Below are 111,495 nucleotides of genomic sequence, written 5' to 3' on the forward strand. Positions count from 1 at the left end.
TCACCTGCCGCGGCGAGATGAGCGTCTGCGCCCCGGCGGGATCGGCGGCGGGCACGATCCGGATTTCGCTCGTCTGGTTGTCGCCGGTCGCGATCTGGATCCACTGCCGGTCCTGCGTGCCGCCGACCGCGACGCGGAAGCCCTCGTCGGCCTCCTCGTAGAGCGTCGTCGCGGTCGCGGGATCGCTGCCCAGCGCATGCAGCCGCGCGCGATAGCTGCGCCAATTGTCGTTGACCTCGGTGAAGACAATCCGCTGGCTGTCGCTCGACCAGACCACTCCACCATTGGTGACCGCGCTGACCGTCTCCACGTCCGCGCCCGTCGCCAGATCGCGGATGCGTAAAGTGAAGCGCTCGGCGCCGCTCTCGTCGGCCGACCAGGCAAGGAGCTTGCCATCGGGGCTCACCGTGAACGCCGCGAGCCGGAAGTAGGCCTTGCCCTCGGCCTCGGCCGCCTCGTCCAGCATCAGTTGGTCCGCGCCACCCCCAACCGGCTTGCGCCAGCGCCGCGGATATTGGCTGCCCGTCTCATACGCCCACCAATAGAGATACTCGCCGTCCTTGCGCGGCACGGAGGATTCGTCCTCCTTCATCCGCCCCTTCATCTCCTGGAAGATCGCCTCGACGAGCTCGGCGCGCGGCGCCATCGCCGCCTCGAAATAGGCATTCTCTTCGCGCAGATAGGAGAGGACCGCCTCGTCCTTCACCTCGGGATAGCCGGGATCCTTCAGCCACTGATAGGGATCGTCCAGCGTCGTGCCATGGACGGTCGTCGTGTGGGAGATGCGGTTCGCGCGGGGCGGGGGCGGCAGGTCTGCGGGCGTGATCATCGCGTCCGGTGTGGGGATGCGCGCCCCTCATCGCAAGCCATGCGATCGGCTCTTTCCTACAGGACCAAGCTCTGTCACGCTCCCGGGATGATCCCGCTGGCGTCCCTTTCCTCTCTGCGCGACGGCAATCTCGCGCGGAGGTGGGGCAGCGGGGGGTGACGTAGTGTCAACTTTGTCAACTTCCGCGAGTCGCGGCGATGAGGAGAGAATTGTGGCCGACATGCCCGGAAGCAGCGCCTTTTCCCGCGAGTTGCTCGATCTGTTCGATGCCTTCGTCCACGGCGCGATCGATCGCCGCGGCTTCATCGCGAAGGCCGCGCTCTATACCGGCTCGGTCGCCGCCGCGACGGGCGTGCTCGCCGCATTGAGCCCCGATTTCGCCTCGGCGCAGGTCATCGCCCCCGCCGACAAGCGGATCAGCGTCTCCACGGTCGAGATCGCCGCGCCCAAGGGCGACGGCACGATCAAGGCCTATGTCGCCAAGCCCGCGGGCACCTCGCCCAAGAAGAAGAAGCCCGTCGTGCTCGTCGTCCACGAGAATCGCGGGCTCAATCCGCATATCGAGGATATTGCCCGCCGCCTCGCGGTCGACGGCTTCATCGCCGTCGCGCCCGATGCGCTCACCTCGCTCGGCGGCTATCCGGGCACCGAGGATGCGGCGCGCGCGCTGTTCCCCAAGCTCGATCAGGCCAAGGTCCAGGAGGATTTTCTCGCCGCCGCGGCGTGGGCGCAAGGCCTGCCCGACGGCAACGGCAAGCTCGGCGCGGTCGGCTTCTGCTATGGCGGCGGCATCGTGAACATGCTGGCGACGCGCGTTCCCACGCTCCTCGCCGCCGTCCCCTTCTACGGCGCCCCGCCGGTGCTGGCCGACGTGCCCAAGATCAAGGCGGAAATCCTCGTCCAGCATGCCGGCAACGACACGCGCCTCGTCGGCCTGTGGCCCGATTACGAGAAGGCGCTGACCGCCGCGGGCGTGCGCCATGTCGGCTATGTCTATCCGGGCGTCGAGCACGGCTTCAACAACGACACGACCCCGCGCTTCAACAAGGAAGCGGCGGATCTGGCCTGGGCGCGCACGATCGCCTTGTTCAAGCGCACCCTGGCCTGACCGGAAGGAAGAAAGTGGGTTCACGCGGAGACGCGGAGACGCGGAGATGGTGCGCCCCGCGCGAAGCGCACTGCTCCTGCTCGGCGCTGTAGGGACGAGCGCCGCGGTGCGGCGATAGCGCCACATCTCCGCGCCTCCGCGCCTCCGCGTCTCCGCGTCTCCGCGTGAACCGACTTTCTTCTTCCCCGACACAGGGGGCTGAACAACCGCCCCGAGCAGGCCTACATGCGGTTCATGTCCACCCACGCAGACCGCCTCGCCGCGCTTCGCGACGAACTCGCCCGCCGCCGCCTCGACGGCTTCGTCGTACCGCTGACCGACGAGCATATGTCCGAATATGTCGGCGCCTATGCGCAGCGCCTCGCCTGGCTGACGGGCTTCCAGGGTTCGGCGGGCTCGGCGGTCGTGCTCCCCGCCGAGGCCGCGATCTTCACCGATGGCCGCTACACGCTGCAGGTCCGCGAACAGGTCGACGGCGCGAACTGGTCCTATCAGTCCGTCCCCCAGACCAGCGCCGCCCAGTGGCTCGCCGAACATGCGCCGCAGGGCGCGCGCATCGGCTACGATCCCTGGCTGCACACCAAGAGCTGGGTCCAGCAGGCGACCGCCGCGCTGAAGGCGAAAGGCGCCATGCTCGTCGCGGTCGAGACCAATCCTGTGGACGCGGTCTGGCACGACCGGCCCTTGCCGTCCGACGCGCGGCTCGTCGTCCAGCCGACCGAGCTCGCCGGCCGCTCCTCGGCCGAGAAGCGCGCCGAGATCGCCGACTGGCTGACGGCCAAGGGCGCGGATGCTGCCGTCCTCTCCGCGCTCGATTCGATCGCCTGGACGTTCAACGTCCGCGGCGCCGATGTCGATCGCACCCCCGTCGCCTTGGCCTACGCACTCGTCGGCGCGGACGGCACCGCCGACCTGTTCGTCGCGCCCGACAAGCTCACCGACGACGTCCGCCAGCATCTCGGCAACGCGGTCCGCCTTCATCCGCGCGATGCCTTCGCCGATCATCTGGGCGGCCTCGCCGGCAAGACGATCGTCGTCGATCCCGATCGCGCCGTCGCCGCCATCTTCGGCACGCTGGAAGGGGCAGGGGCCAGGGTGCTGCCGCTGCGCGACCCCGCCATACTCCCCAAGGCGATCAAGAATGCGGCCGAGCAGGCCGGCCACCGCGCCGCGCAGGCGCGCGATGGTGCCGCGCTCAGCCGCTTCCTCCATTGGCTCTCGATCGAGGCGCCCAAGGGCGGCGTCACCGAACTCTCCGCGCAGGACAGGCTGCTCGCCTTCCGCGAGGAAACCGGGCGCCTACGCGATCTGTCCTTCGATACGATCTCGGGCGCCGGCCCCAATGGCGCGGTCGTCCACTATCGCGTGAGCGAGGAGAGCAACCGCCCGCTGGAGCTGAACTCGCTCTATCTCGTCGATTCGGGCGGCCAATATCAGGACGGCACCACCGATGTGACGCGCACCGTCGCGATCGGCACGCCCAGCCCTGAGATGCGCGATCGCTTCACCCGCGTGCTGAAGGGCCATATCGCGCTGGCCAGCGCGGTCTTCCCGGCGGGCACACGCGGCGGCCAGCTCGATACGCTCGCGCGCCGATATCTGTGGGCGGCGGGGCTCGATTATGCGCACGGCACCGGCCACGGCGTCGGCGCCTTCCTCGCGGTCCACGAAGGCCCGCAGCGCATCGCCCCCGTCGGCGGCGCCTTCGTCGGCGGCGACGAGCCCCTGCAGGCGGGGATGATCCTCTCGAACGAGCCCGGTTATTACAAGACCGGCGAATATGGCATCCGCATCGAGAATCTCGTGCTGGTCGAGCCGCGCGACGTTCCCGGCGCGGAGAAGGCGCTGCTGGGCTTCGAGACGCTCACCTTCGCCCCGATCGACCGCACGCTCATCGATCTAGCGCTGGTGACCCCCGCCGAGCGCGCCTGGGTCGATGGCTATCATGCCAGGGTCGCAGAGGTGGTGGGCCCGCAGCTCGAGGACGAAGCCGCTGCCTGGCTCAAGAGCGCAACCGCGCCGCTCTAACTACCGTGCTCCGGCGAAGGCCGGAGCCCAGGCCAAAAAGCGCGCCGCTAGTCCTCCTGCGCTCCGGCCTCCGCCGGAGTACCGGGCACTTCACCATATAGGCTCGGGGCCTCCGCCGCCGGCACCTCCGCCGCGCGCGCCTGCGCCTTACGCCTGCGCAAATTCACACGCAGCGCCTCGGCCAGCCGGGCATCGCGCGCAGGATCGTCCTTGGCCATGACCCACTCATAGCGCGCCCGCCGCCCGCTTGCCATTGACCTCGCCGCCCCGCTTCGCCATAGGCGCCACCTTCCCGCAAGGGGAGGGTCACATGCTGGCCGTGCTGCCGTAGCTCAGTGGTAGAGCGCATCCTTGGTAAGGCTGAGGTCGTGAGTTCAATCCTCACCGGCAGCACCAGCATCCCCGCCTGATCCGTCCGGCCCGGCCAGCGCGATCCGGAAGCTGCCGATCGGCCGCCCGGTCGCCTTGTCGACGACCACCGGCTCCAGCCTCCGTCCCGTCTCGGCGTCCACCGAATAGGTCGTGCCGCCTTCGCCGTGATGGGCACGCCCCCATTCGCCGATCACGAGCAGGACGGGCAGGAAATCGCGGCCCGCCTGGGTCAGCACATATTCGTCGCGCGGCGGCCGCTCGCTGTAGCGGCGCTTCTCGAGCAGCCCCGCCTCGGTCAGCGCGCGCAGCCGCCGCGTCAGGATATTGGGGGCGATGCCGAGGTGGCTGCGAAACTGGTCGAAGCGCGTCAGGCCGAAGCCTGCATCGCGCAGGATCAGCATGCTCCATGCATCGCCGACGCGCGCCAGCCCGCGCGCGACGGGGCAGGGGCCCTCACATTCTTTGCTCATGTCCATTGCAAACAGATAGTGACTTCCTATCATAGTGCAACTGACTTGGACGAAGGACGATTTTCATGACGGATATACGAGGGAGAGCGCTGGTGACGGGCGCGTCGACGGGCATCGGCGCGGTCTATGCCGATCGTCTGGCGAAGCGCGGCTACGATCTGATCCTCGTCGCGCGCGACGGCGCCCGTCTCGCCGCGCTCGCCGAGAGGCTCGGCGAGGAGACCGGCCGCACGGTCGAGGTGCTCCGCGCCGATCTGACCGATCCGATCGATCTTGCGACCGTCGCCGATCGCCTCGCCACCGATGCGTCGATCACCTTGCTCGTCAACAATGCCGGCATGTCGCTCAACGGCGGCCTGATCGACAATGATGCGTCCGCGCTCCAGCGGATCATCGCGCTCAACATCACCGCGCCGACCCTACTCGCTTCCGCCGCGGGCAAGGTCTTCGTCGAACGCGGCGGCGCGATCATCAACATCGCCTCGGTCCTCGCGCTCGCGCCGGAGCTGTTCGACGGCGTCTATAGCGGCAGCAAGGCCTATATCCTCAATCTCACGCTCGGCCTCGCCAAGGCCTATGCCGAGAGCAAGCTGCGCGTGCAGGCAGTGCTGCCGGGCGCCACGCGCACCGAGATTTGGGAGCGATCGGGCAAGGACGTCGATGCCTTCCCGGCGGAGATGGTGATGGAGGTCGACGATCTCGTCGATGCCGCGCTCGCCGGCTTCGATTCCGGCGAGACGGTCACGATCCCGCCGCTCGCGGACGAAGGCCAATATCTGGCCTATGACGCCGCCCGCAAGGCGCTCGCCCCAGGCCTCTCCCGCCGCGACGTCGCGGCCCGCTATCGCGTGGCCGTGCCCGCCTGAGCACCTCTGGCCCCCTCCCTTGGGGAGGGGGCAGTCCCTAGAGCTGCAGCCCCGCCGTCTCGGGTAGTCCCGCCATCAGATTCATGTTCTGCACCGCGGCACCAGCCGCGCCCTTGCCGAGATTGTCGAGCGCGGCCACCAGCCGCGCCTGGCCGGCTTTCTCGTCGCCATAGACGAACAGGTCGATCCGGTCGGTCCCCGCCAATTGCTCGATCGTCATCACCGGCGGGGCGTTGTCGACGACGCGCACCAGGGCACTCCCCGCATAATGATCGGCCAGCGCCGCGCGCAGATCCGCCAAGGTCACCGTGCCGGGCAAGGCATGCAGATGCAGCGGCACCTCCACGATCATGCCGCGATAGGTCTTCGCCACCGCCGGCTGGAAGATCGGCGCATGCGTGAGGCCGGCATGGACGGTCATTTCGGGCGCATGCTTGTGCGCGAGGTTCATCGCATAGGTCCGGAAGGCCGTGTCGGTCGCGGCCGGATCGGCGGGATCCTCGAACGAGGCGATCATCGATTTGCCGCCGCCCGAATAGCCCGAGGTCGCATTGACCGACAGCAAAGCATCCGCCGGCAACAGCCCGGCGCGCACGAGCGGTCGCACGAGCGCAAGGAAGCCGGTCGGATAGCAGCCCGGATTGGCGACATAGTCCGCCGCGCCGATCGCCTCGCGGCAACCCGGCTCCAGCTCGGGAAAGCCGTACGCCCAGCCCGGCGCGATCCGGTGCGCGGTCGACGCGTCGATGATCCGCGTCGAGGATCCCTCCAGCAAGGCCACCGCTTCGCGCGCCGCATCGTCGGGCAGGCACAGGATGACGATGTCGGCGGCGTTGAGCGCGTCGCCGCGCGCGCTCGCGTCCTTCCGCAGCGCTTCGCTCAGCGTCAGCAATTCGATTTCGGGGCGGCCGGCGAGCCGCTCGCCGATCTCCAGCCCGGTCGTGCCGACCGCACCGTCGACGAATATCTTCATGCGATCCTCCGCCGCTTCAATATGGGAGCGGGCTCCTGATGTAGGCGCGCGACCACGTCAACCAAGGGCTCCACCGCCACCGCCATCGCAAAGGCATTGGCGTGGATCAGGCGCGTTTCGTCGAGCATCAGCCCGACATGGCCGGGGAAGAAGACGAGGTCGCCGGGCAAGGCCGGCGCATCGGGGTCCAGCTTTGTGCCCAGTCCCTCGCGCTGCATGTCGCTGTCGCGCGGCGCGGCGATGCCGGCGAAATCGCAGGCGACCTGCACGAGCCCCGAACAGTCGATGCCGCCGCCGCCGCGCCCGCCCCAAAGATAAGGCTGGCCGATCAGCGCGGTCGCGGTGGCGAGCAGGTCGCGCCGGGCATCGAGGGGAAGCGCATGGCGCATGTGGACAAAGCCCGCCTCGGTCTCCAGGAACGCGCCGTTTTCCGTGCCGGCGAAGCGCGCGCCGATCGGCCAGTGCGCAAGCACCGGCGCCTTGATGTCCGGGCTTGCGAAGACGAGCGCGCTGGGGACGGCGATCCGGTGGCTCGCGTCGGCGATCGGGCCGAGCCGCGCGACGGGCAAATAGCCGACATAATCGTCATGCGCGCACCGCCCCCATGCCCAGCCGGCGACGACATCGAATATGTCGAACCCCTCGCCGAGGACGAGCTGAGAGACGGCGCGTGCGGTGGAAGATGGCTCGGCGAAGATCGGGCAGGAAGCCGCCGTCACATGGCAGCGCGTGGCGGCGGCATAATGCGGGGCGAAGAGATGCTGGGCGAGCGCGATGTCGGCCACGTCCTTCCGATAGGCATGGACGCGCGGGTCCAGCCGCCGCGAGGGGCCGTCGAGGAAGACGCGTTCAGGCGGGCGCGTGGCGCAGCTGGCGGGCGAGGAGCTTCTCCGCGTCGCTGTCGATGAGACCTCCGAAGCCTTCAAGGAAATGTGCCCCCACGTCGGTATGCGCGATGAAGATGTTGCGCCGGTCGGCTTCGTCGCGTTCGCGGCGCAGATAGCCGAGCGCGCCGAGCGTGTTCAAGGCGCGGGTGACGACGGGCTTCGAGACGCCGAGCGACTTGGCAAGGCCGCGCACCGTGTGCGGGCCGGGGGTCAGATAGACGAGCAAAAGCAGCGCCATCTGGCGGTTCGTGAGATCGGGCTGGCCCGAGCGCACATAGCCGACCAGCGTCTGCATCCACTCCGCAAGAATATTGTCATGCATCATAAGCACGGCCTCTCGTCCGAAACATCCTCCCGGCTGAGTTAACACTCCAGCAGCGGGATTCGTTTCATGGCCGGGACATTCCCGGTGGACGGGTTCAGCGGACCGTGCCGAACCGCTCCTTCAGCATCGCCCAGGCCGCGCGCAGCCCCAGTGCCTCTCCACCTTTGGGCCGGCCCGGTTTGCCGGCCGGACTCCACGCAAACGTGTCGAGATGCGCCCACGCCACGCCCTTCGCGACGAAGCGTTCGAGGAACAGAGCCGCGGTGATCGAACCCGCAAATCCCCCCGAGCCCGCATTGTTGATGTCGGCGAGGTCGGACTTGAGCATGTCGTTGTAAGCGGGCCAGAGCGGCAGCCGCCACATCGGGTCCTGCACCGTGCGTCCGGCGGCAAGCAGGTCCTCAGCCAGAGCATCGTCGTTGGCGAACAGAGCGGGCAGGTCCGGCCCGAGCGCGACGCGCGCCGCGCCGGTGAGTGTCGCGAAATCGATCAGCAGCGCAGGCGGCGTCTCCTCGCAGGCCAAGGTCAGCGCGTCGGCCAGCACCAGCCGCCCCTCGGCGTCGGTATTACCGATCTCGACATGCAGCCCCTGTCGGCTCTTCAGCACGTCGCCGGGGCGGAAGGCGTCGGCCGAAATCGCATTTTCGACAGCCGGCACGAGCATGTGGAGCCGCACCGGCAGCCGCATCTCCATCACGAGCCGGGCGAGCGCCAGCGCGTGCGCCGCCCCGCCCATATCCTTCTTCATCAGCAGCATGCCGCTCGCCGGCTTAATGTCGAGCCCGCCCGAATCGAAGCACACGCCCTTGCCGACGATGGCGATACGCGGATGCGAAGGCTCGCCCCATTCGATCTCGATCAGCCGCGGCTCGCGGTGGCGCGCGGCGGCGCGGCCCACCGCGTGGATCATCGGAAAGCCCTTGAGCAAGGCCTCGCCGCGCGTGACCCGGCACGTTCCGTCATGCGCGGCGGCCAGCGCCTCGGCCGCCGCCTGCAGCTCGGCCGGCCCCATGTCGGCGCTCGGCGTGTCGACCAGTTCGCGCACCAGCGCCACCGCGCCCGCCAGCGCCACGGTCTCGTCGATCGCCGCGACGTCGCTGGTCAGGAGGGTCCGCATCGGCTCGGGCTTGGGGCTGCTGCGATAGGCATCGAAGCGGTGCTGCGCGAGCAGCCATCCGAGCGCGGCCTCGTTTGGCTGGCGCCCCGCCGCGAGCCGATACAGGCCCTCGGGCAATTTCTGCGCGGCGGCTGCCAGATCCCACGGGCTCCCGTCCTCGCTCACGCCGGCGGCCGCGTTCCACTCGTCGATCTTGTCGCCAGGCAGGATCACGACGCTTCCCACCTCGCCTTTGAACCGCGCGACCGAGACGGCGGTGCGCGCACGCTGCGGCAGGTCCTTCAGCCAGGCCTCGAAGCCGGACTTGGTCACCGTATAGAGGATGGTCGCGAGTTGCTGGCGATCGGCGATGAAAAGCGGTGCGAAATCGGTCATTGCCTTAGTGTAAGCGCGCGCGTCCGCGAGCGCACCCCTCTCCCGCTTTCGCGGGAGCGGGAGGGCGAGGCCCGCCAATGCCGGATTGACCCGAACCCGCATCCGCGCGAACGACCATGCGATGAAGAGCAACGGCCGCACCGGCGCGCACGCCCGCGCCAATCTCAAGCCCCCGCCGACCCCGGCCGAGCTGGACACGGCCCGGCGGGAAGTCGCCCAGATCCAAGGACGCCTCGCGCAGCTCGCCGCGGGCCATCCGTCCGTGAAGACCTGGAAGGCCCGCCTGCGCGCTGCCGAAGCGGTCATCGCCCGCGCGCCCGGCTGAACCCGTCCATAAGCCGACATGAAGCTGGCAATGGGCGGAATACGGCGACTGCTCAGAAAGTCGTAACGGGTCCGGCTTATCGCTGGTGCTTTGACAATCCCGTCGGGACCGGAGCTGCACGTGCGAAGCATCAGGCGTCTCGAAGCAAGATGGATCGGCGCGGTGCCGCTGGCGCTTTGGCTCGTGTCGCTCGTCACGCCCGCCGCGGGCTGGGGCAAGGATCCGTCGCCGGAGCCGGGCTGGATGATCCTGCTGATCGGATGGGCGGGTATCGGCAATGGCCAGTTCGGATGGTTCGCGAACCTCGTCTTCTTTGCCTCCGTGCCGATCGGTTTCGGTTCACGGACACTCTGGCGCTGGGTCGGCCTCGCCTTCAGCGTGCTCCTCGTCGCGACGTCGTCGCAGGCGCTCCATTGGCGGGAGGTTCATACCCCCGATGGCCATTTTCCAGTGGTGCTCGGGCCGGGCTATCACATCTGGTTGGCGGCGATGTTCGGGCAGGCGATCTGGCTCGTCGCAAATGCGCGTCCGTGGCGCCTCTCCGGGAGCCGCTGATAGGACGAAGCGGGCCTCGTCTAAGCCTCCGGCGCCCAGCCCGGCGGCGCGAGCGTGAAACCTGCGAATTCGAAGCCGGGGCTTACCACGCACGATACGAGCACCCAGCCGTCGCGCGCCTCGGCCGCCTGCCACCAGCCGGTCGGGATCAAGCCCTGGAGCGACTGCCCCGCCGCGACATCAGGCCCCAGCGTGATCGTCTCGATCGCGCCACCGTCGCCGTCCGCGCGCAGCAAGGCCAGCGGAGCGCCTTGATGCCAGAACCACAGTTCCGCACTATCCACTGTATGCCAATGCGATCGCTCGCCCGCCTCCAGCAGGAACAGGATCGCCGTCGCGGACGCGCGCTCGCCCTCGGCCGCGTCGGCGCGCCACGTCTCCTTGTACCACCCGCCCTCGGGATGGCGGGCGAGGCCCAGCGCGTCGATCAGCGCCGCTGCCTCGCCCATGGGATTTACGCCTTCGGGTGCTTGGCGCGCCACGCCTTCACGGCGTCCATCGTCCCCGTCACATGGCCAACCGGCGACAGCGCCGAGAAGGCGAAGATCACCGTGCCGTCGGGCGCGATCACGTAGGAGGTGCGGTTCGACTTGTCGGGCTTGACCGGCAGGACGACGTCATAGGCCTTGATCGTCGCCGGCGCGGCGGCGCCGACCGCGAACTTGTTGCGGCATTCCTCGACCGAGAATTTGTTGAGCGTCGTGATGTCGTCGGCGGACATGCCGATCACGGTCGCGCCCATCTTGTTGAAGTCGTCGGTCGCCTCGGCGAAGTCATGCGCCTCGATCGTGCAGCCCTTGGTGAAGGCGGCGGGATAGAAATAGAGCACGACCGGGCCCTTCTTCAGCGCTGCCTTCAGATTGAACGGCATCGGCTTGCCCGCCAGGCTGACCTGCGTCGAGAAATCGGGTGCCTTGGTGCCCACCGCGAGCGAGGCGAGGCCCGGCGTGGCGACGAGCAGGGCGGAAGCGGCAGCGGCGATCAGGCGTTTCATGAACATCACTCTCCTCAGGGGATATGTGATCATATCGGGTCAGCGGAGCGAGCGATACGGGCTTTGGGAGGCCCGCGACACCACCGGACGCTGGCGTGGGGCACTCGCGGCGCGTCCGCGCTCCGACAGCCGCGTAGATCGAAGGCAAGAACATCGTAAGAACATTTGCAATTCTGATCGAACAGCGGCTACATTGCCCAAGCAATATGGGGGTCAGGAGCGGTCGTGCCGCGCTATTTCTTTTCGACTGCAAACGGGGAACGACATCCGGACGATGAAGGGCTGGATTTGCCCAATCATGCGGCCGCGCGCGTTGCCGCGATCAAATATGCAGGCGCGATCATGGAGAATGAGCCTGACGTGCTGTGGGATGGCCAGTCCTTCCAGGTCGAGGTCACCGATGATCGGGGACTGATCCTCTTCACGATCGTTTCGATCGCGATCAATGCGCCCGGGGGTGGCGACGGCGGCTGACGGTGCCGCCGCGTTTCCGCAGCGGATGGCGCTCCTTCCCGCGCGTGCTGTCCGGGGCGCCGGATCCAAGTCGGCAGGGCGCGCATTGATGGGGACCGGACGGGCGTGGGGCGGTATCACGGCCAGGCGCGACGACCGAGGGAATCCAGATGCAGCGATATGCGGACGAGCGCGATTTCCTGATCGAGCTGGCGCGCCGGCATCGCGCCGCATCTGACATGCGGCAGGTGATGGAGATCACGGCGAAGGCGCTCGGCGAGCGGCTCGTGGTCCAGCGCGTCGGCTTCTTCGTCGTGCGCGACGATTCGGCGCTCGATTTCACAACGGGCGCGAGCTGGGTGGCAGAGGGCATCGCGCCACTGGACGGCATCGTCCCCGGCTCGGCCTTCGGGGACGTGCTGAACCGCGCCGTGCGCGACGGGCGGACGATCGTCTTCGCGGACAGCCGCCTAGATCCCGATTATGCGGGCACGATCTTTCCCGAGATGGGCGTCGTCGCCTCGATCGGCGTGCCGCTGTCGCGGGGCGGGATCTTCGAAGCGGGGCTCTATGTCCACGCCGGCGAAGCGCGCATCTGGACGCAGGACCAGATTTCGCTGGTCGAGACCGTCGCCGAATTCTCCTGGGACGCGGTCAAGCGTCTCCAGGCGGTCGCCGATCTTATCGCCGCTAATGCCGCGCTCGAGGACAGTATCCAGGCGCGCGACGCGATCGAGAGCCAGCTGCGCCAGTCGCAGAAGATGGAGGCGGTCGGCCAGCTGACCGGCGGCATTGCGCATGATTTCAACAATCTGATCACCGGCCTGCTCGGCAATCTCGAATTCCTCCAGAAGCGCGTCGCCGCCGGCCGCATCGACGATCTCGGCCGCTTCCTGTTGGCCGCACGCGGCGCGGGCGAGCGCGCTGCCTCGCTCACCCAGCGGCTGCTCGCTTTCTCGCGCCGCCAGACGCTCGATCCCAAGCCGACCGACATCAATCGCCTGATCGCCGGGATGGAGGAGCTGCTGCGCCGCACCGTCGGCCCCGCCAACCGGATCGAGATCGTCGGCGCGGCGGGTCTGTGGCCCGCCTCGATCGACGCGGGCCAGCTTGAAAGCGCGCTGCTCAACCTGTGCATCAACGGCCGCGATGCGATGCCCGATGGTGGGCGGCTGACGATCGAGACCGCGAACAAGTGGATCGACGATCGCACCGGCCGCGAACGCGGCCTCGCGCCCGGCCAATATCTGTCGGTGTGCGTGACCGATACGGGCACCGGCATGAGCGCCGACACGATCGAACATGCGTTCGAGCCCTTCTTCACGACCAAGCCGATCGGGCAAGGCACCGGCCTGGGCCTGTCGATGGTCTATGGCTTCGCGCGCCAGTCCGGCGGGCAGGTCCGCCTCTATTCCGAGCTCGGCCAGGGCACGACCGTCTGCCTCTATCTGCCGCGCCATCTGGGCGCGGATGACAGGCCGGAAGAGGAGATCGTCGTCCCGCCCGCCGGCCCGGCGCACGGCGAGACGATCCTCGTCATCGAGGACGAAGCCACGATCCGTCATGTGATCGATGAGGAACTGCAGGATGCGGGCTACACCGTCATCGGCGCGGCGGATGGCGCGGCCGGGCTCAAGGTGCTGCAATCGGGCGCGCGAATCGAGCTGCTGATCACCGATGTCGGCCTGCCGAACGGGCTGAACGGCCGCCAGGTCGCCGATGCCGGGCGCGCGCTGCGGCCGGCGCTGAAAGTGCTGTTCATCACCGGCTATGCCGAAAATGCGGTGCTCGCCAACGGCCATCTCCAGCCGGGTATGGCGCTGCTCACCAAGCCCTTCTCGATGGACGCACTCGCCGCCAAAGTCGCTGAGATGATGACGCCGGCGGCGGGGTAGCCACCCTTCGGATCACGCGCTCCGGCTGAACAGCATCCCGCGTGGCGCCTGGGCGAGATAGTCCTTCGCCAGCTTCGCCGCGTCGTCGGCCCGCGCAGCATCCCCCGCGACCGCTTCCTTGCCATATCGCCGTTCGTCGGAAGTGCTTGCCGTCCCGGTTTCGGTCGCGGTGCTCGCATCGCTATAGGTGATGACGGTCGTCTTGGTCTGGCCGCTTACCGTCGTGATCCGCGAGACTTCGGTCTTCTCGGACGCCCCGCCGCCACCGCCGCCGCCTTTGCCGCCGCCGGCCGGGCCCGCAGCGCCGGCCTCTACCGCCGTGTCGTCCGCTGCCTCTTCGGTCCCGTCCGTGGCCGACGTGCCCGACTGCTCGCCGAGCCATGTCTTGATCGTGTCGGCATCGTCCTGGCTCAGCGTGCCGCTGGCGACGTCCTCGTCGATCCGCTTTGTCAGCGCCGCCGCGAAATCGCCGTCGCTCTCAGCAGGATCGGCCGCAAGGCTTTCCCGCGCGGCATCGACCAGATCGCTCGCCGCAGTCTGTGCCTTGGCCGCCGAGAGGCCCGCGGAATCGAGCTTCCGGGCCAGCCAGGCCGTGGCGTTGCCGGCGCTGGTCGCGGACATCAGGCTAACGGTCATCGCGATCCCTTCTTCGAGGGAAGCAACGGCGCGTCGCCCACGAAGCTTAGAAATTTGCGGCGAACCGAGCCCCTTCATCCCGTTCAGCCGCGATCCATCGCGCCGGGGCTATCCCCGGCGCATCAGCGAGGACAATGATGAAACACATTTATCTGTTCGCATGCTTGCTCCTGGGAGCCAGCGGCGCCGCTGGGGCGCAGACCATCCCCAACCGTCCGATTCAGCGAAACGAGATTGTCGCCGCCGCCAAGCGCCAGTTTGCGGCGATCGACGCCAATCATGATGGGGTCGTCACGCTCGACGAATATGGCCGCTTCCGCGCGACCGCTGCGGGCCGCGCCGCCGCGGCGTCTGACAATCCCTTCCAGCATGTCGGCAGCCATTGGTTCGAGCATGCCGATCCGAACGGGACGGGCCGCGTCACGCTCGACATGGCGGCGCAGCGCCCGCTTCAGATGTTCGACCAGTTCGATCTCAACCATGATGGCACGCTCGGTCTCGACGAACTCAAGCTCGCGCGGACGATGATGGCGTTCACGTCGCGGTGATCGGCGTGGCGGCCGGCTTCCGTTAAAAGGAAGCGCGCGTTGGACGGGAGTCTCGGACCCGGTTTGCCGCGTTCCTCTCCAATGCTGCGCCGCCTCTATCACTGGATCGGATCGCTCTCGGCCGCGATCGCCGACATAGCGGGGCATGCGGTCGTCCAGCTCGGCGTGCTGATCGCCTCGGTCACATGGCTGGTCGTTGGCGGATCCGAAGCCGCGCTCGCCTCGACGATGACGATCGGCGGCTTCATCCTGACGCAGATGGTGCTCAATCAGCAGCGCCGCCGCGAAAATGCGCTCCACCTCAAGATCGATGAGCTGCTGCTGGCGATGAAGGGCGCGCGCGACGAACTCGCCGGCAGCGAACACGCCCCAGACGACGAGATCGAGCGCCTCCGCGAGGACCGCCCCGCGCCGACGCCCTCGCACTCCTGATCGCCGCGCTAGCGACTATCTCCCGTCCCGCCCGGGGGCGAGGGGAAAGGCTCGGGGCTCGGGCCGATCACCGCGCGGCATCTGTTCCATTCCTTGGCGGTCCATGCTCCCGTCTGGTTGATCGTCAGCATCGAAAGATATGTGCGCGCAGCATCGACGTCCTGCGCCCAGCAGCTCAGCTGCGCGAGATGGATATAGGTCCAGTCGACCGGATAGCGTTTCGCCCACTCCGCCATTGCCGGTATCATGATCGCGCCGTCTACGGCCTGCAGATCGGAGGTGCAGCGGCAATAGAGGACGTTCCAGTAGAAGCGCGCATAAGCGCTCGTGCCGTCGCTCGCGCGCGTCTTGTCGATCATGTACTGCGCCAGCGCATCGATCTCGGCGAGGCTGCCATACCATTGCGGCTGATTGTAGCGGTACGCTGCGAAGTAGATTTCGTAATGATAAGGGAAGCGCGCCGTCGCCGCGTCGAGCAGAGCCATAAACGCCTCGCGCGGCGCGCCCACAGCGATGTAGAGCTCGATCAGCCCGACATAATAATGCGGGTCCACCGCCGCGATCGCCTCGCTTTTCTCCAGAAGCGCCAGTGCCGCGGCGACATTATCATGATATGGGCGCCACGCCTCCGCTTTGACGCTGTCCGCATGTCCCGGCCCACGATGGCACCAGCCGCGCTGTTCGAGCAGCGCCGCCTTGGCGATTATCGGCGCGGGCGATCGGGGCGCGCGCTTGCTCCACGCATCGAGGAAGGCGGCGCCATCGGCCTCGCACGGCGCCGTCTCCAGTGACCGGCGCAGCTCGTAGCCGAGCACCTCATAGTAGAATTCGAGCAGCGAACTTCCGGAGATGGTCGTGCCGGCGGGGCCGCGATAGGCGAGCTCCAGCGCATCCAGCGCGGCGAAGTCGCGTGCCGTCACCGCCTGGTGCACCGCGTCCATCGCCGCGCGGCGCGCCTCCGCATCGGGCGTATCGCCCCAATGCCAATGCTCGCCATGACTCTCGGGGCGCGCCTGCGCCGAGCAGGCCGAGCCCGCGAGCGCGTCGATCACCAGCGCCGCTACCGTCACGATCCGCCGCATCATGCCCATGACGATCTCCCGTCCATTGGCGGTTTTAAGCCCCAAACGTATCGAATTGGTTGCCGCTCGGAGGTGCGCCGCGCCGCTTGTTGCCACGCCGCCGCGCGCTTAGGTTCGGCCGATGGGCCTGCACTATCGCGACGCCACCGAGGCCGATCTGCCGGCGATCGTCGCCTTGCTGGCGGACGATCCGCTCGGGGCGTTGCGCGAGGATCCGAGCCTCCCGCTCGCTGCGAGCTATGGCACCGCCTTCGCCGCGATCGCGAGTGCGCCCCATCAGCGGCTGATCGTGGCGGAGGAGGAGGGCCGCGTCGTCGGCACGCTGCAACTCCTGCTCATCCCCGCAATCTCTCGCCGCGGCAGCTGGCGCGGGCAGATCGAGGGCGTCCGCATCGCCGCCGATCGGCGCGGCAATGGTCATGGCGAGGCGTTCGTCCGCTGGGCCGCCGATCAATGCCGGTCGGCGGGCTGCGTCTCGGTCCAGTTGACCTCGGATGCCTCGCGCGAGGCGGCGCACCGCTTCTGGCGTCGGCTCGGCTTCGAGGCCACGCATGTCGGCTTCAAGATGAGCCTGTAGCCCCGCCTGCCATCCGCCCGACGTTTGCGGATCAGCCGCCCGTCTTCAGCATCGACAGGAGCTCTTCCATCCGCTCCGGCATGTGCGGCGCAAGACGCACCATCGTCCGGCGCTGGTCGGACGGATGATCCTCGCACAGCAGCGCCCCCGCCTCGACCAGCTTGTACACGTAGCGCAGGGCGGTCGTCGGCGGCACGCGCGCCGAATGGCACAGTGACGATATCATCATCGCGCCGCCCTGCTCGGTATTGCCGTAGAGATCGAGCACCATGTCCCACGCCGGATCGCGGAACAGGTCGGTCCCGAGCAGCTTGGCCCGCTGCGAGCGCGCGCGCAGCAAGGCGCGCGCGGCGGCGCGCAGATCGGAGCGCGTATCTTCCGCCGGCGTATACCATGCCTCCAGCGCCCCTTCGACATGATCGACGATCTCGCCAAAACCGGCCCGGAAGCGGCCTGCGATCGAGCCGAGGATCGTCACCAGCCGCACGACCTCACCGAAGGGCACTTCGGGGTTCATCCGGGGCGCACGCGACGGAGACGCGCCGTCATTTTCGGATGGAGGCTCAAGCATTTACCACGACGTCTTACATATACTTAACATGGATCAGCATGAAAAGCGGAATATCGGTGCTCTTCCGCTCCGAAACGGAAACTTCGCATTGTCCGGGTAGCGGCTATCCCCGCCGTAGCCGCACCGTCACTGCAGGGCCGGTCGAGACGATGCAGACAGTGCGCACATAGCGGTCGCGCGGCCTTGCGTTGTCGCGTCTTTAGGGCGCCGATTGGAGACCATGGCGCGGTTGCCGGTGGAGAAGCAGCTTCGACAGCCGCTCTCGAATGGGCACGTCGATCAACGTTCCGGCCAGACCGCTGACAAGCGCAATGATCGGCATGGCGAGCCACGGCGCCGCCTCGCGCGGCAGGCCCAAGCGCAGGAACGCCGGCAAGATCAGGATGTAGAGCGGAAGATGCAGCAGATAGAGCGGATAGGAAATCTCGCCTAGCCAATTAGCGATCTTCGCCGATCGCCATGTCAGCCGCGTGAAGCAGCTGGCGATCAATATAAGCGGCATCGCCACGCAGACGGACACGATGGAAAAAACATCCTCGATAGCGGAGCCGATTGGCGCCGCCAGCATCAGAACGAGCGCCGCCACGATCACACCGACCGGCAGTCGTATCCGCACGAGCCGGTTCGCGACGTAGAGCCGGCCGATCAAGACGCCCGCGGCGAACGACAGGGAGAGACGACCGCACGAAACCAGCACGCCGGGATCGTGAAGCGACCAGCGGGGATCGAGCATCGCCAAGCCAACGACCGAGCCTACCATGATAATTATCAACACCGCGGTGGTCAGCCAACGCAGGACGCCAGCGTAGATCATGTTGATTGCCATCTCGTAGAACAGGGACCAGCGCGGCGGCAGGATGGCGAAGTATCGCGCGGGCGGGCTCGATAGGTCGGGCAGGTTGAGTAAGGCGAATCCCAATGACGGGATCAGCGATCCGCTGACGATGCCTGCTCCATGGCCGAACGACCGAGCGAGCATCACCAGCACGGAAAGCGACAGGCCCAACCACAACATCGGACCCAGCCGGATGGCGCGGATAATAGCGAAACGGCCTCGGCTCATCCCTTTGAGCAGCTTCGCCTCATAAGCGCGGCAGATCACGAAGCCGCTGAGCAGGAAGAAAAAATCGACCGCCAGCCGACCGTGCGCCATCTCAAACCAGGTTTGGCCGCGCGCAAAAAGAAGGTGAAAGCCCATAACGCTGATCGCGGCGATCCCGCGCAGGCCATCGAGCAAAACCAGACGATCGGATGACCATTTCGAGCCGTTTGCGGGCAGTACCACTACGGCACGCGCCGACCGGCAAACGGAAAGGTCGAAGGGTCCAATTCGCACTCCCTGTTCACCGCAAAGTCTGTGCGATAAGTGAAAGTCTGTGCGATAAGTGCGCGAAGTGTCAAGTTGATCGGCGATCTATGCATGTTCCCCCCCAGTTTATGGGAGCATAGCCAGTCGCTAAGGGCGATGACGGGCCGCAAATGCCCGCCGCGGAGGAGCAATTCGTCCGACCTGCTGACGGCTGAAAAGGGCGGATGCTCATCGCCAAGATCGGGGTGCAGGCCTAAGGAGCCCCGCATGCACGCAGACGTGACAATCCGGGCGGAGCGCGCCGATGATGGCGCGACCATTTCGGGCATCGTCCTTCGCGCTTATGCCGATATCGCTTATAGCGACCACCGCGAGCAGTTGATGATCGAACGGCTCCGCGGGACGGACGCCTATATCCCCGCGCTGTCGCTTCTGGCCGAGATCGCGGGGGAAGCGGTCGGTCATGTCCTGCTGACCAGGGCCTCCATCGTCGGTGCCGGCCCGTCCGTGGCGACGCTGGCGCTCGCGCCCCTATCGGTGGTCGCCGAATATCAATCGCGCGGTGTCGGCAAGCGGCTCGTGGAAGCGGCGCACCGGCAGGCGATCGATCTCGGCTTTGGCAGCATCGTGCTGGTCGGCATACCGTCTTATTACCGCAATTCGGCTACGAACCGCTGAGCCTCTATTCGATCACGCTGCCGTTCGATGCGCCGGACGAAAACTGCATGATCCTGCCGCTGGCTCCGCACGCGCTCGATGGCGTGGCGGGGGAGGTGCACTATGCGGCCGGGTGGCTCGATCACTGAACCGCAGCGTCCGGGATCGCCGCGCTCGACGGCACGGCCGGAAGGCTCGCTCGCTGTTCGCATCCTCTCCAACCGGCGTCCGCGGACCCGGCTTCTGGCGCCACCGCTGGCCGCCGAAGGGCGCAAGTAGAGAACATCCAGGCTTTTTTTGGGCACCCGCCATGGATCAGCTTCCGTTACGGGTCCGTGTGAGGCGAGGCCCTTGCCATTCGTCGAGCGGAGCATCGCAGACGAGGCTCATACCGATGCCGTCCGTCGCCCGCACGGGCAGCGATGCCGCGTCGAACCCATCCAGACAGAAGACATTGACGCCGAAATGATCGGGGGCGGCGCGCTTCCGATGAAACAGATAGATTCCGCACCGGCGACAGAAATGATGCTTCGCCGTTCGGCTGTTCCACTCGTATGTCGCGAGCAGATCGTGGCCCTCGTGGACCGACAGAGCAGCCTCCGGCACCTTCGCCATCAGCGCGTTGCGCTTCACGCAAAGCGAGCAGTCGCAGGTCGTCAGTTCGACCGGATCGTATTGGACGCTGAAGCGAATGCCGCCACAATGGCAGGAACCGGAATGCCGGTTCATGGTCTCACTCGCCGGCATGGCAGCAGACGCACAGCTTGTTGCCATCCAGATCCCGAAAATAGGCGCCATAATAATCGGCATGATAGTCCGGTCGCAGGCCCGGTCGGCCCTCATCGGTGCCGCCGTGATCGAGCGCCAGCGCATGGCATTCGTCCACCAGCGCGCGCGACGCTGCCAGAAGCGCGATCATATGGCCGTTGCCTACCGCCGCTGCTCCGCCATCGAACGGGCGCGTGATGATGAACAAGGGCCGTTCGGCCCGAGGGTGCTTCCAACCGGCCCATATCGTGTCGGCGAACTTCAGCTCCAATCCGAGCCGCGCCATCAACGGGTCGTACAGGCGTCGCGCCGCTTGCACGTCGGAGACCCCCAAAGTGGTGTGTGACAGCATACAACAGCTCCCGTCCTCGGCGATCGCCCTATGGCCGCTGACGGAGCGTCACGACAAGCTGCCTCGGGACCGACATGGACGGGCTAGCGGACCGTCCCGCTTCGCCGGGCGGAGGCGACACCCTGTCGGGCAACGATCCGGCCGTCCCAATCATGCGCTCCGCAACCAGCCTTGCCCTTTCCCCCGTGGCACCCCCTTGCTAAGGCGCCGCCAAATCGCAACGCCGCATCGCAAAGGAAGCCCCGCCCCATGACCGCCGTCGGCCAGGACACGCTCAACACCCGCTCCACCCTCGATGTCAGCGGCAAGACCGTTTCCTATTATTCGCTGGCGAAGGCCGCGGAGAGCCTCGGCGACATTTCGCGTCTGCCTTTCTCGATGAAGGTCCTGCTCGAGAATCTGCTCCGCTTCGAGGACGGCACGACCGTCACGGTCGATGATCTGAAGGCGATGGTCCAGTGGCTGACGGATCGCACCTCCGAGCGCGAGATCCAGTATCGCCCGGCGCGCGTCCTGATGCAGGATTTCACGGGCGTGCCCTGCGTCGTCGATCTGGCGGCGATGCGCGATGCGATGGGTGCGCTCGGCGGCGATGCGCAGAAGATCAATCCGCTCGTCCCCGTCCATCTCGTCATCGATCACTCGGTCATGGTCGACGAGTTCGGTAGCGCCAAGGCGTTCGAGGACAATGTCGAGATCGAATATGCGCGCAACATGGAGCGCTATGAATTCCTGCGCTGGGGCTCGAAGGCGCTCGACAATTTCAAGGTCGTCCCCCCCGGCACCGGCATCTGCCACCAGGTCAATCTCGAGAATCTGGCGCAGACCGTGTGGACGTCGAAGGGCGTCGACGGCGGGCTGGTCGCTTATCCTGATACGTGCGTCGGCACCGACAGCCACACGACGATGGTCAACGGTCTCGGCGTACTCGGATGGGGCGTCGGCGGGATCGAGGCCGAGGCCGCGATGCTCGGCCAGCCCGTCTCGATGCTCATCCCCGAGGTCGTCGGCTTCAAGCTGACCGGCAATCTGTCCGAGGGCATCACCGCCACCGATCTCGTGCTCACCGTCACGCAGATGCTGCGTGCCAAGGGCGTCGTCGGCCGCTTCGTCGAATTCTATGGCCCGGGCCTCGATTCGCTGAACCTCGCCGATCGCGCGACGATCGCCAACATGGCGCCCGAATATGGCGCGACCTGCGGCTTCTTCCCCGTCGATCAGGCGACGATCAACTATCTGCGCCTCACCGGCCGCGAAGATTGGCAGATCGAACTGGTCGAGGCCTATGCCAAGGTCCAGGGCTTCTGGCGCGATGCGACCGCCGCCGATCCGGTCTTCACCGATACGCTCGCGCTCGACATGTCGACCGTCCAGCCCAGCCTCGCCGGCCCCAAGCGCCCGCAGGACAAGGTTCTGCTCTCGAACGTCGACGAGAATTTCAACAACGAGCTCGTCATGGGCTACAAGAAGACCGGCGACAGCGATCAGCGCCACACGGTCGACGGCGGCGCGTTCGATGTCGGCCATGGCGATGTCGTCATCGCCGCGATCACGAGCTGCACGAACACGTCGAACCCGTCGGTGCTCGTCGCCGCCGGGCTCGTCGCCCGCAAGGCGCGTGCGCTCGGCCTGAGCCCCAAGCCCTGGGTCAAGACCTCGCTCTCGCCGGGTTCGCAGGTCGTCACCGATTATCTCAACAAGGCGCGCCTGAGCGAAGACCTCGATGCGATGGGCTTCAACCTGACCGGCTATGGCTGCATGACCTGCATCGGCAATTCGGGGCCGCTGCCCGCGCCGATCAGCAAGGCGATCAACGATCATGATTTGGTCGCCGCCTCGGTGCTGTCGGGCAACCGCAATTTCGAAGGCCGCGTCTCGCCCGACGTGCGCGCCAACTTCCTCGCCTCGCCGCCGCTCGTCGTCGCCTACGCGATCAAGGGCACGGTCCGCGACGACATCACGACCACCCCGCTCGGCCACACGCCCGAGGGCAAGCCGGTGATGCTGAAGGACGTCTGGCCGACCAACCACGAGATCGCCGACATGATCAATTCGGTCATCGACAGCGACATGTACCGCACGCGCTACGCCAATGTGTTCGAGGGCGATCGCAAGTGGCGCGGCATCACGATCGAGGGCTCCGACACCTATACGTGGAACCCGGGATCGACCTACGTGCAGAACCCGCCTTATTTCGAAGGCATGTCGATGACGCCGGCGCCGGTGCAGGACATCCGCGACGCGCGGCTCCTCGCGATCCTCGGCGACTCGATCACCACCGATCACATCAGCCCCGCCGGCTCGATCAAGGTCGATAGCCCCGCGGGCCGCTACCTCAACGAGCATCAGGTCTCGAAGGGCGACTTCAACAGCTACGGCGCGCGCCGCGGCAACCACCAGGTCATGATGCGCGGCACCTTCGCCAACATCCGCATCAAGAACGAGATGGTCCCCGGCGTCGAAGGCGGCATGACGAAGTATATCCCGACCGGCGAGACGCTCGCGATCTACGATGCGGCGATGCTCTACAAGGAAGAGGCGACCCCGCTCGTGATCTTCGCGGGCAAGGAATATGGCACGGGTTCGTCGCGCGACTGGGCGGCGAAGGGCACGACGCTGCTCGGCGTCCGCGCCGTGATCGCCGAGAGCTTCGAGCGCATCCACCGCTCGAACCTCGTCGGCATGGGCGTGCTGCCGCTCCAGTTCCCCGAGGGCGTGGACCGCAAGACGCTGAAGCTGGACGGCAGCGAGCGCGTCTCGATCGAGAATGTCGCAGGGCTTCGTCCGCGCCAGACGGTCACGGTGACGTTGACCCGGGAGGATGGCGCGAGCGAGACGTTCGAGGCGCGCTGCCGGATCGATACGGTCAACGAGCTCGATTATTTCCTGAACGGCGGCATCCTGCCCTACGTGCTGCGCAAGCTCGCCGCCTGATCCGGCCGATCCGCCGCCAATCGGCGGATCGATCTAAGACGAAGAAAGGGCGGCCCCGTGAGGTCGCCTTTTTTTTGTTGCCGGTGCCGAGCCGGAGAGCGGACAAAAAAAGGGCGACCCCGCAGGATCGCCCTTTTCTATCGGATGAGGCCGAGGATCAGCCGAAAGTGACCTTCGTCTCGCCCGGAGCCCGGCGCTTGCGCATCGCGGCGCCGAGCGCGCCGAAGCCGACGACCATCATCGCCCAGGTCGACGTCTCGGGGACTGCCGACGGGGTATAATTGACCGTCAGCGACGAGATCTTGAAGCCGTCGTTACGGGTCGCGAGGAAGCTCGCGCCGACCAGCCAGACCGAGGCGGTCGGCACCGTGCCGGTCAGCACGCCGTTGCCGGGCGAGGCGGGAATTTCGGTCCAGAGCTTCTCGGAAATGTCGTAGCTGGCGAGCGGAGCCACGCTGCCCCAAGGGACGGTGAGCGCGCCGGTCGTGTCCGCCCAGTAAGCCGCGTCGCTGTCGGTCGAGCCATTCAGCCCGTAGACGTTGCGCGAGATGCTCGAAAGCGACACGGCCTGGTCGAACTGCAGCATGATGAAATCGACGTTGCCGACATTGTCGATCTGATGCTGGTTGGTCGCCGTGCTCTCGCTGGAGCCGGAGCTGCCGCTGAGATAACCGGTCACGCCGAGGCCGCCGTCCCACAGTCCGAGGGTGGCGGACTGGATATCGTCGATATCGGTGCTGTTCGAGCGATCGACCGCCTGCCAGGCGCTGACGCGCATGTTGAGGGTCGTGCCCGATACGGTCGAGCTGAACAGCTTGGACGTCACGGTCGTGTTGTTGCCCGTGGTGTTGAACGTGAAGGACGTTGCCGAAGCAGGGGTCGCCATGGCGACGGCAGTGGCGGTCGCGGCGATCGCCAGACCCTTGATACGAAACGTCATCTCTTCTTCACCCTTGTCATAGCACTATCCCGGTGGTCGTCGCCGGAACCTCGCGTCGATCGCGCTTCCGCGGATCCACTAACACCCCGTAAACACCCCTCCTGCTGCGATGCAAAAGAAAATGTGGTTAACGATCGGTGTTGATTGAAATTTACAATTGTGCGGCCGCAGCAAAGGACGCGGCCGCCTGCACTAGCGGACCGAGACCAGCCCATTCGCGGTTCCGCGACGGCGCAAGGTCGCGCCGATCGCGCCGAAACCGCCGATCATCATCGCCCAGGTCGCGGGCTCGGGAACTGCGCCGAGCACCTTGTTCGCGCTCGTGCCCCAGACGAGTTGGGTCTGGTTGTTGGGGGCCTGCAGCACGGCGAGCGACAGCGTCGGATCGGCCGTCCATGTCTCGCTCGTGATGTTCGACAGATAGGTATTGGCGAGCGACACGGCGCTGCTGCTGATGTTCGAGACCTTCAGGTCGCCGGCGGTGAGATTGTAGGTGCCGCTGCCCTCGTTGACGATCTCCCAGATGGCGAGCTGCTCGGCGGCCGAATGGTTGGCGTCGGTGACGAGCGCCTCGCCATTGCTCAGCAAGGCGCTCAGCCGCGCGATCTTGGTCGACGAGAGCGACGTGCTCGTGATCGTGGCCGGCGTGAAGCTGGCCGCGGTCAGCGAATGGAAGATGTCGATGCAGTAGCTGAGCAGGGTATCGCCCGTGTCGGTCGTCAGCTTCAGGCGGCCGATGCCGGCGTTCACGACATAATCGGGGGTGGTCGGCGTATAGGTGATCGTGCCGCTGACGCCGCCCGGCGTGTCGAGCGCGATGCTGCTGATCGTCACCGCCGCATTCGCGCCGCTCGCCAGCGTCAGCGCGCCGAGGAGACCGGAGGCGATGACGCCAAACCTGCTAACCGCCGAAAATCCCATGCTACGCTCCGCAACTGAAACCGCGGAGAACACCCGCGATGCAGCGGGGCGTTAACAGTAGGTTAGCCAGCCGCCAAACATATTGAAGGTTAACAACATTTTGTTAACCTTCTTTTACAGACGCGTCCTCGGCGGGCGTCGTCGCGCGATCGAGCCAGGCCGGCCGCAGCGTGCCGGGATCGGCGGCGATGTCGGCGATCCGCATGAGGCGCACGGCGATGCCGAGCTCCGGATACCAGGCGCGCGCCGCCTCGCCCGGATCGGCCTCGGCTCGCACCGCCACGAGCCGGCGGTTGACCTTCTGCCGCCAGTTCATCCGCGCCGTATTTTCCTGCCCGACATAACAGCCCTTGGTGAAGCTGACGCCGCCCAGCTCGGCGGCATTGGCCTCCAGCCAGAGCGTCTTGTCCTGCCCCAGCTCGGCAAGCCCCTCGGCCACGCCGAGGCCCAGACGATGCGCGCGCCAGGCCGCGTCCGCAGGCTCGTCGGGCGCTGCGTCGACCCAGCGGCGGCCGAGTTCGGGCAGGCGCGGATCGGGTACGCCCGCATCCCCGTCCGGCGACCAGTGGACCGCCAGCGCGGACTCGCGCGCGATCTCGATCTTGCGCCGCAGCCGATAGAGCGTCAGCCGGCGCGCGAGCGAGTCGGCCTGCGCCGCCTCGCAATCGATCAGCAGATCTTCTCCGTCGGCCCAGACGAGAAAATCGAACAGGGCCTTGCCCTGCGCGCTGAGCAGCCCCGCCCATACCGGCAGCGCGCCCGTTACGTCGTTGGTCACGAGCCCCTGCAGGAAGCCGCGGACGTCGTCGCCCGACAGACGGAGCAGGGCGCGGTCGGTAAGGGTGGTGGCGGTCATAGGGATCAAATAGGCCCGAACGATCGTCTTTTCACCGTCCGTGCGCAGCCCTTCGACTGCCCGCCCGGGCGGCGCTCGGGACAAGCTGGCATGCAGCCGGGCGAAGCACGTGCTACGGGCGAGGCGCCTGGAGCCCGTCCTTCGACTGGCCGCAGGCCAGCCTGCCCTGAGCGACTGCCTTGGCAGGCAGTCGAAGGGCTCAGGACGAACGGAGATGATCGTGGCCGGAAAGACATATGACCTGCTGCTCAAGAACGGCACCGCCTGGACACCGGGTGGCCCGGTCCAAACCGATCTCGGCATCACCGACGGCCGCTTTGCCGGGCTCGGCACGGGCGCCGATGCGGGCGAGACGATCGACTGTACGGGGCTGACGATCCTGCCCGGCGTCATCGACAGCCAGGTCCATTTCCGCGAGCCGGGGCTTGAAGAGAAAGAGGACCTCGAAAGCGGCAGCCGCGCCGCGGTGCTCGGCGGCGTCACGGCCGTGTTCGAGATGCCGAATACCAAGCCCAATACCGATTCGGCCGAGGCGATCGCCTACAAGCTGAGCCGCGCGCGCGATCGGATGTGGTGCGATCACGCTTTCTATGTCGGCGCGACCGCCGCCAATGCCGAAAGCCTGGGCGAGCTGGAGCGGCTTCCCGGCACGGCCGGCGTCAAGATCTTCATGGGTGCGTCGACCGGCGATCTGCTCGTGTCCGACGACGGCGCGCTCGCGCGCGTGCTCGCGCATGGCCGCCGCCGCGTCGCGATCCATGCCGAGGACGAGCCGCGCATGCAGGCGCGAATGGGCGAGCGGATCGAGGGCGATCCTTCCAGCCACCCCGTCTGGCGCGACGACGAGAGCGCGATCCTCGCCACGCGCCGCATCCTCGCGCTCGCCCGCGCCGCGCGCCGCCCGATCCACGTGCTCCACATCACGACCCCCGCCGAGCTGGATCTGCTCTCGCAGAACAAGGACATCGCCACCTGCGAGGTGACGCCGCAGCATCTGACGCTGGCTGGCGAGGAAGCCTATCCGCGCCTCGGCAGCTATGCGCAGATGAACCCGCCGATCCGCTCCGGCGCGCATCGCGACGGGCTGTGGCACTGGCTCAATCAGGGCGTGGCCGACGTGCTCGGCTCCGATCATGCGCCGCACACGATCGCCGAGAAGGCCAAGCCCTATCCGGCCAGCCCGAGCGGCATGCCCGGCGTGCAGACCTTGCTGCCGCTGATGCTCAACCATGTTGCCGAAGGGCGGCTCTCGCTCCAGCGCCTGATCGAGCTGACCTCGTCGGGCCCGCAGCGCGTCTTCGGCCTGACCGCCAAGGGCCGGATCGCGGTGGGCTATGATGCCGACGTCACGATCGTCGACCTGAAGGCGCAGTGGACGATCGAGGACAGCTGGCTCGCCTCGCGCTGCGGCTGGTCGCCCTTCACCGGCATGAAGATCACCGGCAAGCCCGTCGCGACGATCATCCGCGGCCGACAGGTGATGCGCGAGGGCCAGCTCGCCGATGAGGCGAAGGGCCGGCCGATCCGGTTCGACAGCGCAGACTGGTGAACGCCGGGCCGCCTGCGTGGCCGAGCGAAGTTGAGGAAGTTGAGGGTGTCGTGCGACTTTTGGCGATCCTGCGGTGTCAGGGACAGTCATTGCGAGACGCACGTCTCTGGGAGCGCGCACGAGTAGTGCGCGAAGCGGGAGCGTGCGGGGCAGGGTGAAGAGCATCGTGTCCAGCCTTCCGAATCAGGCAGCGGACAGACCAGATCTCACAGCAAATCCTACATTGCAAAGTGGGGCGGTCAGGTGTCCCCGCCCTCTTCTCTGCGCCTCCGGGGCTGCGCGTAAGAATGCGGAATCAGGAAGAAAAAGGGGTGGTTCACGCGGAGACGCGGAGACGCGAAGAAGAAGAGGGCTTTCGATCCAGCGCGCTGGCCGGAATGGCGGCTTTCGCCCCATTTGCCGCCGTTACCTCCCCTCCCTGAAAGGGAGGGGATTGAGGGGTGGGTTGCTGTCCAGCCGGGCGCATCGGTGGATGGCGACCCACCCCCAGCCCCTCCCTTCCAGGGAGGGGAGCTTTACGGTCGCTCCCGCTGGCACTGATTCGCTCCTTGGGCCGCCTCGCGTCATCGCCCTGCGAAGGTTCGGGATGACGGCCCGCGCGGGCCCGGCTAAAGGGCGGCGATGAGCAACGATACGCCCCCCGACCGCCTGTCCACCGATCCGCGCAGCGATTATTACGATGCCGATGCGCTCCAGCGCGGCGTCGGCATCGTCTTCAAGGGTGCCGAGAAGACCAATATCGAGGAATATTGCGTCTCCGAAGGCTGGGTGAAGATGGCCGTCGGCAAGTCGCGCGATCGCTTCGGCCAGCCGATGACGATGAAGATGTCGGGCGATGTCGCGCCTTATTATCGCGATATCGCGGCCAAGGGCGACGAAGCCGATGAAGCGGCGGAACAGGCCGACTGAGCTTTCGTTACACCTGCGACACGCTCATCCACGAGCGTTCGCGGAGGTGATGATGGGTAAGGCATTGATCTTGTGGCTGCTCGGTGTGCCGGGCATCATCGTTCTCCTCCTGTATTTCTTCGTCTTCCGGTAAACAGATATGGCCGGCGGCGACGAGACCGAAGCCGATCTGAGCGGAGGGTCTCAGCGCCGCCGGCCGCGCCACCAGCCCAAGCATATCGGCGGGCGCAGGCTGAGCCCCGCGACGCTGATGATGGGGCACGGTTATGATCCGGCGCTGTCCGAAGGCGCGCTGAAGCCGCCCATCTTCCTGACCTCGACCTTCGTGTTCGAGAGCGCGGCCGCAGGGAAGCGCCACTTCGAACAGGTCACGGGCAAGCGCGCGGGCGCCGCCGAGGGGCTCGTCTATTCGCGCTTCAACGGCCCCAACCAGGAGATCCTCGAGGATCGCCTCGCCATCTGGGAGGATGCCGAGGAGGCTTTGACCTTCTCCAGCGGCATGGCCGCGATCGCGACGCTGCTGCTGGCCTATGTGAAGCCCGGCGACGTCATCGTCCATTCGGCGCCGCTCTACGCCGCGACCGAGACTTTGATCGGCAAAATCCTCGGCCGCTTCGGGGTGACCTGGCTCGATTTTCCGGCCGGCGCGACGCGCGCCCAGATCGATGCCGTGCTAGAGCAGGCCAAGGCGCAGGGCCGCGTCTCGCTGATCTATCTGGAAAGCCCCGCCAATCCGACCAATGCGCTGGTCGATGTCGAGGCGGTCGTCGCCGCGCGCGATGCGGCGTTCGCCGAAAGCCCCCCGCCGATCGCGATCGACAATACCTTCCTCGGCCCGATGTGGGCGCAGCCCTTGCGGCAGGGCGCCGACATCGTCGTCTACAGCCTCACGAAATATGCGGGCGGGCATAGCGATCTCGTCGCGGGATCGGCGGTGGGGGCGAAGGCGATGATCGATCCGATCCGGGCGATGCGTAACACGATCGGCACGATCACCGATCCGCACACCGCCTGGATGCTGCTGCGCAGCCTCGAGACGCTCGAGCTGCGCATGACGCGCGCGAGCGAGAATGCGGCGAAGGTCTGCGCGTATCTGCGCGATCATCCGAAGGTGGAGCAGGTCGGCTATCTCGGCTTCCTGGCCGAGGATAGCCGCCAGGCCGATATCTACCGGCGCCATTGCACGGGCGCGGGATCGACCTTCTCGCTCTACCTGAAGGGCGGCGAGCGCGAGGCCTTCGCCTTTCTCGACGCGCTCAAGATCGCCAAGCTCGCGGTCAGCCTCGGCGGGACCGAGACGCTCGCGAGCGCGCCCGCGGCGATGACGCATCTGTCGGTGCCCGACGATCGCAAGGCGGCGCTCGGCATCACCGACAATCTCGTCCGCATCTCGATCGGCGTCGAGGATGCGGGCGATCTCGTCGCCGACATGGAGCAGGCGCTGGCGGCGGTGTGAGCTACTTCCTGTCGAGCGCGATGATGTCGATCGGGCCATCGACGAAACGCGCGGTCATCCGCCGGTCGCGCCGCAGCGCCGTCAGGAACATGTCGCCCGGATCGTAGGTCGTATTGCCGAGCCGCAGCAGCCAGATGCGGCGCGGGGCGGCGATGCGGGGGGAGCGCGCGATCGCCTCCAGCCGGGCCTTCGGCAGCGAGACGACGCCGCGGCTGCCGGTCGGATGCCAGCCGCCCTGATCGAGCGCGGGCACCGCGACGGGCACGGGCATCACCCGCCATGCCAGCGCCTTGTCCTGCAGAGCGCGCTCCAGCGGCAGCGCGCCCTCGTTCGGATAAGCGAGGATTAGATCGTCGGGCCGGTGGCGCGGCTGCAGCCAGCGAAGCGCGCCGTACCAGTTCTGGATCGGCGGGCTGCCGCGCATCTGGACATCGACGGCGAGCATGTTCGCGGCCAGCATCAGCGCTGCCCCCGCGCCGAGCCAAGCGGCCTTGCCGCGCTGCCCCGCCGCGCCGATCGCGAGCAGCACCAGCCAGGGCACCGCCACGGGCGTCAGCGTGCGCGTGATGAAGACGGGCGCGATCGTGATCGACAGCAGGATCGACAGCATAGTGGGGAGAATCGCGAGGATCAGGAGCATGGTTAGCAGGCGCTGCGCGCGCGCCTGCCGCACCAGGATCATGATGGCGAGCACCAGCAGCACCGCCGCCGCCAGACCCTGCCAGCCGGGCACCGCGTAGAGGACGGGCAGGTGATCGGCGAGGCCCTGGGCGCCGAACGACAACCAGGTCGACCGGACCCAGGTCGGCGCCTGATCGATCAGCATCGCGAGTGCGGGCAGGTACAGGATCGCGACCGCCGCATGACCGCCGACGAACCAGCCCCAGTCCGTCCAGCTGGCTCTGTGCGCCTGGAAGGCGATCAGGCAGGCGAGGCCCAGCGCCGCCGCCCACAGCGGCCCCAGATTGTGGAGCCAGAGCATGGATTCGAGCCCGACCAGATAGACGGCGAAGGCGGGACCCGCGAGCGGCCGGCCCGCTTCCCGCTGGCGCGCGATCGCGATCAGCGCGCGCGTCGTCAGCGCGAAAACGAGGATCATGACCGGATAGGGCCGCACCTCGCGCGCCATCTCGACGAGCGGGATCGCCAGGCAGGCCAAGGCGAAGGCGACGAAGACGAGCGCGCGTCGCCGCGGAACGTCCCAGTCCAGCCAGGCGCCCGCCGCGGCCGCGATCCAGGCGATCGCGAACGGCGTCGCCAGCCCGGCGGCGAGGCCGAGCGCGCGTTCCGCGACCAGCCCGTCGCCGAACGCCAGCGTCCAGAGCCGCAACAGGCTGTAATAGAAAGGCGGGTGCGTCTCGTAGCGTGGCACCACCTGCCAGAGGAAGGCGAAGCCCTTGCCGGCGGCATAGGCGCTATAGGCCTCGTCGAGCCACATCGGCGTCGACGCGATGTGCCAGAGCCGCAGCACGGCGCCGATCGCCGCGACCAGCAAGGCACCTGCGATCAATGTCTTCGTCTGGCTGCGCGCGGTCATCGGCGCAGCCAGTTCCCGCTCGGGATCAGGCGCAGTCCGGTGGTCGGCGCGGGCCAGACATAGCCGATCGCGACGACCGTCCGCTCGCGGTGACGGACGGGTGCCACGACGCGCGCATAAGGATGCGGCGTGGGGCTGTCCGGCGCGCACCCTTCATAGGCGTCGAGCCATGCAAGCGTGCGCTCGGGCCGGCGCAGCAGCAGGAGATCGCCGGCCACGCCCTGCCGCCGTCCGCCGTTTGCGACCAGCCCCGGAAAATGGCGGACGCGAAAGAGGCGGGCGTGGGGCAGGCGGGCAGGGCCGATCCGTCGCGCCTCGCGCAGCAGCCGGCGGGCCTGGCGGTGGCGCGATGCCGGGCGGAGCGTTCCGTACACGAAGAGTAGGGCCGGACGTCGCCTCGCGCCGGCCACGTCCTAGCGCGTGCCCTGCGCTCGGCGGAGCCGGTAATAACGCTGCACATTGGCGTTATGCTCGGCCAGCGTATCCGCGAAGACGTGCCCGCCCTTGCCGTCGGCGACGAAGTACAAGGCCTGCGTCGTCGCGGGCGCGAGCACGGCGGCGATCGCGTCGCGGCCCGGATTGGTGATCGGGCCCTTGGGCAGGCCGGTCATCGCATAGGTGTTGTAATCGTTGACCGCGCGCACTTCGGACCGCTTGATCCGGCGGCCGAGCGGCTTGCCCTTGGTCAGCGGGTAGATGATCGTCGGATCGGCCTGCAGGCGCATCCCCTGGCGCAGGCGATTCGAATAGACGCCCGCCACCATCGGCCGCTCGACGGGCACGCCCGTCTCCTTTTCGACGATCGCGGCGAGGGTGACCGCCTCTTGCTTCGAGTTAACGACCGTGTTCGCCTTCCGGCGCATCCACAATTGATCGATCGTCGCGGTCATCGCGTCCTGCATTCGCGTCAGCACCGCCTTGCGCGGCTCTCCGCGCTGAAAGCTGTACGTGCCCGGCAGGACCGAACCCTCGGGCGGGATCGGCAGCTTGCCGATCAGCACCTTTTCCTTCGCCAGCCGCTCGAACACGAGGATCGAGGGCATGCCCTCGGGAATCGTGATCAGGCGCTGGACGGTCTTGCCGCTCTGAAGCAGCGCGAGAATGTCCTTCGCGCTCATATGCGGCGCGATCTCATATTCGCCGGCGCGGATCGGCGCCGAATCGCCGAAGCGGCGCGCGAAGCGGAGGAAACCGGTCGTCGAGCGGACCGCACCCGTCCGCTCCAGCTCGCGCGCGGCGGCAGCGAGCGTCGATCCCTGCGGGACGATCAACGTCGTATGGTGCGTGGCCGGGCCGGGGCCGATCCAGTTGCGGTGGACGTACAGCCAGCCGGCGCCGCCCACGACCAATGCGAGGATCAGCAGGATGCCGAGGCAGCCGAAGTTGCGGGACTTACGCTTGGGCATAAGGCCGTCTTAGCGCTTACGCCCGTTCGGTTCGAGCAGCTTCGAGCGAAGTCGAGAAGCGTCTGTCGAGAACATCTCGACTACGATCTCGACAAGCTCGATCTCCGCTCGAAGCAAACGGGAGGGGAGCGCGGCCACTCCGCTCAGATCGCGCGCATCACGAGGCTGGCGTTGGTGCCGCCGAAGCCGAAGCTGTTGTTGAGCACCGCGCGCACCGGCCGCTTCTTGGCGACGTGCGGCACGAGATCGACGCCGATGCAATTGTCGCTTGGATTGTCGAGATTGATCGTCGGCGGGACGATCTGGTCGCGCAAAGCGAGGATGCAGAAGATCGATTCGACCGCGCCGGCGCCGCCCAGCAGATGGCCGATCATCGATTTGGTCGACGACATCGAGACCGTGTCCATCGCATCGCCGAACAGGCGGCGCACCGCGCCCAGCTCCAGCTCGTCGCCGAGCGGCGTCGAGGTGCCGTGCGCGTTGATATAATCGATGTCCTTGGGCTCTAGGCCCGCCTTCTTCAGCGCCATCTGCATCGAGCGGAACGCGCCCGAGCCTTCGGGGTGCGGCGCGGTCACGTGATAGGCATCGCCCGACAGGCCGTAGCCGACGACCTCGCAATAGATTTTCGCGCCGCGCGCCTTGGCATGCTCATATTCCTCGAGCACGACGACGCCCGCGCCCTCACCCATGACGAAGCCGTCGCGATCCTTGTCATAGGGGCGGCTGGCCTTTTCGGGCTGATCGTTGAAATTGGTCGATAGCGCACGCGCCTGGGCGAAGCCGGCGATGCCGAGCGGGCAGATCGCGCCCTCGGCGCCGCCCGCGAGCATGACGTCGGCATCGTCCATCGCGATCATCCGCGCGGCATCGCCGATCGCATGCGCGCCGGTGGAGCAGGCGGTGACGACCGCATGGTTAGGCCCGCGCAGGCCATATTTGATCGAGACCTGACCCGAGATCAGATTGATCAGTCGGCCGTGGACGAAGTGCGGCGAGACGCGCGTCGGCCCCTTATTCTCGCAGACGAGCGATTCGCTGGCGATGCCGGGCAGGCCGCCGATGCCGGAGCCGATCGAGAGGCCGGCGCGATAGCTTTCCTCTTCGGTCATCTCGAGCAGGCCGGCATCTTCCAGCGCCTGGCCGGCGGCATCGATGCCATAGATGATGAACGGATCGACCTGGCGCTGGACCTTGTGATCGACGCGCTTGTTCGGATCGAAGCCATATTCATGGTCGGCGGGCTTAACCTCGCACGCGATCGTGCACTTCTGCCCCTCGGGATCGAAGCGGGTGATCGTGGCGGCGCCCGATTTGCCGGCGAGGATGTTCGCCCACGCGGTTTCGACGTCGGCGCCCACCGGCGTCACGAGCCCCAGTCCGGTTACGACCACGCGGCGCATATTCTCATCCTCTCGCTTCGATCGTCCCTCCGGTTGGGTCCATGTCCTTCAATCCACCGCCCGAGCGGGGGGACGGACAGAGGCCGCGGGCTATGCCGGGGACGGATATTCCCAAACCGAAAGCGGCTCCCCGACACCATCGGGTCGGAGAGCCGCTCGGGCTTTCACTGGCTGATCGGATCAGCCCTTGTTGGCATCGATATAGCTGATCGCGTCCTTGACGGTCGTGATCTTCTCGGCGGCATCGTCCGGAATCTCGACGCCGAACTCTTCCTCGAAAGCCATGACCAGCTCGACGATGTCGAGGCTGTCCGCGCCGAGATCATCGATGAAGCTCGCTTCTTCGGTGACCTTCTCGGGCTCGACGCCGAGATGCTCGACGACGATCTTCTTCACGCGCTCGGCGGTCTCGCTCATGGGGCACTGCCTTCCTTAGGATCTGATTGGGCGCCGCCCTAGCCGCGCGCCTTGCGGCCTGCAAGCCTGACGACGTTGACGTGGATCAGCGAGCCCTGCTCACGGCATCGCCATCCCGCCATTAACGTGGATCGTCTGGCCCGTGACATAGCCCGCCTCGCGGCTGGAAAGATAGGCGACCGCCGCAGCGACGTCCGTGCCCTCGCCGAGCGCGCCCGCGGGGATTCGCCCGAGGATCGCGCCTTTCTGCGTCTCGTTGAGCGTGTCGGTCATCGCGCTCGCGATGAAGCCGGGCGCGACGCAATTGACGGTGATGCCGCGCGTCGCCAGCTCCTGCCCGAGCGCTTTCGACATGGCGGTGAGCCCGCCCTTGGACGCGGCATAATTGGCCTGCCCCGGATTGCCGGTCGTGCCGACGACCGAGGTGATCGTCACGATCCGGCCGAAGCGCGCCTTCATCATCGGCCGGGCGGCGGCGCGGATCAGGCGGAAGGCGGCTTCGAGATTGACCGAGATCACCTGATCCCATTCGTCGTCCTTCATCCGCATGACGAGATTGTCGCGCGTGATGCCGGCATTGTTGACGAGGATGTCGAGCCTGCCGCCCAGTGCTTCGAGCGCGGCCGGAATCAGCGCCTCGACGGAGGCCGTGTCGGCGAGATTGGCGGGGACGGGCAGCGCGCCGCCGCCAATCTCCTGCGCGAGCGCGGTCAGCGCCTCGGCGCGCGTCCCGGACAGCGCCACCTTGGCGCCCTGCGCGGCGAGCGCCTTGGCGATCGCCGAACCGATCCCCCCCGAAGCGCCCGTCACCAGCGCGGTCATACCTGTCAGATCGAACATCTCAGTCCCTCGGTTCAGAAGAAGGTGATTCACGCAGAGACGCAGAGACGCGGAGGGGGCGATGATCGTTCACGACCCGTCGGATCCCTTCCCGCAGCGTCGCGCCGGCAAAATTTATAAGCAGCCCCACGGGCTGCTTCGTCAATCGCAGATAGGTCAGCAGTTGCTTGGAGTGGACGGGCATCAACCTTTCGATCGACTTTATCTCGACGATCAGACGTTCGTCGACAAGCAGGTCGATCCGGAACGCGGCTTCGAACCGGATGCCATCATGCACGATATCGACTGGGCTCTGGCGCCTGACATCATAGCCCATACGCTGGAGTTTAGCCGCGAGAAGCACCTCGTAAACGCTTTCCAGCAAGCCCGGGCCAAGGTCTCGATGAATGCCTAAAGCCGCGTCGACGACATCCCCGCTGACCTCGTCAATCTCGCGCATCGGTCTCTGCGTCTCCGCGTCTCTGCGTGAACCCTCTTCTCTACAGCCGTCCCGCCAGAGCCTCGATGTCTGCCATCGTCATCACGCTCGTCACCGTCGCATCGGGGGCGATGCGTTTGATCATCGGGGCGAGGACTTTGGCGCCGAATTCGACGAAATCGGTCACGCCTGCGGTCCACATCGCCTCGACGCTTTCGCGCCAGCGCACCGTGCCGGTGACCTGCTCGACGAGCAGGCTGCGGATCGCGTCGGGATCGGCGGCGGGTGCTGCGGTGACGTTGGCATAAACGGGGACGAGCGGCGGCCGGATCGCGGCGGCGCCAAGCGCTGTGGCCATCGCGTCGGCGGCGGGTTGCATCAGGGCGCAGTGGAAGGGCGCGGAGACGGGGAGGAGCAGAGCGCGCTTCACGCCCTTTTCCTTGGACAGTGCCATCGCCCGCTCGACGGCGTCCTTGTGGCCGGAGATCACGACCTGCCCGCCGCCATTGTCGTTCGCCGCCTGGCAGACCTCGCCTTGCGCGGCCTCGGCGCAGATCGCCTCGGCGAGCGCCATGTCCGCGCCGAGCAGGGCCGCCATCGCGCCCTCGCCGACGGGCACCGCCGCCTGCATCGCCTGCCCGCGCAGCTTCAGCAGTCGCGCCGTCGTTGCCAGATCGAACGCGCCCGCCGCGCAGAGCGCGCTATATTCGCCCAGGCTGTGGCCGGCGACAAAATCGGCCTTGTCGGAGAGCGCGATCCCGCCCTCTACCTCCAGCACGCGCAAAGTCGCGATTGCATTGGCCATGATCGCGGGCTGGGCATTTTCGGTCAGCGTCAGATCGGCGGCGGGCCCTTCGGCCATCAGCCGCGCGAGATGCTGGCCGAGCGCCTCGTCCACTTCCTGCAGGACGGCGCGGGCGGCGGGCGAGGCGGCGGCGAGATCGGCGCCCATGCCGACGGCCTGGCTGCCTTGGCCGGGAAAAACGAATGCACGCATGATCAGGCTCCTTCAGCGGGAGCCCGGTTAGGAAGACGGGCCGGCCGGCGCAAGCGTATCGCGCGGCCGGCCCGTCCGGGATCAGAAGCGGAAGTTCGCCGTCGCGCTCACATTGTTCGTCACGAAGCGCGAATGGCTACGCGCGAAATCGGTGCCGTTGGCATTGACGAGGATGAACGGGTTGGTGACCGGCTGGGCACCACGCGAGACGCGCAGGCGCGCGCCATCGTCCTTCAGGCTCGTGTGCAGGAACTGCAGTCCGATCGACAGATTCTTGTGGACCCGCTGCTCGACGCCGCCGCCGGCGCGCCAGCCCATGACCTTGTCATCCGACAGATCCTGATAGGCATTGGCGCGATTGGACGAGCGGAAGCTGTTGTCCATCTTGGCCCACACGACGCCGCCAGTGCCGTAGACGAGCGTGTTGCGCTCGGCGCCGAACGCATAGCCGGCGCGGGCGCGCAGACCGTAATTTTCGGCCATGCGCCGCGTCCAGGTGTAGTTGGCCGGCGTCGTCGAGAATGCGGTCACGCTATCCTCGGCATAGCCCATGCCGATTTCGGCGAGGCCGCCGACGACGAAGCCGCCGAGATCGAAATCATAGCCGGCGTGGAGCGCGAATTCGAGATTGTCATTGTCCTTGGTGCAGCCGTTCGCCGCCACGGCGGAGCGGGCGCCGCCGCCGCAGAAGCCCGGCGAGAAGGCGTTGGCGCCCGTGGTGGTGCGCACCGTGTCGCCGAAATTGCCGTCGAGATTGTTGTCGAACAGCACGGTCTCGTCGCCGTCGCCCGGCTGGAAGCTGTAGCCGGCGCGGCCGCCGACATAGAAACCCGTCCAGCTCGAAGGATCGGCGGACTGGGCGAAGGCGGGGGTCGCGGTCGCCAGAAGGGCGGCGGCGAGGATCAACTTGGACATGGGTAGGCTCCCTGAAACCCGCAGCTTTTCGCGCGGTCGCAATCAGATACGTATGAAGGGCCGGTTCGGACTAACCGGCAACAAAATGAAATATACTGTGCCTTTGGGGACGAGGCCGTCGCCGCGCCGCCTCGCGGCCGGATCCGCCGAGACTTGCCTCCGCAGCCCTTTTCGGCCATAGGCCCGCTCGTCCGGCGGAGGCTCTTGGCTTTCCGCCGGATTTTACGTTGCACGACAGGCCGGAGGGGCGTCCGCATGGGGCGGCGTCAGCGATCGGCATGGAGATATGAAACATGGCTCTCTACGAGCACGTGTTCCTTGCGCGCCAGGATCTGGCACAGGCGCAGGTGGACGCACTGGCCGAGATGGTCAGCAAGATCGTGACGGACGGACAGGGTAAGGTCGTCAAGACCGAGACCTGGGGCCTCCGCAGCCTCGCTTACCGGATCGCGAAGAACCGCAAGGCGCATTATGTGATGCTCGACATCGACGCGCCCGGCGCCGTCGTCGCCGAGATCGAGCGCCAGCTCGGCATCAACGAAGACATCATCCGCTACATGACCGTCCGCGTCGACGAGCTGGAGCAGGGTCCGTCGGCGATGATGCGCCGCAACGACCGTGACCGCGCGCGTGGTGATCGGGGCGACCGTGGTGATCGCGGCGATCGTGGTCCCCGCGAAGATCGTGGTCCCCGCGAGGATCGTCCCCGCCGCGACGACCGCGACGCAGCGTAAGGAAGGAACAGACTTATGGCCCGTGCCTTTTTCCGCCGTCGCAAGAGCTGCCCCTTCTCCGCGAAGGACGCGCCCCGGATCGACTATAAGGATGTGCGTCTGCTGCAGGGCTTCGTGTCCGAGCGCGGCAAGATCGTGCCGTCCCGTATCACGGCGGTCTCCGCCAAGAAGCAGCGCGAGCTGGCCCAGGCGATCAAGCGCGCCCGCCATCTCGGCCTGCTCCCCTACCTCGTTAAGTAAGGAGCGGACGCCATGGACGTGATCCTGCTGGAGCGTGTCGAAAAGCTCGGACAGATCGGTGACGTCGTCACCGTGAAGAACGGCTTCGCACGCAATTTCCTCCTTCCCCGCAAGAAGGCGCTCCGCGCCAACGAAGCGAACAAGAAGGTCTTCGAGGCGAACAAGACGACGATCGTCGCCGAGAACGCCAACCGTCGCGCCGAGGCCGAGACCGCCTCGAAGGATATCGACGGCAAGACCCTCACCCTGATCCGTCAGGCATCGAACACCGGCCAGCTTTATGGTTCGGTCTCGGCGCGTGACCTTGCTGACCTGCTCGCCGAAGACGGCGCGAAGGTCCTCAAGAACCAGATCGTCCTCGACAAGCCGATCAAGGCGATCGGGATCAACACGGTCAAGATCGTGCTGCACCCGGAAGTCTCGGTGTCGATCAAGGTCAACGTCGCGCGCTCGCCCGAAGAGGCCGAGATGCAGGCGCAGGGCGTCGACGTCATGGCATCGATGTTCGAGCGTGACGAAGCCGGTTTCGTCGAAGCCTATGATCCGAATGCGGAGCCCGGCGCCACCGCCGACGTCCGTCCGGACGCAGAGGACGAAGCCGAGGGCTGAGCCCTTCGCTGACGCCGACAAGAAAGAGGCCGTCCGGAGCGATCCGGGCGGCCTTTTCTTTTTGTGCGCTTCCCCTCCCTGGAAGGGAGGGGTTGAGGGGTGGGTCGCTATCAGTCGGGCGCCCCGTCTGGCTTCGGCCGACCCACCTCCAGCCCTCCCTTGCAGGGAGGGGGGACGGCTAAGCCGGCACGCCGAACAGGTCGTGCTCGTCGGCATCCTCGATCTCGACCTGGACGATGTCGCCGGGCGCGAGGTGGCCCGCGTCGCGCAGGTGGACCTGGCCGTCTATCTCGGGCGCGTCGGCCTGGGAGCGGCCCGTCGCGCCGTCGCCGCCGACCTCGTCGATGATGACGGGGAGGATCCGGCCGACCTTGGCGTCGAGCTTTTCGGCCGAGATGCGCGCCGTGAGCTCCATCAGGCGCGCATAGCGCTCTTCCTTGATCTCCTCGGGCACGTGGTTGGGCAGATCGTTGGCGGCGGCGCCCTCGACGGGCTCGAAGCGGAACGCGCCGACGCGATCGAGCCGGGCCTCTTCCAGCCACTGGAGGAGATAATCGAAATCGGCCTCGGTCTCGCCCGGAAAGCCGACGACGAAGGTCGAGCGGATCGCGATGTCGGGGGCGATGTCGCGCCAGCGGGCGATCCGCTCGAGCACCTTGGCTTCGTTGGCGGGGCGCTTCATCGCCTTCAGCACGCTGGGCGCGGCATGCTGGAACGGGATATCGAGATAGGGGAGGACCAGCCCCTCGGCCATCAGCGGGATCACCCGATCGACGTGCGGGTAAGGATAGACGTAGTGGAGCCGGACCCACGCACCGAGCTGGCCCAAGTGGCGGGCGAGATCGGTCATGTCGGAGCGGATCTCGCCACCGCCTTTCAGCGGATAGGAAGCGTGGCGCAGATCGAGCCCGTAGGCGGATGTGTCCTGGCTGATGACGAGCAATTCGCGCGTGCCCGCGGCGACGAGCTTCTCGGCCTCGCGCAGGATCGCATCGGGGCGGCGGCTGACGAGATCGCCGCGGAGCGCCGGGATGATGCAGAAGCTGCAGCGATGATTGCAGCCCTCGGAAATCTTCAGATAGCTGTAATGGCGCGGCGTGAGCTTCAGATCGCGCTCGGGCACCAGATCGAGATAGGCCGAGGGCGCGATCGGGGCAGCCTCGTGGACCGCGCCGACGACCTGCTCATACTGGTGCGCGCCGGTGACGGCGAGGACGCTCGGGAAGCGCGCGCGGATCGTCTCGGCTTCCTTGCCCATGCAGCCGGTGACGATGACGCGGCCATTCTCGGCGATCGCCTCGCCGATCGCGTCGAGGCTCTCCTCCTTGGCGGAATCGAGGAAGCCGCAGGTGTTGACGAGCACGATGTCGGCGCCGGCATAGTCGGGCGACATGGCATAGCCGTCGGCGCGCAGCTTGGTCAGGATCCGCTCGCTATCGACGAGGTTCTTCGGACAGCCGAGCGAGACCATGCCCACTTTCGGGCGCTCTGGAAGTATCGTTGCCATGGGAGGCAGGCCACATAGGCGATCGCACCCGATTTTGCGAGGGCGGGATTCGGGCGGTTGCTATCGGGTGAGCGCCTCGTTGGATGGCGACCACCCCCAACCAGCGCGGGCGCTGTTCACCTAATGCTCTTTCAGGGAGGGCGGAAGAAAGGCGGCTCTCTCCCGCGTCTAGCTCCTCCCCGGCAGCCAGCTCAGCGGGTTGACGGGTTTTCTCCCGTCGCGGATCTCGAAGTGGAGCTGGGGTTCGCGGGCCGAGCCGGTCGCGCCGGCCTTCGCGATCGGCTGGCCCTGCTTGACCGCCTGGCCGCGCGTCACGAGCAGCGAATCGGCGTGGCCATAAGCGGTGAGCCAGCCATTGCCGTGGCGGATCAGGACGAGCTTGCCGAAGGCGGCGAGATCGCCGGCATACGCGACGACGCCGTCGGCCGCGGCGCGGACCGTCTCGCCCATCCTCGCGCGGATGTTGACGCCGTCGTTGCGCGCGCCGCTCGCCTGCAGGCCGTAGCGGCGCAGGATGTCGCCCGTCAGCGGCCAGGCGAAGCGGCCGGAGAAAGCGGCGGCGGGTTCGGCCACGGCGACGCTCGCGGGCACCGGGCGGGCGGCGGTCTTCACCGGCGCTGCCGGCTTTGCTTTGGGGGCGAGCGCAGGTTCGTTGCCGGTGACGAGATCGTCGATGTCGATGCGGAACGCCTTCGCGCGCTCCTCCATCGACATGCCCGCCACTTCGCGCGTGCTCGGGATCAGCAAGCGCTCGCCCGCGCGCAGGGTGAAGGGCTCTTCCAGATGGTTGAGCTCGGCAATGCGGTTCCAGTCGACGCCGTAGGCGCGGCCGATGGCGATGCCGCGCTCGCCCTTCTGGACGAGATGGTAGCGGCCGGCGGGGATCTTGAGCTTCTGGCCGGGGCGGACGACGAAAGGCGCCTCCAGCCGGTTGGCTTGCGCGATCGCGTCGCTGCCCGCGCCCGTCTTCGCGATGATCCGCGAGAGCGTGTCGCCCGGCTGGACGACATAGGTCTGCGCCTTGACCTCGATCGCGCCGGGGATGGCGGGCGGGGTCGCGTCCGCAGGCGGAGAGGGAGGCGGGGCGGGGGCGGCAGCCGTCAGCAGCAGGAGTGCGACGAAGGCGGCCGCGCCCCTCACCCGAAGCGCGCTTCCAGCGCCGCCTTGGACGGATCGTGCGTCATGTCGAGGTGGAGCGGGGTCACCGTCACATAGTTTTGCGCCGAGGCTTCGAGATCGGTGTCGGCATCGACCGTCTTGGGCACACTGCCATGGTGCATCCACCAATAAGGATAGCCGCGCGGGTCCACGCCATGCTCGAGCTTCGGGCTCGACCAGTCGCGCAAGCCCTGGCGGACGACCTTGATGCCCCGGACCTCGTCCGACGGCGCGGGCGGGAAATTGACGTTGATCAGCGTGCGCGGCGCCCAGTCCATGCCGATCAGTTTTTCGAGCACCTTGGCGCACCAGCCCTCGGCCGCCTCGAACGTGACCGAATCGCCCATGCCACGGCGCGGATAGATCTGGCTGAGCGCGATCGCCGGGATGCCGGCGAGCGCGGCCTCCTGCGCAGCGGCAACGGTGCCCGAATAGCTGACGTCCTCGGCGAGATTGGCGCCGCGGTTGATGCCGGAGAGGACGAGATCGGGAGGTGAGTCTTTCATCACCTCGCCCAGCGCCATGATCACCGCATCGGTCGGCGTGCCGACGACGGCGTGGTGGCGCGCATCGTAGCTGCGCATCCGTAGCGGCGCGGTAATCGTCAGCGAGCGGCCCTTGCCCGATTGCTCCTCGGCGGGGGCGACGACGGTGACGTCGCTCGTGAAGCTCAGGGCGATCCGCTCGAGCAACAGGATGCCGTTCGCGCCCAATCCGTCGTCATTGGTGACGAGGATCCGCATCAGGCTGGGGTCAGCCGCTCGACGCCCGCCATATAGGGACGCAGCACGGCAGGGACGGTGACCGAACCGTCCGCCTCCTGGTAATTTTCCAGCACCGCGACGAGCGTGCGGCCGACGGCGAGGCCCGAGCCGTTGAGCGTGTGGACGAAAGCCGTATTCTTCTCGCCCTCGGGGCGGAAGCGCGCGTCCATGCGGCGGCCCTGGAAATCGCCGCAATTCGAGCAACTGGAGATCTCGCGATAGCATTGCTGGCCGGGCAGCCAGACTTCGAGATCGTAGGTCTTGCGCGCGCCGAAACCCATGTCGCCCGCGCAGAGCAGCATCCGCCGATAGGGCAGCTCCAGCGCCTCGAGGATGCCCTCGGCGGCGCGGGTCATGCGCTCATGTTCGGTCTCGGATTCGTCGGGGCGCGCGATCGTGACCAGTTCGACCTTCTCGAACTGGTGCTGACGGATGAAGCCGCGCGTGTCGCGTCCAGCGGAGCCCGCCTCCGAGCGGAAGCAGGCGGTGAGCGCGGTCAGACGCATCGGCAGCGCGCCGGCGGCGAGGATCTGCTCGCGCACCAGGCTCGTCAGGCTGACCTCGGCGGTGGGGATCAGCCAGCGCCCGTCGCTGGTGCGAAAACTGTCCTCCGCGAATTTCGGCAGCTTGTCGGTGCCGTACATCGCTTCGTCGCGGACGAGCAGCGGCGGCCACGTCTCGGAATAGCCGTTTCGCTCGGTCTGCGTGTCGAGCATGAACTGGCCGAGCGCGCGATGGAGGCGCGCCATATGTCCGCGCAACACGGTGAACCGTGCGCCGGCGATGAGCGCGCCGGCCTCGAAATCCACGCCAAGCGGCGGGCCGAGATCGGCATGGTCTTTGGCCGCGAAATTGAACGCGCGCGGCGTGCCCCAGCGTTTCTGCTCGACGTTACCATGCTCGTCCTCGCCCTCCGGCACGTCGGCGGCGGGCAGGTTCGGCAGCACGGCGAGCGCCGCGTCGAGCTCGGCCTGCGCGTGGCCGCTCTCGTGATCGAGCGCGGCGGTGCGGTCCTTGATCTTGGCGACCTCGGCCATGAGCGCGGCGGCGGTGGCCTCGTCCTTCTGCGCCTTCGCCTGGCCGATCGCCTTGGAGGCTTCGTTGCGGCGCGCCTGGAGCGTCTGGACCTCGGTCAGCAGCGCACGGCGGCGCTCGTCGAGGAGGAGGAGGCCGGCCGCGGTCGGGCCGATGCCACGGCGCGCCAGGCCGTGATCGAAGGCCGCCGGATCGTCGCGAATGGCGCGTATGTCGTGCATCGCGCGGCTATGGCCGGGGGAGGGGGTGTCACGCAAGCCTCGGACCGGCGCGCGCGCTCGCGGGTGCGCCGGCCGGCCCCGTCCGCGGGCCCGTCGCCTCGTCCGGAAGGTCGCGGCAGGTTGATCGTTGGTCAGGAGAGGCGGCAGACAGACGCGACGTCGGCAGAATGAACGAAATACGGCCGACAGAAGAGCAACATAGCATTGCCGACCGACGAATTCAGGGCTTGGTCCTCCCGTCGACACGGTTCGTCGTGGTCAGACTCTCGGGAACCGTCGCGCGACCTTATCTGTTGCTCTGACGAAATCATCAGGAGACCCAGCCATGTTCCGCAAGCTTATATTGATGTCGGGTGCCGCGCTCCTCGCCGCGCCGGCGCTCGCCCAGACCGCGGCCCCGGCCGATGCGACCGCGGCGCCCGCCGCAGCCGCGACTCCGGGTGCGGGCGTCGTCGCCGGCGCCAAGGTCGTCGATACGGCCGGCGCCGATGTCGGCACGATCGAATCGATCGCCAACGGCACTGCCGTGCTCTCGACCGGCGCCGCCAAGGTTTCGGTCCCCGCGACCTCGTTCGCCAAGGGGCCGACCGCGCTCGTGTTCGGCATGACGAAGGCCGATATCGAGGCGAAGGTCGCGCAGGCGACCTCGGCGCCGGTGGAGATCACGGTCGGCGCGGTCGTCAGCGATCCGTCGGGCGCCAAGGTCGGCACGGTCAAGGAAGTCGCGGCCGATGGCGTGACGGTCGCGTCCGAGACGGCGATGGCCAAGCTGCCCAAGGCGAGCTTCGCCAAGGGCGCCAGCGGCCTCGTCATCGCGATGACGCCGGCACAGTTCGATGCGGCGGCCAAGGCGGCCGGCGGCACCAAGCCGACGCCCAGCGCTTCCTGATCCAGACCCGACCAAAAGGCAGGGGCGTCGCAGGAAACTGCGGCGCCCCGCTCGATTCACGCCGCTTGTCGGCCCGCGAGCCGATGTCTATAGGCGCCGCTCGGGGACGGGGGACAGGCCGGGTTTACCCCGGTGTGTCGGTTTGGAAGAGCGGCATGGCGAGTGTAGCGGGCGACGTGGACGGCCGGAACTCCGGCAACGATATCGATCTTCCGCGAGACTATCGGCCGTCGGCCGACGAGCCTTTCATGAATCCCCGACAGCAGGCCTATTTCCGCGCCAAGCTGCTCGACTGGAAGGAAGCGATCCTGCGCGAATCGCGCGAGACGCTCAACCAGCTGCAGGTGGAGCCGCTGCGCGAACCCGACGTCACCGATCGCGCCTCGAGCGAGACCGACTGGTCGATCGAGCTGCGCACGCGCGATCGCCAGCGCAAGCTCATCTCGAAGATCGATGCCGCGCTGCGCCGGATCGACGAGGGCGAATATGGCTATTGCGAAGTGAGCGGCGAGCCGATCTCGCTCGCCCGGCTCGAGGCGCGGCCCGTCGCGACGATGACGGTGGAGGCGCAGGAGCGCCACGAGCGCCAGGAAAAGGTCTCGCGCGACGATTGAATCGCGTCGACTGATCGCGCGGGCGGATTCGTCGCCGCGACGTTAACCGGATTTCAGTTCCCTTGCCCTAACCCTCCCCAGACGTGGATCGAAGGGCATGATGTGGACGCGCCAGTGAGTGGAGCAGACGCCGGAGGAGACGAGGAGGAGCGCTTCGCGCACCTTCGCGCCGCGCCGCGCGACAGCATGTTCCTGCTCGCGTCGATCCGGCGCGCCGGCGGGGCCGAGGTGCCGATCAAGGTCCGCAATCTTTCGCAGGGCGGGATGATGGCCGAATGCGCGATCAGCTTCTCGCGCGAGGAGGCGATCCTGATCGAGCTGCGCGGGATCGGCGAGGTCAGCGGCCGCGTCGCCTGGACGGCGGGCGGCAAGATCGGCGTCGCCTTCGATCGCGAGATCGATCCCAAGCTTGCGCGCAAGCCCGTCACGGGCAATCCCCAGCCGCAGTTGGTCAAGGCCTCCAAATCGATGTGGCGGCCCGGCCTGCGCTGAGCGGGGCGGAACGCTCGCGCGGTTCGCGCGCTTGGGGGGGCATGGAAAAGACAGATTTCTCGCGCGCCGCCGGTCTTGCCGGCCTCGGTCTTGCCGCCGGCCTTGCCGGGGCACTGCTCATGTCGCTCAGCCAAAGGGCCGAAATGGCGATCACCGATCGCGCGCCCTCGGCGACGCCGACAAAGGCGGTCGAGACGCTCGCGAGCATCGATTTGCCCGAATCGGACGAGCAGGCGCTGTCGACTCCCGTGCACCTCGCTTTCGGGACCGCGCTGGGCCTCGGCCTCGCGGCGATGGCGAAGCTGCCCGAGCCGGCGCGCGGCGGTTTGTTCTTCGCAGGCGCGTGGAGCGCGGGCAATGCGCTCGTCACCGGGCTCGGTCTGTCCGATCCGCCGACCAAGTGGGACGCGAAGAAGCTCGCGATCGATCTCGGCCATCACGCCGTCTATGCCGCGGGCGCGGCGGCGGCCTTCTTCGGGCTGCGTCGGCTGGCGCGACTCTAGCCATAGCAATGATTGCGTGACGGCGCGGCGCTCTTTATAGGCGCCGGCTCCGGCGGCCCGATGGGCCGCCTTTTGTCGTTTCCGGAGCCGTTTCCGCCTTTTCGCTGTCAGGAGTAACCGTCATGCCGATCACGCCGCTGATGCCCGTCTACCCGCGGTGCGACGTGCGTCCGGTGCGCGGCGAAGGCGCCTATCTGTATGGCGAGCGCGGCGAGCGCTATCTCGACATGGCGGCGGGCATCGCGGTCAACGTCCTCGGGCACGGCCATCCGGCGGTGGTCAAGGCGATCAGCGAGCAGGCGGCGACGCTGATGCACGTCTCGAACATCTACGGCATGCCGCTCGGCGAGACATTCGCGGCGGCCCTGCTCGCCAAGACGTTCGCCGACACGCTGTTCTTCACCAATTCGGGCGCCGAGGCGGTCGAATGCGCGATCAAGACCGCGCGCCGCTATCATTATGCCAACGGCAATCCCGAGCGGCACCGGATTATCACCTTCTCGAACGCCTTTCACGGGCGGACGCTGGGCGCGATCTCGGCGACCGACCAGCCGAAGATGCGCGACGGGTTCGAGCCGCTGCTGCCCGGCTTCACCGTGCTCAAGTTCAACGATCTCGAAGGCGCGAAGGCGGCGATCGGGCCGGATGCGGCCGGCTTCATGCTGGAGACGATCCAGGGCGAGGGCGGGATTCTTGCCGCCACGCCCGAATTCCTCACCGGACTGCGCGCTCTGTGCGACGAGCATGGCTTGCTGCTGATTCTCGACGAGGTCCAGTGCGGCTATGCGCGCACCGGCCGCTTCTTCGCCTACGAGCAATATGGGATCACGCCCGACATCATGGCGGTCGCCAAGGGCATCGGCGCGGGCTTCCCGCTCGGCGCCTGCCTCGCCACCGAGGAAGCCGCCAAGGGCATGACCTTCGGTACGCACGGCTCCACCTATGGCGGCAATCCGCTGGCGATGGCGGTGGGGCAGGCGGTGCTCGACATCGTCGGCACCGACGAATTCCTCGCGCAGGTGCGGGCGACGGGCGATCGTCTGCGCGGCGCGCTCGAGCAATTGCTCCCGAACCATGATCATGTCTTCCAGGAGGTGCGTGGGATCGGGCTGATGCTGGGCATCAAGCTGAAGCCGGGCGCCGAGGCGCGCAGCTTCGTCGCGCATCTGCGCGACGAACATGGCCTGCTGACGGTGGCGGGCGGCGACAATGTCGTCCGCATCCTGCCGCCGCTCAACATCGACGACAGCCATATCGCCGAATGTATCGAGAAGCTTTCCGCGGCCGCGCGGAGCTTCGCGGTGGCGGAGGCGGCGTAGCAACAAGGCCATTCACTCCGTTCGGTTCGAGCAGCTTCGAGCCTGCCGAGAAGCGACCGTCGAGAACTCTTCTCGACGGCGATCTCGACAAGCTCGATCTCTGCTCGAAGCAAACGGGGAGGGGAAAGTGAGAGCATGACCCGTTCCTTCCTCGATCTTGCCGATGCCGGCCCGGATGGCCTGCGCGCGATGCTGGCCGAGGCGCAGCGGCGCAAGGAGGCGCGCGTCGGCTGGCCGAAGGGGAAGGTCGATGCGGATGCGCCGCTCGCGGGCCACACGCTGGCGATGATCTTCGAGAAGAACAGCACGCGCACGCGCGTCTCGTTCGACATGGCGATGCGCCAGCTGGGTGGCTCGACGATCATCATGGAGGCGGGATCGACCCAGCTCGGCCGCGGCGAGACCGTGTCCGACACCGCCAAGGTGCTGTCGCGCTATATCGACGCGATCATGATCCGCACCGACGATCATGCCAAGGCGGTGGAACTCGCCGCCGAGGCGAGCGTGCCCGTCATCAACGGCCTGACCGACCGGAGCCATCCCTGCCAGATCATGGCCGATCTGCTGACCTTCATCGAGCGGCGCGGGCCGGTCGAGGGGAGCCGCTGGGCGTGGCTGGGCGACGGCAACAATGTGCTCCATTCGATCATCGAGGCGGGCAGCCTGCTCGGCTTCGACGTCGCCGCGGCGACGCCCGAGGGCTATGATCCCGATCCCGAGATCGTCGAGGCCGCGCGCCGCGTGGGCAACCGGCCGCCGATCCTGACCCGCGATCCGGACGAGGCGGTGGCGGGCGCAGATATCGTCGTCACCGATACGTGGATCTCGATGGGGCAGGACCATGCCGATCAGAAGCTGGCGGCGATGGGCCCCTATCAGGTGACCGAGCAGCTGATGCAGGGCGCCAAGGCGGACGGGCTGTTCCTCCACTGCCTGCCCGCGCATCGCGGCGAGGAGGTGGCCGACAGCGTCATCGACGGGCCGCGCTCGGCGATCTGGGACGAAGCGGAGAACCGGCTGCACGCGCAGAAGGCGATCCTGTTGTGGTGCTTCGGGAAGATCTGAGGGTGGCGGCATCCTCCCCTGAAAGGGGAGGTGGCGCGTCGAAGACGTGACGGAGGGGTCGCCGTCTCGCGCGGATCTACCCCTCCACCATCCTGGATGGTCCCCCTCCTTCCAGGGGAGGATGATGGGGTAGAAATTCCGCCCCTCCGCCCCGACATTCGCGCCATGTCCTCGTATCTCGATTCCGCCCTCGGCTTCACCTTGCCCGGCCGCCACGCGCGCGGCCGCGTCGCGCGGCTCGGCACCGTGCTCGACGAGGTGCTCGGCGCGCACGGCTATCCGGCCGCGATCGAGCGCGTGCTCGCCGAGGCGCTCGTGCTCGCCGCCTTGTTCGGATCGACGCTGAAGGATGCGACCGGGCAACTGACGCTGCAGGCGCAGACGCAGGGCGGGGTGATCGACCTGCTCGTCTGCGATTATCGCGGTGGGGTGATGCGCGGTTACATCCGCCACGATCCCGAGCGGCTGGGCGAGCTGCCCGCCGATCCCTCGCTCTTCGCCCTGTTCGGCAAGGGCTATCTGGCGATCACCTTCGATCAGACGATGACGAAGGAGCGCTATCAGGGGATCGTGCCGCTGGAAGGCGGATCACTGGCGCAGGCCGCCGAAAGCTATTTCGCGCAGTCGGAGCAGATACCGAGCCTCGTCCGCATCGGCGTCGCGCGCCTGCCCGACGGGCGCCACGTCGCGGGCGGGCTGCTGCTCCAGCATCTGCCCGAGGGCGAGGAAGGGCGCGACCGGATCCATACGCGGCTCGATCATCCCGAATGGGAACATGTCGCCGCGCTTGGCGGGACGGTGCAGGGCGAGGAGCTGACCGATCCGGCGCTGCCGCTCGAGACCTTGCTGTGGCGGCTGTTCAACGAGGACGAGGTGCGCGTGCTGCCGCCGGTGGCGCTGGCGCAGGGCTGCCGCTGCGATCCCGACCATATCCGTTCGGTGATCGAACGCTTCCCCGCCGACGAGCGCGCGGAGATGGCGGACGAGGCCGGGCTGATCCATGTCGACTGCGAATTCTGCGCGAGCCGCTACTCGATCGAGGCGGCGCTCGGCTGAGCGCATTCACGCATCATTTACCTTGTTGGGGGTAAGGACTGTTCCAGTGCCCCGGCACTGTCCTCCCTAGCGGGCGCAAGCCCGATACTGGGCCGCCCCGTCCCCCGGAGCGGCCCTTTTCTTTTTGGGGGATGCTCCCCTCCCTGGAAGGGAGGGTCGGGGGTGGGTCGGCCGGTGTGGCGCGAGCCGCTCCATGGTGACGCACCCACCCCTCAATCCCCTCCCTGCGTGCAGGGAGGGGAAGTGCTTCCTGCCACCTTTCCCGCCGCGCGCGGCGCCCCTATGTGGCGCGCATGAGCAGCCAATTCTCCCAGCCCGCAGAGAAAGCGGTCGTTCTTCTGTCCGGCGGCCTCGATTCGATGGTCGTCGCCGCGCTCGCGCGCGAGGCGGGGCGGTCGGTCTGCGCGCTGACGATCGACTATAACCAGCGCCACCGGGTCGAGCTGGACGCGGCCGCGCGCGTCGCGGCGATGATCGGGGTCGAGCGGCATATCGTCCTGCCCCTCGATTTGACCCGCTTCGGCGGATCGGCGCTGACCGCGGATATCGACGTGCCCAAGGACGGCGTCGGCAGCGACGGTGCGGGCGGCATCCCCGTTACCTATGTGCCCGCGCGCAACACGATCTTCCTGAGCCTGGCGCTGGGTTTCGCCGAATCGTGCGGTGCGCGCAGCATCTGGATCGGGGTCAATGCGCTCGATTATTCGGGCTATCCCGATTGCCGCCCCGAATTCGTCCGCGCCTTCCAGGATCTCGCCAATCTCGCAACCAAGGCGGGGGTCGAGGGCGATCGCTTCCGCGTCGAGACGCCTTTGCTGCACATGACCAAGGCCGATATCGCGAGCGAGGCGGCGCGGCTGGGGCTCGATGCCGCGATCAGCTGGTCCTGCTACGATCCGGTGCCGACGCCTGAGGGCGCGAAGGCGTGCGGGACGTGCGACGCGTGCCGGCTACGCGCCAAGGGCTTCGCGGAGGCCGGCCTGCCCGATCCGACGCTCTATGCAGGCGCGCCGCCGGCATGAGCTATGCGGTCAAGGAGATGTTCCTGACGCTGCAGGGCGAGGGACTGCAGGCGGGGCGGCGCGCGGTGTTCATCCGCTTCGCCGGCTGCAATCTGTGGTCGGGGCGCGAGGTGGATCGCGCCGACGCGCAATGCCGCTTCTGCGACACCGATTTCGTCGGCGTGGACGGCGAGGGCGGTGGCCGCTTCGCCGATGCCGACGCGCTGGCCGACCGCGCGGCGGCATTCTGGGCCGAGGGGCTGACGGCGCCCGAGGCGCGGCCCTTCGCGGTCATCACCGGCGGCGAGCCGACCTTGCAGCTCGATGGCGAGGCGATCGCCGCGCTGAAGGCGCGCGGCTTCGAGATCGCGATCGAGACGAACGGGACAAACCCGGTGCCGGAGGGCGTCGACTGGATCTGCGTCAGCCCGAAGGCGGGCACGGTGATCGTCCAGACTGCGGGCGACGAACTCAAGCTCGTCTGGCCGCAGGCGGATGTCGACCTGCGCGCGCTGGAGGGCTGGGACTTCACGCATCGGCTCGTCCAGCCGATGGATGGCGTGGGGCTCGGCGATACGCAGGCGGCATGCATCGATTTCGTGCTCGCCAATCCGCGCTGGCGGCTCTCGCTGCAGAACCACAAGATGATCGGGGTGCGCTGACGATAGCGCGATACATACTCTCTCCGTTCGCTTCGAGCGAAGATCGAGCCCGGTCGAGATCGAAGTCGAGAAGTCCTCGACGGACGCTTCTCGACTTCGCTCGAAGCTGCTCGAACCGAACGAGGTTAGATACGCCTCAGCAGGCGATCGCCTTGCCCTTCTTGTTGACGCAGCCGAGCGAGGGCATCGGCATGACGATGCTGTTCGTCCCGTAAGCGAAGACCATGTCGCCCGCGGGCGAGAGGCTGTTGCGGAATTCGCGCATCCGCGCGGTCGCCAGCGACATCAGCTCGCCGCGCTTGAGCGCGAGCGCCTCGCGGCCGATCGACGAGGCGGTCTCGCAGAATTCGAGTTGGCCGTGGAAGGTCGAGAAGCCATTATAGGTGCGCGTCGAGAACTGATCGATCCCGGTCTGCCACGCCTTTGGGCTGGTGCGTTTGAAATAGCCGAGCAGGATCGCATAATTGCTGGCGAGCTCGGTCACGTGATTGCGGAGCAAGGCGTTGTAATTGCTGACCGTGAGCAGCGAGGGCTGGAACTGGCACTGGAGCGCGGCCACGTTCAGCCCGGCGCGCAGGCCCCAGAGCAGATTGGCCTTCACCTCCTTGGGCGTCGCCCCCGGCAGCGCGACCAGCAGGCCCGGCTCGTCGCCATTGACCGGCTCGCCCTTCAGCTGCGGCGATCGCCAGAACAGATAGGCCGAGGCCGGCTGCGCGACCGAGACCGTGACGAGACAGGCCGTCATCACAGCCGGAATCGCGCTTTTCCAAACCCTTGCCATCAAGCCTTCTCCCAAACGCGACTTAAACAGGGTTGCGGTGCGCGCGGCAAGCGTCCCGTGCGGGGCTGCCTGCGCGCGGGCGGCGAGACGTGTCGTCCGTCCGCCCGAAAATCCGGAGCCGGAATCAAAAGGGCTGCCGGTGTGACCCGACAGCCCGATCAATCTTGGTCCGAGAACGGACTTACATCATGTTCGAGCCGTTGCCCATTTCCATGCCCGACATGTCGTTCATCGTGCCCTCTTCAGGCGCCATGGTGTTCATGTCGGTCACGGTCGTGTTCTCGGTGATGTTCGTGTTCTCGGTCTTGCCGCAGGCCGAAACGGCCAGCGCGGCGCCGGCGATCAGGGCGACAGCCGTGGTCTTCTTGATGATCGTGCGCATAGTCCAGACTCCCTAGTGTGATTTGGCCCGGGCTTAGGCTGCCATTTTCCAAATCGGTCGTGATCCTAGCAGAAAGCCCCGTCGTCTCAAGAGTCTACCGCACCTGCGATAAACTCCACAGAAAGTTGGGGAATTCGGCCTGGAGAGCGTTATCGAGGCTTTTCATGTCCGTGGCCACACCCAGACGTTCGAGGCTCGTCACGCCATGTTCGGCGATGCCGCATGGCACGATCGCGCCGAAATGTGCCAGATCCGGCGCGACGTTGATCGAGAAACCGTGGAGCGTCACCCAGCGGCGGACGCGCACGCCGATCGCCGCGACCTTCGCCTCGCCTCCGGTCGGCTCATCGACCCAGATGCCGATCCGTCCCTCGGCGGTGCGCGCCGCAACGCCGAGCCGGCCGAGCGCGGCGATGATCCATTGCTCGAGCTTGGCGACATAGCAGCGCACGTCGCGGCCGCGCGCATCGAGATCCAGCATCACATAGCCGACGCGCTGGCCGGGCCCGTGATAGGTGTGGCGCCCGCCCCGGCCCGAGCGGTGGACCGGGAAGAGATCGGGCGAGAGCAGCTCCTCGGGCGGGGCGCTGGTGCCGGCGGTGATGAGCGGGGGATGTTCGAGCAGCCAGACGAGTTCGGCAGCGCCGCCTTCGCGGATTGCCGCCGCGCGCGCCTCCATCTCGGCGACCGCGCCCGCATAATCGGTCAGACCGGGGCTGATCCGCCAATCGACGGCGGCGCCGGGGGGCGGGCCGGACGGGTGCGGGGCGGGGGAGGCGCAGGCTAGCATCTCGCCGATGTGTGGCGCCGGATCGCGGCTGGCAAGCCGCGGGGTGCGACGGCATCGTGCAAATGCTCGCTTTTCGATGCGAATCGCGGCAGGAGCGGCGCGTGCAGACAATTTCGATCGAGCAGGGCTTGCGCGCGCTCCAGCGCTTCGTCCTCGCAGAATGGCGGCTGGCGTTGCCCGTCGCGCTGGCGTTTCTCGCCTTGCCGCCGTTTATCGTCGGGCTGATCGTCGCGCCCCTGCTGCGCGACGTGCCCGCGACGATGAGCGCGATGCGCGCGCTCGGCCAGTCGATGCCCGCCTGGGTGACGCCGCTGATGCTCGCCGCGGTGCTGATCGCGGTCGTCGGCGCGCTGGCGCTGATGGCGCTGATGCTGCTTCCGCGGATCAGCGTCGGCGAGGCGATCGCGACCGCGGTCCGGCGCCTGCCGGCGTGGATCGGCGCGAGCCTGATCGCCTTCGCCATATTGTTCGCGGTGCTGATCGTGATCGGCCTGCTCGTCGGCTCGCTGCAATCGGGGCCGTGGCTGCTGATCGTGGCGACGCTCGTCGGAATGGTGTTGACCGGCCTGTATCTCGTTCTGATCATGCCGCTGCTTATCGACAAGGCGCTCGGGCCGATCGCGGCCCTCCAGCAGGGCTTCTTCCTGTATCGCGGGCAGCTCGTGCGGCTGCTGGGCGGGCTGGTGATGTTCCTCGTCGGCGCGTGGATCGTGGCGACCGCGATCCAGGTCGCGCTCGGTTCGGTGCTGTTGCTGATCGGTCGCATGGCCGGGCAGATCGAGCTGGCGGCGACGCTCGTCACCCTGCTCGGCGCGCTCGTTTCCGCGCTCGAATGGGGCGCCTTCTACCTGCTCGTCGCCTGCTTCTATCGTCAGCGCGTCGGCCGCGGCTGATCCAGCACCGGCGCGTGCGGCCCCGCCTCGCGCGGGAGCACGCCCAGCAGGCGCGGATCGGCGAAGATCTCCACCGCCCGCGCGAAAGCGACAAAGCCCTGACGTTGATAGAAATTCAGCGCGGACGGATGATCGAGCGTGCAGGTATGGACCCAGACGCGGCCGATCCCCGGCCGCCACGCGCGCGCCAGCGTCTCGGCCATCAGCCAGCGGCCATGGCCCTTGCCCGAAAGCTCGGTGATCAGCCCGAAGAAGCCGATCTCGCATTCGCCCGCGACGCGGAAGTCGAGCTCCAGTATGCCGATCTCGATCCCCGCGCGATCGGTGACGGCATAGACCTCCACGGCCGGGTCATCGATGATCGCGGTGAGCGCTGCATCGTCGAGCAACAGCCGCGAGAACCACAGCCAGGGTGTGCCGATACGGGTGAAGAGCGTCCGGTAGCGCTCCGGCGGCGGGCTCGCCCAGCGAACGAGCCGGAAGGGCGAAGCGGGGAGCGGCCTGGGCTTCGGCCGCTCGCGCATCTCCAGCGAGGTCACGATCGCGGCGAGTTCGCCGTCGGCGACCGGGGTCAGCGCCACGGGGCTATTCCCACGTTGCGACAGGGGGCAGGCTCATCAGGATCGCGTCGATATTGCCGCCGGTCTTGAGCCCGAACAACGTGCCCCGATCATAGACGAGATTGAACTCGGCATAGCGGCCCCGATAGGCGAGCAACGCCGCGCGATCGGCTTCGCTCGGCGCCTCGTCCATCCGCCGGCGCACGATTCGCGGGAAGGCGTCGAGGAACGCTTCGCCGACCGCGCGGACGAAGGCGAAGTTGGTCTCGAAATCGCCTTCGAGATGATCGAAGAAGATGCCGCCGACGCCGCGATGCACCTTGCGATGCGGGATCCAGAAATAATCCTCGGCCCATTTGGCGAAGCGCGGATAGTCGCCCGGCTCCGGATGCGCCTCGCAGGCGGCGCGCAGGGTCGCGTGGAAATCCTCGGTATCCTCGGCGCGGGGCAGCGGCGGATTGAGATCGGCGCCGCCGCCGAACCAGCGTTTGGTCGTGTTAAGGAAGCGGCAGTTCATGTGCACCGCGGGCACGTGCGGGTTGGCCATATGCGCGACGAGGCTGATGCCGGTCGCGAAGAAGCGCGGATCGTCGGCGGCGCCGTGGATCGTCTTGCCGAACTCGCCTTCCAGATGGCCGCCGACGGTGGAGACGTTGACGCCGACCTTCTCGAACACGCGTCCCTTCATCACGCCGCGCACGCCGCCGCCGCCGGGGCTGCCGTCGGGCTCGATCCGGTCCCACGGCACATAATCGAAGGCGGCGTCGCTGCCCGCCTCGCGCTCGATCGCCTCGAAGGCGGCGCAGATCCGGTCGCGAAGCGCCTCGAACCAGTCGCGCGCGCTTTGCTGTTCGGGGTCGAGCGGCGAGGATGTGTTTTGCATGAAACGAGCGCTTGGCGTGCGTCTTTACGCCACGCAAGCGTTCGAATAGTTGCGAACCGCTCGCAATAGCGGGAAGGCGGTTGGCAAACCGGCAATCGCGCGTCTAGAGCGGGCACAACCGCGCCCTTATCAATAGGGCTGCGAGGGGGTTTAGCGCAGAGGTTTTCCGCGAATGGCGATGTCGCAAACGTCAGACGATCCGAACCAGCGTCCGCCGGTCATCGGCGAAGCGGAGGAAGCAGGCGTCGGCCCGCGTCGTCGCGATTTCCTCAATATCGCCGCGGTCAGCTTCGCCGGCGTCGGCGCGGTCGCGGTGGTTTATCCGCTGATCAACCAGATGAACCCGAGCGCGGACGTGCTGGCGCTCGCTGCGATCGAGATCGACATCTCGTCGATCGCGACCGGCCAGGCGATCAAGACGATGTGGCGCAAGCAGCCCGTCTTCATCCGCAACCTCACGCCGAAGGAAATCCAGGAGGCCGATGCGGTCCCGGTCGCCAGCCTCCGCGATCCGGCGACGCTCGCCGAGCGGACGAAGGAAGGCCACAAGAACTGGCTGATCACGCTCGGCGTGTGCACCCATCTCGGCTGCGTGCCGCTGGGCGCGGGCGAGGGCGAGACGCGCGGTGAATATGGCGGCTATTTCTGCCCGTGCCACGGCTCGGTCTACGATACCGCGGCGCGCATCCGCAAAGGGCCGGCTCCGCTGAACCTGCAGGTTCCCGAGTACAGCTTCAAATCCGACACCGTCGTCCAGATCGGCTGAGGTTAGACACGATGAGCTTTCCCTGGGCTGCCCAATACGAGCCGAAGAACCCGCTGATGAAGTGGGTCGACAGCCGCCTGCCGCTGCCGCGCCTGGTCTATAATGCGGTCGGCGCCGGCTATCCGGTGCCGCGCAACCTCAATTATTTCTGGAATTTCGGCGTCCTCGCCGGGCTCGCGCTCGCGATCCAGATCGTCACCGGCATCGTGCTGGCGATGCATTACGCGGCCAATGCCGACATCGCCTTCAACAGCGTCGAGAGCATCATGCGCGACGTCAATCAGGGCTGGCTGCTCCGCTACGCGCATATGAACGGCGCATCGATGTTCTTCATCGTCGTCTACATCCACATCTTCCGCGGCCTCTATTACGGATCGTACAAGGCCCCGCGCGAGATGGTGTGGCTGCTCGGCGTGGTCATCTTCCTGCTGATGATGGCGACCGCCTTCATGGGTTATGTGCTGCCGTGGGGCCAGATGAGCTTCTGGGGCGCGCAGGTCATCACCGGCTTCTTCTCGGCATTGCCGCTCGTCGGCGCGCCGATCCACACGTGGCTGCTGGGCGGCTTCGCGCCGGACAATGCCGCGCTCAACCGCTTCTTCTCGCTCCATTATCTGCTGCCGTTCGTGATCGCGGGCGTAATCATCCTCCACATCTGGGCGCTGCACATTCCGGGCTCGAACAACCCGACCGGCGTCGACGTGAAGGGGCCGCAGGATACGGTGCCGTTCCATCCTTATTACACCGCCAAGGACGGCTTCGGCGCGGGCGTGTTCTTCCTGCTGTTCGCCGCGCTCACCTTCTTCGCGCCGAACATGCTGGGCCATCCGGACAATTATATCCCGGCCAACCCGCTCTCGACGCCGGCGCACATCGTGCCCGAATGGTATTTCTGGCCTTTCTACGCGATCCTGCGCGCCTTCACGGTGAACTGGTTCTGGGTGCCGGCGAAGCTCTGGGGCGTCATCGCGATGTTCGGGGCGATCGCGCTCCTGTTCTTCCTGCCCTGGCTCGACAAGTCGCCGGTGCGCTCGGCCAATTACCGGCCGATGTACAAGGTCGCCTTCTGGATCCTCGTGGCCGACGTGCTCGTGCTCGGCTATATCGGCAAGAGCCCGGCGGAAGAGCCCTATGTCCGCATCGGTCAGTTCACCGCGGCCTATTATTTCGCGCACTTCCTGATCATCGTTCCGATCATCAACCTGTTCGAGGTGCCCAAGCCGCTGCCGAATTCCATCACGGAAGCCGTGCTGAAGGGCGAGACCGAAGAAGGCGCGCCGTATGGCGCCGAGACGCTGGCATCCGCCAGCGGCGCGCACTGAGCCAAGGGGGAATACGAACGTGATCGTCCGCATCGGCGGTTTCCTCGCCGGCCTCGCCTTCGTCTCGGCGCTGCTCGTCGCCTTCCTCATGCCGCGCGATGCCGCGGTCGTGACGGCGGCGCACGAATTCCATCGCGAGCCGAAGGAGATCAGCTACTCCTTCGACAATCCGGTGTGGGGCAAATATGATCGCCAGCAGCTCCAGCGCGGCTTCCAAGTCTATAAGGAAGTCTGCTCGGCCTGCCATTCGATGAAGCTCGTCGCGTTCCGCGATCTGGAGGAGATCGGCTTCACCAAGCCCGAGGTGAAGGCGATCGCCAAGCAGTGGTCGACCGAGGTCCCCACGATCAACGACAAGACCGGCGAGCCGACGACGCGCAAGGCGCTGCCGAGCGACTATTTCCCGTCGCCCTTCGCCAACGAGACCGCGGCGCGCGCGGGCAACAACAATGCGCTGCCGCCGGATCTCTCGACGATCGCCAAGTCGCGGGAGGGCGGCGCGCATTACATCCATTCGCTCGTGACGGGCTATGCGGATCAGGCGGGCTACAAGAACGAGGAAGGCGAGGAGCTGCTCAAGAAGTTCCCCGACGCCAAGACGCCTCCGGGGCTGCACTTCAATCCCTATTTCGCGAACCTCAACATCGCGATGCCGCCTCCGCTCGCTGCCGAGGGTCAGGTCACCTATGCCGACGGCACGAAGGCGACGATCGACCAGATGGGAACCGACGTCGCGGCCTTCCTGATGTGGGCGGCCGAGCCGAAGCTGGAGAATCGTCACCGCACGGGTATCGCGGTGTTCCTCTTCCTGCTGATCGCGACGATGCTGGCCTACGGCTCGTACCAGACGATCTGGCGCGACAAGAAGCACTGAGACCGGTCGAGAGGCTGGGGTGAGGATCGAGGGCTCGGCGGAAACGCCGGGCCCTTTTCTTTTGCGCTCTGCAACGTGCAGGCAGGGCGAGGCGCGGCTCTCGCTGCTGAGCTTTGCAGGCCCGGGGCATCGCCCGCGCCCGACACGCCTGCTCTCACAGAGCGTACCGCTTTTCCCGTAAGCCCTGTCGCTCTAATCGACGTCCATGATCTCCGGCGCCGTCGCTTATTCCATCGCCATGCTGGCCTGTTTCACGCTCGTTTGGGGCGGGATCTGGCTGATCGCGAAGCGGCGGGACCGCAAGCGCGGCATTCTGATGCTCGTCGCAGCGGTCGTGCTGCTGGGCAACGTGCTCGTCTGGGTGATGCCCGTCGGATGATCCGCGAAGAGCCCTGTGCGCCGATCGCGCTGCCACCCGCTCTGGCCGGACCGCTCGCCGGCTATCGCTGGGCACGGGATCTGGTTGGCGAATCGGGCGGCGCGACATTTCGCCTGCATGCCAAGTCCGGCGCGCCGGATCTGTTCCTGAAGATGGGACAGAGACAGGCGGCAGCGGACGTCACCGATGAGATGGTCCGATTGCGCTGGCTGGCCGGACGCCTGCCCGTTCCTGCGGTCGTCCATTTCTGGAGCTCGGCTGAAGAAGCCTGGCTCGTGACCACGGCGTTACGCGGCCAGACCGCTTACCAATTGCTGACGGGCGATCCGGCCGAGAGCAGCGCGATCGTGGATGCGCTGGCCGATTTCATCCGGCACATCCATGCCATCCCGGTCGCCGATTGCCCGTTCATGGCCGACCACGGCTTCCGTCTCGCCCGGGCCCGGGAACGGCTCGAGTCCGGACTCGTCCCTCTCGATCATTTCGACGAGGCGCGCGCCGGCTGGAGCGCCGAGCGGGTTTGGGACGCCGCTATCGGACTGCTGCCGCTGGCATTCGACATGGTCGTCACGCACGGCGATTTCTCGCTCGACAATATCCTGTTCGCGGATGGAGCGGTGACGGGCTGCATCGATGTGGGCCGCGTCGGCCTCGCCGATCCCTATCAGGACCTCGCCATCCTCTGGCATTCTCTGGGCGAGTTCGGCAGTGGTCTGCAGGACCGCCTGTTCGCAAGCTATGGCATCACCGTGCCCGACCGCGACCGCATCGACTTCCATCTGATGCTCGATGAATTCTTCTGAAGCGATGCCGTCATTCGAACCCTAGCAGGGCCTTCGCCGTCCCGTAGCGAATTTGCGCCTTCTCCGCCTCGGTCAGCCCCAGCGTCTCGAACGCCGCCAGCGTCTGCGGCAGCGTATATTGCGGATAGTCCGAGCCGAGCAGGATATGGTCGATGCCGACGTTGCGCATCGTCCAGACGAACTCATCCCGGATCGGCGAGCCGGCGACGATCATCACCGTCGCCGAAATGTCGAAATAGATATTGTCGGCGAACAACCCTTTGGCGCGCTTGGCCGGCATCAGGATATTCCAGAAGCGGAAGTTCATGCCGCCCATATGCGCGAAGATGAACCTGGTCTTCGGGCAGGCGAGCGCGAGATTGAAGAGCTTCTCGCTATCGCCGGGCAGAATGTTCGCATTGTCCATCAGCACGACCAGGCCGAGCGCGCCCGCCCTCGTGACAAGCGTCTTCACGCGCGGATCGGCCGGATCGAATTCCTGCGTGTGCGGGTGGATCTTGAGCACCCTAACCCCGCGTGCCGCGACCCGATCCAGCTCGGCGAGCGCGGCGTCGCCATCATAAGGGTGTACGGTCGCGATCGGCAGCAGATCGGGATTGTTCGCGGCGAGAGCGAGGATCGAATCATTGCCGCGCCGGATCGAGGCGGGGTCGCCCGCCAGCGCCTGGTTGGGCCCGCCGAACCACATCGCGCCGATTCTGGTGAGCGAGACGCCCGCCCTGGCGAGATCAGCGCGATAGGCGGCGAGCGAGGCGGCGCCGTCATGGAGATGGACGTGATCGTCGAACAGGGGGGCTTCGGCCGCAGCCGGCGCGACCGGCAACAGGAGCAGGGCGGCGACCGCCAGCAGACGCTTCATACATGTCTCCGTTCGAACCGCTGCTGAGTGCCACGGGCATGGCAGCGTCGCATAGCCTCCCGCTTCCTTCGGCTCTTCCGAAGGGCTAGGGCGACGACGAACATAAAAGGAGCTTCCATGCGCCCCAGCGGCCGCGCCCCCGATCAGATGCGGGCGATCACGATCCAGCCAGGCTATACCGTCCATGCCGAGGGCAGCGTCCTCATCGGTTTCGGCGATACCAAGGTGCTCGTCACCGCTTCGGTGGAAGAGCGCGTGCCGCCGTTCCTGCGCGGCAAGGGCCAGGGCTGGATCACCGCCGAATATGGCATGCTGCCGCGCGCGACGCACACGCGGGGCAATCGCGAGGCGGCCAAGGGCAAGCAGTCCGGCCGCACGCAGGAGATCCAGCGGCTGATCGGGCGCTCGCTGCGCTCGGTCTGCGACATGGGCCTGCTCGGAGAGCGCCAGATCACGCTCGATTGCGACGTGATCCAGGCCGATGGCGGCACGCGCACCGCCTCGATCTCGGGCGCGTGGGTCGCGCTGCGGATCGCGGTCGACAAGCTGCTGGCGGCGGGCATTCTGCTCCAGGATCCGATCCGGGCGCAGGTCGCCGCGGTCTCGTGCGGCATCTACGAAGGCACGCCGGTGCTCGATCTCGATTATATCGAGGATTCGAACGCGCATGCCGACGGCAATTTCGTGCTCCTGTCCGACGGCAATATCGCCGAGGCGCAGGCCACCGCCGAAGGCGCGACCTATGACGAGGAGGCGTTGCTCCGCCTGCTGCGCCTGGCGCGCATCGGCTGTGGCGAAATCTTCGCCGCCCAGCGTCAGGCGGTCGGGAAATGAGCATCGAGCTGATCGACGACGAGCCCATGCCCGTGCCGCACCGCAAGCTGCAGCCTGGCAAGCTCGTCATCGCCAGCCACAATGAGGGCAAGGTGCGCGAAATCCGCGCCTTGCTCGCGCCCTACGGGATCGAGCCCGTCTCGGCGGCGTCGCTCGGCATTCCCGAGCCGGACGAGACGGGCACGACCTTCTTCGCCAATGCCGAGCTGAAGGCGCGCTTCTCGGCCGACCTATCAGGGCTGGTCGCGCTCGCCGACGATAGCGGGCTGTGCGTGGATGCGCTCGGCGGCGATCCGGGCGTCTATACCGCCAATTGGGCCGAGACGCCCGAGGGCACGCGCGACTGGAACCTCGCGATGCGCAAGGTCGAGGAGGCGCTTGCCGCAAAGGGGCCGGAAGCGGGCCGCGACGCGCATTTCGTCTGCGTGCTGTCGCTGTGCTGGCCGGACGGGCATGTCGAGAGCTTCGAGGGGCGCGCCGAAGGCACGCTGACCTGGCCGCCGCGCGGCACGATCGGCTTCGGCTACGATCCGATGTTCGTTCCGCTGGGCCGCGAGCAGAGCTTCGCCGAGCTCGATCCGGCCGAGAAGCAGGCGATCAGCCACCGCGCGGATGCGTTCAAGAAATTGGTCGCGGCGGTTCTCTGATCGCGCCGATATTATGCCGACGTCCTTAGATACCGTTCGTCCTGAGCCTGTCGAAGGACGTGCTGCGCGTGCGGCCCGTGCTTCGACTTCGCTCAGCACGAACGGGGTAGGGGAACAGCCATCGTCCGCGCTCGCGCTCTACGTCCACTGGCCGTTCTGCGTCTCGAAATGCCCCTATTGCGACTTCAACAGCCATGTCCGCGACGGCGTCGATCAGGATCGCTGGCGCGAGGCCTTGCTCACCGATCTCGCATTCGAGGCGGAGGCCGGGCCGCAGCGGCGGCTGAGCTCGATCTTCTTCGGCGGCGGGACGCCCTCGCTGATGCCGCCCGCCACGGTCGCCGCGATCCTCGCCGAGGCCGAGCGCCGCTGGGGCTTCGCGCCGGGCATCGAGATCACGCTGGAAGCGAATCCTTCCTCGGTCGAGGCGGCGCGCTTCGCCGATCTGGCGGCGGCCGGCGTCAACCGCGTCAGCCTGGGACTGCAGGCGCTCGATGACGAGGTGCTCCGCTTCCTCGGCCGCGCGCATGGCGTGAGCGAAGGTCTCGCGGCGCTCGATGTCGCGCAGGCCTGTTTCGATCGGGTGAGCTTCGACCTCATCTATGCGCGGCCCGGCCAGAGCGAGGCGGAGTGGGCGGCCGAGCTAGCGCGCGCGCTAAGCTTCGGCACCGGCCATTTGTCGCTCTACCAGCTGACGATCGAGCCGGGCACGCGCTTCGCGACGCTCGCCGCGCAGGGCAAATTGCCGCCGGTCGATCCCGATCATGGCGCGACCCTGTTCGAGCTGACGCGCGACATGACCGCAGGTGCGGGGGTGCCCGCCTACGAGGTCTCGAATCACGCGCGGCCCGGCGAGGAGAGCCGGCACAACCTGACCTATTGGCGCTATGGCGACTATCTCGGCGTCGGCCCCGGCGCGCATGGCCGGCGTGCGGGCGTGGCGACGGTGCGCGCGAAGAAGCCGGAGAATTGGCTCGCGCGGATCGACGGGCAGGCGAACGGCATCGCCGAGCTGGCGACGCTCGATCCCGCGACGCAGGCGATCGAGGCTTTGTTGATGGGGCTGCGGCTGGAAGAGGGCGTTTCGCTCGCGCGCTGCGCACCCGCGATCGATGCGGACCGGATGGCGCGGCTGATCGCGCAGGGAATGCTGGTGCGCGAGGGCGACCGGCTGCGGGTCACCGAGGGGAATATGCTCGTGCTGGATGCGATCTTGCGGGAATTGGCGGCTTAAGCGCACCCGTTAACCCCTCTCCCGTTCGTTTCGAGCGGAGATCGAGCGAAGTCGAGATCGCAGTCGAGAAGTCTCGCGTGGGAGTTCTCGACGGACGCTTCTCGACTACGCTCGAAGCTGCTCGAACCGAACGGGGTGAGTTCAGAAGCCCGTGGGGGGGGGCGAGACGACGCTGCGGCCGCCCGCGCCCAATTGGTGGACGGCGAGCGATCGTTCGGCGATGCGGCTGCGATTGAAGCGGAACGCGCCGTCGACGCCGGCAAAGCCGCCCGCGTCGCCGAGCCGGTCGCTCGGGAAGGGGGCGTCGGCCTTCCAGTCGCGCGCGATGCGGACGGCGAGCAGCACCGCATCATAACCTAGACTGGCGAGGCGATAGGGCGTCTTGCCGTAACGCGCGCGATAGCGGGTCGAAAGCTGGCCGAACATCGCATCGTCGACGCTGGCGAACCAGGCGCCGTTCAGCGAGGCGACCGAGGACAGGCCCGGCTCGGCATTCCACAATTCGGTGCCGAGCACCTGCGCGGTCACCGCCTTCTTGCGCAAAAGCGGCACGGCGACGACGGTCACCCGGCCGCTGTCGGCGATCAGCACGGCATCGAACTTCTGCTTGGAAAGCGCGGTCACCGCCGCCGTGATCGCGGCGGGCGAGCGATCATAGGTCTGCATCGCGACGACGCTGCCGCCCGCCGATTCGGCGACGCGGATCAGCGTGCCCGACGCGGTGCGGCCATAAGCGCCCTGCGGCACGAGCCCCGCGAACCGCGTCAGTCCCTTCGAGCGCGCGAAGCGGACGACGCGCTCGATCGACTGCGCCGGCTGGAAGCCGAGCAGCCAGACATTGTCGGCCGACGCGCTCGTATCGTTGGAGAAGGACACGACCGGCACGCCGCGCGCGGCGGCCAGCCCGGCAACCGCGCGGACATCGTCGCCGAGCAACGGCCCGAGAATCAGAGCATTGCCCTCGGCCAGCGCCTTCGTCGCGGCGACGGCAGCGCCGGGGCCGGTGTCGTAGGTCGTGACCCGCAGCGAGCGATCCTTGGTGTCGGCCAGAGCGAGCACGGCCGCGTTGGCGATCGACTGGCCGACGCCGGCATTGGGCCCGGTGATCGGCACAAGCAGAGCGACGCGGTGCCGATCCGTATCCTCGGGCAGGCCCTGCTGGGGTTTCGGCGCGGTGGCGGTCGGCGGTGCCTTGATCGGCGCGGGCGCGGACGTGCGCGGGCCGCCGGCGCAGGCCGAGAGCCACATCGCGACGAGCAGCGCGACGATCGTAAGCAGGATCTTGCGCGCGCCGATTTGCCCCGGCTGCCCGGGGTCTGCCATGGTTGCATTCATGCTGTCAGCTGATCCCGAACCTCTCAAGCCCGGCCTCTACATCGTTGCGACACCCATCGGCAACTTGAAGGATTTGTCGCCACGCGCCGCCGATGTGCTGTCCCGCGCCGATGCGATCGCGGTGGAGGACAGCCGGGTGACCGGCGGGCTGCTCCACCATATCGGCGTCAAGCGGCCGATGATCCCCTATCACGATCATTCGACCGAGCGGGTGCGCGACGATCTGGTCGCGCGGATGGGATCCCAGGCGATCGCGCTCGTCTCCGACGCGGGCACGCCGCTCATCTCCGATCCGGGCTTCAAGCTGGTCCGCGCCGCGCGCGCCGCGGGCCATGCGGTGACGACCTTGCCTGGCCCCTGCGCGGCGGTCGCGGCGCTGACCTTGGCGGGACTGCCGACCGATCGCTTCCTGTTCGCGGGCTTCCTGCCTTCCAAGGCCAAAGCGCGCGACGAGGCGATCGACGAGGTCGCCACGATCCGCGCGACCTTGCTTTTCTACGAATCGGGGCCGCGGCTCGGCGCCGCGCTCGCGGCATTGGCGGCGCGGCTGGGCGATCGCGAGGCGGCGGTCGCGCGCGAGATCAGCAAGATGTTCGAGGAATGCGTGACCGGCACGCTCGGCGAACTGGCCGCACGCTATGCCGAGGCGACGCCCAAGGGCGAGATCGTCATCGTCGTCGCGCCGCCGGGCGAGGCGCCGCCCGCGACCGAGGCGGATGCGGATGTGCTGCTGGCCGCGGCGTTGCAGCGGCTGTCGGTCGGCAAGGCGGCGTCCGAAGTCGCCGATGCGACCGGCCTGCCGCGCCGCGATCTCTATGCGCGCGCGCTCGCGATCAAGGGCGAGGGGTGAGGGACCGCGCACGGTCCGAGCGGAGCGGCCGGATCGCGGAGACGGCCGCGGCGTGGTGGCTGCGGCTGAAGGGCTGGCGGATCCTCGCGCGGCGGGTGCGCACGCCGGTCGGCGAGGTGGATCTCGTCGCCGCGCGCGGCGGGCTCGTCGCCTTCGTCGAGGTCAAGCGCCGCGCGACCGCGGCCGAACTGGATTTCGCGATCGACGAACGGCGGCTCGCGCGCGTCGCCGCGGCGGCGGGCTATCTCCAGTCGCGCTTCGCCGGCGAGGGCCAGGATATCCGCATCGACGTGATCCTGATCGCGCCAGGCCGGGCGCTGCGCCATATCGAAAATGCGTGGATCGGGTGAATCTTCTCGCCGAACGCAAAGGCGAGCTTCCTTGTTACCCGTTCGACCTGAGCGTAGTCGAAGCACGTGCCTGGTAGCCCGTCCTTCGACTTCGCTCAGGACGAACGGAGGATTGATTTCGCATGTCCCTGACCGTCGCCGTCCAGATGGACCCGCTGGAATCGATCAATATTGCGGGTGATTCGACCTTTGCGATCATGCTTGGCGCGCAGGCGCGCGGGCATAAGCTGTGGCATTATGCGGCGGGCGAGCTCTCCTATCGCGAGGGGCGGCTGACCGCGCCGGCCAAGGCGATCACGGTCCAGCGCGTCGCGGGCGATCATTTCGCGGTGATCGAGGAGAAAATGCTCGATCTCGGCGAGGACGTCGACGTGGTCCTGATGCGGCAGGATCCGCCCTTCGATCTGGCCTACATTACCGCGACGCACCTGCTGGAGCGGATCCAGCACCAGACGCTCGTGGTCAACGATCCCGCCGCGGTGCGCAACGCGCCCGAGAAACTGTTCGTGCTGGATTATGCCCAGTTCATGCCGCCGACGCTGATCACGCGCGGGCTGGAGGAGGCGCGCGCCTTCCATGCCGAGCATAAGGAAGTCGTGATCAAGCCGCTCTACGGCAATGCCGGATCAGCCGTGTTCTTCGTCAGCAAGGGCGACGCCAATCTCGCCGCGCTGACCGAATTGTTCGGGCAGGTGTGGCGCGAGCCGTTCATGGTCCAGGCCTTCCTTCCCGACGTCTCGAAGGGCGACAAGAGGATCATCCTGATCGACGGCAAGCCGGCTGGCGCTGTCAATCGCCTGCCCAAGCCGGGCGAGATCCGCTCGAACCTCGCGGTCGGCGGCACGGGCGCGCAAAGCGAGCTGACGGAGCGCGAGCTGGAGATCTGCGAGGCGCTCGGGCCGGAACTGGCGAAGCGCGGGCTGCTGTTCGTCGGCATCGACGTGATCGCGGGCCATCTCACCGAGATCAACGTGACCTCGCCGACCGGGATCGTCGCAATCGACCGCTTCAACGGCACGGATACGCCAGCGCTGATCTGGGATGCGATCGAGGCGCGATTGGCGCGCCGCTGAGCCGCCCGGGACCCGCGCTTGCGAGAATGGATTGCGCGCCGATTGCCTCCTGAACCGTATAGACGCGGCAGGATCGTGGTAAACGAAGTCGTAAAGGACTGGAACCGGGCGCAGGTGCCGAAGCAACGCTACTGGTACAGGTCTACGCTACGCTATTGCACATCAAGGTTACGCTCACGCGCTTTTCAAAACCTTGCGCGCACCGAACGCTCTTAAAACTGCGAAGTTTCATGAACCGAAAATCTACGGGCGGGGCCTTGATCCGCGCCGCGCAGGCGGTTCATTCGGTGCGGATGAGCGCGCCGCCTTCGAGTCTCCTGTAGAAGCAGCTCGCTGCATTGGTGTGACAGGCGGGCCCGTGCGGATCGGCGCGCAGCCAGATCGCGTCCTGGTCGCAATCCATGCGCAGCTCGACGACCTTCATCACATGGCCGGACGTCTCGCCCTTCTTCCACAGCCGCTGGCGCGAGCGCGACCAGAACCAGGCCTCGCCGCTCTCGATCGTGCGGGCGAGCGCCTCGTCGTTCATATGCGCGACCATCAGCGGCTCGCCGGTGGCGGCATGCGTCACGACCGCCGTGATCAGCCCGGCCGCATCCCAGCGCGGCATCAACGTAGTTCCGGTTTCGCGATCGTCCATGCGGGCGCTTTAGAACGGATCATGGTTTACGGAAATCGCTCTCGACCGTTGGTGCTGAGCTTGTCGAAGCACCGTCCTTCTTCGGCGCTGAAGAAAAGGACAGCCCTTCGACAAGCTCAGGGCAAACGGGAACGGAGTGCGGTCTGTCACGCCGGAAAACAGGAAATCGGCAGTCGGAGCGGCCAGCGGGGCGACAAGCCGGGAATCATCCCCTATGGGCAGGCTGCAGCCGCGGGATGAACGATGCTGACCACCAATCCATTCGAGACTGAAGACGGCGACAAGCTGCGCGAAGAGTGCGGCGTCTTCGGAGTCTATGACGCCGAATCGGCCAGCGCGATCGTCGCGCTCGGCCTTCACGCGCTCCAGCATCGCGGGCAGGAAGCTGCCGGCGTCACCAGCTGGGACGGCCACAATTTCCACACGCATCGCGCGATGGGGCATGTCGCGGGCAATTTTGACCGCGACGAGATCATCCGCCAGCTGCCCGGCCGCGTCGCCTGCGGCCATGTCCGCTATTCGACGACGGGCGAGACCGCGCTGCGCAACGTCCAGCCGCTCTTCGCGGAGCTCGCCAGCGGCGGCTTCGCGATCGCGCATAACGGCAATATCTCGAACGCGATGAAGCTGCGGCGTGATCTGATCCGCTCAGGGTCCATCTTCCAGTCGACGAGCGACACCGAGACGATCATCCATCTCGTCGCGACCTCGACCTACCGCACCCTGATCGATCGCTTCATCGATGCGCTGCGCAAGATCGAGGGCGCTTACTCGCTCGTCTGCATGACGCCCGAGGGCATGATCGCCTGCCGGGATCCGCTTGGCATCCGGCCGCTCGTGATGGGCAAACTGGGCGACACGACGATCTTCGCCTCCGAGACGGTCGCGCTCGACGTGGTGGGGGCCGATTTCGTGCGCGAGCTGGAGCCGGGCGAGCTGGTGACGGTCTCCGATGCGGGGATCCGCTCGATCCGGCCGTTCGGCAAGGTGCGCGGGCGCCCCTGCGTGTTCGAGCATGTCTATTTCTCGCGGCCTGATTCGGTGCTGGCCGGCCAGTCCGTCTATGGCGTGCGCAAGGCGATCGGCGCCGAGCTCGCGGCGGAAAGCCCGACCGACGCCGATTTCATCATCCCCGTCCCCGATTCGGGCGTCCCCGCGGCGATCGGCTATGCGCAGGCGAGCGGCATCCCGTTCGAGCTCGGCATCATTCGCTCGCATTATGTCGGCCGCACCTTCATCCAGCCGGCGGACAATATCCGCCACCTCGGCGTGAAGCTGAAGCACAATGCCAATCGCGCTTTGATCGCGGGCAAAAGAATCGTGCTCGTCGACGATTCGATCGTGCGCGGTACGACGAGCCTCAAGATCGTCCAGATGATGCGCGATGCCGGCGCGACCGAAGTCCATATGCGCATCGCGAGCCCGCCGACGCGGCACAGCTGCTTCTACGGGGTCGACACGCCCGAGCGCGCCAAATTGCTCGCCGCGCGGATGACGGTGGCGGAGATGGCGGACTTCATCAATGCCGACAGCCTCGCCTTCATCTCGGTCGACGGCCTGTATCGCGCGCTCGGCGAAGTCGGCCGCAACGCCGCCGCGCCGACGCATTGCGACGCCTGCTTCACTGGCGATTATCCGACGCCGCTGACCGATCACGACGCGCAGACCGTGCCCGACCAGTTCGCATTGCTCGACGAGCGCGTGCTGGCGTGATGGCGGCTCCCCTCCCTGAAAGGGAGGGGTTGGGGGTGGGTCGCTCACGGCGACGGACTGCGCCCCTGCTGTAGCAACCCACCCCTCGATCCCCTCCCTTCCAGGGAGGGGAAGATGATGGAACGACGATGACCCTCCCCCTCGAAGACCAGATCGCGCTCGTTACCGGCGCCAGCCGCGGCATCGGCGCGGCGACCGCCCGCGCGCTCGCCGCCGCCGGCGCGCACGTCCTGCTCGTGGCGCGGACCACCGGCGGGCTCGAGGAGACCGAGGAGGCGATCCACGCCGCGGGGGGCTCGGCGACGATCGCGCCGCTGGATCTGACCGACGGCGATTCGATCGGCCGGCTGGCGGAGGCGGTCGCTGGGCGCTGGGAGCGGCTCGATCTGCTCGTGATCAACGCGGCGACCCTGGGCACGCTCAGCACGGTGCCGGCGATCGATCCGAAGGAATATGCAAAGCTGCTGACGCTCAACGTCGGCGCGCCGCAGGCGCTGATCGCGGCGTTCGATCCCCTGCTCCGGCGGAGCGCACGGCCGCGGATCGTCGCGGTCACGTCCAGCGTCGGCGCGGACCCGCGGGCCTTCTGGGGGGCGTATGGCTCGTCCAAGGCGGCGCTGGAGAATCTGGTGCTGGCTTATGGCGAGGAGAATCGCACGCTCGGCGATCTGCGCGTCGCGATCGTCGATCCCGGTGCCACCGCCACCGCGATGCGCGCCAAGGCGTTTCCCGGCGAGGAGCCGGCGACGCTGAAGGCGCCGGACGTGGTCGGCGAGGCGATCGCCGGCTTGCTCGCGAGCGATTTTCCGACCGGGTACCGGATGCGCGTGGAGGGCTGACCTTCCTCCCCTCCCTGGAAGGGAGGGGATCGAGGGGTGGGTTGCTTTCGGCCGGGCGCTTCGCTGGATGGCGACCCACCCCCAGCCCCTCCCTTTCAGGGAGGGGAGTTCTGTCAGGCCCGCACCTTCGCTCCTGCCGCCAGCGCGCGCTCGCGGCCCTCGCGGTGGCCGATCAGGGGCTCCGGATAGTCCTTCGGCGCGCAGCCCTCGCCATGCGGATCGTGGATCGTCGCGTCACTCAGGTCGCGAAGCTCGGGGACCCATTCGCGGATATAGTCGGCCGCATCGAATTTGGTCGACTGGACGAGCGGCGCCATGATCCGGCCGAACGGGTTGCTGTCGATCCCCGTGCCCGCGATCCACTGCCAGTTGACGCTGTTATTGCCGTAATCGGCATCGACCAGCGTATCCCAGAACCAGCGCTCGCCGCGCCGCCAATCGAGCAGCAGATGCTTGGTCAGGAAGCTGGCGGTGATCATCCGCACGCGATTGTGCATCCAGCCCATGCCCCAGAGCTGGCGCATGCCCGCATCGACGATCGGATAGCCGGTGCGCCCCTTCGTCCAGGCGGCGAAGTCGCGATCGGCCTCGGCGCCCGTGCGCCACGGCAGCCGATCGAACGTGTCGCGGCCATTCTTCGCGCCGATGCCGGGAAAGAGATCGACGAGATTGGCGGTGAAGTCGCGCCAGCCGACCTCGCGCAGGAAAGGCGTGGCGGATCGCGGCGCGGCGTCGTGCGCGGCATGCCAGACGGCCGCGGGCGAGATCTCGCCGAAATGGAGATGCGGCGAGAAGCGCGAGCTGCCGTCGATCGAGGGCAGGTTGCGGTGATGATCGTAGGTGGCGACGCGATCGGCGAAGTCTTCCAACGCCTCCACGGCGCCGGCTTCGCCCGGCGTCCAGACATCGAATCCGCCCGCCCAGTCGGGCTTGGTGGGCAGGAGTTGCCAATCCTCGAGCCGGTCCGATCGAAGATCGCCATGCCCGTGGAGATGCTCGGGCGCGGCGAGCGGCGGCGCCGGCGGAAGCGTCGCGGCCAGCGCGCGCCAGAAGGGGGTGAAGACGCGGTAGCGCCCGCCGGTCTGCGTCCGGATCGTATCGGGATTGGCGAGCTGCTGGCCTTCGTGGAGGACGAGATCGACCTTGTCGGCCAGTGCCGCCTCGGCGGCCTGCCACCAGGGCTCGACATGACGGATCGCGTGGACGCGCGCCGCGCCCGCTTCCTTCGCGACGGCGGCGATCGTCTCCGCCGCCGGGCCGCGGCGGAGGATCAGCGAAATGCGATGGCGGCCGAGATCCTTCGCGAGCGCGGCGAGGCTGTGGTGAAGCCACCAGCGTTGCGCCCCCCCCATCCGCCATTGGCGCGGGCCTTCATCGTCGAGCACGTAGAGCGCGACGATCGGGCCTTCGTGAACGGCGGCGGCGAGGGCGGCCTGATCGGCCAAGCGGAGATCCTGGCGGAACCAGACGATGGAAGGCGCTGTCATGCCCGCCCAACGGCCGAACGGCCGGACGGATGCGCGATCAATTCGCGGCGGGGCCGACCTGCTTGGCGATCGCGCGCAGGAACGGGCCGCGATCGGCCTCCGGCAGGGTCTTTAGCGCCGTCAGCACGCGCTCGCTGGCGCGCGTCCGCATCTGGCTCTGGATCACGTCCATCTGCCGCATGATCGTCGCGACGCGGTCCACATCGACCGTGGGGACCATGATCGCGTTGGAGAGCTGGTCCTTGAGCCCGGTCTGCTGGCGGCGCAGCTGCGAATATTGCGGATCGCCCTGCGCATCGAGCTTGGTCAGGATCGCATTGCCCGCGGGCGACACGCCGGGAAGATTGGTCGGCCGGCGCGCAGGCGCGGCCGGCGCCGGTGGCGTCTGGGCGAGCGCCGGAACGGTGGCGAGGCCTGCGAGGGCGAGAGCGAGCAGATCGACGCGACGCATGGGGGGCGCTCCTTTCGCCGCTCCTTAGGACCGTGGCCCCGCGCCATCAATGGCGGCTGATCGATGCCCTTGATCGGGATCGCGACATGGTCGAAGTCGGCGCCTTCAGAACGCGGAAGCCCCCAAGACGATGACCGATCTCCCCTATCGCCCCGCCGCGGGCATCATGCTGCTCAACGAGGCCGGCAAGGTGTTCGTCGCGTGGCGAATCGATACGACCGCGGAGGCGTGGCAGATGCCGCAGGGCGGGCTCGATCCCGGCGAGGATGCGCGCGCGGGCGCTCTGCGCGAGCTGGAGGAGGAGACGGGGATCCCCGCCAGCCGCGTCGAGATCGTCGCCGAGGCACCCGAGCCCCTATATTACGATCTGCCCGCCGATCTGCAGAAGAAGGTGTGGAAGGGCAAATATCGCGGGCAGAAGCAGCACTGGTTCCTGATGCGCTATCTCGGCCGCGACGAGCAGATCGATCTCGCGACCGCGCATCCCGAATTCCGCGCCTGGAAATGGGCGGATGCCGCCGAGCTGCCGTCGCTGATCGTGCCGTTCAAGCAGGAGCTGTACCGGCAGGTGCTGGCCGCGTTCGCCGATCATCTCGCGGGGCCTGCGTGAACGCACTGCTGCTGCTCGCTGCCGGCGCGCTCGGGCCGGACCTGCCGCTGGAGGAAACCGCGCCGCGCCTGCCGTTCGCGCCCGAGGCGCCCGTCGTCCCGCAGCCGATGCTGCAGTTCGCGCCGCCCGCACCCGGTCTGCCCGGCCCCGTCCGGACGATGATCGAGGCCGCGTTCAAGACCGGCAACGACAAGACGATCAGCGATGTCGTCGGCCTCGCGAAGGACAATTTCCCGACCTACATCACCGAGATCGAAAGCATCTCCGCGCTGCAGCGGACGATGCTCGCCAATGTCCGCGAGCAGGCGCAGGAGCGCGAGCAGGCGCGGATCGCGGCGGCGAGCCTGTTCCAGATCTGGAAGGGCGAACTGGAGGCGGGCGGAACGCGCTCGACCGGCACGACGCGGACGCTCGGCATCTATGCCTCGGCCAAGCTGCAGCGCGACGGCATACGCTGGCGCCAGCGGCTGACCGCCCGGCTCGACTATCAGGAAACCGACAATGAGCGGACCACCGAGCGCTGGCAGATCGCCTGGCAGCCCAATTACAAGTTCAACGACCTACGTTACGCTTATGGCCTCGCCCAATATGAGCATGATCGCTTCCTCGGCATCGAATCGCGCGGGACGTTCGGCGTAGGCTACGGCTATCTCGCGGCGAGCCGGCCCGATCTGACGATCACGCTGGAAGCGGGACCGGCGATCCGCCGCACCGTGTTCATCGACGAGGCGAACCGGACCAAGCTCGCCGGCCGCGGCTCCTTCTCGGCGATGTGGGCGATCTCGCCGACCCTGACCTTCCGGCAGGACGCCGCGGTCTTCTTCGAAGGCACCGATGCGACCGCCTCCAGCGCGACGGCGCTCGAGACCAAGCTGCTCGGCGCGCTCAAGGCGAAATTCTCCTACAATCTCCAGTTCGAGCGCGAGACGCCGACGACCAGCCGCCAGCTGGACACGGTCACGCGCGCGACCTTGGTCTACGGCTTCTAGGATGCGCGCGATCGTCCGCGCGGCGCGGTCGCAGGACCTGGAGCCGCTCTACGAGATGGCCAAGCTCACCGGTGGCGGCTTCACCAACCTGCCCGCGGATCGCGATGCGCTGGCCGAGCGGCTGGCCGCGTCCGACGCGGCCTATGCGCGCGACGAGGATGCGCTCGGCGACGATCTCTATCTGCTGATGCTGGAGGATCTGGAATCCGGCCGCATCGCGGGCACCGCGCAGATCATCACGCGCACCGGTCAGCGTGGCTCCTTCCATTCCTATCGCAGGACGACGCTGACCCAGCACAGCGCCGCCTTCGGCCGCAGCTTCAAGGCCGAGATGCTGGTGATGACCAACGATCTGGAGGGCTGCAGCGAAGTGGGCGGGCTGTTCCTCCACCCGCGCTTCCGCGCGGGCGGGCTCGGGCTGCTGCTCGCGCGCAGCCGCTATCTGTTCATCAAGCTCCACCGTGCGCGCTTCGCCGACAAGTTGATCGCCGAGCTGCGCGGCGTGATCGACGAGGGCGGCGGATCGCCCTTCTGGGACGGGGTCGGCGGGCGTTTCTTCCAGATGAGCTTTCGCGAGGCGGACGATTACAATGCCCGCCACGGCAACCAGCATCTCGCCGATCTGATGCCGCGCCACCCGATCTATCTGGCGATGCTCTCCGAAATGGCGCGCGGCGTGATCGGCGTGCCGCACGCGACCGGGCGCGCGGCGATGCGGATGCTGGAGGCCGAGGGCTTTGCCGACGAGGGCTATCTCGATATCTTCGAAGGCGGGCCGACGATGACGGCGATGGTCGATCGGCTGCGCACGGTGCGCGAGGCGCGCGAGGCCGAAATCGCGTCGGTCGGCGAAGGCGGCGGGATCCGCTCGATCGTCGCGGCGGGGCGCCTATGCGAGTTTCGCGCCGCCTTCGCCTTGCTCGTCGAGACCGCGGCCGGGCTCGAGATAGACGGGCAGGCGGCCGAGGCGCTGGCGCTGCGCCCCGGGCGGGAGGTGCTGCATGTCGCGCGGTAACGAGCTGGACCGCGAAGCGGCGGCAATGCGGCTCGAAGCGCTCGCCGCCGAGATCGGGCACCACAATCGGCTCTATCACGATTCCGACGCGCCCGAGATTTCGGACGCCGATTATGACGCGCTGATCCGCGAGATTCTCGCGCTGGAGATGCGCTTCCCCGATCTCGTCCGCGCCGATTCGCCCAATGTCCAGGTCGGCGCCGAGCCGACCTCGGCGCTCGGCAAGATCCGTCACGCCATGCGGATGATGAGCCTCGACAATGGCTTTGCCGATGCCGACATCGCCGAGTTCATCACGCGCGTGCGCCGCTATCTGGCGCTGCCCGAGGAGACCGTGCTGGCGCTGACCGCCGAGCCCAAGATCGACGGCCTGTCCTGCTCGCTGCGCTACGAGAAGGGCGTGCTCGTCCAGGCGGCGACGCGCGGCGACGGCACGACCGGCGAGGACGTGACGCCCAATGTCCGCACGATCGGCGACATCGCGCAGACGCTGATCGGCGACGACGTGCCCGACATCTTCGAGGTGCGCGGCGAGATCTATATGGCGAAGGCGGACTTCGCCGGGCTCAACGCGCGATTGCTGGCCGAGGCCGGCGATCCCGAGAAGGCGCGGCAGTTCGCCAACCCGCGCAATGCGGCCGCCGGATCGCTGCGGCAGAAGGATGCGTCGGTCACCGCCAGCCGGCCGCTGCGCTTCCTCGCGCATGGCTGGGGCGAGACGAGCGCGCTGCCCGCGGAGACGCAGACCGGCGTCATGCGCGCGATCGAGCGCTGGGGCCTGCCCGTCTCGGAGCTGCTGACCTGCGTCGACACGCTCGATGCGCTCGTCGGCCATTACCGGATGATCGAGGCGGTCCGCGCCGATCTGCCGTTCGATATCGACGGGGTCGTCTACAAGGTCGATCGGCTCGACTGGCAGCAACGCCTGGGCTCGGTCGCCAAATCGCCGCGCTGGGCGATCGCGCACAAATTCCCGGCCGAACGCGCGCAGACGACGCTGGAAGCGATCGACATCCAGGTCGGGCGCACCGGCAAATTGACGCCCGTCGGCCGGCTCGTGCCCGTCACCGTCGGCGGCGTCGTCGTCTCGAACGTGACCTTGCACAATGCCGACGAGATCGCGCGGCTCGGCGTGCGCCCCGGCGACCGGATCGTTGTCCAGCGCGCCGGCGACGTCATCCCGCAGGTCGTCGAGAATCTGACCCGCGACGAGCCGCGCGATCCGTTCGTCTATCCCGATCATTGCCCGGTCTGCGGATCGGAAGCGGTGCGCGAGGAAGGTGAGGTCGATATACGCTGCACGGGTGGGCTGGTCTGCGCGGCGCAGCGTTTCGAACGGATGCGCCATTTCGTCAGCCGCGGCGCGCTCGACATCGAGGGGCTCGGCGAGAAGACGATCCAGGAATTCCTCGATCTCGGCTGGATCCGCGAACCCGCCGACATCTTCCGGCTGGAGGCGCACCGCGCCGATCTGCTCGGGCGCGAGGGCTGGAAGGAGAAGTCGGTCGACAATCTCCTCGCCGCGATCGAGGCGAAACGCCGGCCGGATGCGGCGCGGCTGCTGTTCGGGCTCGGCATCCGCCATACGGGCGTGGTGACCGCGCGCGATCTGCTCAAGCGTTACACGACCCTGCCCGCGCTCCAGGATCTGGCCGATCGGATCATCGCATTGCGCGACGGCTTCCAGCGCGGGCTGGGCGAGGAGGATGGTCGCTTCCGCAATCGGCTCGACAAGGCGATCGCGGAGACGATCGGCGTCGAAAATGTCGGTGCGGCGGTCGGCCATGCGCTCGCCGACTTTTTCCATGAAGAGCATAACCGGCAGGTGTGGCAGGATCTGCTCGAGCAGGTCTCCCCGCCCGATTTCGTCGTCGAGACGCGCGCGAGCGACGTTTCGGGCAAGACGATCGTCTTCACCGGCAAGCTGGAGACGATGAGCCGCGACGAGGCCAAGGCGCAGGCCGAGCGGCTCGGCGCCAAGACCGCGGGTTCGGTTTCGGCCAAGACCGATCTCGTCGTGGCCGGTCCGGGTGCCGGATCGAAATTGAAAACGGCGGCCGGTCTCGGCATCGCCGTGATCGACGAGGCCGGATGGGCGGAAATCGTGAAAAACGCCGACGCCTGACGCGCTTGCGCGCGGCCCGCGCTCCGGTCACAACGCGGCATGCACGACGCGCAACCGCGTAAGATCCCACTGATGCCCCTGGCCGGTCTGGGCATCGTCCTGGTGGCGGGGCTGATCGCGATGCTCATCGCCAATGGCGTGTCGTCGAGCAATCGCTGGATCGATCATTCGGTACAGGTGCAGACCCGGATCATCGAGCTGGGCGAGCGGCTAGCGACGCATGACGGCGCGCTGCGCGGCTTCCTGATCTCGAAGGAGCCGCAGATGGCGGAGGAGCTGCGCGACAGCCGCGACGACATCGTCCTGCGCCTGCGCGAGCTGCGCGAGAAGGTGGACGACAATGATATGCAGCGCCGTGAGCTGGATGCCGCGATCCCGCTGATCCGGCAGCGGCTGCTCTACGGTGAACGGCTCGCCGCGCAGCGCCGTCGCGTGCCGCTCGATCAGATCAACCTGAGCGCCAATCAGCCGAGCGGGATTCCGCTGATCCTCGCCATCCGCCAGCATCTCGGGCGTCTGTTCGCGACCGAAGCCGGGCTGCTGGCGCAGCGCCAGCGACAGGCGCAGCAGCGCACGACCCTGCTGTCGATCGGGCTGGCGGCGACGGTCTTCTTCGTGGTCGTCGTCGCCTATCTGACGGTGACCGAGGCGCGGTCGCGCTCGGAATCGATCGAGGCCGCGCATCGCGAGGCGCGCGCCGCCGTGCTGGCCGCCCGCGCCGAGATGCAGGCGCGCGAGCAGGTCGAGGAGCAATTGCGCCAGATCCAGAAGATGGAATCGATCGGCCAGCTGACCGGCGGGATCGCGCACGATTTCAACAATATGCTCGCGGTGGTGATCGGCAGCCTCGATATGGCGCGGCGCAGGCTGGAAGATCCCGAGCGGCTCCAGCGCAGCCTGGCGAGCGCGATGGAGGGCGCGGGCCGCGCCGCCTCGCTGGTGAGCCGGCTGCTCGCTTATTCGCGGCGCCAGTCGCTGGCGCCCGCGGCGGTCGATCCGAACCGGCTCGTTGGCGAAATGTCCAACCTGCTCGGGCGCACGCTGGGCGAGGGCATCGAGGTGGAGACGGAGCTCGCGCCCGATATCTGGCCGACCTTCGTCGATCCGCTCCAGCTCGAGAATGCGATCGTCAATCTCGCGGTCAACGGCCGCGATGCGCTGGGCGGGCGCGGCCGGATGACGATCCGCACGGCGAACGCGACGCTGGACGAGGATTATATCCGCACGCACCCGGATGTCGTCGCGGGCGATTATGTGATGATCATGGTGCGCGATTTCGGCACCGGCATGTCGCCCGACGTGCAGGCCCGCGCGTTCGATCCCTTCTTCACCACCAAGGGCGTCGGCAAGGGCACCGGGCTCGGCCTCAGCCAGGTGTTCGGCTTCGTCAAGCAATCGGGCGGCCATATCGGGATCGAGAGCGAGGAGGGCGCGGGGACCACGATCCGGCTGTTCCTGCCCCGCCATGCCGAGGCGGAGGCGGCGGTCGCGCCCTATGAGCCGGTTCCGCTCGGCGCGCCGACGCTCAGCGACGGCGGCGAGCGGATCCTGTTGGTGGAGGATGACGATCGGGTCCGCCAATTCTCGCTCGATGCGGTGCGCGACCTCGGCTATCCGGCGGTGGCGGCGGCCGATGCGTCGGCCGCGCTCGCGCTGATCGATCGATCGCCGGGCTTTGCGGTATTGTTCACCGATGTCGTCATGCCGGGCATGAGCGGTACCGAGCTGGCGGCGATCGTGCGCGCGAAATGGCCCGAGATCCGAATCCTCTACACGACCGGCTATGCGCATGAGGCGATCGCGCGCGATCGCCTGCTGGAGCCGGGCGCGGAGGTGCTGCTCAAGCCCTTCACGGTCGCGCAGCTGGCGCAGAAGCTGCGCGACGTGCTCGATCCGGTGCATGTTCAGCCGGCGTCCAGCGACGTCGCGTCATGACGCTGCGGGAGCGGCCACGACGATCGGCCGCCTGAAGGAGACCAGATGCTTCGTTTCGCCCCGATCGCGCTCGCCGCGATTTTGCCCGTCGCCGCGGCGCAGGCCCAGGATGCCGCCCCCGGCTCCACTCTGCACGGCACCCGCCTCGATATCGCCGCAACGGGCGAGGTGACGCGCGCGCCCGACGTGGCGACGATCAGCGCCGGCGTCGTCACCCAGTCCGGCACCGCGTCGAAGGCGATGGCCGACAATGCCCAGCGCATGACCGCGACGATCGCGGCGCTGCGGAAGGCCGGCGTCGCCGATCGCGACATCCGCACCGCGTCGCTGCGCCTGTCGCCGCAATATCGCTATCAGGACAATCAGCCGCCCGTGCTGACCGGCTATCAGGCCAGCAACCAGGTCAGCGTGCGCTTCCGCGAGATCGCGCACGCCGGCTCGATCCTCGATGCGCTCGTCGCCGCCGGCGCGAACCAGATCGACGGGCCGAGCTTCACGGTCGACAAGCCCGAGCCGGCGCTCGACGAAGCGCGCACCCAGGCGCTGGCGACCGCCAAGGCGCGCGCCGAACTCTATGCGCGCGCCGCCGGGCTGCACGTGAAGCGGATCGTCCGCATCGGCGAATCCGGCGGGGCCGAGCCCCCGATCCGGCCGATGATGATGATGGCCCGCGCCAAGGGCGATTCGACGCCCGTCGAGCCCGGCGAGGAAACGCTGAGCATCACGCTGCAGGTCACGTTCGAGCTGGAGTGACGCGGCGGCGCCGGTCACCGGATCGAAAGCCTTGTGCGCGCATCAGGTGACGAAGCCCTTATGCGCGCCTATCTGAGGCTTGCCCCATGACCAACCGTTTCGATCATCTGCCCGCGCGGCGCGCCATCATCGATCGGCGCGCCATCGCCGATGCGCTCGACGCGCTGCAGGCCGCGGACACGCTCGCGCTGCGGCTCGCGGCGACGCCGGTGCTGCGCGCGGCGCTGGCGGCGGGGCGCGACGAGATTGCGCGCCGGCTGACCGAGAGCCCCAGCGCCGGCAACGAGATCGCCGCGTCCTATGCGTTCCTGACCGATCAGATCCTGCGGCTCGTCTTCGATTTCACGACGCAGCGCCTCTACCCGCTCAGCAATCCCTCGGCCGGCGAACGGCTGACCTTGGCCGCGGTCGGCGGCTACGGGCGCGGCGAGATGGCGCTCCATTCGGACATCGACATCGCCTTCCTGACGCCGTGGAAACAGGCCGCCTGGGCCGAGCAGGTCATCGAATCGATGCTCTACACGCTCTGGGATCTGGGGCTGAAGGTCGGCCATAGCAGCCGCTCGCTCGACGAGATGGTGCGCATGGCGAATAGCGATCTCACGATCCGCACTGCCTTGCTGGAGGCGCGCTATGTGTGGGGCGATCAGCCGCTCTACGACGAGGCGGCGCGGCGCTTCGACACGCAGGTCGTCGCGGGCACCGCGCGCGCCTTCGTCGCCGAGAAGCTCGGCGAGCGCAATGCGCGCCACGAGCGGATGGGCGACAGCCGCTATGTCGTCGAGCCCAATCTGAAAGAGGGCAAAGGCGGCCTGCGCGATCTCCACGCGCTCTTCTGGATCGGCAAATATGCCTATCAGGTGCGGGACGTCGGCGATCTCGTCGAGCGCGGCCTGTTCACCGCGCAGGAACTCAAGCGCTTCCGCAAGGCCGAGAATTTCCTGTGGGCAGTGCGCTGCCACCTCCACGTCCTCTCGCGCCGCGCCGAGGACCGGCTGACCTTCGATGTCCAGTCCGAGATCGCGCGGCGGATGCGCTACGCCGATCGGCCGGGCAAGTCGGCGGTCGAGCGCTTCATGCAGCATTATTTCCTGATCGCGAAGGAAGTCGGCGATCTGACCGCGATCTTCCTCGCGCATCTCGACGAGACGTTTGCCGCCAAGGGCCGGCGCTTCGGCATCACGCTGACCGGCCGCAAGCCCCGCAAGCTGGAAGGCTTCGTGCTCGATCGCGGCCGCCTCGCCGCACCGAGCGACGGCTTCTTCGCCGAGGATCCGGTGCGCCTGCTGCAGATGTTCGCGCTGGCCGATCTGCACGCGCTGGAGATCCACCCGCTCACGCTGCGCATGGCCGGGCGCGACGCGAAGATGATCGATGCGCGCGTGCGCGCCGATCCCGAGGCGAATCGCCATTTCATGCACGTCTTGGCCTCGAAGCGCGATCCCGAGCGCGTGCTGCGGACGATGAACGAGGCGGGCATCTTCGGCCGCTTCGTGCCCGATTTCGGCCGCGTCGTCGCGCAGATGCAGTTCGACATGTACCACCATTATACGGTGGACGAGCATACGCTGCGCGCGATCGGCCTGCTCTCGCGCATCGAGCGCGGGCTACTCGAGGATCAGCATCCGGGTGCCGCCAAGATCCTCGAGCAGGTCGTCTGCCGGCGCGCGGTCTATGTCGCGGTGCTCCTGCACGATATCGCCAAGGGGCGCGGCGGCGACCATTCGGTGCTGGGTGCCGATGTCGCGCGCAAATTGTGCCCGCGCTTCGGCATGACGCCCGCCGAGACCGAGACGGTCGCCTGGCTGGTCGAGCAGCATCTCCTGATGTCCGCGGTCGCGTTCAAGCGCGACCTTTCGGACTTCAAGACGATCCTCGATTTCGCCGAGCGCGTGCAGAGCCCCGAGCGGCTGCGCCAGTTGTTGCTGCTGACGACGGTCGACATTCGCGCGGTCGGCCCCGGCGTCTGGAACGACTGGAAGCGCCAGCTGCTCGGCACGTTGTTTGCGGGTGCCGAGGAGGTGCTGCGCCTCGGCCACCAGCAGCGCGGCCGCATCGAGCGGATCAATCTCAAGCAGGACGAGCTGGGCGCGCAGCTCGGCTGGGGCCGGGCGCTGTTCGACGTCTATCGCAAGCGTTTCCCGGACAGCTATTGGGTCGCCGAGGGCGGCGACATTCTCGCGCGCAACGCCCGCCTGATCGCCGCCGCCGATGCGGCGGAACAGCCGCTCTCGATCGAGACGCAGCCCGATGCCTCGCGCGGCGCGACGCTCGTGACGATCTACGCGGCCGATCATCCGGGCCTGTTCTACCGGATCGCGGGCGCGATCCATCTCGCCGGCGCCAGCATTATCGACGCGCGCATCCACACGACGCGCGACGGCATGGCGATCGACAATCTTCTCGTGCAGGATCCGTTCGGTAAGCCGTTCGACGATCCGATGCGGCTGCGCCGGCTGGAGACCGCGATCGAGGATGCGCTCGCCAATCGCAGCCAGCTCGCCGCCAAGCTCGCGACCAAGCCCTCGCACCGGACGCGCGCCGACGCGTTCGTCGTCGCACCCAACGTGCTGATCGATAACAAGGCCTCGAATCGCTACACGGTGGTCGAGGTCAACGCGCATGACCGGCCGGCTCTGCTCCACGCGCTGGCGCATGCTCTGTTCCAGGCGAAGGTCACGATCCGCTCGGCGCATGTCGCGACCTACGGCACGCGCGCGGTCGATACGTTCTATCTGACCGATCTGATCGGCGACAAGATCGACGGCGCGGCGCGGCTGCGCACGCTGGAGCGGCTGCTGCTGGCGGCGGCGGGCGGCAAGCCGATCGAGGAAGAGGCGCCGCGCCCGAAGGAGAAGGCGAAGGTTTCGGCCTGAAGCCGACTCCGGGACCCCGTTCGTCCTGAGCGTAGTCGAAGGACGTGCTCCAGGCGGCGTCCCGTGTCACGTGCTTCGATTTCGCTCAGCACGAACGGGTCGAGTGGCCTACCGCCCCTGCATGTCCCGCGCTTCGGACGGGATCCGCACCGTCAGGCTCCCTAGCCCCTCCTCCAGCCAGATCTGGCACGCGAGCCGGCTCGTGCGCGTCACATGCGCGGCGAGATCGAGCAGGTCGTCCTCATCCTCGCTGGCGCGCGGCAGGCGCGCGAAATCGGCGGGGTCGACGATGACGTGGCAGGTGGAGCAGGCCATCTGCCCCTCGCACGTCCCCTCCAGCGGCTGGCCGTCCGCCTGCGCCACTTCGAGCAGGCGCGCGCCCGGCGCGGCCTCGATGGTGCGGACATCCGCGCCATCGGCCGAGACGAAGGTGACCGTCACGCTCATGCCCATTCTTTCTGCCGCTCGGCGGCGGCGAGGATCGCGGACAGCGCCCGATCCAGCTCCTCTACCGTCGTATAGCGGCCGAAGCCGAGACGGATCGAGGATTTCGCCTGCGCTGGCGTCAGGCCGATCGCTTCCAGCACATGGCTGGGCCGGCCCGATCCGCTCGCGCAGGCCGAGCCGGCGGAGAAGGCGACGTCGCGCACTTCGGCCATCAGTCGGCCGACGTCGAGACCGTCGTTCCGGACGTTGAGATTGCCGGGATAGCGCCGGTCGACGCCGCCGTTCACGGTCCATCCGGCAAAAGCGGCACGCGCTCGATCGAACAGGCGCGCGACATGACCGGCATCGGCCTCGGTGCGCGCGCTCATCAGCTGCGCCGCGACGCCGAAGCCGACACAGAGCGCGGGCGCGAGCGTGCCCGAACGCTGGCCCAGTTCCTGCCCGCCGCCGTGGAGCAAGGGCGCGGGGGCGACGCCATCGCGCAGCCACAGCGCGCCGATGCCCTTGGGGCCGTGGATCTTGTGTGCCGAGAGCGCGATCATGTCGCAGGCCTCGACCGGCAACGGCACGCGGCCATAGCCCTGCACCGCATCGCACAGCATCAGCGCGCCGGCGTCGCGCGCCATCGCGCCGAGCGCGGCGATCGGCTGGATCGTGCCGATCTCGTTGTTGACGAGCATCGCCGCGACGAGCGCGGTGCGACCGTCGATCGCGGCGCGCGCGGCGTCGAGGTCGACGATGCCCGCCGCCGAGACGGGGAGGACGATCACCTCATGGCCCTGCGTCGCCAGCCAAGCGACCGTGTCGAGCACCGCGGCATGCTCGATCGCGGTGGTGACGATGCGCGGGCGGGTGGCGCGCAGCGGCGCGGCGATGCCCTTGATCGCCCAGTTGAGCGCCTCGGTCGCGCCGCTCGTGAAGACCAGGCGACCGCCCGGCCCGAACGGCGCGGCCACCCGATCGCGCGCGAGCTCGACCGCGGCGCGTGCCTCGCGCCCCATCCGGTGGGGCGAGTGCGGATTGCCGAACGCGGCTTCCATCAGCGGCAGCATCGCCGCGCGCGCTTGCGGGGCAAGCGGCGTCGTCGCCTGATAATCGAGGTAGATCATGCCGCCTGCGCGCTCACTCCGCGCGCCATCTCCGCCCAGGCCTTGGCGAAGGCGCGCACCTCGGGCTCGGTCGTCGTCCGGCCGAAGCTGACCCGGATCACCTCGCGCGCGGCCTGTTCGCTCAGCGCCATCGCGGCGAGGACGTGGCTCGCATGGAGCGACCCCGACGAGCAGGCGCTGCCCGCCGAGACCGCGAAGCCCGCCATGTCGAGCCGGATCAATTGCGCCTCGGTGCTCAGGCCGGGCAGGCGATAGGCGGCGATCGTGGGGATGCGCGAGCTGTCCGCGCCGATCACCTCGCCGCCGAGCCGCACGACCATGTCGTCCAGATGGCCGCGCCACTCGGCCTGCGCCCCGACCCACGGAGCGGTGCCGTCGCTCGCGCCCTCAAGTGCGGCGGCGAAACCCAGGATCGCGGGGAGGTTCTCGGTGCCGGCGCGATAGCCTTTCTCCTGTCCCTGCCCGAGCGGGGCGAGCAGGCCGATGTCGCGCACCAGCAAAGCGCCGATGCCGGGCGGGCCACTCAGTTTGTGCGCTGAGACGGCGATCAGGTCGGCATCGGGCAGAGGCAGCTTGCCCGCGGTCTGCGCGCAATCGACGAAGAGGATGCCGCCGGCCTCCGCAACGTCACTCGCGATCCGCTCGATCGGCTGCAGGATGCCCGTCTCGTTATTCGCATGCTGGACGGCGACGATCGCGCCGTCCGGAAGCCCCGCAAGCTGGACGATGCCGTCCGCACCGATCGGCAGGAGCGTCGCGTCGGCGCCCGAGCGCAGCACGGCGCTGTGCTCGACCGCGCTGACGAATACCGGGCGGGGGATTGCGTGCCGCGTCAGCGCGATCGCCGCGCTCTCGGTCGCGCCGCTCGTGAAGATCAGCTCGTGCTGCCAGCCGAGTGCCGCCTTGATCCGCGCGCGCGCCTCTTCCAGCGCAGCCCGCGCGGCGCGGCCCTCGCGATGCGGGGAGGAAGGGTTCGCCCAGCGGCCCAGCGCGTCCGCCATCGCCTCGCGCGCGGCCGGCAGCATCGGCGTCGTGGCGGCATGGTCCAGATAGATGCGGGGTGCCGACAGAAAGGGTCTCCACTCGCTTGTGATTGCGCGTCTTCGCGCGGTCCTTATATAGGCGCACGATCGGCCCTGCCCTAGCGGCGGCGGCGCGCCACGCCAATCGCCACAGGAAACACCTTGCCAGAAGTCATTTTCCCCGGCCCCGAGGGGCGTCTCGAAGGCCGCTTCAATCCGGGGCCGCGCCCGCGCGCGCCCGTCGCGATGATCCTCCACCCGCATCCGCAGGCGGGGGGCACGATGAACAACCGCATCGTCCAGGCCTGCTACCAGACCTTCGTGAAGCGCGGTTTCGCGACCCTGCGCTTCAATTTCCGCGGCGTCGGCAAGAGCCAGGGCGTGTTCGACAACGGCATCGGCGAACTCTCCGATGCGGCGAGCGCGCTCGACTGGGTCCAGTCGATCCACCCCGAGGCGCAGACGACCTGGATCGCGGGCTTCTCGTTCGGCGCGTGGATCGGCATGCAGCTGCTGATGCGCCGCCCGGAGATCAAGGGCTTCATCTCGATCGCGCCGCCGGCCAATCTCTACGACTTCACCTTCCTGGCGCCGTGCCCGTCCTCGGGCATCATCATCCAGGGCGAGGCCGACGAGGTGGCGACTCCGCTCGCGACGCAGAAGCTGGTCGATAAGCTCCGCACCCAGCGCCACATCACGATCCACCACGATACGATCCCCGGCGCGAACCATTTCTTCGAACATGAAATGCCGCAGCTGATGACCTCGGTGGACGATTATCTGGACATGCGCCTGAAGGGATGAGGGGTGATAGGGATGGCCGTCACCCCGGACTTGTTCCGGGGTCCACCCCGCTATCTACCCAGCGGTTCGAGGCCGAGCGCGACTGCGAGGTCGTCCCAATGGGGATTGTCGCGTTCGATCAGGTTCTTCTTCCAGTCGCGCACCCATTTCTTGACGCGCTTTTCGTGTGCGATCGCGTCGATCATGGTTGGTACCGTGTCGAACCAGACCAGCCGGTTGATCCGATGGCGCTTCGTGAAGCTGTCGAATGTGCCGGCACGGTGCTGGACGATACGGGCAAGCAGGTTGGACGTGACGCCGACGTACAATGTACCGTTGAAGCCGCTTGCGAGAATATAGACGCAGGGTTGCCGCTCCCTCATGCCGCCGAGCTTGCCGTCCGGTGGATGCCGGAACAAGTCCGGCATGACGATTGCACTCGGCAAACCTGATGCATATACATCATGCTGATGCTCGCCCCCCGATCGACCTGCGCCTGCACCGCGCTCCGCAAGGCAAGCCGCGCGATCTCGCGCGCCTATGACGAGGCGCTGGTCGGCGAGGGGATCACGACCAATCAATTCTCGCTGCTCCGCACACTGGCGCGCCACGGCGCGACGCCGCTCAGCCGCCTCGCCGATCGGATGGTGATGGAGCGGACTTCGCTCTACCGGATGCTGGCACCGCTCGAGACGCGCGGGCTCGTCTCGGTCGCCGAGGGCCCCGGCAAGGCGCGGATAGCCGACCTGACCGATGCGGGCCGTGCGGCGCTCGCGTCCGCCGACGATGCCTGGTCGGCGGCGCAGGCGCGCTTCGTCGGTGCGCTCGGCGCGGCCGAGTGGACGCAATTGGAAGCTTTGCTGACCCGCGCGACGCGCATTGCCGAGGAGATCGCCGCATGAGCGCCATTGCCCGCAGCCTGCCTCTGTCGGCGCGGCAGCGGATCATCGCCGTCGTCGCCGTCACGTTCGTCGCCTTGCTCGTCTCGGCGGGCTCGCGCGCGGCGCCGGGCGTGTTGATGGTCCCGCTGCAGACGACGTTCGGCTGGGATCGCGCGACCGTCTCCGCCTCGGCCGCGATCGGCATCGTCCTCTATGGGCTCGTCGGCCCGTTCGCGGCGGCGCTGATGCAGACGGTCGGCATCCGCCGGACGATGATCGCCGGCCTGGCGCTGATGTCGGTCGCCACTTTCCTCAGCCTCTGGATGACCAAGCCCTGGCATTATGTGCTCACCTGGGGGGTGATGTCGGGGATCGGATCGGGCGCGGTCGCCTCGGTGATGGGGGCCGCCGTCGTCAATCGCTGGTTCGCGACGCGGCAGGGGCTGATCATGGGGCTGCTGAGCGCCAGCACCGCGACGGGCGCCCTGATCTTCCTGCCCTTCATCGCCTGGCTGTCGCGCGAAGGGGCGTGGCAGCCGGTGGCGATGTCGGTCAGCATCGCCACCGCCGCATTGATCCCGTTCGTGATCCTGTTCATGCCCGAACATCCCGGCGATGTCGGCACGCGCCGCTTCGGCGAGAGCGCGGCGGACACGCAGGCCCCCGTGCGCCGCGCGACCGATCCCTGGCTCGCGATCCGGACCCTGTTCATGGCGGCGCGGCAGCCGGTCTTCTGGCTGCTCGCGGGCACCTTCTTCGTCTGCGGGCTGACGACCAACGGGCTCGTCGGCACGCACATGATCGCCTTTTGCGGCGATCACGGCATCGCCCCCGTGCAGGCGGCGGGCCTGCTGTCGCTGATGGGGCTGTTCGATCTGTTCGGGACGACCGCCTCGGGCTGGCTGACCGACCGCTACGATCCGCGCCGGCTGCTCTTCGTTTATTATGGCCTGCGCGGGCTTTCGCTGATGGCGCTGCCCTTCCTCGATTTCGGCGCGGGCAGCCTCACCGTGTTCGCGATCTTCTACGGGCTCGACTGGATCGCGACCGTGCCGCCGACGGTCAAGCTCACCAACCTCGCCTTCGGCGAGCGCGATGCGCCGATCGTGTTCGGCTGGGTGATGGTCGGCCACCAATTAGGCGCGGCGACCGCCGCCTTCGGCGCGGGGCTGATTCGGCAGGAAACGGGGAGCTATTTGCCCGCGTTCCTGGCGGCGGGCGTGATCGGGGTGATCGCCTCGCTGGTGGTGCTGGTCGGGCGCGTCGATAAGGCGCCGCAGCTGGCTGCAGCCTGATCCTCCCTGCGCGAAGCGCGGGGAGGGGGACCATGCGCAGCATGATGGAGGGGCAGATCCCGAACGTGCCGCATTTCCCCTCCACCAGCTTCGCTGGTCCCCCTCCCCATCTGTGATGGGGAGGATTGAGCGACGGCTCTTGCCGCTTTGCCTCGCCCGGCCCTACATCAGCCGCGATGACCTCCGTCCCCGAACTCGGCCAGCGCGCGCGCGATGTCTTCCGGATGGTCGTGGAAGGCTATCTCGAGAGCGGCGATCCGGTCGGCTCGCGGACGATCTCGCGCTTCGGCGGGCTCAATCTCTCGCCCGCCTCGATCCGCAACGTCATGCAGGATCTCGAGGAACTGGGCCTGCTCGCAGCCCCCCACGCCTCGGCCGGGCGGATGCCGACCGAAACGGGGCTGCGGCTGTTCGTCGACGGCATGATGCAGACGACGACCCTCTCCGACGAGGAGCGCGCCGCGATCGAGGGCCAGACGCGGAGCGGCCCGCTCGAGGAGAAGCTCGCCCAGACGAGCCAGATCCTTTCGGGCCTTTCCGCCTGCGCGGGCATCGTGCTCGTGCCGCGCGTCGAGCCCGTGCTCAAGCAGTTCGCCTTTTTGCCGCTCGCCCCGGGCCGCGCGGTCGCGGTGCTCGTCGGCGCGGACGGCTCGGTCGAGAATCGCGTGATGGAGCTGCCGCTCGACGTGCCGCCGCACGCTTTGGCCGAGGCCGCCAATTATATGAGCGCGATGCTCGGCGGGCTGACGCTCGCGCAGGCGCAGGTCCATCTCGACGACGAGATCGCGATGGGGCGATCGGCGCTCGATGCGGCGGCGCAGGATCTCGTCGCGCGCGGGCTCGCCGTCTGGTCGCAGGACAATAGCCGCCGCCCGGTGATGATCGTGCGCGGTGCGGCCAATTTGATCGATCCGGCAGCCGCCGCCGATCTGGAGCGCGTTCGGCAATTGCTCGACGAGATCGAGGGCAAGGAGGAGATCGCCCGGCTGCTCGACAGCGCGCGCGGGGCGCGGGCGATGAAGATCTTCATCGGATCCGAGAACAAGCTGTTCGCACTTTCGGGCTCGTCCGTGATAGCGGCGCCTTATCATGGGACGGACGGCCGCGTCGTCGGCGTGGTCGGCGTGATCGGCCCGACGCGGTTGAACTATGCGCGAGTCGTTCCCATGGTGGATTTCACCGCCCGAACATTGACGAGATTGATGGCATGACCGACGAAAATACGGCTTCTGAAGACTTGCGCGCCGAAACCGCCGAGCAGGCGCCCGAAGTGGCCGAACATGATCTGACGCAGAAGCTGGAAGCCGAGATCGAGGAGCTTCGCAGCAAGGTCCTCTACGCGCAGGCCGAGACGCAGAATGTCCGCCGCCGGATGGAGAAGGACGCGCAGGACGCGCGCGCTTATGCCGCGACCGCTTTCGCGCGCGACATGCTGTCCGTGTCCGACAATCTCGCCCGCGCGCTCCAGTCGATCCCGGCCGCCGTGCGCGAGGACGAGACGCTGAAGGCGGTCGTCACCGGCATCGACATGACCGGCAAGGAGCTGGAGAATGTCTTCCAGCGCCACGGCATCGTGAAGATCGAGGCGGTCGGCCAGAAGCTCGATCCGAACAAGCATCAGGCGATGATCGAGCTGCCGAGCGAGTCCGAGCCCGGCACGATCGTCCAGGAAATGCAGGCCGGCTACATGATCAAGGATCGCCTGCTGCGCCCGGCCATGGTGGGCGTCGCGAAAGCCGGTTAAGCACCCTCGACCGGCGCAGGGGCGCGCCGGGAGGGGACGGCGATGCGGCTGACGATCGTTCAATATGCCGGCGATTATCGCGAGGCCTATGAGCGGTTCGCGGCCGGCGGCGCCGCCACTTATCAGGCGCAGCGTTATTCGGTCGATACGGTCGGCGCGCTCGCCGCGCGGCTGGAGCAGGTCGCGGTCGTCTGCGGCGTCACCGCCGAACCTTATGACGTGATCCTCGGCAACGGCGTCCGCGCGATCGGCGCCGGCTTTGCGGGGGGCTTCGACGGCAAGGCGCTGGCGCCCCTGGTCGCGGGCACCGCGCCGGACCGGCTCGCGCTCATGACCCCGCTCGTACCGCTGATCGATTGGGCGCTGGAGCGCCGGATCCGGACGATCGCGATGCTGGCCGATTCGTTCGGCCGGGCCGGGGTGCGCGGCTGGATCCGGGCGATGCTGCTGGCGCGCAAGCTCAACCGCCCGACGATCGAATGGATCGGCAATCACGGGCTGAACGCCTGCCTGTCGCTGATGGCGATCGGCGTTTCGCCGGCCAAGATCGTCCCGTGGGACTGGCCGTCCTCGTTCAGCCCGCACGATGCCCCGCCGCGCCAGCGACAGCCGGGTCCGCTGCGGCTTTTCTACGTGGGCGGGATCAACGAGGCGAAGGGCGTCGGCGATCTGCTCGAGGCGGTCGGCCTCGCGCGGCGCGAGGGGCGCGACGTGCGGCTGACGATCCACGGGCGCGACGATGGGGACGCGATGGCGATGAAGGCACGTGCACTGGGCCTGGCCGATGCCGTGCGCCTGGCCGGGCCGATCGCGAACGAAGCCGTCGTCGGGGCGATGCGGGAGGCAGATGCGGTCGTCGTCCCCTCCCGCCACGATTATCCGGAGGGTCTGCCGCTGACGATCTACGAGACGCTGGCGAGCCGCACGCCGCTGCTCGCCAGCGACCATCCGATGTTCCGCGGCGCGATCACGGACGGCGTGAGCGCACTGGTCTTTCGCGCGTCCCATCCCGCCAGCCTGGCGCGGTCCATCGCCGTGCTGGCCGACGATGCGGATCTGTATGCGCGGCTTTCCGCGAACGGTGCGGCCGCATGGGATGCGTTGCAGTTGCCGGTCCGCTGGGGCGAGATGCTGGCACACTGGCTCGCGGACGAGCCGGAGGACAGAAGCTGGCTTGCCGGGCATGCATCGGCGTCCGGCCTCTACGACGAACGGTTTGCGGCCCGGCGCCGCGCGATGGCGGGGGAATGAGTGGGGCCGAGAATGGAGCGCCCGGCTCGCCGCGGCGCCCGTATCGGCTCGCGCTCAGTAAGGCGCGTCGTCTCCCGCGGCGACGGTCTTGGCCTCCGCTTCCGCGGTTCTGCCGCTCGCGAACCCGAAGCGCAGCGGGATAGCCGTCCCGGGCGTGACAACCGGATCGACGTCGAAGAGCATCAGATGCTTGCCGGACGGCGCAAAGGTCGCCGCACCGCCGGCCGGTATCGCCACGTCGGCCAAGGGTTTCATGGCCGACATGCCGTGACCGTCGGTCATGCTCTCATGCATCTCGATCCGCTTCACGAGCGCGCTCTCGACCCGGACGATCGCGTCGTCGCCATGCCCGGTCTGAATCGTGAAATAGGCGGCGGCCGGCCGGCCGGGCGCGGCGGCCAACCGGACCCAGGCTTTCGTGATCTTCGGCCCGGTCTCATGACCGCCACAGCCAGCGAGAACGAGCAGAGCGACGAGCGGGGCGATGCGGATCATATCATGTTCCAGGGTTGGCCGGCTGCCGGCGGAAGTCCGATAGCCGATTCAGGCGGCGGCGCGATCCAGCAGGTCGATCGTCCGGAACAACCGGTCGGGATCGAGCCGGAAGCCGTCCCCATCCGGATCGGCGACGACATAGCCGGTGCGCAACCCCGCGAAGTCGCCGATGATCTTGTTGAAGATGTTGAAGCGGGTCGGCGGCTGGATCGTCAGCATCCGCGCGCCCGCCGGCAGGGCCATCAAGGCATGACAGAGCGCGCTGCCCTCGATGGAGATCACCAGTTCGGCAGCCGCGAGCGCGGTGGCGATGGCGGGCGGAGTCATATGCTCGGGCTCGATCACGGCGAAACCGCGCGCGACGAGCGTTTCGATGAGGGCCGGTTCGTTGGTGAGCGCGCGTTTTGCTCCCGTCGTTCCCCGCGCGATGTACAGCCGGGTATTGGGTCTTGGGTCGCCCACGGCCGCCCGAAGCGTCGTGCGCATCGCTCGGAAGCGCGCGACACGCGCTTCATTGTAGCCGCGATCGTCGATGACCCACAGCCGATCGAAGCGCGCATGTGCTACCTCGGTCGCGCGCAGCTGGAAAAGAGCGCGGTAGCCGGCCTCGTGCATCCAGCGCGGGCGCAGCGTCACGGCCGAAAGCCCGCGCATCGCCGCCAGCGGCTCGGTCGCCAGATTGTCGCACAGCCAGTGCCCGAAATAGAATTCGCCGCCCTGCCCGCCGCAAAACTGGGCCTCGTCGAAATGGGCGCAGGGGCTTGAAACGCGCATGCCGGGGCGCGGTCCGAAGGTGGAATAAGCGCGGCTCGCATAGAGGCCGGCGCCCACGATCGTGACGTTCTCGACAAGACGTCCGATCGTCGCCCCATGATCGAGCATGCCCGCCCCGATCAGCCGGCGCTGCTCCGCCATGTTCGTCGTTTCCATCGCCCCGGTGGCGCGTTCGAACTCGCCCGGCAGCGCGATCGCCTCCGATGTCTCGGCGCGATCGGCCGGGGCGAGTTCCACCGTTTGCGATGCCGCCGCCTCGATCGGCCGATAGCCGCGCAGGCGGGCCAAAATTGGCGCGGCGAGCGGAAGCATGGTGAAATGAGTCGGCATGCGTCGCCGACCTACGTGGGATGTGGGGAAGGCGGAAGCGCGATTCGCGCCGGGAAGCGGAGTTTGCCGAAGTCCACAATGGTTCCCCGCGTCTTGCGATGGCCTTTTGCTCACCTATATCGCCCCCAGTGAACGCCGTCGGAGCGACGCGCTCGCCTGTTGAGGGGGCGCGGCCGAGGGCTGCATATTCTAGGCTTGCAAGAGGAAACCCATGGCCAAAGTCATCGGCATCGATCTCGGAACGACCAACAGCTGCGTTGCGGTCATGGAGGGCGGACAGCCCAAGGTCATCGAGAATTCGGAGGGCGCGCGCACGACGCCGTCCATCGTCGCCTTCGCCAAGGATGGCGAGCGTCTGATCGGCCAGCCGGCCAAGCGCCAGGCGGTGACCAACCCCGAGAACACCATCTATGCGGTGAAGCGCCTCATCGGCCGTCGCTTCGATGATCCGATCACGAAGAAGGACACCGAACTGGTGCCCTATCACATCGTGAAGGGCCAGAATGGCGACGCGTGGGTCCAGGCCGGCGGCGAGGAATATTCGCCCAGCCAGATCTCCGCCTTCACGCTGCAGAAGATGAAGGAAACCGCCGAGAGCTACCTTGGCGAGACCGTCACGCAGGCCGTGATCACCGTGCCCGCCTATTTCAACGACGCGCAGCGCCAGGCGACCAAGGATGCCGGCCGCATCGCGGGCCTCGAAGTGCTGCGCATCATCAACGAGCCGACCGCGGCGGCGCTCGCTTATGGCCTCGACAAGGACACGAACAAGACGATCGCGGTCTATGACCTTGGCGGCGGCACGTTCGACGTGTCCGTGCTCGAGATCGGCGACGGCGTGTTCGAGGTGAAATCCACCAACGGCGACACGTTCCTAGGCGGCGAGGATTTCGACGCCAAGCTCGTCGAATATCTCGCGTCCGGCTTCAAGTCGTCCGAGGGCATCGATCTGACCAAGGATCGCCTTGCCCTGCAGCGCCTGAAGGAAGCCGCCGAGAAGGCCAAGATCGAGCTGTCGTCGACCGCGACGACTGAGGTCAATCTGCCCTTCATCACCGCCGATGCGACGGGTCCGAAGCATCTCGTCAAGTCGGTCACGCGCGCCGATCTGGAGCGTCTCGTCGACGGCCTGATCCAGCGCACGATCGAGCCGATGAAGAAGGCGCTCGCCGATGCCGGCCTGAAGGCCGATCAGATCGACGAGGTCGTCCTCGTCGGCGGCATGACGCGCATGCCCAAGGTGCGCGAAGCCGTGAAGAACTTCTTCGGCAAGGAGCCGCACACCGGCGTCAATCCCGATGAGGTCGTCGCGATCGGCGCGGCCGTGCAGGCGGGCGTGCTGCAGGGCGACGTGAAGGACGTGCTGCTGCTCGACGTGACGCCGCTGTCGCTCGGTATCGAGACGCTCGGCGGGATCATGACCAAGATGATCGATCGCAACACGACGATCCCGACCAAGAAGTCGCAGACCTATTCCACGGCCGACGACAACCAGAACGCCGTGACGATCCGCGTCTTCCAGGGCGAGCGCGAAATGGCGGGCGACAACAAGATGCTCGGCCAGTTCGATCTGGTCGGCATTCCGGCGGCCCCGCGCGGCGTGCCGCAGATCGAGGTCACGTTCGACATCGACGCGAACGGCATCGTCAACGTGTCCGCCAAGGATAAGGGCACGGGCAAGGAGCAGCAGATCAAGATCCAGGCCTCGGGCGGTCTTTCGGATTCCGACATCGATCAGATGGTGAAGGATGCCGAGCAGTTCGCCGAGGACGACAAGAAGCGGCGTGCCGCGGCCGAGGCCAAGAACAATGCCGAAAGCCTGATCCACTCGACCGAGAGCCAGTTGCGCGAGCATGGCGACGCGATCGAGGCGGGGCTCAAGTCCGAGATCGAGGGCGCGATCGTCGAGGCGCGCGCCGCAGTCGAGACCAACGATCCCGACAAGATGACCGAGAAGAGCAATGCGCTCACGCAGGTCGCGATGAAGCTGGGTCAGGCGATCTACGAGAAGCAGCAGGCAGCCGGTGGCGCCGAGGGCGCTGCGGCAGGTGGTGCTGCGGCCGGCGGCCAGGGCGAAGACGTGGTCGACGCCGAATTCTCGGAAGTCGACGACACCAAGTAAGTGGGGCGGATGCGGAGGATCGATCACGGTCCTCCGCATCCCTCAACTTCCTCAACTTCGCCTGGCTTCGCAAAGCCGGGCGGGAGCACGGACGGGTCGGGGCGCTGAATGGCCGAAGTCGATTATTACGAACTGCTGGAGGTCGAGCGCACGGCCGACGACAAGACGATCAAGTCGTCCTATCGGCGCATCGCGATGCAGTGCCACCCGGACAAGAATCCGGGCTGCGCGGACTCCGAAGCCAAGTTCAAGGCCGTCAGCGTCGCTTATGATGTCCTGAAGGATCCGCAGAAGCGCGCGGCTTATGATCGCTACGGCCATGCCGCCTTCCAGAATGGCGGGGGTGGCGCCGGCCAGGGGCAGGGCTTCGAGGGCTTCTCGGATATCTTCGAGAATATCTTCGGCGAGTTCATGGGCGGCGGTGGCGGCCGGGGCGGCGGGCGCACCTCCGCGCTGCGCGGCGCCGATCTGCGCTACGATCTCGAAATCTCGCTCGACGATGCGTTCCACGGCCATACCGAGCAGATCCGCGTCGATGTCGCGGCGGTCTGCGACCTCTGCCACGGTTCGGGTGCCGCCGAAGGCACGGCGGCGCGGACGTGCGGCACGTGCAACGGCCATGGCAAGGTCCGCGCGCAGCAGGGCTTCTTCGTGGTCGAGCGGACCTGCCCGACCTGCCACGGGCGCGGCCAGACGATCTCGTCGCCTTGCACCGAATGCCATGGCGAAGGCCGCGTTGAGAAGACCAAGACGCTGGAGCTGAAGATCCCGCGCGGCGTCGACGAAGGCACGCGTATCCGCATGACGGGCGAGGGCGAGGCGGGCACGCGCGGCGGGCCGGCCGGCGATCTCTACGTGTTCATCCACGTCACGCGCCACGATCTGTTCCAGCGCGACGGCACGACCCTGTTCGCGCATGCGCCGATCAGTATCACCACCGCGGCATTGGGCGGCACGATCACCGTGCCGGGTCTCGACGGCACCGCGCACGAGCTGCGCATCCCGCCGGGCATCCAGACGGGCAAGCAGATCCGCCAGCGCGGCGCCGGCATGCCCGTGCTCAATGGCCGCGGGCAGGGCGACATGGTCGTCCAGATCGACGTCGAGACGCCGACCAAGCTGACCCCGCGCCAGAAGGAACTGCTCGAGGAATTCCGTACGACCGAGACGGGCGAGGAAAGCCCACAGGCGAGCGGCTTCTTCTCGTTCCTGAAGGACAAGCTCGCGGGGGGATAAGCGTTTATAGACGTCATGCTGAACTCGTTTCAGCATCCATGAACCGAGCTTTCCACCGGCGCGCGGATTGAGACGGAGGGAAATGGATCCTGAAACAAGTTCAGGATGACACGTTGAGCGATCTAGCCGACCGGCCCGATCGCCTCGCAAAACGCGACGAACCAGACCCAGTGCGGCGCGGCGAACATCGTCGCAGCCGGCGCCGCGATCCCGGCGAAGGTGATCGCATAGGGCAACGGGTAGCCGCCGCGGAGCCGATCGCGGACGATCAGCGCGAGCGGAATCGCGCTGACGATCGCGTAGGTCGGCGGGAGGGCCGCGGTCAGGCTACCGAACGGCCCGCCGAGCAGCCGGCCCAGCACGGGCGGGAGTACGACCAGCACCGTGCAGCCGACCCAGCGCGCGTGGCGCTGCCAGCGCCGCCGCGTCGCGATCGCCGCCGCCCACAGGCCGCAGAACAAGACAAGCGAACACAGATCCAGCCAGGTCAGCGTGATCCGCAGATCCGGCGCGAAATAGGTCGAATGCCGAAGCTCGTCCTGGACCACGAGGATTGAAGACAGCACGAGCGCCGGCACGATCGCGACCGAGCTCCACCCGATCCGTCTGTGCCAGGTGAGCCGCCACCACCCGGCGAGCCAGCTCTGCGCGACGAGCATCGCCATCCACGTCGCCGCGAGCGTGCCGTGGACGATGCGCAGCCCATCGAGCGGGCCGCCAGCGCCACCGATCGCCGTCGGCCAGAAGCCGGCGACCATGATCGCGAAGGCCAGCGCGAAGCCGAGCCACAGATGTCGGATGGTCCCCCCGGCCATGCGCGAATGATTGCCGACATCGTCGCCACTGGCAAGGCGGCGATCTCGCGCTACAAGGTGCCTCATGAAGACAATCCTGGGGCTCGCTCTCGCCGTCGTGACCGCCATCGCCGCACCCGCCGCCACACCGCCCGCCCCGACCTCCGCGCTGACGCTGGAACGCCTGTTTCAGAGCCCCGGCCTCGCCGGTCCTGCGCCGCGGCTGCTGAAGCTCTCGCCCGACGGCAAGCTCGCGACTTTGCTCAAGAACCGCGCCGACGATCGCGACCGCTACGATCTGTGGGCGATCGACACGACGACGGGTGCGTCGCGCATGCTGGTCGATAGCGAGAAGGTCGGCTCGGGCGCGGCGCTCTCCGAGGAGGAGAAGATGCGCCGCGAGCGGCTGCGCATCGGCGGGCTGAAGGGCATCACCGCGTATGACTGGGCGCCCGACGGCAAGAGCCTGCTCGTGCCCCTGGACGGCGATCTCTATCTCGCCACGCTCGACGGCAAGGCGCGGCGCCTGACCAACACGCCCGAGACCGAGATCGAGGCGAAGGTCTCCGAAAGCGGGCGCTACGTCTCGTTCGTCCGCAACCAGAATCTGTTCGTCATCGATCTGACGACCGGCCGGGAACATGCGCTGACCACCGACGGCAAGGATGCGCTGTCGTGGGGCACGGCCGAGTTCGTCGCGCAGGAAGAGCTCAACCGGTTCTCGGGCACCTGGTGGGGGCCGGGCGACGCGCGCGTCGCCGTCCAGCGCACCGACGAGAGCAAGGTCAAGCTCGTCAACCGCGCCGCGATCGGCGCGAACGAGACGCATGTCGTCGAGCAGCGTTATCCCGCCGCCGGCACCGCCAATGCGGTCGTCCAGCTCTGGCTGATGGACGCCGACGGATCGCATCGCGTGCAGGCCGATCTCGGCGTCGATACCGACATCTATCTAGCGCGCGTCACCTGGGCGAAGGACGGCAAGGCCGTCTATGTCCAGCGGCTGAGCCGCGACCAGAAGAAGCTCGACATGCTGAAGGTCGATCCCGCGACGGGCCGCTCGACCTTGCTGTTCAGCGAAACCTCGAAGACCTGGGTCGATCTCAACGACGATTTCCGCGCTCTGTCCGATGGCAGCCTGATCTGGAGCTCGACGCGCACGGGGACCAAGCATCTTTATCGCTGGGTCGCGGGCACATGGATCCCGCTGACGCACGGACCGTGGACGCTCGAGACGGACGGGCAATCGTTCAACGCCGGGCTGATCGGCGTCGATCAGACGCATCACCGCTTGTTCTTCACCGCGAACAAGGACGATGTCCTCGAGTCCCAGGTCTATACGATCGACTATCTGAAGCCGGGTGAGCCGCAGCGCCTGACCGAGCGCGGCTATTGGAACGACGCGCAGATGGATGGATCGGGCCAGCGGCTGATCGTCCGCCGATCGAGCCCGACCCAGCCGCCGCAATATTATCTGGCGGATGCGGCCGGCCAGCGGCTGACCTGGATCAGCGAAAATGCTGTCGTGCAGGCCCACCCCTATTTCCCCTATCTCGCCGGCCACCGCGAGACCGTGTTCGGCACGCTGAAGGCTGCCGACGGAAGCATTCTTCACTGGAAGATGATCACGCCCAAGATGGAGCCGGGCCGCAAATATCCGGTCTTCACCGAACATTATGGCGGCCCGCATTCGCAGACCGTGCAGCGTGCTTGGGCCAGCCCGATGGGCCAGTATCTCGTGAGCCAGGGCTGGATCTATTTCGAGATCGACAATCGCGGCTCGGCCAATCGCGGCCGCGCCTTCGAGGACCAGATCTATCATGCGATGGGCACGGTCGAGGTCGAGGATCAGGTCGCCGCCGCCAAATGGCTCAAGACGCTCGACTATGTCGATCCCGCCCGGATCGTCACCTATGGCTGGTCCTATGGCGGCTATATGACGCTGAAGATGCTGGAGGCGGCGCCGGGCGTGTTCGCGGCGGGCATCGCCGGCGCTCCGGTCACCAAGTGGGAGCTGTACGACACCGCTTATACCGAGCGCTATCTCGGCGATCCGACGAAGCTGCCCAAGGTCTATGAAGCGTCCAACGCGCTCGCCGATGCGATCAAGATCAGCGATCCCCTGCTCGTCATCCACGGCATGGCCGACGACAATGTCGTGTTCGAGAATTCGACGATGCTGTTCGCGCGGATGCAGGAGGCGAAGGTGCCGTTCGAGATGATGGTCTATCCCGGCAAAACGCACGGCGTATCAGGCGAAGGCGCGCAGACTCATGTCTGGCGGACGATCCTGGATTTCCTGGATCGCCGCCTTTCGAGCCCGAAATCGCACTAAACCGGGAACTAATTACGCCGTGATAAATTATCTTGGGTCAAGATGGAACGCGCGGGGCGCCGGTGCGCTGGATCACGCATGAGTATGCGTAAGCCGGCCGTTCTCGTCGTCGAAGACGAGCCCCTGATCCTGATGAGCACGATCGACGCGTTCGAGGAGGCGGGCTTCGAGGCGATCGACGCGCTCGATGGCGAACAAGCGCTCCAGCGGCTCGGCGAAAGGCCCGATATCCGCGCGATCTTCACCGACGTGAACATGCCCGGCACGCCTGATGGCGTCGAGCTCGCCAATATGGCGCACGCGCTCCGGCCCGATCTGATGATCGTCGTCACCTCGGGCAAGATGATCGTGTCGAACGGGTCGCTGCCGGCCGGCGGGCGTTTCGTGGCCAAGCCGTATCGCAGCAGCCAGGTGACCGGGCTGTTCGCGTCTCTGCTCCACTAGTCATAGCTCTAGGCGCGGGCGCGGCGGCCGGTTAGGAGCCGCCGCATGACCATCGACAAGACCTTCGACCCCGCGACGATAGAAGCGCGCTGGTATCCACATTGGGAGCAATCCGGCCTGTTCCGCCCCGAGCGTGGGGAGGCCGAGCCCTTCACGATCGTGATCCCGCCGCCGAACGTGACCGGCTCGCTCCACATCGGCCACGCGCTCGACAATACGCTGCAGGACATCCTCGTCCGCCACGCGCGGCTGCAGGGCAAGGATGCGCTTTGGGTGGTCGGCACCGATCATGCGGGCATCGCCACGCAGATGGTGGTCGAGCGCCAGCTCGGTGCACAGGGAATCAAGCGGCAGGAGCTTGGCCGCGAGGGCTTCATCGACAAGGTCTGGGAGTGGAAGGCCGAGAGCGGCGGCCAGATCACGCGTCAACTCCGTCGCCTTGGCGCCTCGTGCGACTGGGCGAACGAGCGCTTCACGATGGACGAGGGCTTCTCGAAGGCCGTCGTGAAGGTGTTCGTCGAGCTGCACCGCCAGGGCCTGCTCTATCGCGACAAGCGCCTGACCAACTGGGATCCGCACTTCCGCACCGCCATCTCGGACATCGAGGTCGAGACGCGCGAGGTGAACGGCAAATTCTGGCACCTCGCTTACCCGCTCGCCGACGGCAGCGGCATGATCATCGTCGCGACGACGCGGCCCGAGACGATGCTCGCCGACATGGCGGTCGCGGTCCATCCCGAGGACGAGCGCTATGCGGCGCTGGTCGGCAAGATGGTGCGCCTGCCGATCACCGGGCGCCTCATCCCGATCGTCGCCGACGAACATGCCGATCCGGCTCTGGGATCGGGCGCGGTCAAGATCACGCCGGGGCACGACTTCAACGATTTCGAGGTGGGCAAGCGCGCGGGGTTCAAGCCGGCTGAGATGCTCAACATGCTCGATGCCGGCGCGGCGATCACCCAGACCGCCGACGGGCTGGTGCCGATCGACCTGATCGGCATGGACCGCTTCGAGGCGCGCGACTGGATCGTGAAGCTGCTCGAGACGGACGGCGTCCTCCTCAAGACCGAGGATCGCGTGATCCAGACGCCCTATGGCGATCGCTCGGGCGTGGTGATCGAGCCGTGGCTGACCGACCAATGGTATGTCGACGCCCAGACGCTCGCCGGCCCCGCTTTGGAGGCGGTCCGCTCGGGCGCGATCCGCGTCGTCCCCGAGACGTGGAAGAAGACCTGGTATCAGTGGCTGGAGAATATCCAGCCGTGGTGCGTGAGCCGCCAATTGTGGTGGGGACACCAGATCCCGGTCTGGTATGACGAGGACGGCAATCCCTTCGTCGCCGAGAGCGAGGCCGAGGCGCAAACGCTCGCGGGCAATCGCACGCTGACGCGCGATCCCGACGTGCTCGACACCTGGTTCTCGTCCGCGCTCTGGCCGTTCGGTACGCTCGGCTGGCCCGAAGATTCGCCCGCGCCCCAAGACCCGTTCGTCCTGAGCGAAGTCGAAGGACGTGCTGCCAGCGATGCGCCCGAGGCCCGTGCTTCGACTTCGCTCAGCACGAACGGGGAGGGAGCGGCGCGCAAGTCGCTCCTCGCGCGCCATTATCCGAACGACGTGCTGATCTCCGGCTTCGACATCCTGTTCTTCTGGGATGCGCGGATGGCGATGCAGGGCATCCATTTCATGGGCCGCAACGGGGAGCTGCCTCTTTCCGAAAGCGTGCCGTGGAAGACTTTGTACCTGCACGGCCTCGTCCGCGCGCCGGACGGGTCAAAAATGTCCAAGTCCAAGGGCAACACCGTCGATCCGCTCGGGCTGATCGACCGATACGGCGCCGATGCGCTGCGCTTCACGCTCGCGGCGATGGAAAGCCAGGGGCGCGACATCAAGCTCGATGAGAAGCGCGTCGAGGGCTATCGCAACTTCGCGACCAAGCTGTGGAACGCGGCCCGCTTCGCGCAATCGAACGGCATCGGCGGTTCCGCGACGATCGAGCCGCCGGTGGCGACGCTGGCGGTCAACAAGTGGATCCTGGGGCAGGCGGTCAGGACGATCCAGACTCTGGATCTGGCGCTCGCCGATCTGCGCTTCGACGAGGCGGCGAACACGCTCTACCATTTCGTCTGGAGCCAGTTTTGCGACTGGTATCTGGAGCTGATCAAGCCGGTGCTTAGTCAGCCGCCCGGCACTCAAGAACTGTTTCCGGAGAATGGAGAGGAAACGCGCGCCGTCGCCGGCTGGGTGCTCGATCAGATCCTGATTCTGCTCCACCCGTTCATGCCGTTCATCACCGAAGAGCTGTGGCACGCGCTGGCGAAGCGCGATCACGACATCATCGTCGCCAAATGGCCGATGGCCGATGCGCGCGCGATCGATCAGGACGCGATCGCCGAGGTCGAGTGGCTGATCCGCGCCGTGCAGGGCATCCGCGCGACGCGCTCCGAGCTCAATGTTCCACCCGGCGCCCGCCTGCCGATGCATGCGCGGGGCGCGGGGGAAGCGACCTTGGCGCGGCTTTCCGCGAACGCCGCTTCCTTGGCGAGGCTTGCCCGCGTCACGATCGCCGAGGGCGAAGCGACGGGCGGCGGCGCGGCGCAGATCGTCATCGACGAGGCGACCTTCGTGCTCCCGCTCGAAGGCGTGATCGATCTCGCCGCCGAAAAGGCGCGGCTCGAAAAGGCGGCGCAGGCGGCAGAGAAGGAGGCCGCGTCGCTCGCGGGGCGGCTCGGCAATCCGGCGTTCGTCGACAAGGCCAAGCCCGAGGCGGTCGCCAAGGCGCGCGAGGATCATGCCGGCAAGACCGCCGAGGCCGAGCGTCTGCGCGCGGCACTGGCGCGGCTGGGCTGATCCTCACCACCTCCGTTCGCTTCGAGCGGAGATCGAGCGCAGTCGAGATCGTAGTCGAGAAGGCGGTGCCTGGTGGAACGCTTCTCGGGTTCGCTCGAAGCTGCGCGTTCTCGACAGGCTCGAACCGAACGGGGAGGGGGAGAATGCGCGATATACTTGGGAACGACGCGCACCTCGGCTAGCACTCGCTCACCACCCCGGTCCGGAGCACAGGCATGAGCGACCCGCACAACCGCGACCACCAGATGTTCCCCGTGCTGAGCGACGTCCAGATCGAGACGGCGCGGCGCTTCGCCAGCGGGCCGGCGCGCGACTTCGCCGCGGGCGAGACGCTCTATGCGATCGGCGATCGCGATGCGCCCGCCTGGCTCGTTCTGGAGGGCGCGATCGAGATCACCCGCCGCGACGGGCTTGAGCATGAAGCGGTGATCACCGCGCATCATGCCGGGCAATTTTCCGGCGAGGTCAACCAGCTCGCCGGCCGCGCCTCGATCGCTGCGGGGAAGGCCGGGCCCGAGGGCTGCACGGCTTTGCCCTTCGATGCCGCGCATCTGCGCGCGCTGATGATCGGATCGGCCGAGATCGGCGAGATCGTCATGCGCGCGCTGATCCTGCGCCGCGTCGGCCTGATCGAGGAAGGCGGCGCGGGCACGATCCTGATCGGCGTGCCCGGCAGCCCCGAGATCGTCCGCCTGCAGGGCTTCCTTGCGCGCAGCGGCTATCCCAACAAGGTCGTCGATGCCGCCTCCGATACGGACGGGCATGCGCTCGTCGAGCGTCTCGGCGTCGTACCCGCCGAACTGCCGCTGGTCGTCTGTCCCGACGGGACCATCCTGCGCAAACCGAGCGACACCGAGCTGGCCGGCTGCCTCGGCATGACCCCCGATATCGCGAACGACACGCGTTACGACGTCGCGATCGTCGGCGCCGGCCCGGCCGGGCTCGCCGCCGCGGTCTATGCCGCATCCGAGGGCCTGTCGGTGATCGTCTGCGACGAGCGCGCGATGGGCGGGCAGGCGGGCGCCTCGAACCGGATAGAAAATTATCTCGGCTTCCCGACCGGCATCTCGGGGCAGGCGCTTGCGGGCCGTGCCTTCAATCAGGCACTCAAGTTCGGCGCCGAGGTCGCGATCCCCGTGCGGATCGAGGCGCTCGACTGCGACGGGCCCGAGCCGGTGCTGGAGCTGGCCGAGGGCAAGCGCCTGCGCGCGGGTGCTGTCGTCGTCGCCTCGGGCGCGCGCTATCGCCGGCCCGACATCCCCAACCTTGCCACATTCGAGGGCGCGGGCGTGTCTTACTGGGCGACGCCGATCGAGGCGCGGCTGTGCACGGGCGAGGAGGTCGCGCTCGTCGGCGGCGGCAATTCGGCGGGGCAGGCGGTCGTCTATCTTGCCGCGCAGGTGAAGCGGCTGCACCTGTTCGTGCGGCGCGATCTTTCGGAGACGATGTCGCATTATCTGATCGAGCGCATCGCCGCTCTGCCCAATGTCGAGATCCACGTCGGCAGCGAGGTGGTCGAGCTGGAGGGCGATCGCGCGACGGGCCTGTCCGCCGCCACCTTCCGCAATCGCGCCGACGGCACGACGCATCGCTGCGAGCTCAAGCATCTGTTCCTGTTCATCGGCGCCGATCCCAATGCCGGCTGGCTCGGCGATTGCGTCGAGACCGACGAGAAAGGTTTCCTCGTCACCGGCAAGAGCGCGCTGTCGCTGGAGACGAGTCGCGCTGGCGTGTTCGCGATCGGCGACGTGCGCGCCGGCTCCACCAAGCGCGTTGCCGCCGCGGTGGGCGAGGGCGCGGCGGTGGTCGCGCAGATCCACGCGGCCATCGCCGATCGGGCCGTCGTCGCCGAGCGCGCCAGCGAGCCTGCGTGACGATTGAAGTGCGGCTATCCAGCCCGTTCGTGCTGAACCTGTCGAAGCACCGTTCTTCTCTTCTCTGGCGGCAAACCAGAAGGACGGCACTTCGACAGGCTCAGTGCGGACGGGTTTAAAGGGCGGGATTGCCCGTGCCGTCCCGTGGCGCCGCGAAGCGTCCGCGCCTGTTCGCCGCTCTGGCGATCCTGGCCGTGCTCCTGCTGATGCTCTGGGCGCTGCGGCTCCGCATCGCGGGCGCGCTCGTCGATCGCCGGCTCGCGGCGGCGCATGTGCCGGCGAGCTACCGCCTGACGAAGATCGGACCGTTCCTCGAGCGGATGGAGGATGTGCGGATCGGCGATCCAGCCGCGCCCGATCTCGTCGCGCGACAGATCGACGTGACGATCGGCTATGGTTTGACCGGTCCGGCGGTGCGCGGCGTCGATGTCGATGGCGTGCGGCTGAGCGCGCGGATCGACGATCAGGGCCTCCATCTCGGCGCGCTCGATCGGCTGCTGCCCAAGACCGGCGGCAAGGTCGAGCTGCCCGATCTCACGGTGCAGCTTCACGACGTCCGCCTCGCGCTGGCGACCCCCAACGGCGCGATCCGCGTGGCGCTGGCGGGCAGGGGCAATCCCGCACGCGCATTCGGGGGCACCGCCCAGGTCGAGGCCGATCGTCTGCGCCTGGCCTCCTGCTCCTTGAGCCGGGTTTCCGCCGACCTGAAGATCGCGACCGACCTCGGCGCGCCGCGCGTCAGGGGACCGGTTCGGATCATGGGCATGGGTTGTCCGGGGCTTGCGCTCGGCCGGGGCGAACTGCGGATCGCGGCGACATCGAGCAAGGCGTTCGACCGCGTGACCGGGCGTGCGACGCCGGCGGGCTTTGCCGGACGCGCCGGGCCGGCGCGATTTGCGGGCGTAGGCGGAGCGATCGACGCCGCGGGCACTCTCGGCCACCTGAAGGGCAAAGGCGCCCTGACCTTCGCGCATCTCGCGCTGCCCGATCAGGCGGAGGCTATCGCCGACGTCGCGATCCCTGCCGGGTTGCCGATCACCCCGACCGCTCGCCGCGCCGCGCGTGGCACCGCGCGCCTGCTGCGCGATGCGAGTGCGCGGATCGAATTCGAGGGCGCGATCGAAGGGCTCCGTGCGAGCGTGCGCGTACATCGAATGATGCTCGCCGGCCCCGACGGCGCGCGGCTGAGCGCGACGGGGGGACAGGGCCTCAGCTGGGCGCCAAGCGGCTGGCAGGTCGATACCGACGTTGCCAGCGGCGGCGGCGACCTGCCTCCCCTGCGGCTCCGCATCCGGCAGGCAGGCGAGGGCCAACCGCTCAGCGGAAACGGCCGCCTCGATCCTTATGCTGCAGGAGGGGCGAAAATTGCTGCACCCCGATTGTCGATCGAATCGAGCTGGAGCGGCGCGCGTTTCGACGCGCTGATTGCGATCGATGGCCCGCTTGGCGGCGGCTTCGTGCGTGGGCTCACCGTCCCGATCGACGGCCGCATAAGTGCTGACGCTGGCATTGCGATCAACCCCGGATGCCGCAGCATTTCCTTCCGCAAGCTGCAGCAAAACAGCTTCGTCTTCGATCCCGCAAGCATTCGCGTCTGTGGGCAGCCGCTGTTCGCGCGCACCTCACGCGGGGCGATGCGGATCGATGCCGCGGTCAGTCCCGTTCGCCTAACAGGTCGAAGCGGCACGTCACCGATTTTCCTCGCCGCAAACGGCGTGAAGCTGACCGAGCGAGGCTTTTCCGTGGCCGGCCTCCAGACCGCGATCGGCGCCCCGAACCATCTCACCCGGCTCGAAGCCGTGGCACTCGACGGCCGTTTCGGCAACGCGACGGGCGGCACCTTTTCCGGCGCGACCGGGGCGATCGCCAACGTCCCGCTCGACCTGAAGGGCGCGGCGGGCGAGTGGACGCTGCGTGGCGGCGCGCTTGGGATCAAAGGCAAATTGCAGCTCGGCGATCAAGCCGCCGAGCCGCGTTTCTTCCCGCTCGATGCCGATGCCGTGACGCTCGGCCTCGCCGGCGGTCGTGTTACCGCCGCCGGCATCCTCCGCCAACCTTCGCGCGGCATCGAGATCGCGCGCGTCGCGCTCGCGCATGATCTCGCCACCGGCACTGGCCATGCCGATCTCGCCGTGCCGGGCATCGCCTTCGTCCCCAAGGGCCTCCAGCCTGAGGCGCTCACGCCGCTCACCTTGGGCGTCGTCGCGAACGTCGCCGGTACCGTCTCGGGCCGTGGCCGGATCGACTGGAGCCCCGCCGCCGTCACCAGCACGGGCATGTTCAGCACCGATCGGATCGATCTCGCCGCCGCCTTCGGCCCCGTCTCGGGCATTGCGGGAAGAATCGTCTTCACCGATCTGCTCGGCCTCGTCACCGCGCCCGCGCAGGAGGCGCGGATCGCCGAGCTCAATCCGGGCGTGATCGTCGCCGACGGCATCGTCCACTATCAGCTGATCGGCGCCAATCGCGTCCGGATCGAGGACGCGACCTTCCCATTCGCGGCGGGCAAGCTCCGGCTCGATCCCGCGACGCTCGATTTCAGCAAGGCGCGCGAGCGACGGCTGACCTTCCGCGTCGAGAAGGCCGATGCCGCCGCCTTCATCCAGCAGCTCGATTTCCCCAATCTCTCCGCGACCGGCACGTTCGATGGCACGCTGCCGATGATCTTCGACGATAATGGCGGGCGTATCGAGCAGGGCTATATCGCGGCCGAGGGCGGCGGCACGCTCGCTTATGTCGGCGAACTCACCTCGGCCCAGCTCGGCACGATGGGCAAGCTCGCCTTCGATGCGCTGAAGGCGATCCGCTATTCCGCGCTCGACATCAGCCTCGATGGCCGGCTGGATGGCGAGATGGTGAGCAAGGTCCGTTTCACCGGCATCCGCGAGGCGACGCCCGAGCAGAGCCTCGTCACGCGCCTGATCCGCAACCTGCCGTTCCGCTTCAACATCGCGATCCGCGCGCCCTTCCGCGGGCTCGTCGGCTCGGCGCGAGCTTATATGGATCCGAGCCTGCTGCTCAACCACACGGTCATAGCCCCGCCTGTGGCGACAAATCCCCCCGATCCCCCTATTCAGCCTGCCGAAAGCGGAGACGTGCGATGAAGGCCCCGTGCTGGACGTTACGATGTGCAAGCGCGATGCGAATGGCGGCCGTCGCCTTCGGGGGCGCGGCTCTGGCGGGCTGCATCACCGTCAAGGCGCCGGACAAGCCGATCGAGATCAACCTGAACATCAACGTCAAGCAGGAGGTCGTCGTCAGCCTGAAGAAGGACGCCGACGATTTCATCGCCAACAATCCGGAGTTGTTTCCGAAATGACGACGCGCTCCTTCCTGATTTCTGGCCTGCTCGGCCTCTCGCTGCTCGCTTCCGCGCCCGTGCTCGCGCAGATGGACGGCGAGGTCGAAGCCGCGCTCGATGCCGGCACCGTCGGTGAGCAGGCGGATGGCTATCTCGGCTTCGCGCGCGCGCCGGAGGGCGGGCTGAAGGCCAAGGTCGATGCGATCAACATCAAGCGCCGCCAGGGCTATACGCAGGTGGCGCAGGGCAAGAACGTGCCGATCGAGGCCTTCGCCGCGTCGATCGGCTGCCGCACGCTTTCGGGCCTGAAGTCGGGCCGCGCCTATAATATCGGCGGCGCCTGGGCGGTAAAGACCGGTCCGATCGCGCTGCCCCAGCAGTGCGGCAGCTAAGCCGCGACGCCTCGCGCACGCTGGCTTGACCGTCGCCCGCTAGCGCTTAAGCCTGCGCATCGGGGCAGCGGGGGCGGGGCCGTGACGGGGCGAGCGGATTTCCAGGTGCCGCAGCTGCGGGGCGGGGTGCTGACCGCCTATCGCGTGCTGATGATCGCCTTGCTGCTGATCGCGCTCCCCGGCTTCGTCGCCGCTTTCCTGCAGCAGCGCGACGCGCAGGGCTCGGTCGGGGCGAGCTTCGCCGCGGGCCTGCGATTTCCCGGCGGCACTGACCTGACGACGCGCGTCGCGCCGTTTAGCGACGAGGCGCGGATCAAAGGCGTCCGCCCGGGCGACAAGCTCATCGCGATCGACGGCAGGAGCTTCGATGCCTTCGATTTCGACAGGCTTCAGGCGCTGCTCGCCGGTCCCGACGGCAGCACCTACCAGCTGACGATCCAGACCGAAGCGCAGCCGCCGCGCACGATCCGGCTGACGCGCAGCTCGCATTATATGGCGCAGGCCTACGAGGGATCGGGGCTGACCTTCGCGCGGCGCAACTGGACGGTGTTCGGCTTCCGGATGCTCGACGCCGCGCTCGCGCTGGCGGCGGCCGTGCTGCTGTTCATCCGGCGGCCGACCGATCCGGTGGCGGCGATGCTGGCGTTGAGCGCGGTGCCGCTCGGCGACGGGCTCGCTTATCTATGGCCGGGCGGCGGGGACATACTCTACGGTTTCTCGGTCGTCCGGCACATGCTGTTCCTGACGGCCTTGCTCATCTATCCGGACGGGCGGTTGGTCCCGCGCTGGGCCTTCTGGCTGACGCCCTTGATCCCGGCGATCGAGCTTGTCTCGTTCCACGCGACGAGCGACGAAGCCGCGATCCCGCTGCGCCAGCTCCTCTTCTTCGGTTTCGTCCTGGCGGCGATCGTCGCCTTCACCATCCGCTACAAGACGACGCCGCCCGGCACGCAGCGCCAGCAGATCAAGTTCGTGATGCTCGGCGCAGCCGCCTGGGCCGGGTTCGGGCTGGTCGCACTCGCGCTGGAGCGGATGTCGGCCATCAGCGTCTCGGTGCCCGCAGCCGCCTGGTATTCGCTTGCCTCGCACCTTGCGGAAAGCCTCGCGGCGATGGCACTGGAGGCGGGGATCCTCGTCTCGCTGATGCGGTACCGGCTCTACGATGCCGATGCGCTGATCAGCCGATCGGCGGTCTATACGATGCTCACCGTGATGATCGGGCCGGCCTTCGCCGCGTCGGACAAGATCGTCCAGGTGTTCAGCGCGCAATTCTTCGGGGAAAGCGCGCGGGCGATGTCGGCGGGCTTCGGCGCCGCGATCGCCGCGAGCCTCGTCGTCCCGCTCCACCGGCGTGCGCGCGCCTGGACGGAAAATCGCTTCCAGAAGCAGCTCGTCGATTTCCGCGAGGATCTGCCCAAGTTCGTCGGCGATCTGCGCGTGATCGCATCGCTCGGTTTGCTGATGGGCGGGGTGGTGAAACGGATCGAGCAGGGGGTTCGCGCCAGCCAGGTCGCGATCATCCTGCGCAGCGATACGGCGACGGACGCCGTCTGGTCGTCACGCATCTCCGAAGAGGATGTGCGCGGCTGGTGGCGGGACTGGCGGCCAGCGACCGACGCGCCGCTCGATTGCGATCGCGGCGATGCGGTCTTTCCGGTGCGCGTTCCGCTCCGCGAGGAGGGCGCGGGCGTGGTCGGATGGATCCTGCTCGGCCCGCGACCCGACGGCAGCTTCTACGGCAAGGGCGAGCGCGCGGCCTTGGCCGAGATCGCCGATCCCGTCGCGCGCGCGATCCGCGTCGTGCGCGAGCGCGATGCGCGCGCCGCCGCGCAGGCGGAGCTCAACGCGGCGCTGGAGCGGCGGATTGCGCTGCTGGAGAGGAGACTTTTTGAGCGATCTGCGGACGAGGCCTAGCCCTTTCCAGCGAACGACGGAGAGGGAGAACGCAAAAAGCCGGGCGCATCGCTGCGCCCGGCCAGTTGGATCGGCGGGCGCTTGCGCGCCCGTCGGGGAGGAGCCTTAGAAGTTGTAGCTGGCGCGCACCCCGCCGTAGCGGTTGAAGTCGCGCGACAGATAGCCGAGCGTCGACAGCTGGTTGGCGTGGTTGCCCGTGTCGTTGTTCATGTTCGAGAAGTAATGCTTGTCGAACACGTTGTTGACGAAGGCGACGACCTCCCACTTCTTGTCGGGCGCGCGCACGCCAAGCGAGACGTTGGCGATGCCGTAACCCGGCTGGTAGGTCTGCGGATCCTGGTTGATCGAGAAGTTGATCCCGCTCTGGTAGCTGTAGGCGACCTGCAGCAGGCCATCGAGGTTCTGCGTCAGGTTCGGCGTGAAATCGCCGCTGGCGGCGAGCTTCCAGCGAGGCGCCTGCGGCGGACGATAGCCGGCCAGATTCTGGCGCGCCGGCGTGCCCGTGCAGCCCTGTGCGGCCGTCTGGTTCGGATAGCATTGCGCGAACGGGAATTCGGTGATCGTGGCATCGTTGTAGGTGACGCCGCCGGTGAAGTTCAGGTCCTGCGCGGCGCGGACGCTTCCCTCGACCTCGACGCCCTTGGTGTGCAGCCGGCCGACATTGGCGAGGCGGAAGTTGGTCGTCCCGTCCGAGAGGACCTCGATGCCCTGCGCCTGGAAGTTGCGGAACTTCGTGTCGAACAAGGTGACGTTGAAGGTCACGCGGCGATCGAAGAACTGCGTCTTCAGGCCGACCTGCCAATCCTTCGACCGCTCCGGCTGGACCGGGCCCGAATTCTGGCGGACGAGGTTGAAGCCGGTGCCGATGTCGTAGGCCTGGCCCTTATAGCCGGTCGCGAAGGTCACGAAGCCCATCACGTCAGGCGTGAACTTCTGCTGCACTCCGGCCTTGTACGTCTCGTAATTGGCGCTGTCGTTGCCGGCAAAGCGAGGCGTGCCCGTCGCCGCGAAATCGGTGAACGTATAATCGATCTTGTTCTTGCCCGCGCGCGCGCCGCCGATGAGCGTCGTGGTCGGCGTGATGTCGAATTCCAGCTGGCCGAAGGCGGCATATTGCTTGGTGCCGTTCGTCGCATACCAGTTGGCGATCGAATAGAAGGGCCCGCGCTGGAAGACGCGGTTGAGGCTC

113 protein-coding genes and 1 tRNA gene (2 of these 114 only partly in view) are annotated in these 111,495 nt (G+C 67.5%); 65 read left to right on the forward strand and 49 right to left on the reverse strand.

Going from position 1 to position 111,495, the window contains the following annotated elements; all coding sequences use genetic code 11:
- Positions 1–829 carry the beginning of a S9 family peptidase gene (locus tag Q4F19_RS14915; RefSeq protein WP_303543950.1) on the reverse strand. Its footprint begins 1,232 nt before the window's first position, so 829 of the gene's 2,061 nt are visible here — the first part of the coding sequence; the start codon lies at positions 827–829; its stop codon lies off the left edge, out of view.
- Positions 830–1,049: 220 nt separating this feature from the next.
- Here Q4F19_RS14915 and Q4F19_RS14920 point away from each other — a divergent pair, with 220 nt between their 5' ends.
- The gene (locus Q4F19_RS14920; protein WP_303544405.1) at positions 1,050–1,937 is read left to right on the forward strand and encodes a dienelactone hydrolase family protein; all 888 of its coding nucleotides are present in this window, start codon (positions 1,050–1,052) and stop codon (positions 1,935–1,937) included.
- A gap of 234 nt (positions 1,938–2,171) precedes the next feature.
- Positions 2,172–3,965 carry an aminopeptidase P family protein gene (locus Q4F19_RS14925; RefSeq protein ID WP_303543953.1) on the forward strand — a complete coding sequence of 598 codons (1,794 nt, stop codon included), beginning with the start codon at positions 2,172–2,174 and terminating at the stop codon, positions 3,963–3,965.
- 47 nt (positions 3,966–4,012) lie between these two features.
- Here the strand turns inward: Q4F19_RS14925 and Q4F19_RS14930 are convergent, their stop codons facing one another.
- The gene (locus tag Q4F19_RS14930) at positions 4,013–4,183 is read right to left on the reverse strand and encodes a hypothetical protein (RefSeq protein ID WP_303543956.1); all 171 of its coding nucleotides are present in this window, start codon (positions 4,181–4,183) and stop codon (positions 4,013–4,015) included.
- A gap of 103 nt (positions 4,184–4,286) precedes the next feature.
- On the opposite strand from Q4F19_RS14930, the gene Q4F19_RS14935 reads away from it, so the two are divergent.
- Positions 4,287–4,361, forward strand: a tRNA-Thr gene (locus tag Q4F19_RS14935).
- Here the strand turns inward: Q4F19_RS14935 and Q4F19_RS14940 are convergent.
- Positions 4,340–4,807: a winged helix-turn-helix transcriptional regulator gene (locus Q4F19_RS14940; RefSeq protein ID WP_303543958.1), complete on the reverse strand. Its 468-nt coding sequence runs from the start codon at positions 4,805–4,807 to the stop codon at positions 4,340–4,342. The two genes, Q4F19_RS14935 and Q4F19_RS14940, sit on opposite strands and share 22 nt — an antisense overlap.
- Positions 4,808–4,872: 65 nt before the next feature.
- Between Q4F19_RS14940 and Q4F19_RS14945 the strand changes: the two genes are divergently transcribed.
- Positions 4,873–5,673, forward strand: coding sequence for an SDR family NAD(P)-dependent oxidoreductase (locus Q4F19_RS14945; protein ID WP_303543961.1), 801 nt, complete (start codon positions 4,873–4,875; stop codon positions 5,671–5,673).
- A gap of 37 nt (positions 5,674–5,710) precedes the next feature.
- Here Q4F19_RS14945 and argC read toward each other — a convergent pair whose 3' ends face one another.
- From argC to Q4F19_RS14965, 4 genes are all read right to left on the reverse strand, one after another.
- A complete protein-coding gene (gene argC / locus Q4F19_RS14950; RefSeq protein ID WP_303543964.1) occupies positions 5,711–6,646 on the reverse strand; it encodes an N-acetyl-gamma-glutamyl-phosphate reductase in 936 nt (311 codons plus the stop codon).
- Positions 6,643–7,431, reverse strand: a complete 789-nt coding sequence (locus tag Q4F19_RS14955) for a C40 family peptidase (protein ID WP_303543967.1) — start codon at positions 7,429–7,431, stop codon at positions 6,643–6,645. Before Q4F19_RS14955 ends, argC begins: the two co-directional genes overlap by 4 nt.
- A 64-nt stretch (positions 7,432–7,495) precedes the next feature.
- On the reverse strand, positions 7,496–7,855 hold the full coding sequence (locus Q4F19_RS14960; protein WP_303544408.1) for a MarR family transcriptional regulator: 360 nt from the start codon (positions 7,853–7,855) through the stop codon (positions 7,496–7,498).
- Between the two features lie 97 nt (positions 7,856–7,952).
- Positions 7,953–9,350 (reverse strand): leucyl aminopeptidase family protein, encoded by a 1,398-nt coding sequence (locus Q4F19_RS14965; protein WP_303543969.1) that lies wholly within the window; start codon positions 9,348–9,350, stop codon positions 7,953–7,955.
- 85 nt (positions 9,351–9,435) lie between these two features.
- Here Q4F19_RS14965 and Q4F19_RS14970 point away from each other — a divergent pair, with 85 nt between their 5' ends.
- Both Q4F19_RS14970 and Q4F19_RS14975 read left to right on the forward strand, forming a co-directional pair.
- Positions 9,436–9,675 (forward strand): hypothetical protein, encoded by a 240-nt coding sequence (locus Q4F19_RS14970; protein WP_303543971.1) that lies wholly within the window; start codon positions 9,436–9,438, stop codon positions 9,673–9,675.
- A gap of 120 nt (positions 9,676–9,795) precedes the next feature.
- Positions 9,796–10,230: a hypothetical protein gene (locus tag Q4F19_RS14975; protein ID WP_303543974.1), complete on the forward strand. Its 435-nt coding sequence runs from the start codon at positions 9,796–9,798 to the stop codon at positions 10,228–10,230.
- Positions 10,231–10,250: 20 nt separating this feature from the next.
- Here the strand turns inward: Q4F19_RS14975 and Q4F19_RS14980 are convergent, their stop codons facing one another.
- Both Q4F19_RS14980 and Q4F19_RS14985 read right to left on the reverse strand, forming a co-directional pair.
- Entirely contained in the window at positions 10,251–10,679 is a 429-nt protein-coding gene (locus Q4F19_RS14980) for a cupin domain-containing protein (RefSeq protein WP_303543977.1), read from the reverse strand.
- A 5-nt stretch (positions 10,680–10,684) separates the two neighbouring features.
- Positions 10,685–11,224 carry a peroxiredoxin gene (locus tag Q4F19_RS14985; protein ID WP_303543980.1) on the reverse strand — a complete coding sequence of 180 codons (540 nt, stop codon included), beginning with the start codon at positions 11,222–11,224 and terminating at the stop codon, positions 10,685–10,687.
- 225 nt (positions 11,225–11,449) lie between these two features.
- Here Q4F19_RS14985 and Q4F19_RS14990 point away from each other — a divergent pair, with 225 nt between their 5' ends.
- Both Q4F19_RS14990 and Q4F19_RS14995 read left to right on the forward strand, forming a co-directional pair.
- Entirely contained in the window at positions 11,450–11,698 is a 249-nt protein-coding gene (locus Q4F19_RS14990) for a DUF6894 family protein (RefSeq protein ID WP_303543983.1), read from the forward strand.
- A gap of 149 nt (positions 11,699–11,847) precedes the next feature.
- Complete coding sequence (locus tag Q4F19_RS14995) at positions 11,848–13,572, forward strand: GAF domain-containing hybrid sensor histidine kinase/response regulator (RefSeq protein ID WP_303543985.1); 1,725 nt, start codon at positions 11,848–11,850, stop codon at positions 13,570–13,572.
- Positions 13,573–13,584: 12 nt separating this feature from the next.
- Here the strand turns inward: Q4F19_RS14995 and Q4F19_RS15000 are convergent, their stop codons facing one another.
- On the reverse strand, positions 13,585–14,208 hold the full coding sequence (locus tag Q4F19_RS15000; protein WP_303543988.1) for a hypothetical protein: 624 nt from the start codon (positions 14,206–14,208) through the stop codon (positions 13,585–13,587).
- A gap of 137 nt (positions 14,209–14,345) precedes the next feature.
- Here Q4F19_RS15000 and Q4F19_RS15005 point away from each other — a divergent pair, with 137 nt between their 5' ends.
- Positions 14,346–14,756: an EF-hand domain-containing protein gene (locus Q4F19_RS15005; RefSeq protein ID WP_303543991.1), complete on the forward strand. Its 411-nt coding sequence runs from the start codon at positions 14,346–14,348 to the stop codon at positions 14,754–14,756.
- A gap of 81 nt (positions 14,757–14,837) precedes the next feature.
- A complete protein-coding gene (locus Q4F19_RS15010; protein ID WP_303543994.1) occupies positions 14,838–15,188 on the forward strand; it encodes a low affinity iron permease family protein in 351 nt (116 codons plus the stop codon).
- 8 nt (positions 15,189–15,196) lie between these two features.
- Here the strand turns inward: Q4F19_RS15010 and Q4F19_RS15015 are convergent, their stop codons facing one another.
- Positions 15,197–16,279: a hypothetical protein gene (locus Q4F19_RS15015; protein ID WP_303543997.1), complete on the reverse strand. Its 1,083-nt coding sequence runs from the start codon at positions 16,277–16,279 to the stop codon at positions 15,197–15,199.
- A gap of 112 nt (positions 16,280–16,391) precedes the next feature.
- Between Q4F19_RS15015 and Q4F19_RS15020 the strand changes: the two genes are divergently transcribed.
- Positions 16,392–16,847, forward strand: a complete 456-nt coding sequence (locus Q4F19_RS15020; RefSeq protein ID WP_303544000.1) for a GNAT family N-acetyltransferase — start codon at positions 16,392–16,394, stop codon at positions 16,845–16,847.
- A gap of 31 nt (positions 16,848–16,878) precedes the next feature.
- On the opposite strand, the gene Q4F19_RS15025 is transcribed toward Q4F19_RS15020, so the two are convergent.
- Positions 16,879–17,364, reverse strand: a complete 486-nt coding sequence (locus Q4F19_RS15025) for a hypothetical protein (RefSeq protein ID WP_303544002.1) — start codon at positions 17,362–17,364, stop codon at positions 16,879–16,881.
- Between the two features lie 253 nt (positions 17,365–17,617).
- On the reverse strand, positions 17,618–18,616 hold the full coding sequence (locus tag Q4F19_RS15030) for an acyltransferase family protein (RefSeq protein WP_303544411.1): 999 nt from the start codon (positions 18,614–18,616) through the stop codon (positions 17,618–17,620).
- A gap of 378 nt (positions 18,617–18,994) precedes the next feature.
- Here Q4F19_RS15030 and Q4F19_RS15035 point away from each other — a divergent pair, with 378 nt between their 5' ends.
- A complete protein-coding gene (locus Q4F19_RS15035; RefSeq protein ID WP_303544004.1) occupies positions 18,995–19,405 on the forward strand; it encodes a GNAT family N-acetyltransferase in 411 nt (136 codons plus the stop codon).
- Positions 19,406–19,699: 294 nt separating this feature from the next.
- Here the strand turns inward: Q4F19_RS15035 and Q4F19_RS15040 are convergent, their stop codons facing one another.
- On the reverse strand, positions 19,700–20,194 hold the full coding sequence (locus Q4F19_RS15040; protein WP_303544006.1) for a GFA family protein: 495 nt from the start codon (positions 20,192–20,194) through the stop codon (positions 19,700–19,702).
- Entirely contained in the window at positions 20,118–20,504 is a 387-nt protein-coding gene (locus Q4F19_RS15045; protein ID WP_303544009.1) for a VOC family protein, read from the reverse strand. The genes Q4F19_RS15040 and Q4F19_RS15045 overlap by 77 nt, the downstream gene beginning before the upstream one ends.
- A 249-nt stretch (positions 20,505–20,753) precedes the next feature.
- On the opposite strand from Q4F19_RS15045, the gene acnA reads away from it, so the two are divergent.
- The gene (gene acnA, locus Q4F19_RS15050; RefSeq protein ID WP_303544011.1) at positions 20,754–23,438 is read left to right on the forward strand and encodes an aconitate hydratase AcnA; all 2,685 of its coding nucleotides are present in this window, start codon (positions 20,754–20,756) and stop codon (positions 23,436–23,438) included.
- Between the two features lie 157 nt (positions 23,439–23,595).
- On the opposite strand, the gene Q4F19_RS15055 is transcribed toward acnA, so the two are convergent.
- From Q4F19_RS15055 to ygfZ, 3 genes are all read right to left on the reverse strand, one after another.
- The gene (locus tag Q4F19_RS15055; RefSeq protein ID WP_303544013.1) at positions 23,596–24,378 is read right to left on the reverse strand and encodes a PEPxxWA-CTERM sorting domain-containing protein; all 783 of its coding nucleotides are present in this window, start codon (positions 24,376–24,378) and stop codon (positions 23,596–23,598) included.
- A gap of 192 nt (positions 24,379–24,570) precedes the next feature.
- Positions 24,571–25,299, reverse strand: a complete 729-nt coding sequence (locus Q4F19_RS15060; protein WP_303544016.1) for a PEPxxWA-CTERM sorting domain-containing protein — start codon at positions 25,297–25,299, stop codon at positions 24,571–24,573.
- A 103-nt stretch (positions 25,300–25,402) separates the two neighbouring features.
- A complete protein-coding gene (gene ygfZ, locus Q4F19_RS15065) occupies positions 25,403–26,155 on the reverse strand; it encodes a CAF17-like 4Fe-4S cluster assembly/insertion protein YgfZ (protein ID WP_303544017.1) in 753 nt (250 codons plus the stop codon).
- 220 nt (positions 26,156–26,375) lie between these two features.
- Between ygfZ and Q4F19_RS15070 the strand changes: the two genes are divergently transcribed.
- The 3 genes from Q4F19_RS15070 (at position 26,376) to Q4F19_RS15080 (ending at position 30,069) form a co-directional block, all read left to right on the forward strand.
- Positions 26,376–27,704 (forward strand): dihydroorotase, encoded by a 1,329-nt coding sequence (locus tag Q4F19_RS15070; protein WP_431312410.1) that lies wholly within the window; start codon positions 26,376–26,378, stop codon positions 27,702–27,704.
- A gap of 621 nt (positions 27,705–28,325) precedes the next feature.
- Entirely contained in the window at positions 28,326–28,613 is a 288-nt protein-coding gene (locus Q4F19_RS15075; RefSeq protein WP_303544024.1) for a DUF3297 family protein, read from the forward strand.
- Positions 28,614–28,752: 139 nt separating this feature from the next.
- A complete protein-coding gene (locus Q4F19_RS15080) occupies positions 28,753–30,069 on the forward strand; it encodes a cystathionine gamma-synthase family protein (RefSeq protein WP_303544028.1) in 1,317 nt (438 codons plus the stop codon).
- Between the two features lies 1 nt (position 30,070).
- On the opposite strand, the gene Q4F19_RS15085 is transcribed toward Q4F19_RS15080, so the two are convergent.
- The 9 genes from Q4F19_RS15085 to Q4F19_RS15125 all read right to left on the reverse strand — a co-directional run bounded on the left by Q4F19_RS15085 (position 30,071) and on the right by Q4F19_RS15125 (position 38,002).
- A complete protein-coding gene (locus tag Q4F19_RS15085) occupies positions 30,071–31,606 on the reverse strand; it encodes a glycosyltransferase family 39 protein (RefSeq protein WP_303544031.1) in 1,536 nt (511 codons plus the stop codon).
- Positions 31,603–31,980: a gamma-glutamylcyclotransferase family protein gene (locus Q4F19_RS15090; RefSeq protein WP_303544033.1), complete on the reverse strand. Its 378-nt coding sequence runs from the start codon at positions 31,978–31,980 to the stop codon at positions 31,603–31,605. The genes Q4F19_RS15085 and Q4F19_RS15090 overlap by 4 nt, the downstream gene beginning before the upstream one ends.
- 39 nt (positions 31,981–32,019) lie before the next feature.
- Positions 32,020–33,012 (reverse strand): endolytic transglycosylase MltG, encoded by a 993-nt coding sequence (gene mltG, locus Q4F19_RS15095; RefSeq protein WP_303544035.1) that lies wholly within the window; start codon positions 33,010–33,012, stop codon positions 32,020–32,022.
- 143 nt (positions 33,013–33,155) lie between these two features.
- The gene (fabF, locus tag Q4F19_RS15100; protein WP_303544038.1) at positions 33,156–34,415 is read right to left on the reverse strand and encodes a beta-ketoacyl-ACP synthase II; all 1,260 of its coding nucleotides are present in this window, start codon (positions 34,413–34,415) and stop codon (positions 33,156–33,158) included.
- A 180-nt stretch (positions 34,416–34,595) separates the two neighbouring features.
- The gene (locus Q4F19_RS15105; protein WP_303544041.1) at positions 34,596–34,832 is read right to left on the reverse strand and encodes an acyl carrier protein; all 237 of its coding nucleotides are present in this window, start codon (positions 34,830–34,832) and stop codon (positions 34,596–34,598) included.
- 99 nt (positions 34,833–34,931) lie between these two features.
- Positions 34,932–35,672, reverse strand: a complete 741-nt coding sequence (fabG, locus tag Q4F19_RS15110) for a 3-oxoacyl-[acyl-carrier-protein] reductase (protein ID WP_303544043.1) — start codon at positions 35,670–35,672, stop codon at positions 34,932–34,934.
- Position 35,673: 1 nt separating this feature from the next.
- Positions 35,674–36,111 carry a GxxExxY protein gene (locus Q4F19_RS15115; RefSeq protein ID WP_303544046.1) on the reverse strand — a complete coding sequence of 146 codons (438 nt, stop codon included), beginning with the start codon at positions 36,109–36,111 and terminating at the stop codon, positions 35,674–35,676.
- A gap of 40 nt (positions 36,112–36,151) precedes the next feature.
- Positions 36,152–37,087 carry an ACP S-malonyltransferase gene (gene fabD, locus Q4F19_RS15120; RefSeq protein WP_303544048.1) on the reverse strand — a complete coding sequence of 312 codons (936 nt, stop codon included), beginning with the start codon at positions 37,085–37,087 and terminating at the stop codon, positions 36,152–36,154.
- A gap of 81 nt (positions 37,088–37,168) precedes the next feature.
- Positions 37,169–38,002, reverse strand: coding sequence for an outer membrane protein (locus tag Q4F19_RS15125; protein WP_303544049.1), 834 nt, complete (start codon positions 38,000–38,002; stop codon positions 37,169–37,171).
- Positions 38,003–38,295: 293 nt separating this feature from the next.
- On the opposite strand from Q4F19_RS15125, the gene rpsF reads away from it, so the two are divergent.
- From rpsF to rplI, 3 genes are read left to right on the forward strand one after another with little or no spacing between them, the layout of a single operon-like run.
- On the forward strand, positions 38,296–38,736 hold the full coding sequence (rpsF, locus tag Q4F19_RS15130; RefSeq protein WP_303544051.1) for a 30S ribosomal protein S6: 441 nt from the start codon (positions 38,296–38,298) through the stop codon (positions 38,734–38,736).
- A 15-nt stretch (positions 38,737–38,751) separates the two neighbouring features.
- Complete coding sequence (gene rpsR, locus Q4F19_RS15135) at positions 38,752–38,976, forward strand: 30S ribosomal protein S18 (RefSeq protein ID WP_171742934.1); 225 nt, start codon at positions 38,752–38,754, stop codon at positions 38,974–38,976.
- A gap of 12 nt (positions 38,977–38,988) precedes the next feature.
- On the forward strand, positions 38,989–39,585 hold the full coding sequence (rplI, locus tag Q4F19_RS15140; protein WP_303544055.1) for a 50S ribosomal protein L9: 597 nt from the start codon (positions 38,989–38,991) through the stop codon (positions 39,583–39,585).
- Positions 39,586–39,763: 178 nt separating this feature from the next.
- On the opposite strand, the gene rimO is transcribed toward rplI, so the two are convergent.
- The 4 genes from rimO to serS form a co-directional block, all read right to left on the reverse strand.
- Positions 39,764–41,092 (reverse strand): 30S ribosomal protein S12 methylthiotransferase RimO, encoded by a 1,329-nt coding sequence (rimO, locus tag Q4F19_RS15145; protein ID WP_303544057.1) that lies wholly within the window; start codon positions 41,090–41,092, stop codon positions 39,764–39,766.
- Positions 41,093–41,260: 168 nt separating this feature from the next.
- A complete protein-coding gene (locus tag Q4F19_RS15150; protein WP_303544059.1) occupies positions 41,261–42,232 on the reverse strand; it encodes a M23 family metallopeptidase in 972 nt (323 codons plus the stop codon).
- On the reverse strand, positions 42,229–42,993 hold the full coding sequence (surE, locus tag Q4F19_RS15155; RefSeq protein ID WP_303544061.1) for a 5'/3'-nucleotidase SurE: 765 nt from the start codon (positions 42,991–42,993) through the stop codon (positions 42,229–42,231). Before surE ends, Q4F19_RS15150 begins: the two co-directional genes overlap by 4 nt.
- Complete coding sequence (gene serS, locus Q4F19_RS15160; protein WP_303544065.1) at positions 42,993–44,270, reverse strand: serine--tRNA ligase; 1,278 nt, start codon at positions 44,268–44,270, stop codon at positions 42,993–42,995. Before serS ends, surE begins: the two co-directional genes overlap by 1 nt.
- A gap of 325 nt (positions 44,271–44,595) precedes the next feature.
- Between serS and Q4F19_RS15165 the strand changes: the two genes are divergently transcribed.
- From Q4F19_RS15165 to queE, 9 genes are all read left to right on the forward strand, one after another.
- Positions 44,596–45,159, forward strand: a complete 564-nt coding sequence (locus tag Q4F19_RS15165) for a hypothetical protein (protein WP_303544068.1) — start codon at positions 44,596–44,598, stop codon at positions 45,157–45,159.
- A 155-nt stretch (positions 45,160–45,314) separates the two neighbouring features.
- Positions 45,315–45,773, forward strand: a complete 459-nt coding sequence (dksA, locus tag Q4F19_RS15170; RefSeq protein ID WP_303544071.1) for an RNA polymerase-binding protein DksA — start codon at positions 45,315–45,317, stop codon at positions 45,771–45,773.
- A 102-nt stretch (positions 45,774–45,875) separates the two neighbouring features.
- On the forward strand, positions 45,876–46,265 hold the full coding sequence (locus Q4F19_RS15175) for a PilZ domain-containing protein (protein ID WP_303544074.1): 390 nt from the start codon (positions 45,876–45,878) through the stop codon (positions 46,263–46,265).
- A gap of 41 nt (positions 46,266–46,306) precedes the next feature.
- Positions 46,307–46,768 carry a hypothetical protein gene (locus Q4F19_RS15180; RefSeq protein ID WP_303544077.1) on the forward strand — a complete coding sequence of 154 codons (462 nt, stop codon included), beginning with the start codon at positions 46,307–46,309 and terminating at the stop codon, positions 46,766–46,768.
- Between the two features lie 122 nt (positions 46,769–46,890).
- Positions 46,891–48,087 carry an aspartate aminotransferase family protein gene (locus Q4F19_RS15185; RefSeq protein ID WP_303544080.1) on the forward strand — a complete coding sequence of 399 codons (1,197 nt, stop codon included), beginning with the start codon at positions 46,891–46,893 and terminating at the stop codon, positions 48,085–48,087.
- A 135-nt stretch (positions 48,088–48,222) separates the two neighbouring features.
- Positions 48,223–49,152, forward strand: coding sequence for an ornithine carbamoyltransferase (argF, locus tag Q4F19_RS15190; RefSeq protein ID WP_303544082.1), 930 nt, complete (start codon positions 48,223–48,225; stop codon positions 49,150–49,152).
- 165 nt (positions 49,153–49,317) lie between these two features.
- Complete coding sequence (gene hslO / locus Q4F19_RS15195) at positions 49,318–50,208, forward strand: Hsp33 family molecular chaperone HslO (RefSeq protein ID WP_303544085.1); 891 nt, start codon at positions 49,318–49,320, stop codon at positions 50,206–50,208.
- Between the two features lie 293 nt (positions 50,209–50,501).
- Positions 50,502–51,230 (forward strand): 7-cyano-7-deazaguanine synthase QueC, encoded by a 729-nt coding sequence (gene queC, locus Q4F19_RS15200; RefSeq protein ID WP_303544089.1) that lies wholly within the window; start codon positions 50,502–50,504, stop codon positions 51,228–51,230.
- A complete protein-coding gene (gene queE, locus Q4F19_RS15205; RefSeq protein ID WP_303544092.1) occupies positions 51,227–51,871 on the forward strand; it encodes a 7-carboxy-7-deazaguanine synthase in 645 nt (214 codons plus the stop codon). Before queC ends, queE begins: the two co-directional genes overlap by 4 nt.
- Before the next feature lie 136 nt (positions 51,872–52,007).
- On the opposite strand, the gene Q4F19_RS15210 is transcribed toward queE, so the two are convergent.
- The 3 genes from Q4F19_RS15210 to lipB form a co-directional block, all read right to left on the reverse strand.
- Positions 52,008–52,616, reverse strand: coding sequence for a hypothetical protein (locus Q4F19_RS15210; RefSeq protein ID WP_303544095.1), 609 nt, complete (start codon positions 52,614–52,616; stop codon positions 52,008–52,010).
- Positions 52,617–52,833: 217 nt separating this feature from the next.
- Positions 52,834–53,034 carry a hypothetical protein gene (locus tag Q4F19_RS15215; protein ID WP_303544098.1) on the reverse strand — a complete coding sequence of 67 codons (201 nt, stop codon included), beginning with the start codon at positions 53,032–53,034 and terminating at the stop codon, positions 52,834–52,836.
- A gap of 94 nt (positions 53,035–53,128) precedes the next feature.
- A complete protein-coding gene (gene lipB / locus Q4F19_RS15220) occupies positions 53,129–53,824 on the reverse strand; it encodes a lipoyl(octanoyl) transferase LipB (protein ID WP_303544101.1) in 696 nt (231 codons plus the stop codon).
- 101 nt (positions 53,825–53,925) lie between these two features.
- Between lipB and Q4F19_RS15225 the strand changes: the two genes are divergently transcribed.
- The gene (locus Q4F19_RS15225) at positions 53,926–54,717 is read left to right on the forward strand and encodes a hypothetical protein (RefSeq protein WP_303544104.1); all 792 of its coding nucleotides are present in this window, start codon (positions 53,926–53,928) and stop codon (positions 54,715–54,717) included.
- Here the strand turns inward: Q4F19_RS15225 and Q4F19_RS15230 are convergent.
- Both Q4F19_RS15230 and hemF read right to left on the reverse strand, forming a co-directional pair.
- Positions 54,696–55,298, reverse strand: a complete 603-nt coding sequence (locus tag Q4F19_RS15230) for a GNAT family N-acetyltransferase (protein WP_303544107.1) — start codon at positions 55,296–55,298, stop codon at positions 54,696–54,698. The genes Q4F19_RS15225 and Q4F19_RS15230 overlap by 22 nt on opposite strands.
- 4 nt (positions 55,299–55,302) lie before the next feature.
- A complete protein-coding gene (gene hemF / locus Q4F19_RS15235) occupies positions 55,303–56,160 on the reverse strand; it encodes an oxygen-dependent coproporphyrinogen oxidase (protein WP_303544110.1) in 858 nt (285 codons plus the stop codon).
- 172 nt (positions 56,161–56,332) lie between these two features.
- On the opposite strand from hemF, the gene petA reads away from it, so the two are divergent.
- The 5 genes from petA to Q4F19_RS15260 all read left to right on the forward strand — a co-directional run bounded on the left by petA (position 56,333) and on the right by Q4F19_RS15260 (position 60,304).
- Positions 56,333–56,926, forward strand: a complete 594-nt coding sequence (gene petA / locus Q4F19_RS15240; protein WP_431312411.1) for a ubiquinol-cytochrome c reductase iron-sulfur subunit — start codon at positions 56,333–56,335, stop codon at positions 56,924–56,926.
- Positions 56,927–56,937: 11 nt separating this feature from the next.
- Complete coding sequence (locus Q4F19_RS15245) at positions 56,938–58,248, forward strand: cytochrome b (RefSeq protein ID WP_303544113.1); 1,311 nt, start codon at positions 56,938–56,940, stop codon at positions 58,246–58,248.
- A gap of 22 nt (positions 58,249–58,270) precedes the next feature.
- Positions 58,271–59,122 (forward strand): cytochrome c1, encoded by an 852-nt coding sequence (locus Q4F19_RS15250; RefSeq protein WP_303544421.1) that lies wholly within the window; start codon positions 58,271–58,273, stop codon positions 59,120–59,122.
- Positions 59,123–59,327: 205 nt separating this feature from the next.
- A complete protein-coding gene (locus Q4F19_RS15255; RefSeq protein ID WP_303544116.1) occupies positions 59,328–59,501 on the forward strand; it encodes a hypothetical protein in 174 nt (57 codons plus the stop codon).
- The gene (locus tag Q4F19_RS15260; RefSeq protein ID WP_303544119.1) at positions 59,498–60,304 is read left to right on the forward strand and encodes an APH(3')-I family aminoglycoside O-phosphotransferase; all 807 of its coding nucleotides are present in this window, start codon (positions 59,498–59,500) and stop codon (positions 60,302–60,304) included. The genes Q4F19_RS15255 and Q4F19_RS15260 overlap by 4 nt, the downstream gene beginning before the upstream one ends.
- Before the next feature lie 10 nt (positions 60,305–60,314).
- On the opposite strand, the gene Q4F19_RS15265 is transcribed toward Q4F19_RS15260, so the two are convergent.
- Positions 60,315–61,163 carry an amidohydrolase family protein gene (locus Q4F19_RS15265; RefSeq protein WP_303544121.1) on the reverse strand — a complete coding sequence of 283 codons (849 nt, stop codon included), beginning with the start codon at positions 61,161–61,163 and terminating at the stop codon, positions 60,315–60,317.
- Positions 61,164–61,280: 117 nt separating this feature from the next.
- On the opposite strand from Q4F19_RS15265, the gene rph reads away from it, so the two are divergent.
- From rph to hemW, 3 genes are read left to right on the forward strand one after another with little or no spacing between them, the layout of a single operon-like run.
- Positions 61,281–61,997, forward strand: a complete 717-nt coding sequence (gene rph / locus Q4F19_RS15270; protein WP_303544124.1) for a ribonuclease PH — start codon at positions 61,281–61,283, stop codon at positions 61,995–61,997.
- A 26-nt stretch (positions 61,998–62,023) separates the two neighbouring features.
- The gene (gene rdgB / locus Q4F19_RS15275; RefSeq protein WP_303544424.1) at positions 62,024–62,644 is read left to right on the forward strand and encodes an RdgB/HAM1 family non-canonical purine NTP pyrophosphatase; all 621 of its coding nucleotides are present in this window, start codon (positions 62,024–62,026) and stop codon (positions 62,642–62,644) included.
- Positions 62,645–62,657: 13 nt separating this feature from the next.
- The gene (hemW, locus tag Q4F19_RS15280) at positions 62,658–63,878 is read left to right on the forward strand and encodes a radical SAM family heme chaperone HemW (protein WP_303544127.1); all 1,221 of its coding nucleotides are present in this window, start codon (positions 62,658–62,660) and stop codon (positions 63,876–63,878) included.
- 141 nt (positions 63,879–64,019) lie between these two features.
- Here hemW and Q4F19_RS15285 read toward each other — a convergent pair whose 3' ends face one another.
- Positions 64,020–65,201 (reverse strand): penicillin-binding protein activator, encoded by a 1,182-nt coding sequence (locus Q4F19_RS15285; RefSeq protein ID WP_303544128.1) that lies wholly within the window; start codon positions 65,199–65,201, stop codon positions 64,020–64,022.
- Between the two features lie 10 nt (positions 65,202–65,211).
- Between Q4F19_RS15285 and rsmI the strand changes: the two genes are divergently transcribed.
- The 3 genes from rsmI to gshB all read left to right on the forward strand — a co-directional run bounded on the left by rsmI (position 65,212) and on the right by gshB (position 67,486).
- Positions 65,212–66,063 carry a 16S rRNA (cytidine(1402)-2'-O)-methyltransferase gene (rsmI, locus tag Q4F19_RS15290; protein ID WP_303544129.1) on the forward strand — a complete coding sequence of 284 codons (852 nt, stop codon included), beginning with the start codon at positions 65,212–65,214 and terminating at the stop codon, positions 66,061–66,063.
- Entirely contained in the window at positions 66,060–66,413 is a 354-nt protein-coding gene (locus tag Q4F19_RS15295) for a YraN family protein (protein ID WP_303544130.1), read from the forward strand. The genes rsmI and Q4F19_RS15295 overlap by 4 nt, the downstream gene beginning before the upstream one ends.
- A gap of 122 nt (positions 66,414–66,535) precedes the next feature.
- Entirely contained in the window at positions 66,536–67,486 is a 951-nt protein-coding gene (gshB, locus tag Q4F19_RS15300; RefSeq protein ID WP_303544131.1) for a glutathione synthase, read from the forward strand.
- 280 nt (positions 67,487–67,766) lie between these two features.
- Here gshB and hisI read toward each other — a convergent pair whose 3' ends face one another.
- Complete coding sequence (gene hisI / locus Q4F19_RS15305) at positions 67,767–68,126, reverse strand: phosphoribosyl-AMP cyclohydrolase (protein ID WP_303544133.1); 360 nt, start codon at positions 68,124–68,126, stop codon at positions 67,767–67,769.
- A gap of 243 nt (positions 68,127–68,369) precedes the next feature.
- Between hisI and purF the strand changes: the two genes are divergently transcribed.
- On the forward strand, positions 68,370–69,839 hold the full coding sequence (gene purF / locus Q4F19_RS15310; RefSeq protein WP_303544135.1) for an amidophosphoribosyltransferase: 1,470 nt from the start codon (positions 68,370–68,372) through the stop codon (positions 69,837–69,839).
- A gap of 128 nt (positions 69,840–69,967) precedes the next feature.
- The gene (locus Q4F19_RS15315) at positions 69,968–70,678 is read left to right on the forward strand and encodes an SDR family NAD(P)-dependent oxidoreductase (protein WP_303544136.1); all 711 of its coding nucleotides are present in this window, start codon (positions 69,968–69,970) and stop codon (positions 70,676–70,678) included.
- Between the two features lie 113 nt (positions 70,679–70,791).
- Here the strand turns inward: Q4F19_RS15315 and Q4F19_RS15320 are convergent, their stop codons facing one another.
- Positions 70,792–72,165: a cryptochrome/photolyase family protein gene (locus Q4F19_RS15320; protein WP_303544138.1), complete on the reverse strand. Its 1,374-nt coding sequence runs from the start codon at positions 72,163–72,165 to the stop codon at positions 70,792–70,794.
- Positions 72,166–72,202: 37 nt separating this feature from the next.
- Positions 72,203–72,616, reverse strand: a complete 414-nt coding sequence (locus Q4F19_RS15325; RefSeq protein ID WP_303544144.1) for a hypothetical protein — start codon at positions 72,614–72,616, stop codon at positions 72,203–72,205.
- A gap of 130 nt (positions 72,617–72,746) precedes the next feature.
- On the opposite strand from Q4F19_RS15325, the gene Q4F19_RS15330 reads away from it, so the two are divergent.
- The 7 genes from Q4F19_RS15330 (at position 72,747) to Q4F19_RS15360 (ending at position 82,919) form a co-directional block, all read left to right on the forward strand.
- The gene (locus tag Q4F19_RS15330; protein ID WP_303544147.1) at positions 72,747–73,226 is read left to right on the forward strand and encodes an RNA pyrophosphohydrolase; all 480 of its coding nucleotides are present in this window, start codon (positions 72,747–72,749) and stop codon (positions 73,224–73,226) included.
- Positions 73,223–74,215, forward strand: coding sequence for a DUF481 domain-containing protein (locus Q4F19_RS15335; protein WP_303544150.1), 993 nt, complete (start codon positions 73,223–73,225; stop codon positions 74,213–74,215). The genes Q4F19_RS15330 and Q4F19_RS15335 overlap by 4 nt, the downstream gene beginning before the upstream one ends.
- A gap of 1 nt (position 74,216) precedes the next feature.
- Positions 74,217–75,230, forward strand: coding sequence for an arginine N-succinyltransferase (locus tag Q4F19_RS15340; protein WP_303544153.1), 1,014 nt, complete (start codon positions 74,217–74,219; stop codon positions 75,228–75,230).
- The gene (gene ligA, locus Q4F19_RS15345; RefSeq protein WP_303544156.1) at positions 75,217–77,355 is read left to right on the forward strand and encodes an NAD-dependent DNA ligase LigA; all 2,139 of its coding nucleotides are present in this window, start codon (positions 75,217–75,219) and stop codon (positions 77,353–77,355) included. The genes Q4F19_RS15340 and ligA overlap by 14 nt, the downstream gene beginning before the upstream one ends.
- Before the next feature lie 72 nt (positions 77,356–77,427).
- The gene (locus tag Q4F19_RS15350; RefSeq protein WP_303544158.1) at positions 77,428–79,290 is read left to right on the forward strand and encodes an ATP-binding protein; all 1,863 of its coding nucleotides are present in this window, start codon (positions 77,428–77,430) and stop codon (positions 79,288–79,290) included.
- 45 nt (positions 79,291–79,335) lie between these two features.
- Complete coding sequence (locus Q4F19_RS15355; protein ID WP_303544160.1) at positions 79,336–80,043, forward strand: SIMPL domain-containing protein; 708 nt, start codon at positions 79,336–79,338, stop codon at positions 80,041–80,043.
- 86 nt (positions 80,044–80,129) lie between these two features.
- On the forward strand, positions 80,130–82,919 hold the full coding sequence (locus Q4F19_RS15360) for a [protein-PII] uridylyltransferase (protein WP_303544163.1): 2,790 nt from the start codon (positions 80,130–80,132) through the stop codon (positions 82,917–82,919).
- 108 nt (positions 82,920–83,027) lie between these two features.
- Here the strand turns inward: Q4F19_RS15360 and Q4F19_RS15365 are convergent, their stop codons facing one another.
- Genes Q4F19_RS15365 through Q4F19_RS15375 form a run of 3 tightly spaced genes read right to left on the reverse strand, consistent with a single transcriptional unit; the run spans position 83,028 to position 85,545 of the window.
- Positions 83,028–83,372, reverse strand: a complete 345-nt coding sequence (locus Q4F19_RS15365) for a 2Fe-2S iron-sulfur cluster-binding protein (protein WP_303544165.1) — start codon at positions 83,370–83,372, stop codon at positions 83,028–83,030.
- Complete coding sequence (locus tag Q4F19_RS15370; protein ID WP_303544168.1) at positions 83,363–84,475, reverse strand: cysteine desulfurase family protein; 1,113 nt, start codon at positions 84,473–84,475, stop codon at positions 83,363–83,365. Before Q4F19_RS15370 ends, Q4F19_RS15365 begins: the two co-directional genes overlap by 10 nt.
- Entirely contained in the window at positions 84,472–85,545 is a 1,074-nt protein-coding gene (locus Q4F19_RS15375; protein ID WP_303544428.1) for a cysteine desulfurase family protein, read from the reverse strand. Before Q4F19_RS15375 ends, Q4F19_RS15370 begins: the two co-directional genes overlap by 4 nt.
- 114 nt (positions 85,546–85,659) lie before the next feature.
- On the opposite strand from Q4F19_RS15375, the gene Q4F19_RS15380 reads away from it, so the two are divergent.
- Positions 85,660–86,301, forward strand: a complete 642-nt coding sequence (locus Q4F19_RS15380) for an alpha/beta hydrolase (protein ID WP_303544171.1) — start codon at positions 85,660–85,662, stop codon at positions 86,299–86,301.
- 50 nt (positions 86,302–86,351) lie between these two features.
- Here Q4F19_RS15380 and Q4F19_RS15385 read toward each other — a convergent pair whose 3' ends face one another.
- A complete protein-coding gene (locus Q4F19_RS15385) occupies positions 86,352–86,708 on the reverse strand; it encodes a GIY-YIG nuclease family protein (protein ID WP_303544174.1) in 357 nt (118 codons plus the stop codon).
- Positions 86,709–86,744: 36 nt separating this feature from the next.
- On the opposite strand from Q4F19_RS15385, the gene Q4F19_RS15390 reads away from it, so the two are divergent.
- The 5 genes from Q4F19_RS15390 to Q4F19_RS15410 all read left to right on the forward strand — a co-directional run bounded on the left by Q4F19_RS15390 (position 86,745) and on the right by Q4F19_RS15410 (position 91,451).
- Complete coding sequence (locus Q4F19_RS15390; RefSeq protein ID WP_303544177.1) at positions 86,745–87,182, forward strand: MarR family winged helix-turn-helix transcriptional regulator; 438 nt, start codon at positions 86,745–86,747, stop codon at positions 87,180–87,182.
- Positions 87,179–88,456: an MFS transporter gene (locus Q4F19_RS15395; RefSeq protein WP_303544180.1), complete on the forward strand. Its 1,278-nt coding sequence runs from the start codon at positions 87,179–87,181 to the stop codon at positions 88,454–88,456. Before Q4F19_RS15390 ends, Q4F19_RS15395 begins: the two co-directional genes overlap by 4 nt.
- A 176-nt stretch (positions 88,457–88,632) precedes the next feature.
- Positions 88,633–89,667 carry a heat-inducible transcriptional repressor HrcA gene (gene hrcA / locus Q4F19_RS15400; protein ID WP_303544183.1) on the forward strand — a complete coding sequence of 345 codons (1,035 nt, stop codon included), beginning with the start codon at positions 88,633–88,635 and terminating at the stop codon, positions 89,665–89,667.
- On the forward strand, positions 89,664–90,200 hold the full coding sequence (gene grpE / locus Q4F19_RS15405) for a nucleotide exchange factor GrpE (protein WP_303544184.1): 537 nt from the start codon (positions 89,664–89,666) through the stop codon (positions 90,198–90,200). The genes hrcA and grpE overlap by 4 nt, the downstream gene beginning before the upstream one ends.
- 42 nt (positions 90,201–90,242) lie before the next feature.
- Positions 90,243–91,451, forward strand: a complete 1,209-nt coding sequence (locus Q4F19_RS15410) for a glycosyltransferase family 4 protein (RefSeq protein ID WP_303544187.1) — start codon at positions 90,243–90,245, stop codon at positions 91,449–91,451.
- A gap of 54 nt (positions 91,452–91,505) precedes the next feature.
- Here Q4F19_RS15410 and Q4F19_RS15415 read toward each other — a convergent pair whose 3' ends face one another.
- Together Q4F19_RS15415 and Q4F19_RS15420 are read right to left on the reverse strand one after the other, a co-directional pair.
- Positions 91,506–91,946 (reverse strand): copper chaperone PCu(A)C, encoded by a 441-nt coding sequence (locus tag Q4F19_RS15415; protein WP_303544191.1) that lies wholly within the window; start codon positions 91,944–91,946, stop codon positions 91,506–91,508.
- A gap of 48 nt (positions 91,947–91,994) precedes the next feature.
- A complete protein-coding gene (locus Q4F19_RS15420; protein ID WP_303544193.1) occupies positions 91,995–93,032 on the reverse strand; it encodes a glycosyltransferase 61 family protein in 1,038 nt (345 codons plus the stop codon).
- A gap of 229 nt (positions 93,033–93,261) precedes the next feature.
- Between Q4F19_RS15420 and dnaK the strand changes: the two genes are divergently transcribed.
- Both dnaK and dnaJ read left to right on the forward strand, forming a co-directional pair.
- On the forward strand, positions 93,262–95,172 hold the full coding sequence (gene dnaK, locus Q4F19_RS15425) for a molecular chaperone DnaK (protein ID WP_303544197.1): 1,911 nt from the start codon (positions 93,262–93,264) through the stop codon (positions 95,170–95,172).
- Positions 95,173–95,280: 108 nt separating this feature from the next.
- Positions 95,281–96,408 carry a molecular chaperone DnaJ gene (gene dnaJ, locus Q4F19_RS15430; protein ID WP_303544199.1) on the forward strand — a complete coding sequence of 376 codons (1,128 nt, stop codon included), beginning with the start codon at positions 95,281–95,283 and terminating at the stop codon, positions 96,406–96,408.
- Positions 96,409–96,530: 122 nt separating this feature from the next.
- On the opposite strand, the gene Q4F19_RS15435 is transcribed toward dnaJ, so the two are convergent.
- Complete coding sequence (locus Q4F19_RS15435) at positions 96,531–97,223, reverse strand: hypothetical protein (RefSeq protein WP_303544202.1); 693 nt, start codon at positions 97,221–97,223, stop codon at positions 96,531–96,533.
- Positions 97,224–97,287: 64 nt separating this feature from the next.
- On the opposite strand from Q4F19_RS15435, the gene Q4F19_RS15440 reads away from it, so the two are divergent.
- The 8 genes from Q4F19_RS15440 to Q4F19_RS15475 all read left to right on the forward strand — a co-directional run bounded on the left by Q4F19_RS15440 (position 97,288) and on the right by Q4F19_RS15475 (position 110,306).
- Positions 97,288–99,534 carry a S9 family peptidase gene (locus Q4F19_RS15440; protein WP_303544205.1) on the forward strand — a complete coding sequence of 749 codons (2,247 nt, stop codon included), beginning with the start codon at positions 97,288–97,290 and terminating at the stop codon, positions 99,532–99,534.
- Between the two features lie 78 nt (positions 99,535–99,612).
- On the forward strand, positions 99,613–99,978 hold the full coding sequence (locus Q4F19_RS15445) for a response regulator (RefSeq protein WP_303544207.1): 366 nt from the start codon (positions 99,613–99,615) through the stop codon (positions 99,976–99,978).
- A gap of 45 nt (positions 99,979–100,023) precedes the next feature.
- Complete coding sequence (locus tag Q4F19_RS15450; protein ID WP_303544210.1) at positions 100,024–102,825, forward strand: valine--tRNA ligase; 2,802 nt, start codon at positions 100,024–100,026, stop codon at positions 102,823–102,825.
- Between the two features lie 215 nt (positions 102,826–103,040).
- Positions 103,041–104,699 (forward strand): FAD-dependent oxidoreductase, encoded by a 1,659-nt coding sequence (locus tag Q4F19_RS15455; RefSeq protein WP_303544213.1) that lies wholly within the window; start codon positions 103,041–103,043, stop codon positions 104,697–104,699.
- 134 nt (positions 104,700–104,833) lie between these two features.
- Positions 104,834–107,803, forward strand: a complete 2,970-nt coding sequence (locus tag Q4F19_RS15460; RefSeq protein ID WP_303544216.1) for a YdbH domain-containing protein — start codon at positions 104,834–104,836, stop codon at positions 107,801–107,803.
- A gap of 41 nt (positions 107,804–107,844) precedes the next feature.
- Positions 107,845–108,018: a YnbE family lipoprotein gene (locus Q4F19_RS15465; protein ID WP_431312412.1), complete on the forward strand. Its 174-nt coding sequence runs from the start codon at positions 107,845–107,847 to the stop codon at positions 108,016–108,018.
- Positions 108,015–108,392: a DUF1318 domain-containing protein gene (locus Q4F19_RS15470; protein ID WP_303544222.1), complete on the forward strand. Its 378-nt coding sequence runs from the start codon at positions 108,015–108,017 to the stop codon at positions 108,390–108,392. Before Q4F19_RS15465 ends, Q4F19_RS15470 begins: the two co-directional genes overlap by 4 nt.
- A 105-nt stretch (positions 108,393–108,497) precedes the next feature.
- Positions 108,498–110,306 carry a PDZ domain-containing protein gene (locus tag Q4F19_RS15475; protein WP_303544225.1) on the forward strand — a complete coding sequence of 603 codons (1,809 nt, stop codon included), beginning with the start codon at positions 108,498–108,500 and terminating at the stop codon, positions 110,304–110,306.
- Between the two features lie 105 nt (positions 110,307–110,411).
- On the opposite strand, the gene Q4F19_RS15480 is transcribed toward Q4F19_RS15475, so the two are convergent.
- Positions 110,412–111,495 carry the final stretch of a TonB-dependent receptor gene (locus Q4F19_RS15480; RefSeq protein ID WP_303544228.1) on the reverse strand. The gene runs 1,181 nt beyond the window's last position, so only the last 1,084 of its 2,265 coding nucleotides appear in the window; its start codon lies off the right edge, out of view; it ends in the stop codon at positions 110,412–110,414.

This window comes from Sphingomonas natans (genome assembly GCF_030546695.1).
In the GTDB taxonomy this organism is placed as follows: Bacteria; Pseudomonadota; Alphaproteobacteria; order Sphingomonadales; family Sphingomonadaceae; genus Sphingomonas_I; species Sphingomonas_I natans.

Coding starts and splice junctions, on each gene's coding strand:
- Q4F19_RS14920 (WP_303544405.1), top strand. CDS start 1,050: ATGCCCGGAAGCAGCGCCTTTTCCCGCGAGTTGCTCGATCTGTTCGAT.
- Q4F19_RS14925 (WP_303543953.1), top strand. CDS start 2,172: ATGTCCACCCACGCAGACCGCCTCGCCGCGCTTCGCGACGAACTCGCC.
- Q4F19_RS14930 (WP_303543956.1), bottom strand. CDS start 4,183: ATGGCCAAGGACGATCCTGCGCGCGATGCCCGGCTGGCCGAGGCGCTG.
- Q4F19_RS14940 (WP_303543958.1), bottom strand. CDS start 4,807: ATGAGCAAAGAATGTGAGGGCCCCTGCCCCGTCGCGCGCGGGCTGGCG.
- Q4F19_RS14945 (WP_303543961.1), top strand. CDS start 4,873: ATGACGGATATACGAGGGAGAGCGCTGGTGACGGGCGCGTCGACGGGC.
- argC (WP_303543964.1), bottom strand. CDS start 6,646: ATGAAGATATTCGTCGACGGTGCGGTCGGCACGACCGGGCTGGAGATC.
- Q4F19_RS14960 (WP_303544408.1), bottom strand. CDS start 7,855: ATGCATGACAATATTCTTGCGGAGTGGATGCAGACGCTGGTCGGCTAT.
- Q4F19_RS14965 (WP_303543969.1), bottom strand. CDS start 9,350: ATGACCGATTTCGCACCGCTTTTCATCGCCGATCGCCAGCAACTCGCG.
- Q4F19_RS14980 (WP_303543977.1), bottom strand. CDS start 10,679: ATGGGCGAGGCAGCGGCGCTGATCGACGCGCTGGGCCTCGCCCGCCAT.
- Q4F19_RS14985 (WP_303543980.1), bottom strand. CDS start 11,224: ATGAAACGCCTGATCGCCGCTGCCGCTTCCGCCCTGCTCGTCGCCACG.
- Q4F19_RS14995 (WP_303543985.1), top strand. CDS start 11,848: ATGCAGCGATATGCGGACGAGCGCGATTTCCTGATCGAGCTGGCGCGC.
- Q4F19_RS15000 (WP_303543988.1), bottom strand. CDS start 14,208: ATGACCGTTAGCCTGATGTCCGCGACCAGCGCCGGCAACGCCACGGCC.
- Q4F19_RS15005 (WP_303543991.1), top strand. CDS start 14,346: ATGAAACACATTTATCTGTTCGCATGCTTGCTCCTGGGAGCCAGCGGC.
- Q4F19_RS15010 (WP_303543994.1), top strand. CDS start 14,838: ATGCTGCGCCGCCTCTATCACTGGATCGGATCGCTCTCGGCCGCGATC.
- Q4F19_RS15015 (WP_303543997.1), bottom strand. CDS start 16,279: ATGGGCATGATGCGGCGGATCGTGACGGTAGCGGCGCTGGTGATCGAC.
- Q4F19_RS15020 (WP_303544000.1), top strand. CDS start 16,392: ATGGGCCTGCACTATCGCGACGCCACCGAGGCCGATCTGCCGGCGATC.
- Q4F19_RS15025 (WP_303544002.1), bottom strand. CDS start 17,364: ATGAACCCCGAAGTGCCCTTCGGTGAGGTCGTGCGGCTGGTGACGATC.
- Q4F19_RS15030 (WP_303544411.1), bottom strand. CDS start 18,616: ATGGGCTTTCACCTTCTTTTTGCGCGCGGCCAAACCTGGTTTGAGATG.
- Q4F19_RS15035 (WP_303544004.1), top strand. CDS start 18,995: ATGCACGCAGACGTGACAATCCGGGCGGAGCGCGCCGATGATGGCGCG.
- Q4F19_RS15040 (WP_303544006.1), bottom strand. CDS start 20,194: ATGCCGATTATTATGGCGCCTATTTTCGGGATCTGGATGGCAACAAGC.
- Q4F19_RS15045 (WP_303544009.1), bottom strand. CDS start 20,504: ATGCTGTCACACACCACTTTGGGGGTCTCCGACGTGCAAGCGGCGCGA.
- acnA (WP_303544011.1), top strand. CDS start 20,754: ATGACCGCCGTCGGCCAGGACACGCTCAACACCCGCTCCACCCTCGAT.
- Q4F19_RS15055 (WP_303544013.1), bottom strand. CDS start 24,378: ATGACGTTTCGTATCAAGGGTCTGGCGATCGCCGCGACCGCCACTGCC.
- Q4F19_RS15060 (WP_303544016.1), bottom strand. CDS start 25,299: ATGGGATTTTCGGCGGTTAGCAGGTTTGGCGTCATCGCCTCCGGTCTC.
- ygfZ (WP_303544017.1), bottom strand. CDS start 26,155: ATGACCGCCACCACCCTTACCGACCGCGCCCTGCTCCGTCTGTCGGGC.
- Q4F19_RS15075 (WP_303544024.1), top strand. CDS start 28,326: ATGAGCAACGATACGCCCCCCGACCGCCTGTCCACCGATCCGCGCAGC.
- Q4F19_RS15080 (WP_303544028.1), top strand. CDS start 28,753: ATGGCCGGCGGCGACGAGACCGAAGCCGATCTGAGCGGAGGGTCTCAG.
- Q4F19_RS15085 (WP_303544031.1), bottom strand. CDS start 31,606: ATGACCGCGCGCAGCCAGACGAAGACATTGATCGCAGGTGCCTTGCTG.
- mltG (WP_303544035.1), bottom strand. CDS start 33,012: ATGCCCAAGCGTAAGTCCCGCAACTTCGGCTGCCTCGGCATCCTGCTG.
- fabF (WP_303544038.1), bottom strand. CDS start 34,415: ATGCGCCGCGTGGTCGTAACCGGACTGGGGCTCGTGACGCCGGTGGGC.
- Q4F19_RS15105 (WP_303544041.1), bottom strand. CDS start 34,832: ATGAGCGAGACCGCCGAGCGCGTGAAGAAGATCGTCGTCGAGCATCTC.
- fabG (WP_303544043.1), bottom strand. CDS start 35,672: ATGTTCGATCTGACAGGTATGACCGCGCTGGTGACGGGCGCTTCGGGG.
- Q4F19_RS15115 (WP_303544046.1), bottom strand. CDS start 36,111: ATGCGCGAGATTGACGAGGTCAGCGGGGATGTCGTCGACGCGGCTTTA.
- fabD (WP_303544048.1), bottom strand. CDS start 37,087: ATGCGTGCATTCGTTTTTCCCGGCCAAGGCAGCCAGGCCGTCGGCATG.
- Q4F19_RS15125 (WP_303544049.1), bottom strand. CDS start 38,002: ATGTCCAAGTTGATCCTCGCCGCCGCCCTTCTGGCGACCGCGACCCCC.
- rpsF (WP_303544051.1), top strand. CDS start 38,296: ATGGCTCTCTACGAGCACGTGTTCCTTGCGCGCCAGGATCTGGCACAG.
- rpsR (WP_171742934.1), top strand. CDS start 38,752: ATGGCCCGTGCCTTTTTCCGCCGTCGCAAGAGCTGCCCCTTCTCCGCG.
- rplI (WP_303544055.1), top strand. CDS start 38,989: ATGGACGTGATCCTGCTGGAGCGTGTCGAAAAGCTCGGACAGATCGGT.
- rimO (WP_303544057.1), bottom strand. CDS start 41,092: ATGGCAACGATACTTCCAGAGCGCCCGAAAGTGGGCATGGTCTCGCTC.
- surE (WP_303544061.1), bottom strand. CDS start 42,993: ATGCGGATCCTCGTCACCAATGACGACGGATTGGGCGCGAACGGCATC.
- serS (WP_303544065.1), bottom strand. CDS start 44,270: ATGCACGACATACGCGCCATTCGCGACGATCCGGCGGCCTTCGATCAC.
- Q4F19_RS15165 (WP_303544068.1), top strand. CDS start 44,596: ATGTTCCGCAAGCTTATATTGATGTCGGGTGCCGCGCTCCTCGCCGCG.
- dksA (WP_303544071.1), top strand. CDS start 45,315: ATGGCGAGTGTAGCGGGCGACGTGGACGGCCGGAACTCCGGCAACGAT.
- Q4F19_RS15180 (WP_303544077.1), top strand. CDS start 46,307: ATGGAAAAGACAGATTTCTCGCGCGCCGCCGGTCTTGCCGGCCTCGGT.
- Q4F19_RS15185 (WP_303544080.1), top strand. CDS start 46,891: ATGCCGATCACGCCGCTGATGCCCGTCTACCCGCGGTGCGACGTGCGT.
- argF (WP_303544082.1), top strand. CDS start 48,223: ATGACCCGTTCCTTCCTCGATCTTGCCGATGCCGGCCCGGATGGCCTG.
- hslO (WP_303544085.1), top strand. CDS start 49,318: ATGTCCTCGTATCTCGATTCCGCCCTCGGCTTCACCTTGCCCGGCCGC.
- queC (WP_303544089.1), top strand. CDS start 50,502: ATGAGCAGCCAATTCTCCCAGCCCGCAGAGAAAGCGGTCGTTCTTCTG.
- queE (WP_303544092.1), top strand. CDS start 51,227: ATGAGCTATGCGGTCAAGGAGATGTTCCTGACGCTGCAGGGCGAGGGA.
- Q4F19_RS15210 (WP_303544095.1), bottom strand. CDS start 52,616: ATGACGGCCTGTCTCGTCACGGTCTCGGTCGCGCAGCCGGCCTCGGCC.
- Q4F19_RS15215 (WP_303544098.1), bottom strand. CDS start 53,034: ATGCGCACGATCATCAAGAAGACCACGGCTGTCGCCCTGATCGCCGGC.
- lipB (WP_303544101.1), bottom strand. CDS start 53,824: ATGCTAGCCTGCGCCTCCCCCGCCCCGCACCCGTCCGGCCCGCCCCCC.
- hemF (WP_303544110.1), bottom strand. CDS start 56,160: ATGCAAAACACATCCTCGCCGCTCGACCCCGAACAGCAAAGCGCGCGC.
- petA (WP_431312411.1), top strand. CDS start 56,333: ATGGCGATGTCGCAAACGTCAGACGATCCGAACCAGCGTCCGCCGGTC.
- Q4F19_RS15245 (WP_303544113.1), top strand. CDS start 56,938: ATGAGCTTTCCCTGGGCTGCCCAATACGAGCCGAAGAACCCGCTGATG.
- Q4F19_RS15255 (WP_303544116.1), top strand. CDS start 59,328: ATGATCTCCGGCGCCGTCGCTTATTCCATCGCCATGCTGGCCTGTTTC.
- Q4F19_RS15260 (WP_303544119.1), top strand. CDS start 59,498: ATGATCCGCGAAGAGCCCTGTGCGCCGATCGCGCTGCCACCCGCTCTG.
- Q4F19_RS15265 (WP_303544121.1), bottom strand. CDS start 61,163: ATGAAGCGTCTGCTGGCGGTCGCCGCCCTGCTCCTGTTGCCGGTCGCG.
- rph (WP_303544124.1), top strand. CDS start 61,281: ATGCGCCCCAGCGGCCGCGCCCCCGATCAGATGCGGGCGATCACGATC.
- rdgB (WP_303544424.1), top strand. CDS start 62,024: ATGCCCGTGCCGCACCGCAAGCTGCAGCCTGGCAAGCTCGTCATCGCC.
- hemW (WP_303544127.1), top strand. CDS start 62,658: ATGCCGACGTCCTTAGATACCGTTCGTCCTGAGCCTGTCGAAGGACGT.
- Q4F19_RS15285 (WP_303544128.1), bottom strand. CDS start 65,201: ATGGCAGACCCCGGGCAGCCGGGGCAAATCGGCGCGCGCAAGATCCTG.
- rsmI (WP_303544129.1), top strand. CDS start 65,212: ATGCTGTCAGCTGATCCCGAACCTCTCAAGCCCGGCCTCTACATCGTT.
- gshB (WP_303544131.1), top strand. CDS start 66,536: ATGTCCCTGACCGTCGCCGTCCAGATGGACCCGCTGGAATCGATCAAT.
- hisI (WP_303544133.1), bottom strand. CDS start 68,126: ATGGACGATCGCGAAACCGGAACTACGTTGATGCCGCGCTGGGATGCG.
- purF (WP_303544135.1), top strand. CDS start 68,370: ATGCTGACCACCAATCCATTCGAGACTGAAGACGGCGACAAGCTGCGC.
- Q4F19_RS15315 (WP_303544136.1), top strand. CDS start 69,968: ATGACCCTCCCCCTCGAAGACCAGATCGCGCTCGTTACCGGCGCCAGC.
- Q4F19_RS15320 (WP_303544138.1), bottom strand. CDS start 72,165: ATGACAGCGCCTTCCATCGTCTGGTTCCGCCAGGATCTCCGCTTGGCC.
- Q4F19_RS15325 (WP_303544144.1), bottom strand. CDS start 72,616: ATGCGTCGCGTCGATCTGCTCGCTCTCGCCCTCGCAGGCCTCGCCACC.
- Q4F19_RS15330 (WP_303544147.1), top strand. CDS start 72,747: ATGACCGATCTCCCCTATCGCCCCGCCGCGGGCATCATGCTGCTCAAC.
- Q4F19_RS15340 (WP_303544153.1), top strand. CDS start 74,217: ATGCGCGCGATCGTCCGCGCGGCGCGGTCGCAGGACCTGGAGCCGCTC.
- ligA (WP_303544156.1), top strand. CDS start 75,217: ATGTCGCGCGGTAACGAGCTGGACCGCGAAGCGGCGGCAATGCGGCTC.
- Q4F19_RS15350 (WP_303544158.1), top strand. CDS start 77,428: ATGCCCCTGGCCGGTCTGGGCATCGTCCTGGTGGCGGGGCTGATCGCG.
- Q4F19_RS15355 (WP_303544160.1), top strand. CDS start 79,336: ATGCTTCGTTTCGCCCCGATCGCGCTCGCCGCGATTTTGCCCGTCGCC.
- Q4F19_RS15360 (WP_303544163.1), top strand. CDS start 80,130: ATGACCAACCGTTTCGATCATCTGCCCGCGCGGCGCGCCATCATCGAT.
- Q4F19_RS15365 (WP_303544165.1), bottom strand. CDS start 83,372: ATGGGCATGAGCGTGACGGTCACCTTCGTCTCGGCCGATGGCGCGGAT.
- Q4F19_RS15370 (WP_303544168.1), bottom strand. CDS start 84,475: ATGATCTACCTCGATTATCAGGCGACGACGCCGCTTGCCCCGCAAGCG.
- Q4F19_RS15385 (WP_303544174.1), bottom strand. CDS start 86,708: ATGCCGGACTTGTTCCGGCATCCACCGGACGGCAAGCTCGGCGGCATG.
- Q4F19_RS15390 (WP_303544177.1), top strand. CDS start 86,745: ATGCTGATGCTCGCCCCCCGATCGACCTGCGCCTGCACCGCGCTCCGC.
- Q4F19_RS15395 (WP_303544180.1), top strand. CDS start 87,179: ATGAGCGCCATTGCCCGCAGCCTGCCTCTGTCGGCGCGGCAGCGGATC.
- hrcA (WP_303544183.1), top strand. CDS start 88,633: ATGACCTCCGTCCCCGAACTCGGCCAGCGCGCGCGCGATGTCTTCCGG.
- grpE (WP_303544184.1), top strand. CDS start 89,664: ATGACCGACGAAAATACGGCTTCTGAAGACTTGCGCGCCGAAACCGCC.
- Q4F19_RS15410 (WP_303544187.1), top strand. CDS start 90,243: ATGCGGCTGACGATCGTTCAATATGCCGGCGATTATCGCGAGGCCTAT.
- Q4F19_RS15415 (WP_303544191.1), bottom strand. CDS start 91,946: ATGATCCGCATCGCCCCGCTCGTCGCTCTGCTCGTTCTCGCTGGCTGT.
- Q4F19_RS15420 (WP_303544193.1), bottom strand. CDS start 93,032: ATGCTTCCGCTCGCCGCGCCAATTTTGGCCCGCCTGCGCGGCTATCGG.
- dnaK (WP_303544197.1), top strand. CDS start 93,262: ATGGCCAAAGTCATCGGCATCGATCTCGGAACGACCAACAGCTGCGTT.
- dnaJ (WP_303544199.1), top strand. CDS start 95,281: ATGGCCGAAGTCGATTATTACGAACTGCTGGAGGTCGAGCGCACGGCC.
- Q4F19_RS15435 (WP_303544202.1), bottom strand. CDS start 97,223: ATGGCCGGGGGGACCATCCGACATCTGTGGCTCGGCTTCGCGCTGGCC.
- Q4F19_RS15440 (WP_303544205.1), top strand. CDS start 97,288: ATGAAGACAATCCTGGGGCTCGCTCTCGCCGTCGTGACCGCCATCGCC.
- Q4F19_RS15445 (WP_303544207.1), top strand. CDS start 99,613: ATGAGTATGCGTAAGCCGGCCGTTCTCGTCGTCGAAGACGAGCCCCTG.
- Q4F19_RS15450 (WP_303544210.1), top strand. CDS start 100,024: ATGACCATCGACAAGACCTTCGACCCCGCGACGATAGAAGCGCGCTGG.
- Q4F19_RS15455 (WP_303544213.1), top strand. CDS start 103,041: ATGAGCGACCCGCACAACCGCGACCACCAGATGTTCCCCGTGCTGAGC.
- Q4F19_RS15465 (WP_431312412.1), top strand. CDS start 107,845: ATGGCGGCCGTCGCCTTCGGGGGCGCGGCTCTGGCGGGCTGCATCACC.
- Q4F19_RS15470 (WP_303544222.1), top strand. CDS start 108,015: ATGACGACGCGCTCCTTCCTGATTTCTGGCCTGCTCGGCCTCTCGCTG.